93 protein-coding genes, 1 pseudogene and 1 riboswitch (2 of these 95 only partly in view) are annotated in these 115343 nt (G+C 46.3%); of the genes and pseudogenes, 72 read left to right on the top strand and 22 right to left on the bottom strand.

The annotated features are described in order from the left end of the window. Positions 1–212, bottom strand: the start of a protein-coding gene (locus CLOSA_RS15205; protein WP_013273652.1) for a methyl-accepting chemotaxis protein. 1564 nt of this gene lie to the left of the window's left edge; only the first 212 of its 1776 coding nucleotides appear in the window; it begins with the start codon at positions 210–212; its stop codon lies beyond the left edge, outside the window. Positions 213–583: 371 nt separating this feature from the next. On the opposite strand from CLOSA_RS15205, the gene CLOSA_RS15200 reads away from it, so the two are divergent. The 10 genes from CLOSA_RS15200 (at position 584) to CLOSA_RS15155 (ending at position 12035) form a co-directional block, all read left to right on the top strand. Then, complete coding sequence (locus CLOSA_RS15200) at positions 584–1699, top strand: carbohydrate kinase family protein (protein ID WP_013273651.1); 1116 nt, start codon at positions 584–586, stop codon at positions 1697–1699. A gap of 31 nt (positions 1700–1730) precedes the next feature. After that, the gene (locus tag CLOSA_RS15195) at positions 1731–2591 is read left to right on the top strand and encodes a class II fructose-bisphosphate aldolase (protein ID WP_013273650.1); all 861 of its coding nucleotides are present in this window, start codon (positions 1731–1733) and stop codon (positions 2589–2591) included. Positions 2592–2612: 21 nt separating this feature from the next. After that, the gene (locus CLOSA_RS15190; protein WP_013273649.1) at positions 2613–3293 is read left to right on the top strand and encodes a D-lyxose/D-mannose family sugar isomerase; all 681 of its coding nucleotides are present in this window, start codon (positions 2613–2615) and stop codon (positions 3291–3293) included. A gap of 173 nt (positions 3294–3466) precedes the next feature. Further along, a complete protein-coding gene (locus CLOSA_RS15185; protein WP_013273648.1) occupies positions 3467–4561 on the top strand; it encodes a sugar ABC transporter substrate-binding protein in 1095 nt (364 codons plus the stop codon). A gap of 129 nt (positions 4562–4690) precedes the next feature. Next, positions 4691–6178, top strand: coding sequence for a sugar ABC transporter ATP-binding protein (locus CLOSA_RS15180; protein WP_013273647.1), 1488 nt, complete (start codon positions 4691–4693; stop codon positions 6176–6178). Between the two features lie 18 nt (positions 6179–6196). After that, complete coding sequence (locus CLOSA_RS15175; RefSeq protein ID WP_013273646.1) at positions 6197–7165, top strand: ABC transporter permease; 969 nt, start codon at positions 6197–6199, stop codon at positions 7163–7165. Between the two features lie 281 nt (positions 7166–7446). After that, the gene (locus CLOSA_RS15170; RefSeq protein ID WP_013273645.1) at positions 7447–8394 is read left to right on the top strand and encodes a sugar ABC transporter substrate-binding protein; all 948 of its coding nucleotides are present in this window, start codon (positions 7447–7449) and stop codon (positions 8392–8394) included. Positions 8395–8403: 9 nt separating this feature from the next. Next, positions 8404–9717, top strand: a complete 1314-nt coding sequence (locus CLOSA_RS15165) for a sensor histidine kinase (protein WP_013273644.1) — start codon at positions 8404–8406, stop codon at positions 9715–9717. Next, complete coding sequence (locus CLOSA_RS15160) at positions 9710–10378, top strand: response regulator transcription factor (protein WP_013273643.1); 669 nt, start codon at positions 9710–9712, stop codon at positions 10376–10378. The genes CLOSA_RS15165 and CLOSA_RS15160 overlap by 8 nt, the downstream gene beginning before the upstream one ends. A gap of 340 nt (positions 10379–10718) precedes the next feature. After that, on the top strand, positions 10719–12035 hold the full coding sequence (locus CLOSA_RS15155) for an ABC transporter substrate-binding protein (protein WP_013273642.1): 1317 nt from the start codon (positions 10719–10721) through the stop codon (positions 12033–12035). Positions 12036–12181: 146 nt separating this feature from the next. Here the strand turns inward: CLOSA_RS15155 and CLOSA_RS15150 are convergent, their stop codons facing one another. Continuing rightward, positions 12182–17014, bottom strand: coding sequence for a DUF7601 domain-containing protein (locus CLOSA_RS15150; protein WP_013273641.1), 4833 nt, complete (start codon positions 17012–17014; stop codon positions 12182–12184). A 249-nt stretch (positions 17015–17263) separates the two neighbouring features. Here CLOSA_RS15150 and CLOSA_RS15145 point away from each other — a divergent pair, with 249 nt between their 5' ends. The 22 genes from CLOSA_RS15145 (at position 17264) to CLOSA_RS15040 (ending at position 41863) form a co-directional block, all read left to right on the top strand. After that, positions 17264–18679 carry a hypothetical protein gene (locus tag CLOSA_RS15145; protein ID WP_013273640.1) on the top strand — a complete coding sequence of 472 codons (1416 nt, stop codon included), beginning with the start codon at positions 17264–17266 and terminating at the stop codon, positions 18677–18679. Positions 18680–19090: 411 nt separating this feature from the next. Next, the gene (locus tag CLOSA_RS15140; protein ID WP_013273639.1) at positions 19091–20164 is read left to right on the top strand and encodes a PTS transporter subunit EIIC; all 1074 of its coding nucleotides are present in this window, start codon (positions 19091–19093) and stop codon (positions 20162–20164) included. A 440-nt stretch (positions 20165–20604) separates the two neighbouring features. Beyond that, on the top strand, positions 20605–21024 hold the full coding sequence (locus CLOSA_RS15135; RefSeq protein WP_013273638.1) for a PTS sugar transporter subunit IIA: 420 nt from the start codon (positions 20605–20607) through the stop codon (positions 21022–21024). 53 nt (positions 21025–21077) lie between these two features. Further along, complete coding sequence (locus CLOSA_RS15130; protein ID WP_013273637.1) at positions 21078–21566, top strand: PTS system mannose/fructose/N-acetylgalactosamine-transporter subunit IIB; 489 nt, start codon at positions 21078–21080, stop codon at positions 21564–21566. Positions 21567–21593: 27 nt separating this feature from the next. After that, complete coding sequence (locus CLOSA_RS15125; RefSeq protein WP_013273636.1) at positions 21594–22415, top strand: PTS mannose/fructose/sorbose/N-acetylgalactosamine transporter subunit IIC; 822 nt, start codon at positions 21594–21596, stop codon at positions 22413–22415. 1 nt (position 22416) lies between these two features. Beyond that, positions 22417–23229 (top strand): PTS system mannose/fructose/sorbose family transporter subunit IID, encoded by an 813-nt coding sequence (locus tag CLOSA_RS15120; RefSeq protein WP_013273635.1) that lies wholly within the window; start codon positions 22417–22419, stop codon positions 23227–23229. A gap of 140 nt (positions 23230–23369) precedes the next feature. Continuing rightward, positions 23370–24101 (top strand): GntR family transcriptional regulator, encoded by a 732-nt coding sequence (locus CLOSA_RS15115; protein ID WP_041709317.1) that lies wholly within the window; start codon positions 23370–23372, stop codon positions 24099–24101. A gap of 146 nt (positions 24102–24247) precedes the next feature. Beyond that, positions 24248–25024, top strand: coding sequence for a glucose-6-phosphate isomerase family protein (locus CLOSA_RS15110; protein WP_041708658.1), 777 nt, complete (start codon positions 24248–24250; stop codon positions 25022–25024). Further along, positions 25021–25569, top strand: coding sequence for a glucose-6-phosphate isomerase family protein (locus CLOSA_RS15105; protein ID WP_013273632.1), 549 nt, complete (start codon positions 25021–25023; stop codon positions 25567–25569). The genes CLOSA_RS15110 and CLOSA_RS15105 overlap by 4 nt, the downstream gene beginning before the upstream one ends. Beyond that, positions 25560–27296 carry a class I mannose-6-phosphate isomerase gene (locus CLOSA_RS15100; protein ID WP_013273631.1) on the top strand — a complete coding sequence of 579 codons (1737 nt, stop codon included), beginning with the start codon at positions 25560–25562 and terminating at the stop codon, positions 27294–27296. Before CLOSA_RS15105 ends, CLOSA_RS15100 begins: the two co-directional genes overlap by 10 nt. Positions 27297–27790: 494 nt before the next feature. Further along, positions 27791–28489 carry a GntR family transcriptional regulator gene (locus CLOSA_RS15095; protein WP_013273630.1) on the top strand — a complete coding sequence of 233 codons (699 nt, stop codon included), beginning with the start codon at positions 27791–27793 and terminating at the stop codon, positions 28487–28489. Positions 28490–28870: 381 nt separating this feature from the next. Beyond that, positions 28871–29644 (top strand): acyl-CoA dehydratase activase, encoded by a 774-nt coding sequence (locus CLOSA_RS15090; RefSeq protein WP_013273629.1) that lies wholly within the window; start codon positions 28871–28873, stop codon positions 29642–29644. 12 nt (positions 29645–29656) lie between these two features. Then, positions 29657–30895 carry a 2-hydroxyacyl-CoA dehydratase subunit D gene (locus tag CLOSA_RS15085; RefSeq protein ID WP_013273628.1) on the top strand — a complete coding sequence of 413 codons (1239 nt, stop codon included), beginning with the start codon at positions 29657–29659 and terminating at the stop codon, positions 30893–30895. Further along, positions 30895–32013 carry a 2-hydroxyacyl-CoA dehydratase subunit D gene (locus CLOSA_RS15080; RefSeq protein WP_013273627.1) on the top strand — a complete coding sequence of 373 codons (1119 nt, stop codon included), beginning with the start codon at positions 30895–30897 and terminating at the stop codon, positions 32011–32013. Before CLOSA_RS15085 ends, CLOSA_RS15080 begins: the two co-directional genes overlap by 1 nt. Positions 32014–32027: 14 nt before the next feature. Further along, a complete protein-coding gene (locus CLOSA_RS15075; RefSeq protein WP_013273626.1) occupies positions 32028–33320 on the top strand; it encodes a GntP family permease in 1293 nt (430 codons plus the stop codon). An 18-nt stretch (positions 33321–33338) separates the two neighbouring features. Further along, positions 33339–34622: a nickel pincer cofactor-dependent isomerase, group 22 gene (locus tag CLOSA_RS15070; RefSeq protein WP_013273625.1), complete on the top strand. Its 1284-nt coding sequence runs from the start codon at positions 33339–33341 to the stop codon at positions 34620–34622. Between the two features lie 49 nt (positions 34623–34671). After that, positions 34672–35805, top strand: coding sequence for a YkvI family membrane protein (locus tag CLOSA_RS15065; protein WP_013273624.1), 1134 nt, complete (start codon positions 34672–34674; stop codon positions 35803–35805). A gap of 40 nt (positions 35806–35845) precedes the next feature. Next, complete coding sequence (locus CLOSA_RS15060; RefSeq protein ID WP_013273623.1) at positions 35846–37429, top strand: class I adenylate-forming enzyme family protein; 1584 nt, start codon at positions 35846–35848, stop codon at positions 37427–37429. 12 nt (positions 37430–37441) lie between these two features. After that, on the top strand, positions 37442–38584 hold the full coding sequence (locus CLOSA_RS15055) for an acyl-CoA dehydrogenase family protein (protein ID WP_013273622.1): 1143 nt from the start codon (positions 37442–37444) through the stop codon (positions 38582–38584). Positions 38585–38611: 27 nt separating this feature from the next. Further along, positions 38612–39397, top strand: coding sequence for an electron transfer flavoprotein subunit beta (etfB, locus tag CLOSA_RS15050; RefSeq protein ID WP_013273621.1), 786 nt, complete (start codon positions 38612–38614; stop codon positions 39395–39397). Positions 39398–39423: 26 nt separating this feature from the next. Continuing rightward, on the top strand, positions 39424–40605 hold the full coding sequence (locus tag CLOSA_RS15045; protein WP_013273620.1) for an electron transfer flavoprotein subunit alpha: 1182 nt from the start codon (positions 39424–39426) through the stop codon (positions 40603–40605). Between the two features lie 13 nt (positions 40606–40618). Further along, complete coding sequence (locus CLOSA_RS15040; protein ID WP_013273619.1) at positions 40619–41863, top strand: CaiB/BaiF CoA transferase family protein; 1245 nt, start codon at positions 40619–40621, stop codon at positions 41861–41863. Positions 41864–41939: 76 nt separating this feature from the next. On the opposite strand, the gene CLOSA_RS15035 is transcribed toward CLOSA_RS15040, so the two are convergent. Continuing rightward, positions 41940–42758 carry a sugar phosphate isomerase/epimerase family protein gene (locus CLOSA_RS15035; protein ID WP_013273618.1) on the bottom strand — a complete coding sequence of 273 codons (819 nt, stop codon included), beginning with the start codon at positions 42756–42758 and terminating at the stop codon, positions 41940–41942. Positions 42759–42780: 22 nt separating this feature from the next. Continuing rightward, positions 42781–43749 (bottom strand): ArsR/SmtB family transcription factor, encoded by a 969-nt coding sequence (locus CLOSA_RS15030; RefSeq protein ID WP_013273617.1) that lies wholly within the window; start codon positions 43747–43749, stop codon positions 42781–42783. Between the two features lie 304 nt (positions 43750–44053). On the opposite strand from CLOSA_RS15030, the gene CLOSA_RS23245 reads away from it, so the two are divergent. The 12 genes from CLOSA_RS23245 to CLOSA_RS14975 all read left to right on the top strand — a co-directional run bounded on the left by CLOSA_RS23245 (position 44054) and on the right by CLOSA_RS14975 (position 57435). After that, positions 44054–44197 (top strand): hypothetical protein, encoded by a 144-nt coding sequence (locus CLOSA_RS23245; RefSeq protein ID WP_242647746.1) that lies wholly within the window; start codon positions 44054–44056, stop codon positions 44195–44197. A 60-nt stretch (positions 44198–44257) separates the two neighbouring features. Further along, a complete protein-coding gene (locus CLOSA_RS15025) occupies positions 44258–45373 on the top strand; it encodes a type 2 periplasmic-binding domain-containing protein (protein ID WP_242647745.1) in 1116 nt (371 codons plus the stop codon). A gap of 50 nt (positions 45374–45423) precedes the next feature. After that, the gene (locus CLOSA_RS15020; protein ID WP_013273616.1) at positions 45424–46314 is read left to right on the top strand and encodes a carbohydrate ABC transporter permease; all 891 of its coding nucleotides are present in this window, start codon (positions 45424–45426) and stop codon (positions 46312–46314) included. Positions 46315–46322: 8 nt separating this feature from the next. Next, positions 46323–47153: a carbohydrate ABC transporter permease gene (locus CLOSA_RS15015; RefSeq protein WP_013273615.1), complete on the top strand. Its 831-nt coding sequence runs from the start codon at positions 46323–46325 to the stop codon at positions 47151–47153. An 11-nt stretch (positions 47154–47164) separates the two neighbouring features. Next, positions 47165–48934 (top strand): glycoside hydrolase family 2 protein, encoded by a 1770-nt coding sequence (locus CLOSA_RS15010; protein ID WP_013273614.1) that lies wholly within the window; start codon positions 47165–47167, stop codon positions 48932–48934. 45 nt (positions 48935–48979) lie between these two features. Further along, complete coding sequence (locus CLOSA_RS15005; RefSeq protein WP_242647744.1) at positions 48980–49789, top strand: HAD-IIA family hydrolase; 810 nt, start codon at positions 48980–48982, stop codon at positions 49787–49789. A 370-nt stretch (positions 49790–50159) separates the two neighbouring features. Then, positions 50160–51614 carry an ABC transporter substrate-binding protein gene (locus CLOSA_RS15000; protein ID WP_013273612.1) on the top strand — a complete coding sequence of 485 codons (1455 nt, stop codon included), beginning with the start codon at positions 50160–50162 and terminating at the stop codon, positions 51612–51614. A 61-nt stretch (positions 51615–51675) separates the two neighbouring features. Further along, entirely contained in the window at positions 51676–52554 is an 879-nt protein-coding gene (locus tag CLOSA_RS14995; protein ID WP_013273611.1) for a carbohydrate ABC transporter permease, read from the top strand. A gap of 14 nt (positions 52555–52568) precedes the next feature. Further along, positions 52569–53399 (top strand): carbohydrate ABC transporter permease, encoded by an 831-nt coding sequence (locus tag CLOSA_RS14990; RefSeq protein ID WP_013273610.1) that lies wholly within the window; start codon positions 52569–52571, stop codon positions 53397–53399. Positions 53400–53509: 110 nt separating this feature from the next. Further along, positions 53510–54610: a glycoside hydrolase family 130 protein gene (locus CLOSA_RS14985; protein ID WP_013273609.1), complete on the top strand. Its 1101-nt coding sequence runs from the start codon at positions 53510–53512 to the stop codon at positions 54608–54610. A 27-nt stretch (positions 54611–54637) separates the two neighbouring features. Further along, a complete protein-coding gene (locus tag CLOSA_RS14980) occupies positions 54638–56392 on the top strand; it encodes a phospho-sugar mutase (protein ID WP_013273608.1) in 1755 nt (584 codons plus the stop codon). After that, positions 56389–57435: a LacI family DNA-binding transcriptional regulator gene (locus tag CLOSA_RS14975; RefSeq protein ID WP_013273607.1), complete on the top strand. Its 1047-nt coding sequence runs from the start codon at positions 56389–56391 to the stop codon at positions 57433–57435. Before CLOSA_RS14980 ends, CLOSA_RS14975 begins: the two co-directional genes overlap by 4 nt. A 179-nt stretch (positions 57436–57614) precedes the next feature. Here the strand turns inward: CLOSA_RS14975 and CLOSA_RS14970 are convergent, their stop codons facing one another. Both CLOSA_RS14970 and CLOSA_RS14965 read right to left on the bottom strand, forming a co-directional pair. Further along, a complete protein-coding gene (locus CLOSA_RS14970; protein ID WP_013273606.1) occupies positions 57615–58412 on the bottom strand; it encodes an ABC transporter permease in 798 nt (265 codons plus the stop codon). Next, complete coding sequence (locus CLOSA_RS14965; protein WP_013273605.1) at positions 58405–59172, bottom strand: ABC transporter ATP-binding protein; 768 nt, start codon at positions 59170–59172, stop codon at positions 58405–58407. The genes CLOSA_RS14970 and CLOSA_RS14965 overlap by 8 nt, the downstream gene beginning before the upstream one ends. A 458-nt stretch (positions 59173–59630) precedes the next feature. Between CLOSA_RS14965 and rimP the strand changes: the two genes are divergently transcribed. From rimP to CLOSA_RS14915, 10 genes and pseudogenes are all read left to right on the top strand, one after another. Beyond that, positions 59631–60098, top strand: a complete 468-nt coding sequence (gene rimP / locus CLOSA_RS14960) for a ribosome maturation factor RimP (RefSeq protein ID WP_013273604.1) — start codon at positions 59631–59633, stop codon at positions 60096–60098. Between the two features lie 29 nt (positions 60099–60127). Further along, positions 60128–61330: a transcription termination factor NusA gene (nusA, locus tag CLOSA_RS14955; RefSeq protein WP_013273603.1), complete on the top strand. Its 1203-nt coding sequence runs from the start codon at positions 60128–60130 to the stop codon at positions 61328–61330. A 21-nt stretch (positions 61331–61351) separates the two neighbouring features. Next, on the top strand, positions 61352–61621 hold the full coding sequence (gene rnpM, locus CLOSA_RS14950) for an RNase P modulator RnpM (protein WP_013273602.1): 270 nt from the start codon (positions 61352–61354) through the stop codon (positions 61619–61621). After that, positions 61614–61940: pseudogene (locus CLOSA_RS14945) on the top strand (L7Ae/L30e/S12e/Gadd45 family ribosomal protein); the annotation flags it as partial. The gene rnpM and the pseudogene CLOSA_RS14945, both read left to right, overlap by 8 nt. Before the next feature lie 58 nt (positions 61941–61998). Continuing rightward, positions 61999–65115: a translation initiation factor IF-2 gene (infB, locus tag CLOSA_RS22230; RefSeq protein ID WP_013273600.1), complete on the top strand. Its 3117-nt coding sequence runs from the start codon at positions 61999–62001 to the stop codon at positions 65113–65115. Positions 65116–65202: 87 nt separating this feature from the next. Further along, entirely contained in the window at positions 65203–65565 is a 363-nt protein-coding gene (gene rbfA / locus CLOSA_RS14935) for a 30S ribosome-binding factor RbfA (RefSeq protein ID WP_013273599.1), read from the top strand. 11 nt (positions 65566–65576) lie between these two features. Next, positions 65577–66527, top strand: coding sequence for a DHH family phosphoesterase (locus CLOSA_RS14930; protein ID WP_013273598.1), 951 nt, complete (start codon positions 65577–65579; stop codon positions 66525–66527). A 12-nt stretch (positions 66528–66539) separates the two neighbouring features. Then, positions 66540–67445, top strand: a complete 906-nt coding sequence (gene truB / locus CLOSA_RS14925) for a tRNA pseudouridine(55) synthase TruB (protein ID WP_013273597.1) — start codon at positions 66540–66542, stop codon at positions 67443–67445. 65 nt (positions 67446–67510) lie between these two features. Next, entirely contained in the window at positions 67511–68464 is a 954-nt protein-coding gene (gene ribF, locus CLOSA_RS14920) for a riboflavin biosynthesis protein RibF (RefSeq protein ID WP_013273596.1), read from the top strand. A gap of 56 nt (positions 68465–68520) precedes the next feature. Beyond that, the gene (locus tag CLOSA_RS14915) at positions 68521–69564 is read left to right on the top strand and encodes a C40 family peptidase (protein ID WP_013273595.1); all 1044 of its coding nucleotides are present in this window, start codon (positions 68521–68523) and stop codon (positions 69562–69564) included. A gap of 71 nt (positions 69565–69635) precedes the next feature. On the opposite strand, the gene CLOSA_RS14910 is transcribed toward CLOSA_RS14915, so the two are convergent. The 6 genes from CLOSA_RS14910 to CLOSA_RS14885 form a co-directional block, all read right to left on the bottom strand. Next, the gene (locus CLOSA_RS14910; protein ID WP_013273594.1) at positions 69636–70346 is read right to left on the bottom strand and encodes an ABC transporter ATP-binding protein; all 711 of its coding nucleotides are present in this window, start codon (positions 70344–70346) and stop codon (positions 69636–69638) included. After that, the gene (locus CLOSA_RS14905) at positions 70333–71199 is read right to left on the bottom strand and encodes an ABC transporter ATP-binding protein (RefSeq protein WP_013273593.1); all 867 of its coding nucleotides are present in this window, start codon (positions 71197–71199) and stop codon (positions 70333–70335) included. The genes CLOSA_RS14910 and CLOSA_RS14905 overlap by 14 nt, the downstream gene beginning before the upstream one ends. Beyond that, positions 71199–72302, bottom strand: a complete 1104-nt coding sequence (locus tag CLOSA_RS14900; protein ID WP_013273592.1) for a branched-chain amino acid ABC transporter permease — start codon at positions 72300–72302, stop codon at positions 71199–71201. The genes CLOSA_RS14905 and CLOSA_RS14900 overlap by 1 nt, the downstream gene beginning before the upstream one ends. A 10-nt stretch (positions 72303–72312) precedes the next feature. Then, positions 72313–73194 carry a branched-chain amino acid ABC transporter permease gene (locus CLOSA_RS14895; RefSeq protein WP_013273591.1) on the bottom strand — a complete coding sequence of 294 codons (882 nt, stop codon included), beginning with the start codon at positions 73192–73194 and terminating at the stop codon, positions 72313–72315. A 234-nt stretch (positions 73195–73428) separates the two neighbouring features. Beyond that, entirely contained in the window at positions 73429–74607 is a 1179-nt protein-coding gene (locus tag CLOSA_RS14890) for an ABC transporter substrate-binding protein (RefSeq protein WP_013273590.1), read from the bottom strand. 202 nt (positions 74608–74809) lie between these two features. Beyond that, positions 74810–76429 carry a CTP synthase gene (locus tag CLOSA_RS14885; RefSeq protein WP_013273589.1) on the bottom strand — a complete coding sequence of 540 codons (1620 nt, stop codon included), beginning with the start codon at positions 76427–76429 and terminating at the stop codon, positions 74810–74812. A 324-nt stretch (positions 76430–76753) separates the two neighbouring features. Between CLOSA_RS14885 and ftsH the strand changes: the two genes are divergently transcribed. From ftsH to CLOSA_RS14865, 4 genes are all read left to right on the top strand, one after another. After that, positions 76754–78736 carry an ATP-dependent zinc metalloprotease FtsH gene (gene ftsH / locus CLOSA_RS14880; RefSeq protein ID WP_013273588.1) on the top strand — a complete coding sequence of 661 codons (1983 nt, stop codon included), beginning with the start codon at positions 76754–76756 and terminating at the stop codon, positions 78734–78736. 284 nt (positions 78737–79020) lie between these two features. Then, complete coding sequence (locus tag CLOSA_RS14875; RefSeq protein WP_013273587.1) at positions 79021–80382, top strand: Wadjet anti-phage system protein JetA family protein; 1362 nt, start codon at positions 79021–79023, stop codon at positions 80380–80382. Continuing rightward, positions 80379–81029, top strand: a complete 651-nt coding sequence (locus tag CLOSA_RS14870) for a DUF4194 domain-containing protein (protein ID WP_013273586.1) — start codon at positions 80379–80381, stop codon at positions 81027–81029. Before CLOSA_RS14875 ends, CLOSA_RS14870 begins: the two co-directional genes overlap by 4 nt. Continuing rightward, positions 81010–84393: an ATP-binding protein gene (locus CLOSA_RS14865; protein ID WP_013273585.1), complete on the top strand. Its 3384-nt coding sequence runs from the start codon at positions 81010–81012 to the stop codon at positions 84391–84393. The genes CLOSA_RS14870 and CLOSA_RS14865 overlap by 20 nt, the downstream gene beginning before the upstream one ends. Positions 84394–84472: 79 nt before the next feature. On the opposite strand, the gene CLOSA_RS14860 is transcribed toward CLOSA_RS14865, so the two are convergent. Then, positions 84473–85114 (bottom strand): helix-turn-helix transcriptional regulator, encoded by a 642-nt coding sequence (locus CLOSA_RS14860; RefSeq protein ID WP_013273584.1) that lies wholly within the window; start codon positions 85112–85114, stop codon positions 84473–84475. 252 nt (positions 85115–85366) lie between these two features. Here CLOSA_RS14860 and CLOSA_RS14855 point away from each other — a divergent pair, with 252 nt between their 5' ends. The 10 genes from CLOSA_RS14855 to CLOSA_RS14810 all read left to right on the top strand — a co-directional run bounded on the left by CLOSA_RS14855 (position 85367) and on the right by CLOSA_RS14810 (position 99121). Beyond that, positions 85367–86716, top strand: a complete 1350-nt coding sequence (locus CLOSA_RS14855) for an ABC transporter substrate-binding protein (RefSeq protein ID WP_013273583.1) — start codon at positions 85367–85369, stop codon at positions 86714–86716. Between the two features lie 81 nt (positions 86717–86797). Further along, positions 86798–87721: a carbohydrate ABC transporter permease gene (locus CLOSA_RS14850; protein ID WP_013273582.1), complete on the top strand. Its 924-nt coding sequence runs from the start codon at positions 86798–86800 to the stop codon at positions 87719–87721. A 2-nt stretch (positions 87722–87723) separates the two neighbouring features. Beyond that, the gene (locus CLOSA_RS14845; protein WP_013273581.1) at positions 87724–88548 is read left to right on the top strand and encodes a carbohydrate ABC transporter permease; all 825 of its coding nucleotides are present in this window, start codon (positions 87724–87726) and stop codon (positions 88546–88548) included. Positions 88549–88580: 32 nt separating this feature from the next. After that, entirely contained in the window at positions 88581–91124 is a 2544-nt protein-coding gene (locus tag CLOSA_RS14840; RefSeq protein WP_013273580.1) for a beta-mannosidase, read from the top strand. A 17-nt stretch (positions 91125–91141) separates the two neighbouring features. Further along, positions 91142–92263: an alanine racemase gene (locus CLOSA_RS14835; RefSeq protein WP_013273579.1), complete on the top strand. Its 1122-nt coding sequence runs from the start codon at positions 91142–91144 to the stop codon at positions 92261–92263. Next, positions 92260–93867, top strand: coding sequence for an N-acyl-D-amino-acid deacylase family protein (locus CLOSA_RS14830; RefSeq protein WP_013273578.1), 1608 nt, complete (start codon positions 92260–92262; stop codon positions 93865–93867). The genes CLOSA_RS14835 and CLOSA_RS14830 overlap by 4 nt, the downstream gene beginning before the upstream one ends. 242 nt (positions 93868–94109) lie before the next feature. Further along, complete coding sequence (locus tag CLOSA_RS14825; RefSeq protein ID WP_013273577.1) at positions 94110–94571, top strand: RidA family protein; 462 nt, start codon at positions 94110–94112, stop codon at positions 94569–94571. Between the two features lie 52 nt (positions 94572–94623). Next, positions 94624–97026 carry a glycoside hydrolase family 9 protein gene (locus tag CLOSA_RS14820; RefSeq protein ID WP_013273576.1) on the top strand — a complete coding sequence of 801 codons (2403 nt, stop codon included), beginning with the start codon at positions 94624–94626 and terminating at the stop codon, positions 97024–97026. Positions 97027–97076: 50 nt separating this feature from the next. After that, positions 97077–98156: an SIS domain-containing protein gene (locus CLOSA_RS14815; protein WP_013273575.1), complete on the top strand. Its 1080-nt coding sequence runs from the start codon at positions 97077–97079 to the stop codon at positions 98154–98156. A gap of 35 nt (positions 98157–98191) precedes the next feature. After that, on the top strand, positions 98192–99121 hold the full coding sequence (locus tag CLOSA_RS14810; RefSeq protein WP_013273574.1) for a BadF/BadG/BcrA/BcrD ATPase family protein: 930 nt from the start codon (positions 98192–98194) through the stop codon (positions 99119–99121). A gap of 81 nt (positions 99122–99202) precedes the next feature. On the opposite strand, the gene CLOSA_RS21840 is transcribed toward CLOSA_RS14810, so the two are convergent. Further along, positions 99203–101176 (bottom strand): YARHG domain-containing protein, encoded by a 1974-nt coding sequence (locus CLOSA_RS21840; protein ID WP_013273573.1) that lies wholly within the window; start codon positions 101174–101176, stop codon positions 99203–99205. Between the two features lie 274 nt (positions 101177–101450). Between CLOSA_RS21840 and uvrA the strand changes: the two genes are divergently transcribed. The 4 genes from uvrA (at position 101451) to CLOSA_RS14790 (ending at position 108194) form a co-directional block, all read left to right on the top strand. After that, on the top strand, positions 101451–104276 hold the full coding sequence (gene uvrA, locus CLOSA_RS14800) for an excinuclease ABC subunit UvrA (protein ID WP_013273572.1): 2826 nt from the start codon (positions 101451–101453) through the stop codon (positions 104274–104276). 355 nt (positions 104277–104631) lie between these two features. After that, entirely contained in the window at positions 104632–106173 is a 1542-nt protein-coding gene (guaA, locus tag CLOSA_RS14795) for a glutamine-hydrolyzing GMP synthase (protein WP_013273571.1), read from the top strand. 58 nt (positions 106174–106231) lie between these two features. Then, on the top strand, positions 106232–106624 hold the full coding sequence (locus CLOSA_RS23705) for a LysR family transcriptional regulator substrate-binding protein (protein WP_081443040.1): 393 nt from the start codon (positions 106232–106234) through the stop codon (positions 106622–106624). A gap of 574 nt (positions 106625–107198) precedes the next feature. Beyond that, entirely contained in the window at positions 107199–108194 is a 996-nt protein-coding gene (locus tag CLOSA_RS14790) for a helix-turn-helix domain-containing protein (protein WP_013273570.1), read from the top strand. Positions 108195–108307: 113 nt separating this feature from the next. On the opposite strand, the gene CLOSA_RS14785 is transcribed toward CLOSA_RS14790, so the two are convergent. From CLOSA_RS14785 to CLOSA_RS14750, 8 genes are all read right to left on the bottom strand, one after another. Beyond that, on the bottom strand, positions 108308–109522 hold the full coding sequence (locus tag CLOSA_RS14785) for a cation:proton antiporter (RefSeq protein WP_013273569.1): 1215 nt from the start codon (positions 109520–109522) through the stop codon (positions 108308–108310). 52 nt (positions 109523–109574) lie between these two features. Then, positions 109575–109650: riboswitch (Fluoride riboswitch) on the bottom strand. A 73-nt stretch (positions 109651–109723) separates the two neighbouring features. Beyond that, positions 109724–110314, bottom strand: coding sequence for a methyltransferase family protein (locus CLOSA_RS14780; protein WP_013273568.1), 591 nt, complete (start codon positions 110312–110314; stop codon positions 109724–109726). A 185-nt stretch (positions 110315–110499) separates the two neighbouring features. Continuing rightward, complete coding sequence (locus CLOSA_RS14775) at positions 110500–111978, bottom strand: TrkH family potassium uptake protein (RefSeq protein WP_013273567.1); 1479 nt, start codon at positions 111976–111978, stop codon at positions 110500–110502. A gap of 5 nt (positions 111979–111983) precedes the next feature. Next, complete coding sequence (locus CLOSA_RS14770) at positions 111984–112649, bottom strand: potassium channel family protein (protein ID WP_013273566.1); 666 nt, start codon at positions 112647–112649, stop codon at positions 111984–111986. Then, on the bottom strand, positions 112646–113131 hold the full coding sequence (locus CLOSA_RS14765) for a potassium channel family protein (protein WP_013273565.1): 486 nt from the start codon (positions 113129–113131) through the stop codon (positions 112646–112648). The genes CLOSA_RS14770 and CLOSA_RS14765 overlap by 4 nt, the downstream gene beginning before the upstream one ends. A gap of 2 nt (positions 113132–113133) precedes the next feature. Further along, positions 113134–113526, bottom strand: coding sequence for a hypothetical protein (locus tag CLOSA_RS14760; protein ID WP_013273564.1), 393 nt, complete (start codon positions 113524–113526; stop codon positions 113134–113136). Between the two features lie 174 nt (positions 113527–113700). Further along, positions 113701–114399, bottom strand: a complete 699-nt coding sequence (locus CLOSA_RS14755) for a response regulator (protein WP_013273563.1) — start codon at positions 114397–114399, stop codon at positions 113701–113703. Then, positions 114389–115343 carry the 3' portion of a DUF4118 domain-containing protein gene (locus CLOSA_RS14750; RefSeq protein WP_157669027.1) on the bottom strand. 569 nt of this gene lie beyond the right edge of the window, so 955 of the gene's 1524 nt are visible here — the last part of the coding sequence; its start codon lies beyond the right edge, outside the window — the gene reads right to left on this strand; it ends in the stop codon at positions 114389–114391. The genes CLOSA_RS14755 and CLOSA_RS14750 overlap by 11 nt, the downstream gene beginning before the upstream one ends.

The following is a 115343-nucleotide window of genomic DNA, read 5'->3' as shown; positions in this document are numbered from 1 at the left end:
TTGGAATCTGCACGAAGCTGATACAGATTCTTCATGGCAACGGTCAGATCTTTCATGGGAGCTGTTTGGTTTTTGTACAAAAAAGTATCCATTTTGTTGATACGGGCCATACCAAAGATGCCCATGATGCCGATTACAAGCATAATTAATACCATGCTGAGAAAGGCTGTAAGCAGCTTTCTGGTAATACTGTAATCTCTGAAATTTTTCATACGGATAACCTCCTAGTTTTTCATCAATTTCTTATCTATAATCACTTTAATAAAACTCGTCTTCCATTTTTAGACAAATATCGACATTATTCATTATATAATACTGGATTATTGTTTGTCAATCTAAAGAAATAGAGTGATAAAGATAGAATTTAAAATCATTTTTATCGAAAATGAAATTATTTTTGATAAATTTTTAAACACTTATCGTTATAATACTATTTTCAGAGATTGGAGCTATCAGTTCTTGGAATTGTGCAATTTACACATGACAAATGTCATATTGCACATTACAATAGTAATAAATGCATAAAAAATATTGACTTTTCTCCTGGAATTGTTATGATGAGTACAGAGAGAGGGGGTAAATCATGAAGGATCAGGAAGGAAAGAGTAACGTTGTGGTGGCCGGACATATTTCCCTGGACATTACGCCGGTTTTTAAAAACAGCGGCAGTCAGAAGCTTTCTTCGCTGCTGCGCCCTGGAAAACTTCTGCGGGTAGGTAAGGCACAGGTATCCACAGGCGGAGCAGTTTCCAATACAGGGCTGGGGCTCCATGCCCTGGGAGGCAGCGTGCTTTTAATGGCAAAGGTGGGACATGATGATTTCGGCCTGATATTAAAGGAGAAGATCAGGCAAAGCGGCTGTGAGAGCAGCATTCCGGAAGTGGAGGGGGAATCCACCTCCTATACAGTGGTCATTGCTCCAAAAGGGTTTGACCGGTTTTTTCTCCATGATCCCGGGTGCAATGATACGTTTTGCTGCAATGACGTGGATTTTGACCGGATATCCGGGGCGTCCCACTTTCATTTTGGATATCCTACGCTGATGCGGAGATTTTACCAGAATGACGGGGAAGAACTGGCGGATCTTTTCCGCCGGGTCAAGGAGCTGTCTCTTACGACATCCTTGGATTTAACGGCGGTGGATCCTGATTCAGAGGCGGCCGGCTGTGACTGGGAAAAGATTCTGGCATCCGTGCTTCCTTATGTGGATTTCTTTGTTCCCAGCATTGAAGAACTAGGATACATGCTGGACCGGAATCTGTATGACAAATGGCAGGAAAAAGCAGGAGGGGATGACATCACCTCCATCCTGTCCTTAAGTGAGGATGTGGAGGTTCTTGCAGATCGGGCCTTAAACCTGGGAGCCAAGGCTGTATTGCTGAAATGCGGGGCCGCCGGTATGTATTTAAAGACAAGACCGGAACATTTTATGGAGGGCTGGGGCGGGATTGCCTGTTTTCAGAACAGCTTCGTACCTGACAGGATCCTGTCGGCTACCGGAGCAGGGGATACCAGCATTGCAGCATTTATAAAGGCCATGCTTGATGGAGCAAGGCCGGAGGAATGCCTGGAGCTTGCGGCTGCAACAGGGGCTTCCTGTGTGACGGAGTACGATGCCATCAGCGGGCTTCTGCCCTTTGAGACTCTTAGGGAAAAGATACAAAAGGGATGGGAACAACAGAAGATCATCCATCCTTAATAAAAAATATATAAATCAGGAGGAAAAAGATATGCTGATCACGATGAGAGCCATATTAGAACTGGCGGATGCAAAAAACATAGCAATCGGTGCATTTAACATCACTTCCCTGGAGGGAATCCAGGCAGTGCTTCAGGCCGGCGAAGAATTAAATCAGCCGGTAATCCTGCAATTTGCCCCTGTTCATGAATCGATCATTCCCATGTCGGTCATAGGTCCTGTTATGGTCATGATGGCAGAAAAGGCTTCCGTTCCGGTTGCAGTGCATCTGGACCACGGTGACGATTTAAACATGCTTAAAAAGGCCCTGGATATGGGATTTACCTCGGTCATGTATGATGGCTCTGCCCTGTCCTTTGAGGAAAATGCGGCCAATACCCGAATCGCTGTTGAAATGGCAGGAGTCTATGGGGCCTCTGTGGAAGCGGAGATCGGTGCCATGGGAAGACAGGAGTTTTCAAGCATTGGGGAAGGAGAAGAGGGAGAGGCAACGGAAGGCTGCTACACGGATCCTGAGCAGGCAGAGCAATTTGCAGAAGCAACGGGAATCGATGCCCTGGCATGTTCCTTTGGCACGGTTCATGGGCTTTACTTAACAGAACCAAAACTTGATTTTGACCGGATCAGCCAGATACGAAGCAGGACAGGACTTCCCATTGTCATGCACGGAGGCTCCGGCGTCAGTGACCAGGATTTCCGTAAGTGTATTGAAAACGGCGTCCGAAAGATCAATTACTATACATATTTAGCTAAAGCAGGCGGCATGCATGTAAAGGAAAAAGCCATGGAAGGGTCAGGATACGTATTTTATCATGACGTAACCTTATGGGGGATAGAGGCCATGAAAAAGGATGTGCTTCATACTATAAAGGTATTTTCCAATCTGGATTAAGGAATGGTCAGGAGGTGCTGAATGAAACGTTCAGAAATTAACAGGGCATTAAAGGATATGGAAGAAATGGCGAAGGCATGCAGCTTTGCCCTTCCCCCTTTCTGCGCTTTTACGCCGGAGGAGTGGAAAGAAAAAGGGCATGAATATGACGAGATCCGGGACAATATGCTGGGCTGGGATATTACGGATTTTGGGATGGGAGACTTTGATAAAATAGGCTTTTCCCTGATTACGCTGCGAAACGGGAATGTAAACCTGGAAAAGTATTCAAAGACTTATGCGGAAAAACTGCTTTATATTAAGGATGGCCAGTCTGCTGCCATGCATTTCCACTGGAATAAAATGGAGGATATTATCAACCGGGGCGGAGGAAATGTGCTGATCCGCGTATACCAGTCCGCTCCGGATGGGGATTTTGCGGATACGGATGTAACCATTCACAGTGACGGGCGGGAATATAAGGTACCTGCAGGAACCCAGATCAGACTGTGTCCTGGGGAAAGCATTACCATATATCCTTTTCTGTACCACGATTTTGAACTGGAGCCGGGAACGGGTCCTGTTCTTTTGGGAGAGGTGTCCATGTGCAACGATGACAATGGGGATAACCGGTTTTACCTTCCTGCCGGCCGTTTTCCGGAGATCGAAGAGGATGAACCTCCCTACCGGCTTCTTTGCAATGAATATCCGGCGGCTCTTTGAGATTGTTGGTACCAATCCTTTTTCAAGAAAGCCCTCCAGCTTTGCAAGGGATAAAGTTGTTACAATTGTCACATAAAACTCATTACATTGTGCACATGTTTTAAAAACCAACTCATGATATGATAAAAATGTAGCAAATACAACAAATAGAATGTGTACAAGGAGGAAGCAACATGAAAAAAAGCACAAAAAAATTAGCTGCAATGCTGATTTGTGCAGCTCTTGCAGGAGTTTCCCTGGCGGGGTGCAGCAATGGGGAGCCAGAGACAAAAGCGCCTGAAACAACGGCAGCCGCCACAACGGCAGCAGAAACAACAGCAGCCACCGCTGCTGCAGAAACAAAGGCAGAGGTCAAAACGGACTCTGGCGCCAATATGGCAGATGCCAATGTAAAGAAGAAAGATCCAAGCAAACATTACAAATTCGGATATACCTGCATGGATGGAACAAACCCATTCTTTGTCACCATTGAAAAGACCATGCGGGAAATGGTTGAGGCCCAGGGGGATGAGCTTATTTCTGTGGATCCGGCAAATGATGTGACCCTGCAGATTACCCAGGTGGAAGATTTGATTTCCCAGAATATTGATGCCATGTTCATGAACCCGGCTGAGGCAGAGGGCATACTTCCGGCTCTGGATCAGTTAAAGGAGGCAAAAGTTCCCATCGTAGGTTTTGATACGGAAGTGGCCGACATGTCCTATCTTGTTTCCTATACAGGCTCCGATAATTATAACGCAGGATTTGTGTGCGGGGAGGACCTGGTTAAAAAGTGTCCGGACGGCGGAGATATCATTGTACTGGATTCCCCCACGATGAATTCCGTAACCGACAGAACCAACGGCTTCCTGGACGCCATCAAGGGACATAACTTCAATATCGTAGCTCAGCAGGATGCAAAGGGCAATTTAGAAGTTGCCATGGGCATTGCAGAAGACCTTCTTCAGGCACACGGGGATGTAGTTGCCATTTTCGGCGGCAACGATCCTACTGCACTTGGAGCCCTGGCAGCTGCCAATGCAGCAGGCATCAAGGAATGCAAGATCTACGGCGTAGACGGTTCTCCTGATATCAAGGCAGAAATGGCTTCCGGAGAATCCCTCATTGAAGGAAGCGGCGCACAGTCACCGGTTAAGATTGCACAGTCAGCAGTAAATATTATGTATTCCTATTTAAATGGTGAAACAGTCGATAACCGTTATCCGGTAGAAACCTTCCTGATCACATCTGAGAATGTAAAGGACTACGGAACAGACGGATGGCAGTAATAGAAATTTAGAACGTGTATTGGGAGGGCGTCTCAAAACAGGAGAATCATTGCCTTTGGGACGCCCTCCGTGCTTTTAACGGTAAAATCCCAGAAGGCAAAGCAAAAGTGAGAACAGGCAGGTGAGTTTATGAGCGAAAAGACACTGCTTCAGATGAAAAATATCCATAAATCCTTTCCGGGAGTAAAAGCACTCCAGGGAGTGGATTTAGAACTCCGTACCGGTGAGGTCCATGCGCTTCTTGGGGAGAACGGAGCCGGCAAGTCAACGTTAATAAAGGTTTTAGGCGGCATTTACATAGCGGAAGAGGGGGAAGTTTTCATTGATGGCCAGAAGGTGATCATTGACGGGGTTAATGCTTCCCATGCAAATGGCATCTCCATCATCCATCAGGAGCTGGTACTGGTTCCTCATATGACGGTAGCGGAGAATATCTTTCTGGGAAGGGAACCTGGAAGGGGCGGCTGGATCAATCACGATGCCATGGAAAAGGAAGCCAAAAAATTACTGGATGCCTATCATATGAACATTGATGCAGAGGCATTGGTGAAAGATTTAACCATCGCCCAGCAGCAGATGGTGGAGATCGTCAAGGCCATCTCTTACAATTCCAGGATTCTGGTCATGGATGAGCCTACATCCTCAATTTCTGACAAAGAAGTGGAATTTCTGTTTGAAACCATGCGGGCACTGACAAAGAAAGGCGTAGGAATCATTTATATTTCCCACAAAATGGACGAACTGGAGCAGATCTGCGACAGAGTGACCGTATTGCGGGATGGTACATTTGTAGGAACAGAAGTGGTTAAGAATACCACCAGAGATAAGCTGATTGCCATGATGGTGGGCCGGGAACTGACCAAGTATTATACCCGTGATTATCTAAAACCAGGAGAAGTGGTATTAAAATGTGAAAATATTGCAGACGGAAAGATGGTAAAGGGAGCCAGTTTTGAGCTGCGTAAAGGTGAAATCATTGGATTTGCAGGACTTGTGGGAGCAGGGCGCAGTGAAGCCATGAAATGCATCTTCGGCCTTATTCCCGGATCTACGGGAGAGATTTTTGTGGAAGGCAGGGAAGTGAAGATCAAATCCCCTGTGGATGCCATGAAATACGGAATCGCCCTGGTGCCGGAGGACAGAAAGCAGGAGGGGCTTTATAAGGTACAGTCGGTCCGTTTTAACTCTACCATTGAAGTGCTTAAATCTTTTATAAAAGGAATCTGGGTGGATGCCAGCAAGGAAGAGAAGATCGCTCAGGAATATATTGAAATGATGGATACCAGGACGCCTTCCCAGGAGCAGTTAATCGGAAACTTATCCGGCGGTAACCAGCAAAAGGTCATGATCGGCAGATGGCTTGCCACTTCTCCCAAGATTCTGATCCTTGACGAACCCACCAGAGGCGTGGATGTAGGGGCAAAATCAGAGATCTACGGCATCATGAATGAACTGGTAAAGGATGGGATGTCTATCATCATGATTTCCTCCGAGCTGCCGGAAATCTTAAACATGAGCGATCGTGTTTATGTTATGTGTGACGGCAGGGTCACAGGCTGTTTCAGCCATGAGGAATGCATCACCCAGGAGCAGATTATGAAGCTGGCTGCAAAGTAGGAAAGAGGGGAAAATCAAATGACAACAAGACTTCAAAAAAATATGAAACAATATTTGAAAGACAATATCGGTATTATCGGGGCATTGCTGATCTTATGCATTTTCTTATCCGTATTTCCAAAAACCAGCGGTGCCTTTCTGACCCATAAGAATATATTCAACGTCCTGAGGCAGATTTCATCAAACCTGTTTCTTGCCTGCGGCATGACCATGGTCATCATTTTGGGGGGCATAGATCTTTCCGTAGGGTCGATCATTGCTTTGTCCGGCTGTGTGGCAGCAGGCTGTGTGGCCCGCTATAACCTTCCCATATTTGCAGCCATCATCATCGGCGTACTCATCGGCATGGCAGTGGGAATGATGAACGGCGTGGTCATTTCCAAGACAACCATTCCACCTTTCATTGTGACTCTTGCCACCATGAATGTTGCCAAAGGCCTGGCCTATGTATATACCGGCGGCTCACCGGTGCGGGTGGTTACCAAGGCATGGCAGTTTCTTGGCGCAGGCTACATCGGAGGAATTCCCACGCCTGTCATACTTCTGGTATTTGTTCTTCTCATAACGGCAATCATTATGAATAAAACAAAGCTGGGCCGGCACATTTACGCGGTGGGCGGCAATTCCCAGGCGGCGAAATTCTCCGGCATCAGTACGGCCAGAGTAAAACTGCTGGTACATACCTATTCCGGCATCATGGCCGGCCTTGCCGGTGTGGTATTGGCTTCCCGTATGTACTCCGGGCAGCCTACGGCAGGAGACGGCGCAGAAATGGATGCCATTGCAGCGGTGGTGGTCGGAGGCACATCCATGGCAGGCGGTTCCGGTAAAATCGGCGGAACCATTATCGGGGGCCTGATCATCGGTGTCCTAAACAACGGTTTAAACTTAATGAATGTCAATTCCTTCTGGCAGTATGTGGTAAAGGGCATCGTCATTCTTCTGGCAGTGTTTATTGATTATCTGAGAAACAAAAAAAAGGATTAAAATTACATCCTTGCAAAAAAGCGTTTCCTGAACAGAGAGACGCTTTTTGTGATATAATGAGCGCAAGAGAGCGGAGAAGAGCTTGCTCATCTGCGCGAACGGCAAATGCCGATCAGGAACCGGAGGTTCATGATATAATGAGCGCAAGAGAGCGGAGAAGAGCTTGCTCATCTGCGCGAACGGCAAATGCCGGTCAGGAACCGGAGGTTCATGATATAATGAGCGCAAGAGAGCAAAGAAGAGCTTGTTAGAGAACGAAGAAAAGTTGGAGAGTGAAAATCATGAAGGTGAGAACAGGATCATTCTTTCTGGTCATAGGGATATTGGCTCTGCTGACCGGCTGCCAGGGGAAGGAGGGGGGACCAAAGCAGCATGAAACCCTTCTTTTCGGGGCTACCTATATGACCAGGAATAACCCCTATTTTGATGTGCTGAATCAGGGGATCGAAGAGGTGGTAGAGGCTAACGGGGATATTCTTCTCACCAGAGACCCTCTTCAGGACCAGGAGAAACAGAATGAACAGATTCTGGAGCTGATCGATGAGGGAATCTGCATGCTGTTTTTAAACCCTGTGGATTGGGAGGCGGTTTCTCCGGCCCTTGACGCATGCAAAGAGGCAGGGGTTGCAGTCATCAATGTGGATACCGTAGTAAAGGACAGGGATTCGGTCGTATCCATCATAGAGACGGATAATTACCAGGCAGGGCAGCTTTGTGCCCTGGATATGATGAAGCGGAAGAAATCTGCAAATATCATAATTCTGGACAATCCCATACAAATGTCCATCACCTACCGTGCCCAGGGCTTTACCGATGCCATCGCAGGCAATGACAGCTACCGGGTGGTGTACCGCCATGCGGCTGGCGGGGAAATTGAGGTATCCTCCAAGGTAATGGAAGAAATTCTTAGGGCAAACATTGATTTTGACGTGATCCTGGGGGGCAATGATCCTACGGCACTTGGTGCTCTGGCAGCCTTGCAGCAGGCCAGAAAGGAGGAGGGGGTACTGATCTATGGGATCGACGGTTCCCCGGATTTCAAGGCCATTCTGGATATGGGCTATGTGACGGGGACCAGCGCTCAAAGTCCCAAGTCCATCGGCAGGGTTGCGGCTGAAACGGCATACCGGTATCTGGCAGGGGAAACAGTGGAAAAATACATCAGCCTGCCCAGTACTCTGATCACAAGGGATAATCTCAATCATTACGAAATTGACGGCTGGCAGTAGGTAGGGGACATGGAGACGAAAAAATATAACGGAGGGATCCGCCTTCTTCAGGTAGGAATCCTGGCATTGAACATGATATCAGTCATGGGGCTCAGCATTTTTATTTACTGGACAATTGAAAAAATCCGCAGAGCCTATGCAGCAAGAGAATTCTTAAATGAGATCCAGGCCGTTGTCTGGTATCCCTTTGCAAAGATCTGGCTCTGCGCCCTTTTATTGGGACTGCTGACCTTAAGTATGGTGATCCGGGACCGATTGTTTCCCAATAACAGCAAGGTTGTCCTTACCAGCCTGGTGGCGGATTTCGCCATTTGCTTTGGGATCATCATTCTTTTAAACTTTAATTATAACGGGATCCTTCTTCTGGTATTTTCCAACGTCATCATGTATGTGAAGAACGGAAAATCCAGGTATATCCTGGCTGCTGTTGCCATCGGAAGCTTTATACTTGCTGATTATGAGCTTTTGTCTATTTCCTACCGCCTGTATTCCATCCAGGATTATATATCCTATTACAGCGCTTCGGTCCAGCAGTACCTTTTAAGTGTGTACAATATTTTAATATCCTTAAATGTTATTCTGTTTGTTGTGTATTGTGTCAACATCATCAACGAACAGCAGGGAAATTTAGATGAGATCCATGGTCTTAATGAAAAGCTTCAGGAGGTTAACGAGCAGCTTCAAAAATATTCCCTAATGGCAGAAAAAATGGCTGAGACAAGGGAGAGGAACCGTCTGGCCAGAGAGATCCATGACACCCTGGGGCATACCCTTACAGGGATTGCAGCGGGGATTGATGCCTGCCTTGCCATCATAGGGACTTCGCCGGACCAGACAAGGAAGCAGCTGGAACTGATTTCCAAGGTTACCAGGGATGGGATAAAGGATATCCGCCGTTCGGTCAGCGAATTAAGGCCTGATGCCCTGGAACGCTTCAGCCTGGATTATGCCATTAATAAGATGGTCACGGATATTAATGCGGTTTCGGAAACAAGGGTTTATTTTGACTGCAGGGTCCAGAACTTAAAATTTGATGAGGATGAGGAAAATGCCATTTACAGGGTTGTTCAGGAAGGGATCACCAATGCCATACGCCACGGACACGCCAGGGAGATATGGATCACCATAAAAAGAGAGAATCAGGATATTCTGATCCAGATTAAGGACAACGGAATCGGCTGTGAGGAAATGAAAAACGGCTTCGGAACAAAGCACATGAAAGAACGGATCAGAATGTTAAACGGGGCTGTGACTTTTGATGGAAGCAATGGGTTTATCGTCAACGCCAGGATACCAATACGAAGGGGGGAGACCTATGATTAAAGTATTGATCGCAGATGATCAGGAGTTGATCCGCCAGAGCCTGCAGATCGTGTTAAACAGCAGGCAGGACATGACAGTGACTGATGTGGCCGCAGACGGCCAGGAGGTGATCCGGTGCGTGAGAAAGAATGTGCCGGATGTGATCTTAATGGATGTGCGGATGCCCAAGATGGACGGAGTGCAGTGCACAAAGATCATCAAGGAAAGCTATCCCCAGATCAAGATCATCATTCTGACTACCTTTGATGATGATGAATACGTGTATAACGCTTTAAAATACGGAGCCAGCGGCTATATGCTAAAAGGTGTTTCCATGGACGAGCTGGTAGGTGCAATAACCACGGTTTACAATGGCTGGGCCATGATCAATCCGGACATTGCGGCAAAGGTGCTGCGATTCTTTTCTCAGATGGCTCAGGCAGATGATACCATATCCGTCAGGGAAAAGGACATGGAGGAACTGACCAGAACCGAATGGAAGATCATTGCCCAGGTGGAGAAGGGGGCCAGCAATAAGGAGATAGCAAAGAACTTGAATCTTTCCGAAGGAACGGTCCGCAATTATTTGAGCACCATCTTGAACAAGCTGGATTTAAGGGACAGGACCCAGCTTGCCATATGGGCGGTACAGACCAACGTAAGGAAGCGGGTAGAGACTTAATGAAGAAGAAAGCAGAAGAGCAGTAGGAAATTGAAAAAGTAAATAAAGACAAAGAAAATAAGTAAAAAGATAATAAGGACAAAAACAATAAAGGCTATCCAATAAGGACAAAGACAATAAAGGCAAAGAGAATAAGGACAAAGATAATAAGAGAAAGACGATAAAGACTAAGATAATAAATATTAAGACCATAAGAATAAAGACGATAAAGACGATAAAAAATATAATTACAATAAATACAATATAGATAATAAAGACAATTAATACGATAAATACAATAAATACAATAAATACAATAAAACAGTAAAACCATATAAATATAGACAAAGGGGAACCAGGAATGAGGAATTGGAGAAAACGCCTTTGCATCAGTACCGCCTTAGCTGCCCTGGTAGCAGCGGCGGTGATTTACCATGGTCAGCAAAAGGAAACGGTTCTGGAATTCGGTATGTTCACGGGAAGCAACTGGGATGTGGCCAGTGCCAACAGCTTTAAGATCATAGACAAGGCAATCATGCGTTTTGAAGAGTCACATCCGAATGTGAAGATCCATTACTACAGCGGAATCGCAAAAGAGGACTACTCCGAATGGTGTGCCCGAAAGCTTTTGGAGGGGAAGATGCCGGATGTGTTCATGATTCTGGATTCGGACTTTGACAAGTTTACTTCCCTGGGAGTAATGAAGGATTTAGACGAAATGATGTCAGAAGATGCCGGGTTTCAGAAAGAGGATTTTTTTACCACGGCCTTAAATACTGGCCGGCGCAACGGGCGCCAGTATGCCCTTCCCTATGAGACGGTCCCGACTCTCATGTTTGTAAACAAGTCCCTGTTGGCAAAGGAGAGGATCCCGATGCCTAAGGAGGACTGGACCTGGGAAGATATGAATGAAATCTGCAGGAAGGTGACAAAGGATACGGATAAGGATGGACTTCTGGATCAGTTTGGTACTTATAATTATAGCTGGCGGGATGCCTTTTACACCAGCGGGGGAAAACTGTATGACGAAAACCAGGACCAGCTTTCCTTTACAGACAGCCGGGTGCTGGATGCCATTAAATATATCAAGCGGCTCAATGACTTAAATCAGGGACAGAGTGTTACTCAGGAAGATTTTAATGAAGGAAGAGTAGCCTTCATGCCTTTGACCTTTGCAGAATACCGGACCTATAAGACCTATCCCTACCGGATCAAAAAATACACAAGGTTTCAATGGGACTGCATCACCTTTCCTTCCGGAAGGGAAGGGGAAAACATATCTAAGGTGGATGCCCTTTTGATGGGGATCAACAGTAAGACTAAGCATGATAAGCTGGCCTGGGAATTTTTAAAGCAGCTGACTTATACGGAAGAAATGCAGATGGATGTGTTCCTCTATTCCCAGGGAGTTCCTGCTTTAAAAAGCGTGGCATCCTCTAAAGAGGGGGCGAATATCATACAGGAAGATATGGATGAGGGGGAACAGGTAATCAGCAGTACTCTGCTGTATAATGTTATAGAGGACGGCATCATTGAGCCTAAGCTTCTGCAGTACCAGCAGGTTATGAATCTGGCTGATGGAGAGGTATCCAAGATCTTACAGGAGAATAAAAACGTTGACAGCAGCATGAAAATATTTCAGAGGACGGTCAGCAAGTTTTTGCAGCAGCAGAAATAAAGGAAAGGCCGGGGTGGCGGGTAATTCATTGATAATGGAAGGAAAGACGGTCAGACGAGAGGGGGATCCCTATTCGCCTGACCGTTTTATCTTATTTTTATCTTGTTTTTATTTCACCAGCATGCTTTTTACAGCTGCTTCAGCGGTTAATTGCCAGTAAACTTTTTCCGCAGCAGGCTTTCACAAGCTGCCATACCTAAAAGCACCGAGATGCAGAGCAGGCCGTAAATTACGATTCCGCCGGCTCTGTCATCGCCGGTTTTTGGAAGGCCAAGAGGGATAAGCTGCCCATCCACGCCTATCAAGTATCCTAGTGGCACTTCACCGTAAACGTCATACAGTTCCTGGGGAGTCATTTCCTCTCTGGGTTTTAGCGTTGGGGATGGTGCCGGGGTTAGGGATGGTGCCGGGGTTGGTACGCCTGGTCCGGCCGGGGTTGTGGGAGCCGGCTGCTGGGGTTTGGGTTCACCGCCGCCACCGCCACCGCCGCCGCTTGAGGATCTTCGGTAGGTGTTGGTAAATGCGGCAACCGATGTCTTAAGTGTATCAATCGTTCCAATGTCCCCTGTTTTGGCTGTGGTGTACCTTTCAGAAGAATAATCAGCTTCTGTCACCTGATATCCGGTGCCGTCAGGCAGTCCGGTAATGGTGATATTCTCCCCGTCAGCGAGAGAAATTGTATCACCGCTCCTGATTTCATCGGTTGGAAATTCTCCCCTTCCGGTGAATTTGTATGGGGCCGTATCAACTGTTTTGTCTGGCTTAGTAAAGATCACCTTAAAATCAAATTTCTTTGTGGTACTTGTTCCTGCAACAGTTTTGCTGATGGTCAGGCTGCCGGGCATGGTCTTTGTATTGACAAAGGAAGCTGTCTGCTCCTCGTCTGTCCTGACAATGCCGGATGAGCCGGTAGAGGCAGTAGAATATCCGTTTGCGGAATAATCATTTTCGGTTACAGAATAGGAGGTATCCTTTGGCAGTCCGGTAATAGTGACACTCTGCCCGCCGGATAGGGAAACAGTACCGCCGCTTTGAATGGTACCGTTTGGGATTCCTCCAGTACCGGTAAAACTATAAAAGTTATTATCTGCTGCTCCATCCGGTTTCTGAAAGCTTACCGTGAAATCAAAGGGACCGGTTTCCCCGCTGTTTCCTGCCACTGTTTTTTTGATAGTCAGTCTTCCGGGCAGGAACTTTGTATTAGTAAATTCGGCCATATGCACCTGATCCGCTTTGATGGTACCGGAAGTGCCGGTGCCTTCCGACTGATATCCATCAGCGGAATAGCTGTCTTCGGTTACCAGATAGGAGGTATCCTTTGGAAGTCCGGTGATCGTAATGCTTTCCTTGTGCTTAAGCTGAATGGTTCCTAGGCCGCCTGTTATAGTAAGCTGCCCGTTTTCCTTATTGCCGGACCCAATGTAATTATAAGTACCGTCAACATTTGTTCCTGTTAGCTGAATGGTAAAGTTAAAATCTTTGCCGGTGTCCCCCCCATTGCCGTCAACTGTCTTTCGGATGGTCAGATTCCCCACGGTGTCTGGCTGATAGTTCACTACAGTAAGAACTGCTCCTGCTGATTTACCTGCCACTGCAGTGACGACCTTGTTGCCTGCATTCTTTTCAACTGTCACAACATAAACCATATCGTCTGATTCATAGGTATCAGGAACCTTAGTTTCCTTTAAATAGTAGGTAAACGCAGGATCGCCGTAAGCTTTTGGCGCAGGGATGGGAAGGATCCGCAGGGTCCCGTCGGGACGTACAGTACTGGTACGGACCGGGTCTTGCAGCTCCTTATCCGTATATAAGGTAAACACTGCGCCATGAATGATCTGATTCTGGGCATTGACCTTGCGGATGTCCAGGTAGCCGTTCCGTTCCAGAGTGGCACTGGCATGGGAACTATCTACCTGGTAGGAAGCATTGGTGCCTGTACCGTCGATCGAGCTGCCTGTTACTTTAACCTGATTCTTTAAATTGTTGCCGACATTGCCGGTTACTTCGGTGGTATAAACGATTTGATACAGCTTGCCGTCTGTGAGTGTAAAGGACAGCTCCCGGGAAGCCTTATCATAGGAAAGTCTTTCCTGCAGCTGCTGGAGCGTCAGAACCGTTCCTCCTGAGGCAGGGAATGTCCCGTTTACCATATGGTCAAACTCTGTGATGGTAAAAGCGGTAAGATCCAGGGAGCCGTTCCGTTCAAAGGGAAGCTCAAGCCCTTCGGGAATTGTATCCGTAATTTTAATATTCGAAAAGCCCGGTAAATCATAAGGATTGAACTTGATAGTCCACTCAAGCGGATTCTTGCCTGTGTTTATATTTTTTACAAGAAATTGGGTAGGTATGAAAACCGTTGCTGTTTTTGTGGGATTCCAGCCAGTGTCTCCTTCTGCAGTCAGCGTCACATTGTTGGTTGCTGTCTGGTAGGAATCGGATTTTCCATTGGCATAGGAAGTCTTTAAGTATTCCATATACTTTTCATCGGAAAGCTTTGCCTTTACTAAAATGTAGTAAGCCTTTTCCAGCTTCTTAAATACAAACGATGCGTTTGTGCCGGATATAGCAGCGCTTTCCAGAATGTCTGAGGGATCCGCCACCGGATTGTTGCCGATGCTGGTATAGATCTGGTATGTTACACCGGGATCAAAGTCCACAAAGGACCAGCCATCCGGCAATGTATCTGTCACAGTCACCCTGCCGAGTGTTCCGTTTGCGGTAGCCGCACCGGTCAGGTCATGACCGTCTCCATTAATATTCAGGCGGAATACTGCTGTCTTATCCAGGGGATTAAAAGCATTTCCGCTATTCCCCACAGCACTGGTTCCTGACTGATATACCTGTTTGCTTAATACGCTGCTTTTATAGGTAGTTGCAGCATTGCCGCTATCCAGATAGATGGCCCCGTAATAAAGGGAAGCAGTGTTGTCAATCGTTCGGTCTGCATTTGCCGCATAAATGTTTGGGTCAAGAACCTGGGTTTTAAAGGTAAAGGTATATGCCTTATCGGTATCAAAGCCTTCGACAACAAGAAGGTCGCCAACCCGGCCGCCGTTTACGGTAACGGGCTCTGTATGGTAGGTGAGGCCGGCTGGCCAGCTGTTATCAATGACTTTCTGGCCGTATTTTGGTATAAGGTTTGTAAGATCAAAATTAACCGGAAGCAGTGATTCCAGATTACTGGCACTCTTGTCAAAGGTTCCGGATTGACCGTAAATCAACAAGTCGTATACCCTGATGTCGTTTTTGCTGGTAAATCCTGTCTGGTTTTTTAAGTCTACGGTTGCTGTCCATTGGATTTGACGGCTGGCATAATCTGTTTCTACATAGCCTTTTGTAAGGCCGTCAATGCCAATGCCTACATCAGCGGAATCGGTAAAATTTCCGCCGGGTTTGCCGGTCCATGTCAGTGATGCAGTGTTATGGTAGTTCTTTACAGTGCCCACAAAGGCATCATTTGCGACATCACATACGATCGTCAGCCGCACTTTTTTACTGGTAGTTCCGGTCAGCTTATATGCTCCGCCCAAAGGTTCCGCCCCATAGGAAGGCACATCAGTAAGCCCGCCGCCTGCGGTCAGTTCATCCCATGTGTCTGCTGCTGATTCATATTCCCACTTCGCTGATTTCCAGCTTAAACCGGCCGGGCTGGTGGGCAGCTGATCCGTGATGGTCAGATCCTGTAAGGGGATCTGATCCTGGTTAACAGTGATCGTCCATGTGATGGTGCGGTTGCTAGGATCATAGGTACCTCCGCTTAACCCGTCTCCGGCAACTCCGCTTTTTTCAATCAGCGTTTTTTTCTGAATGGAGATTTGCGCTGTATTTGTATGGATCAGTGTATCCTTTCCGAACTTTGCGGTATTTTTTATGATACCGCCGGTAATGAGCGTATCCGCAGGAATTTTTGTGCGGAAGGTGACGACTTGTTCTCCTTTTACATCTCCAAACACATAAGAAAGTACGTTATCTGCATCAGGAATGACCTTTGGAGACGGCTCAATTCCATTGACCTTGAAGGTATCTTCCACGTACTCCCCAATATTTGTTAAATTATCCTGGAATTCATAGCCCAATAAAGAAATGTCACCGCTTTTTTTCGCATTTACGGTAACCGTCCATTCAATTTGTGTCTTGTCATCAGAAAGCTTGCCGCTTTTTGTCTGGGTCTGGGTAATTGGAACCTCCGCCGCTTTGACTGTAAACTGCTTGCCTAAGATCCAGACATTGTCTCTCGGATTTTCTTCCGTAACGTCTGTACCGGTGTATTTCATGGTGATGCCAAAATCACAGTTAACGTTTGTTATGCCTGGTTCATTAAGCACCTCTCCATCAAATACAATCGTTACCTCTGTTGAACCGGCAGTAAAGCTAAGGGTTCCTACCTTATCTCCGTCGAACATCAAATCAAAATCTACAGAACCGATCACAGTAACGGATTGATCCAGCTGCAGGACTGCGAAGTCGCCAAAGCTGACGTATTGATCAGGATCGCTTATGCCATCTCCTTCTACCGGTACTTTAAAAGAACCATCCACAGTAAAATTCTGTCCTGCGGTTATTTCTGTAACCGGTAAGCCATTTTGTGTGACTGATATGTTCAGATCCTTGAGCAATCCTGTTACATCCTTTGCCCCGGCCAGAGCTGCTGCCTCCAGCAGTTCAGGAACCGGCAGCAGGCTTACGCTGCCGGAAGGATTGGAAGCATTGGAATCTGTGGCAGCAGCAGGTTCTTCTGTCTGGCCTTCCTCGAATCCGCTATGATCTTCCGGAACACCGGTTTCCTCCTCTGCGGAAGGCTCCGGCTTGTTTGCCTGACTGCCGGAAGCGACATTATCATGGTTACTGATCTCGATCACGCGGTCTTCCTTTGCATCAAGCCCCTCGGCCCATACATGTTGAAACGGTGAAAATACATGTAAAACGATCATCAGTACCATCAGCCAGCTTACCAGCCTTCTTTGCTTCTTCTTTATCAATTCTCATTCCTCCTTTTGTCAGTGCCTTTCCTTTAAATTCAGGTGTATGCCTGAAAATTACGGCTTTATATTGAAAGAAATTCCTTTGCTGACTGATTCTGTTTCAGCAAAAAGAATTCTATAATGATTATATAGGATAGCATTTTCTGCTGCTTGAAAATGCAGTAAAAAAGTTACACGAAAATAGACAAAAATAAAAAATCGTGTTACAATATTTTCCAGGAATAGAAATATTAGGGGGAACAACAAATGAAAACCGGTAAGTTGCTGGAGGATCTGATTGATATTGCACAGACGCCGAAGACAGATTTTGCCATCAGCATGAACATGACACCAAGCGGATTAAGTAAGATATTAAAAGGTGGAAGACTGCCTTTTCTGAAAGAAAAAAGAACATTTTGCCGGCAGGCTGCCTCGTATTTTGCCGAAGCATTGTATGGACACGACTGTTATTTGAAATTTATGCATATGTTTCCTGTAATCTATGATTTCAGTTCCAGATATGAACTGGAAATGTTTTTGGCCTGCGCCATAGAAAATGCTTTTGATAAGGACTCCGACGAGGAGAATAATGGAAATTTAAGCCATCCTGACAGGGAAGCAAGCTTTCTTGGAAAAAAAACCATCCTGAACATGTTTTGTGTGCTTTTGTCCGATTGCATGATGGAGAACCAAGGCAGTCCCCTTGAGTTTTACAGCTCACTCCCTTTTTTTGACCAGTCTTATTCGGATATTTTTTGCCGGATAAAAATTTTAAACCGGCAGAAGCAGAATAAATCAGTTTTTAACCATTTTTTTGATTTATCCTCTATGGAGGCTTCATCAAAAGATGATAATATCAACCTTTTATCGTCCATCGTCAGGGCGGAGGAATATGTGGATTTTAATTTATGGAAAATTGAAAAAGAAATGAACAGTTCGTTTTTGCTTTTAAAAGGGCGGTTTCTGATGATATTCAGCCAGCAGCTGGATGGAATGCCTCTTATGACCTTTGTCAGTCATAAGGGCTACTTAAACGTTTTCTTCAATTCGCTCATGAGGAAGGAAGCTAAGAAAATCAGTTACAGCGGAAGAGAGGCGGCGGCAGCTTTGGATACGGATCCTACGATTCTTTCCCGGCTGAAGAACAGACATGTAGAGGCCGTATATAATTTTATATCCATCGGCTATTTGGTTGAAGAAAAGGATATTGCAGCGGCGGAGGGCAGTGCGGTGGCTAAAAGAGTTGTTCTGGAACTTTTTCACAGCATCCTGGATAGGGAAACTGTTTTTTATGTAACCGTAGATGCGATGCTTGGTTTTTGTTCCACGGGAAAAGCCATTGTTCCTCTCTTTGGTGCTGTGGATATTCCTCCGGAGGAAAGGATTTCATATCTGAAAAGGTTTAATTCCTTTATCAACGATAAAAGTACAGACAAGATCAGGATCGTGAACAGTGAGCAGCCGAAATCGGCAGTATTCTGTCTGCAGGGGATGAACCTGATTTATATGATTGATCATGATTATAAATCTGAAAAAATTCATTTTTTTGAAACAAATCTGTTCAATGAATTTTTAAGCAGGGATACATCAGCAGACACTAGGAAGATCCTGGACTTCAGCCCCGATCTATGGGAGTCTTACCTTTCTGAGATGACCAGGCACTTTAGCGGATTTGTCAAATAAAATGGCTTTAATAATTTTATAACCAAGGGAAAGGAATCCGTGGTTTTCCGTTAAAAAGGACTTTCAAAACTGCGGATATCATTTCTTTAACGCCTGTGGCTCCCTTTATACTAACCCGGACAAATGGATTACCGTCCGGTTATTTTTTTAGGATTTCCCCTACATAACTGCCATATCCGGTACAAAGTGGGTTCCGGGGGTAACCAGCCGGATCCCCAAACGGCCGGAAAAGCACAGGAAAATCGAATTTTCTGTGTGGCAGTCTGCAGCAGATTCCGTGGTGACCTGCACCGGTTCTAAGAGAATGATCCGGTGAAATTACATATGGAAAATGATGTAAAATATGATACAATGGCAGAAGCGGCAAATGTTGGTTTTGCTTAGAACGCTTCACCTTAGGAGAGAGGAAACATGAAAGAAAAAAAGTCTTTAATCAATATTGTGATCGATGGGATTTCCGGAATTTTTCAGCCAATTATCAACTTGTTAAGCTCAGCCGGAATATTAAAAGGCATATTGGCCATTCTCACAGCATCAAATATAGTGCCGGGATCAAGTGAGACCTATTTGGTGCTGAATGCCATGGCAGACAGCCTGTTTTATTTCCTGCCCATGGTTCTGGCATTTACAGCAGCTAAAAAATTTGGTGCAGATCCGTTTACTGCTGTGGTCATCGGAGGAGTGCTTTTGTATCCTTCCTTAACATCCGTATTTGAGTCAGGTACTCACATCCTTTTTGCAGGAATCCCAATAAATGCGGTCATCTATCATAACGGCGTGATCCCCATTATTCTTGCGGTGGGGCTGCTTGTATATGTAGAACGTCTGGTATATAAAATATTGCCGGATTTAATCAAAAGTTTTTTTGCACCGCTCATCTGCATTGTGGCAGTTGGACTGGTTACCTTATTTCTATTCGGACCTATAGGAAATGTAATAGGAGACGGCGTGGCTGCCGCTTATGAATTCGTATATAAGATCAGCCCTGTGGCTGCCGGGGCAATTTTAGGAGCAGTGATCCAGCCAATGGTCATTTTTGGCTTTCACTGGAGCCTTGTGCTTGTGGCAATGAACAACATTTCTGTAAAGGGTTCTGATACCATATTGGCCCTGATCGGGCCGGCGGTATTTGCCCAGGCCGGTGCGGCACTTGCAGTGTGTTTGAAAAGCAAGGATAAAAAGTTCCGGTCCCTTTGCCTGTCCGCAGTATTGTCCGCCTGCTTTGGAGTTACGGAACCGGCCATGTTCGGCGTAAATCTGCCGTTAAAGAAACCTATGATCGCAGTTTGCATTGGCGGCGGTGTGGGGGGAGCCGTAGCAGGGCTTTCAGGAGCCCAGGCCATGACCTTCGCTTTTCCAAGTCTTATTACTTTGCCTGTTTTTCTGGGCAGGGGATTTGTTTTGTTTGTGGCAAGCTGTCTAATTAGTTTTATTACAGCGTTTTTACTGACGCTTTTCCTGAAAGTGGAAGGTCCTGCCGTTTAAAGACGGGACCCGGCTGGATATGACGTAGGAAGCGATGGTGCGTGGGTCCAATCATAAAACAAACGAAGTTTGCAGACCCCTTAAAATTAGACTTTATAGCGTAGCAGTTTTTATCTGCTACGCTATTTTTTTCTGCCCCTCCGTGCGCTCATTGGGAAGTAAATCTTTTCCCGCCCGGCAAAACCTCCTTCTATGGTTTATGCATGTAAGCTTAATTTCTCTTTTCCGGTCCGGAAACGTCCTGACACAAATGCGGTGATGCCATCACAGGATTACCATGTCCAAAACCAACGATTCATGGGAAAGATATGAGGGTATAATAGAAAATACAGGAGCATCTCCTCCAATGAAAAAAAATCTTGACATTCGCATAAGCTTATAATATTATATTGTTACAACAATATAATGTTCTATGATGAACAGGAAAGGAGGAAAAGGCCATGAAACAGATTGTTTTGCTGAGCCATGGCACCATGGCGGAGGGGATGTACCATGCCGCGAAAATGGTCTTTGGTAATCTGCCGGACGTTTCGTATCTTTGCCTGACAGAGGAGAAAGATATTGAGACATTTCGGGGGGAATTGGAGAGGCTGTTTGAGGGGGTGAATTGGGAGGCTCCGGTGACGGTTCTTTGTGATATCAGCGGCGGTTCCCCCTATAATACCACATTGGAGCTTCTGGCTAAGATGGGGGGCTTAGGCAGGGCCAATGTTATTCCGGGAATGAATTTACCGCTTCTTTTGCTGGTTCTTGCATCAGCGGACAATAGCCGGGAAACAATGAAGCGCTGTGCCAAAGAAGCACAGGGAAGCCTGCACCTGTTTGAGATGGAGCAGGAAGTTGACGATGAGGAACTATAGTGAAACGTTTACCTCACATAGGTTTGAGGGAGCATAAAAAGGAGGTATTGAGGGTGGCAATCAGTTTTATCAGAATTGACGACAGAATCATTCATGGACAGATTATTATCCGCTGGTCCACGGAATATCCCTGCGATGGGATCATTGCGGTGGATGATAAGGCGGCATCCAATGATGTGATTAAGAACGCGCTGCTGGCAGCATCAACGAAAAAGACATTTATTTGGAGCCGTGAAAAGTTCCGCTCCAAGATGGATGAGGCGGTGGCAAGCAGCAAGAATTATTTTGTTATTACCAAAACGCCTGATACCATGGCGGAACTGCTGGTGGACTACGGTTTAAAGGTAAATACCGGGATTTTAAATGTAGGGCCGCAAAGTGCCAGGCAGAATACCATCCAGGTCAATAAGAACGCGGACATCACAAGGGAAGATATGGCCAGCTATGAGAGGATTCATCAGGCAGGCTATCAGATAGAGTTCCAGCTGGTTCCTGACTTTACAAAGGTGCGGTGGAGCGATGTCAGGCAAAAACTACTTTAATCTTATGAATATGAGGGGGATATTATTATGCAGATAAACATCATACAGGCAGTTATGATCGGTATTTTATCGTATCTGGGTTCCTTGTCCTGTCCTTGGGCACTGGGGCTTACCGGCGGCTGGTATACACTTTCCAGACCTTTGATTTCCGGTTTTTTGATTGGACTGATCATGGGGGATGTTCAGACCGGTATCATGGTGGGGATCGCCGTTCAGGTGGTATATATTGCCCTGGTTACACCGGGCGGACAGATGCCTCAGGATTTAAATGCGGCGGCATACATCGGTGTAGGATTGGGAATCATGGCAGTAAAATCCAATGCAACCGTGGAGTCTGCAGTGGCCATTGCCACGGCTGTGGGAGCAATCGGAACCATCTTCCATAATTTTATGATGATGACGAATTCCTTCTGGAATGCCAGAGCCATGAAATGTGCGGAAAAAGGGGATTACAAAGGGCTGTCCTTTAATCACTGGGTAGGACCCCAGGTGCTGCAGTTCTGCTACCGCGTCATTCCTACGGTGGCTATCCTGTATTTCGGACAGGGGCTGGCAGCGGAGATCATTGCCGTGTTCCCGGTGGATTCCTTTGTTATGAGAGCACTGACCGCTATCGGCGGCATGCTTCCGGCAGTGGGAGTCGCCATTCTTTTAAAACAGGTTACCAAGAAAAATATCGAGATTGTCAGATTCCTGTTTGGATTTGCTTTGGTTGCAGCTCTGGGCATCAACATGATTACCATTGCCATCTTTGGCGCGTTCTTCGCATACAGCTATTTCCTGTATACCCAAAAAGACAATGCAGTCAAGGTTTCAGCAGCAGCAGACGATATAGAGGAGGAACTGTAATATGAAAAAAATCAGCAAGAGCACCTTAAGAAAAAGTTGGTTTCGGTGGCTGTGCGGTAATTTATCTTCCATGTCCTTTCAATGGCTGGAGTCTTTCGCCTTTGCAGACTCCATGGCACCGGTCATCAAGGAGCTGTACGGCGGCGACAAGGAACAGGAGAAAGCAGCTTTAAAACGTCATTGTGCATTTTATAACACGGAGCCTCAGATCGGCAGCATTGTTAACGGCATTGCCTGTGGTCTGGAGGAGGAGAGGGCGAACGGAGCAGATATTGATGATGAGGTGATCAACAGCATTAAGCTGGGGCTTATGGGACCTTTGGCAGGCATTGGCGATGCCATGGTTCCAGGCATGTTCGTCCCCCTGCTGTTGTCCATTGCGATCGGCCTTTCCCAAGGAGGAAACGCTCTTGGCCCGGTTTTCTACATAGTGACCTTTATGACTTCCGTGACAGCAGCAAGCTATTATCTCTTTATGAAGGGCTACCAGATGGGCACCAAATCGGTGAACTTAATTGTGGGAGAAGCTTCCCAGAGAATCCGTGAGGCTTTTAACCTGTTAGGCGCCATTGTGGTCGGAGGTGTGGGGGCATCCTATGTAAGCATCAATTCGATTATGAACATTCAGACAGGAAACGCAGAATCAACGGTTGTGGTAAATGACGTGTTAAACGGTATTTTCCCCAAATTGCTGCCCTTGGTAATGATTCTTTTATGCTGGTGGATGATGTCGAAAAAGAAATTGTCCGCACTGAAGGTGATGGGCGTTCTGGTTATTATTTCCATTGTAGGAGTCGCTGTCGGATTTTTCTAAACACGGCAAACTTATAACAGTCTGCCAAGTGAACGTTGACAAGTGAAAGGGGATTATTTATTATAATGTTATAGCATATTAATAAGTGAGATCCGCATAAAAGCACTTTAGAAGCAGGATTGGAAAGGCAGATGACAGGAATGGAGAAATTAAATACTTCGAAAAGCGCACCACCCTTATATATACAGATCAGTGATATCCTGCGCAGCAAGATTTTGAAGAAAGAGTATGAGTTTGACACCATCATCCCCAGTGAAACGGAGCTGCAGAACATGTATCAGGTAAGCCGTATCACGGCAAGGCAGGCGATCCAGGAGTTGGAGAAGGAAGGTCTGGTAAGGCGCGCCAGAGGGAAAGGAACGGTGGTCATCTATCAGAAGACGATTGAAGAGTTCCTTACCAGAATATACAGCTTCACGGATGAGATGAAGGAAAAAGGCATTGAACCAGGAACCAGCTACGCTCATATTGAAGTCATTAAGGCGGATGCCAAGCTGGCCGGTGTGTTTCACATCCAACCGGATGACCCATTATACCGCCTGGAGAGGGTGAGAACCGGGGATGGAAAGCCGATCGTCATTTTCCAGTCCTATTTTCATAGGAACAGGCAGCTTCCCATGGATGATGAGTTGTATTACGGAAGCCTGTACGCCATGCTGGATGAGATGGATATCAGACCGGTCAAGATCGTGGAAAAGTTCAGTTGCATCATGCCGGACAGCCATACCCAGAAGCTGTTGGAGATGAAAAAGACCATACCGGTCCTGCTGAGGATTCGAACCTCTTATGACAGGAATGATGAGGTGGTGGAGTATACCGTCAGCCTGTACCGGGGAGACCGCTATTCTTACTCCGTTGAGATCAAGAAGTAAGCTGGCAAAAACAAATAACTAAGAATGGGAGTGCGGCAGTGGGTACTGTTGCGCTCCCGTTTTTATTAAGCCGATTTAGATGTTCCCAAAGTACGCATTTCTTTCCGGTGCGTATCAGGGTTGGAAAGATGAAAGGGGAGAACAGAATGAATTTTTATCCAGGTTTTCAAATAATACCGCAAACACAGCCCATTGGATTTACCTATGGGGAGGGAGTGTTTGGTCCTGTGTCTGAGATCCGGCGGCTGGACGATATCCGGGCATCTTTAGCAGATCCGTCCTGCAGCGGACCGGAGGAGCTATACGCCATATCCATGGATGTGGGATGTGAAGAGGACAAGAAAGATATGGAAAGACGCAACCTTCTTTACGGAGCGGTTGTCTATGGGGCAGGTGTCATCGGCAGGGAACCGGTACGATCCCAGGGCCATATCCATGCAGTCAGCCCTTCCTGCGGTTATTCCACGCCGGAGGTCTATGAGATCTGGGATGGCGAGGCCATCATCTATATGCAGGAGTTTGGGGGAGATGATCCGGGTAATTGCTATGCGGTCCGTGCAAAAGCAGGAGATGTGGTAATCGTGCCCCCTGGCTGGGTTCACGCCACGGTAAACGCCGACGTGTCAAGAAACATGTGCTTTGGGGCGTGGTGCGTCAGGGATTACGGGTTTGAATATGATGCGGTGAGGAGCCATGGTGGTGTCGCTTATTTTCCATATGTGGAGAAAGAGGATATTTTATGGAGAAAAAACCCTGCATACCGGGGGGGACGTCTGGTGGAAAGGAAGTCAAGGGAGTATCCGGAGTTTGGGATTTGCAAAGGGATTCCCATCTATACTCAGTTTCAGGAGAATAAAGAAATGTTTGCCTTTGTAACAAAGCCCCGGAATTATAAAAAGATATGGGAGGAGTTTCAGCCATGATGATCATAGAACCAAAAGCAGTGCATGATTTTTACAATGGGGTGATGGAAGGAAAGCCGGTGATGAAAAGCAGGAAGCTGTTAAAGGATATCCTGACGGCTTATGAGAATCCGGATAAAGGAGAGGACCCGGAGCGGGTGATGTATGAGGTTTATTGCTATGAGGCTGAAGATAAAATTCAGCAGGGAAGCTTAAGCTGGGGGCTGACGGTCATGTATCCGGAATGTGTCAACGGGGAGTTCAATTTTACCAGGGGGCATATTCACCAGGATACCTCCTGCGGGGAATTTTATTTTGGCCTGGCAGGAGAAGGGCTTCTGCTTTTAATGGATATAGAGGGGAATGCCTGGGCGGAAAAGATTTCCCCCAATTCCTTGCATTATGTCAATGGAAAACTGGCTCATCGCCTGGTAAATACCGGAGACCAGGTACTGAAAGTGGGCGCCTGCTGGCCGTCCAATGCCGGCCATAACTATGAATGGGTTGAAAAGCATCCGTTTCCGGTGAGAGTTTACAAAAAGAATGGAGAAATCGTATGCATATAGACAGGAAATCTCAATATGAGAAATACCCGGAAATCAAGGTCCGGGGTTTTGACCATGAGGTGTTTGACGGGTACGGGGAAATTATAGAGGAATTAAAATCAAAGATAAAGAACAAACCGTTTGTTATGGTTGTGGACTGTTATCCCGGGGTTGACGATAAGGAAGTGCTGGCTGCCCTTTCCCGGCTGGATGCAGATTGCCTGGTGCAGACGGCAGAAGTCTTTAAGGAAGAAAAGACGATCCTGGAGCAGTTAAAATACCAGCTGACCGACGACCGTGTTTTCGGAAGGATGTATTCAGGTGAGATTCTGGACTTTATGGACATGGTAAAATTATCAGAGACCAGGGAAGAAGTGGCAGAGGCGAAGGGCTTTACGATTGTTTATGGATTCGGAGCATCTTTGGTAGCCAAGGGAGACCTGTTGGTTTATCTGGATATGGCCAGGTGGGAGATCCAGCTTCGCTACCGGAAGGGCATGGGAAATTATCAGGCGGATAATGGAGAGGAAGACATTCTGAAAAAGTATAAAAGAGGGTTTTTTGTGGAGTGGAGGATAGCCGACAAACACAAGGCGCAGTTGTTTGAACGTATGGATTATCTGATGGATACCAATAAATCGGAAGCTCCCAAAATGATAAGCGGCAAGGCTTTTCTGACGGCTTTGGAAGAAACTGCCAGCCGGCCGTTTCGTACGGTGCCCTATTTTGACCCGGGAGTATGGGGAGGGCAATGGATGAAGGAGGTCTTCGGCCTGGATACCTCAAAGGAAAATTATGCCTGGAGCTTTGATGGGGTGCCGGAGGAAAACAGCCTGCTGTTTAATTTTAATGGGGTGTTGGTGGAGGTTCCCGCCATGGATCTGGTACTATATCAGCCAAGGAAGCTTTTAGGGGAAAAGGTTTACGCCCGGTTCGGGGCGGAGTTCCCTATCCGGTTCGATTTCCTGGATACCATGGGGGGGCAGAATCTGAGCCTTCAGGTACATCCGCTGACCGAATATATAAAAAAGCAATTTGGTATGCAGTATACACAGGATGAGAGCTATTATATCCTGGATGCCAAGGAAGACGCGGCGGTCTATCTGGGACTAAAAGAAGGCATTGACAAGGATGAGATGATGGGGGCGCTGAAGGCGGCACAGGAAGGGAATTGTGCCTTTGACGCAGAAAAATACATCAACCGTTTTCCTGCAAAAAAGCATGATCATTTCCTGATTCCGGCGGGTACCTGCCACTGTTCCGGAAACAACGCCATGGTATTGGAGATCAGCGCGACGCCATACATATTCACCTTTAAGCTATGGGACTGGGGACGTTTGGGACTGGATGGAAAGCCCAGACCCATCCATATCGACCATGGGCTGAATGTAATCCAGTGGGACAGAACCACGAAATGGGTGGAGGAAAATCTGGTGAACGCCTGCTATACGGTGAAAGAGGAGGAAGGATACTTGGAAGAGCATACAGGACTTCATGAACTGGAGTTTATTGAAACCAGGCGCTGCTGGTTAAACCGGCCGGCAGTGCTTCATACCATGGGAACCGTTCACATGCTGAATCTGGTGGAAGGAACCGCTGCGGTGGTGGAAAGTCCGTCTGGAGATTTTGAACCGTATGAGATACATTATGCGGAAACATTTATAGTGCCGGCCAGTGTGGGTGCATACCGGGTGAGGCCATTAAAGGAGCATGAAAGGATTGGTTTGATCAAGGCATATGTCAGATAATATTTACGGTGCTAAAATCTGCCTGTTGACCATGGATATTCGGGACGGCGATTAAGATGACGGAGGAAGGGGGCCTGAGTGTTGGAGCGCATTCTGGGTACCTTTTCAGCGGCTGAGATTATGAGAGAATGAAAAAGATCAAGAGGGAAGGTTTTGCCTGGCCGGCTCCAAACACGGGTATAAAGCAAAGGGGAGCTTTTTTTGACGGATTTAAGATTCAGCCGTTGGATAAAAGCTCCTTTTGACGAAAAACTAAATCTGAACTGCTTTTCCTAAAAAAATCCCTGATACAAAACTACCGGTACCATGCACCGGATCCCAATACATATCACCACCGGTTCCACCAGATAAAAGCGGAGGCAAAAGAAGATATGATTGGGTATGGAGGAACCGGAGCCATACTGACCAGAAGAAACGAATTGACAGAAAACTGTAGTCAAGAGTATAATCGTTTCATAACAAGAAACAAGGAATAGGAATTGAAGGTAAAGAATATGGATTATATAAAAAGTAACAGCCAGCCGGTTTCCGCTGATTATGTTTTCTTAAATCTTAGAAAACGAATTTTGAAACTGGAATTAGAACCAGGTACCAGAATCAGTGAAAACCAGATGGCAGATGAATACGGGGTGTCAAGAACCATCATCCGCAATGCTTTTGCAAGGCTCAATCAGCTGGGGCTTCTTACGGTATATCCCCAGAGAGGCACGTATGTAAGCCTGATTGACTTAAAGCTGATCGGGGATTTGCTGATTTTAAGGACTGCCGTGGAAAAGGAAGAGCTTTACGAGCTGTTGTCCCAGAGGGATGAACAGAAAATTGAAAGACTGGTAAGAGAATTGGAAGATAATTTGGAAAAGCAGGAAGCTTACCGGAATGTGGAGGGGTATGACCTGGAATTCCAAAAACTGGATTCGGCATTCCACCGGGCCATAGCGGAAAGTGTGGAACGGTATAATCTTATAAAATTACTGGAGGATTTAATGCTCCACATTTCAAGATGGCGGAATTTTGACGTGGCTCTTGGCAAAAGGATGCCTCACTTAATCGACGAGCACCAGAGGATCGTCAATGAAATCAAAGGCGGTGATTTTATAAAAGCCCAGCAGGCGATGGCGGATCATCTGGAAACCATATCTGAAATCAGAGATAAGGCAAAGGAAAAGTACTCTCAGTTTTTCATAAACATTTAATCGGACTGGCTTAGGAAAATGGTGGGAAATCTGCAGCTATGGGGTCTTATGGCTGTCTGCACCAATACGGCCGGTTATTTGTTATTAGGAAAAAGATTGTTACAAATTAGACGAGCATAGGTGGAACAGGGGCAAAACAATGCCTGGACCGATTTCCCTATATTGCTGGAGTATTGCTTTGTACTTAAAAAAAATCATTGACAAATTAGACAAATTTTGATAATCTATGCATGAAAAAATGTACCTTGTGACCTTTTATTTTTTGTTTCAACTTGTATACAAGGATACACTTTTTTCATGCCATTAACTTGTATACATGTATACATATATATTTTTTTCAGAAAGATTGTTATAAATTAAACAATCAGAAAGGAAATGACCATGTTCACATTAGGAGTTGACATTGGCTCTACCACCTCCAAAGCTGTTATTCTGAAGGATGGACAGGAGATTATTGCCACTTCCCTGATTGCTGCCGGGACGGGAACCGACGGGCCGGACCGGGCCATGGAAGCAGTGCTTGCGGCAGGAAGCCTTAAGGTGGAGGAGATCACTTCTGTTTATGCCACCGGGTATGGCAGAAAGCTGTTAAAAAATGCCGATGGGGAGATGAGTGAGCTGAGCTGCCATGCAAGAGGAGTTCATCACCTTCTGCCGGAAGTGAGGACCATTATTGATATCGGCGGACAGGATGCAAAGATACTTTCCCTGGGGGCCGACGGGCGCCTGGCGGAATTTTTGATGAATGACAAGTGTGCGGCGGGGACCGGTAGGTTTTTAGATGTCATGGCAGGAATTCTTCAGTTGAGGATTGAGGATCTGGAAAAACAGGCGGCCATTTCAAAGAGCACGGTCAAAATATCCAGTACCTGTACGGTATTCGCCGAATCCGAGGTCATTTCCCAACTGGCAAACGGAGTTGAGATTCCGGATCTGGTAGCCGGTATCTGTCAGTCAGTAGCCAGCAGGGTAGCATCTCTGGCCAAGCGGATCGGTGTGAAAGAAACAGTGTGCATGAGCGGAGGCGTTGCAAAAAATGGCGGAGTAAGAAAAGCCATGGAGCAGGAGCTGGGACTTGAAATTACCTATACACCAATGGCCCAGCTCATGGGTGCTTTGGGTGCAGCGCTTTACGCTTACGATAAATCATTATAGGAGGAATTTTTCATGGGTGAAGGTGAAACAAAACCGAAATTTACCGTTGATCCTAATTCAGCCAAATTTAAGCTGAATGAGATTGTGGTAAAGCATTACAAGGAGGTTCAGGAGGCAAAGGACAGGGGAGAAAAAATCGGCTGGTGTGCCAGCAATTTCCCCCAGGAGATTTTTCAGACTCTGGGAATTAAAGTGTGCTATCCTGAGAATCAGGCGGCAGCCATTGCAGCCAGAGGAGCCGGACAGCGGCTGTGTGAAGTTTCAGAAGCGGAAGGTTATTCCAATGATATCTGCGCTTACGCAAGAATCAGCCTGGCACATATGAAGGTAGGAGAGACACCGGAACAGAACATGCCCCTGCCGGACTTCGTGCTTTGCTGCAACAACATCTGCAACTGCATGATCAAATGGTACGAGAATATCTCAAAGGAGCTTGGAATCCCCTTAATTCTCATTGACATTCCCTTTAATCCTGACTATGAGGTTTCAGATGCCCAGGTGGCTTATGTAAAGAGCCAGTTTCTGGCGGCTGTGAAGCAGCTGGAAGAAATCACAGGTAAGAAATGGAGCGATGAGAAATTCAAGGAGGTCATGGAAATCTCAAACAGGACTTCCAGGGCATGGCTGGAGGCCACATCCTATACCAAATATACTCCATCCCCCCTTAACGGCTTTGACTTACTCAATCATATGGCAGTTGCCGTCTGTGCAAGAGGGACCGTGGAAGCGGCCGAAGCCTTTGAAACCCTGCTGGAGGAATACAAAAAGGCAGTGGAAGAAGGGACCAGCACCTTCCGTGCAGAGGAAAAGTACAGAATCATGTTTGAGGGAATTGCCTGCTGGCCTCATTTGAGAGCAACGGCTACCGGCTTAAAATCCCGGGGAATCAACATGGTTGCAACCATTTATGCCGATGCCTTTGGCTTCATTTATGATGACTTTGACGGTCTTATCCGGGCTTACTGCAATGTACCCAATGCCATGAACTTAGAGCATGCCAGGGATAAAAGGGAAGCCATTGTAAAAAAGACCAATGCGGAAGGACTTTTGGTACATACCAACCGTTCCTGTAAGCTTTGGAGCGGCTTCATGTATGAGATGAGCCGCCAGATCGGAGAGGACTGCCGGATACCGGTTACCTCATTTGACGGCGATCAGGCAGATCCCAGGAACTTCTCAGAGGCGCAGTATGAAACAAGGGTTCAGGGATTGACGGAAATCATGGAATCTAATAAAGGGGGGAAAGACTGATGGCAGCATTCAATGAATTACTGGAAAAATTTCATGAAATTGCGGGTTCACCAAAAAAACAGCTGGATTCCTATCTGGCCCAGGGAAAGAAGGTTGTGGCCTGTGTCCCTGTTTATACGCCGGAAGAACTGATCCATTCCATGGGGCTTGTTCCAATGGGAGCATGGGGAGGAGATATAGAACTGAAGGAATCAAAAAAATACTTCCCTGGATTTATTTGTTCCATCATGCAGAGCATTCTGGAACTTGGGATCAGAGGAGAATACAGCGGAATCTCAGCCATTGTGGTTCCTTCCCTTTGTGATTCTTTAAAGTGTCTGGGGCAGAACTGGAAATATGCGGTAAAGGACATTCCCTTTATTCCTATGACTTATCCCCAGAACCGGAAGCCGGATTCGGGAAAAGAATTTACAAAAGCTTCCTATGAGCGTATCATAAAAGATTTAGAGGCAGCAACCGGTATGACATTCAGCCAGGACTCCCTTGCCCGGTCCAATAAAATCTACAAGGAACACAATGAGGCAATGAGAAAGCTGACAGAGGTTCTGGAACAGCACCCCTCCATCACAGCAGTTCAGAGGAGAGATATTTTTAAAAGCGCTTATTTCATGGAAAAGGAAGAACATACGGCTCTTGTCTGTCAGTTCATGGAGGCTTTGTCACAGGTAGAGGAAACCGAAAGCAAAATCAGGGTAATTACCACCGGAATTCTGGCTGACAGCGATGGACTGCTTAAGATCTTTGATGAACACGGACTGCAGATTGTTGGGGATGATGTTGCCCATGAATCCAGACAGTACCGTACGGATGTGAATCTGGAGCTGGAACCATTGGACGGACTTGCAGATAAGTTTTCCCGTATGGACCATTGCTCCGTTCTGTACGACCCGGAAAAGAAGAGAGCCGGCTATATCGTTGACCTGGCAAAAAAATACAAAGCAAGGGGTGTGGTAGTTCTCCTGACGAAGTTCTGTGATCCGGAAGAATTTGATTATGTTATGGTGAAAAGAGCCTGCGGGGAGGCAGGAATTCCTATTATCCAGATAGAAGTAGACAGGCAAATGGTTAATTACGAGCAGGCAGGAACGATGATCGAAGCATTCAAAGATATGCTTTAACAGGGGGAATCCATATGCAGATATTTCTGGTACTTTTGAGTTTGGCATTGTTGATATTTTTATGTTTTAAGAAAGTTCCGATTTTCTTTGCAGCCGTGATTTCCGGTTTGTTCCTTTTACTCACAGCAGGAATGAATCCTGTAGAGCATTTTACCACAACCTATGTCCAGGGTCTGTCAGGATATTTTGGTAAATTTTTCTTTATTTTTATTTTAGGTTCTCTGTTTGGAAAACTGACGGATATCAGTGGTGCCGCAGATGCCATTGCTAAAGTAATTGTAGACAAATTGGGGGATAAGTTTATTATTCCGTCCATCATTATTGCCGGTGCGGTATTGACTTACGGCGGTGTGTCCGTATTTGTCTGTATGTTTACCCTGTACCCGCTTATGGTATCCATGTTTAAAAGAGGAGATATATCCAGAACACTGATTCCGGCGGTATATTTCGCAGGTGCAGGAACTTTTTCCTGTATGATGCCAGGCACTCCGCAGATTCAGAATCTTATGCCGGCTCAAATCCTGGGTACGCCGGCGACGGCTGCTTTGGTCCCCGGCCTTATAGCGGCAGCATTTGAAGCCATATTGGTATTCTGGTTTACACTCTGGTATGCAGACAAATGTAAGAAGAAGGGGCTGCATTTCGAGATGACGGAAAAAGACAGAATCATGTTGGAAGTAAAAGAGGGAAAAGAGCTTCCCAGCTTTCTGGTAGCCCTATTGCCGATGATCGTTTTGCTTGTATCTTTGAACGTATTTAAATATTCAGCGGAAGTGGCGTTGTTTTTAGGTTTTGTTTCCGGTCTGCTGTTTTATTATAAGCAGATTCCCTGGAAGGAGATCTGGCAGCATTTGGCTGACGGAACAAGAGATGGTACTGGTTCCTTATTCAGCACATCTGCAGTCGTTGGTTTTGGTTCATTGGTTCAGGTGACACCGGCATTTGATATATTAATTAAATCTGTTACAGGAATCGGCGGAAGCCCCCTCATTGCGTCTGCATTAGCAGTTACTTTGCTGGCGGGTGCATGCGGATCCGGTTCTGGCGGCCTTGGGATTACCCTGCCGATCATTAAGGATTATTTTATCCCTCTCGGAGTAAACGTAGAAGCATTGCACAGAGTATCCACATTAGCCAGTCTGGGTCTGGATTCTCTTCCCCATAACGGACTGGTAGTCACGGTGCTTAATATAACGGAGAACGATCATAGAAGTTCCTACTTTCCGGTATTTATCTCAACGTGTGTTATACCCTTAATTACCTTGGTATTTTTAATCATGCTGCTTTATCTGTTTGGTATGGCTTAATAGAAAGGAAGAAGAGCAATGTATATAAATTTTCCGGAAGTACATGTTCCGATACAGGGACTTGAACAGGTTACGCTGCCGAATATGGTCACGGTTCGTCAAAGCTATGATCCGGCCAGGGTCAATGATGTGGAAGCAACCATGAGAAGAGAGCTTGAGAAGGTACCCGGCAAGGAAGGATACAAAGGCAAAAGGATCTGTATAACCGCTGGAAGCAGGGGAATCCCTCAGCTTGATGTCATCATCCGTACCACCTGCGAGGTACTGAAAACATGGGGCGCAGAACCTTTTATCATCCCTTCGATGGGCAGCCATGGAGGAGGGACGGCTGAGGGACAGCTTGAGATGCTGGAGGGCTATCATATTACAGAAAAAAACATGGGAGTTCCCATCAGGTCTTCCATGGAGGTGGTGCAATATGACGAACTGAATGGAATCCCCCTTTATTGTGATAAGTATGCCTTTGAATCCGACGGGATTGTCATATTAAATAAAGTAAAACCCCATACGGATTTTCGTGGAGCGCATGAAAGCGGCCTGGCTAAGATGATTGCCATAGGTATCGCAAAGCACAAGGGAGCTTCCATGTTTCATAGCTTTGGATTTCACCGTTTTGCAGAATTGATTCCTCCGGTAGCTGAAAAGTTTCTGGAAAAATGTCCCTTTGCATTTGGAATCGGAGTAGTCCAGAATGCCTATGATGACATTTGCAGCATTGAGGTATGCAATAAAGACAACTTTATGGAAACGGATGCAAGGCTGCTTGAGACAGCGAAACAGAAGCTGGCCAAGTTCCTGTTTAATGATATCGATGTGCTGATCATTGATGAGATCGGAAAAAACATCAGCGGGAACGGCCATGATCCAAATGTAACCGGAAGAAATATCACACGTACATTTGGGGATACTCTCAATTTGAGAAAGCTGTTTATCCGGGGGATTACTCCAGAGGCACACCACAACGGATGCGGCCTTGGATCGGCGGACATAACGACTCGCCGCTGTCTTAATTCGGTTGACTGGGAAGTTACATGGACCAATGTCTTAACAACAGGGATTATGGATGCTTGTCCTATTCCCCTGTATGCCAATACGGACAAGGAAGCACTTCTCATGTGCATCCGGTGCTGCCACAACTTAGATTACAAGAAGGTCAGAGCTGTTCGGATCAAAAACACCTTGTGTCTGGAGCAGATACAGGTTTCTGAGGCTCTGTATGAAGACATTAAAGATATTGACGGGATTTCCTATGTAAGCGGACCGGAGCCTATTTCTTTTAATGAAGAAGATATGATGGATTAACAGAGAAACCGACGATAGAAAAGATATGCTTTAACAGGAGGAGAAAGACATGATCGATAAAAATAAAATGCCGGTAGCGGTGGGCGTTGCATTCGTATGGTTTACAACACAGTTTGGCGGAGGGTTTGCTTCCGGTGCACAGCTTGTCCAGTATTTCGTTGCATTTGGTATCTGGGCGCTTATTACCCCCATTCTGGCTCAGGCCATCGGAGCCGTGTTCCAGTGGTACGGACTTCGGTTTGCCAAGATACACGATGCCTATGATTACAGAACCTTCAACAACAAGTTCTATGGAAAATTTGCTCCTATATTTTCCAACCTTTATGAGATTGTATACATATTATTGCTGTGCCTGGCGCCCTCTGTTGCATTTGCTACCGGAGGCTCCACCATGAAGTCCCTGACCGGAATCCCCTATATGGCCTGCACCCTGATCATAGGCTTGTTTATCTTTGTGGTGACCATTTTCGGAACTGATTTCGTGAGAAAAGCTGCTTCCACACTGTCTGTTATTATTATAGCCGGTCTTTTGATTGTGTACATACCAAACATTATTGTAAGCTGGGGCGATATCGTTAGCAATATCAGGACCTTAGGAGCGGATCCTGCACCAGCCGGTCCCGCTTTGTGGAGCTGCTTTATTTACGGTTCCTTCCAGCTTGCGTCCATTGGATTGTTATACCAGCATGCACAGTCCTTTCAAACAGAAAAAGAAGCTGGAAAAAGCATGATTTATGGATTTTTCGTAAACTCCGGATTGATCATGCTTTCCACCTTGGGAATTATGGCGATTGCTACGAATCCGGAATTATCCAAGGATCCACTTCCTGTTATTACTCTGATCAAAGGAGGCGTGGGAGCCGGCTTCATGAATCCCATGATTTCCATACTCATTATTTTAGGAGCCGTATCAACGGCGGTAAACATGATCGCCGGAGCGGTCCAGAGAGTTGTGGTTGCGCTTGAAAAGCCTGAGGAAAGAAGAAATGACGGAAAGCCTACGGCAAAGACCCTGATCTGCGCATTGCTGTGTACCATTCTTGCCTTTTCGATTGCCCAGTTCGGCCTTCTTCCGCTGGTAAAGGTAGGATATGGATATTTGGGATATGTGACCATAGTCGTGGTACTGGTTCCGTTCCTGATCCGGATGATCGGAGAAGCCATGGGAAAAATAGAGAAATAACTGAAAAAACCATGGGACAGAGGTTAGCAGGAGAATGAATATGACAGGCCTTTTATCAGAAACAATCGGAGAGCTGCTTCATAAGAGAGCTGCTCTTACGCCAAAAGCGGCAGGAATCTGTTATGAGGACAGAAGGTATTCCTGGAAAGAGGCGGATGAAATTTCGGATTTTTGGGCAGTTGACTTTATTAGAAAAGGAATTTCAGGGGGGAAACATGTGGCACTGTGGGGGATTAACAGCCCGGAATGGATCATGGCATATTTTGCTTTTATGAAAGCCGGAGCGGTTGTTCTTCCCATCAATACGTGTTATAAGGAGCAGGAGCTGATCCGGACTTTAAAAGAAGGAGATGCGGATTATTTATTCTATGGAAAGGGCTGCGGCAATGCAGATTATGCCCCGGTCATATCAAAAGCAGGCCTGGATCGGCCCGGCAGCTTTTTAAAGGGAATCGTTTCCCTGGAACATCTGCCTGTATGTGAGTTGCGTGGCAAGAGAGAGGAAGACAATCGGCTTTTAAAAGAAGCAGAACAAAACCTGTCCTTTCAGAATACCGCCAATATACTTTTTACCTCCGGTACCTCCGGCGTTCCCAAAGGAGTGATGTTAAGCCACGAGAACCTGGTCAACAATTCTGCAGAAATGGTACGGTCCCTGCACTGGAACGAAAGTGACCGCATGTGCTTATCCGTCCCCTTGTTTCACTGCTTTGGCATCACAGCGGGCATTTTGTCCGCTGTCCATGCCGGAGCAGCAATGTATGTAAATCAGTATTACAAGTCTATTGGAGTAATGGAAAACATACAAAAAAATTCCTGCACCATTTTAAACGGTGTTCCCAGCATGTTCCTGGCCATGGTGAAGAACAGCAGAAGAAGCGAATACGATTTAAGCTCCTTAAACAGCGGAATTATCGCAGGATCTGCAATCCATCCGTCAGAATATATCAATATCTGCAAGGAACTGAAGATGGAACATCTGCAGCCTTCCTACGGGCAGACCGAGTCTTCCCCTGCCATTACCATGACCGGCTATAGGGACCCGATTTGCCGAAAGGCATTAACGGCAGGAAAAAAGATACCTTACACGGAATTAAGGATCTGGGATGATGAAAGAAAGTGCGAAGCAGAGACCGGCAGGGTGGGAGAAATCCAGTCACGTGGTTATCACATCATGAAGGGCTATTACAACAGAGAAAAAGAAACGGAACGGGTGCTGGATGAGGAGGGCTGGCTTCATACCGGAGACTGCGGTTATCTGGATGAAGATGGCTGTCTTTACATGACCGGGCGGAAAAAAGAACTGATCATCCGGGGCGGTGAAAACATAGCACCAGTGGAAATTGAAAACTGCATCCTGGATCTTCCGGAAATCAAGGATGTGAAGGTGGTAGGAGTGGCTGCCCAGGTACTTCAGGAGGAAATTGCTGCCTGTATCATCATGGAGCCCGGGGCAGAGTTTTCGGAAGAAAGGGTCAGGGAACAGGTCCGGCAGAATCTGGCGGATTACAAGGTTCCCAAATATGTTTGTCGATTTGACTCATTTCCTTTTAGTAACAATGGCAAGGTCATAATCCATGAGTTACGGCAGGAAGTCGAGAAACGGTTAGCGAAAAGAGGTTAAGGAGGAAACAACATGTATTTTACGAAACAGCATGAGCTTGTCAGGAAACTGGCAAGAGAGTTTGCGGAGAAAGAACTGACCAATGAGATCCTGGATGAGGTGGAAGAAAGCGGGACCTTTCCGGAGGAAATTCTTTATAAAATGGGAAAGGCCGGATTTTTCGGCATTAAGACACCAAAGGAATACGGAGGCTCCGGTGGTGATGCCCGCTGTTACGTGCTGGTAATGGAGGAAATAGCAAGAGTCAGCGGAGTTGCAAGCATTTATGTGTCCTCTCCCAATTCCCTTTCCGGGGGACCTCTGTTATTATCCGGTACAGAGGAACAGAAACGAAACTATCTCCCCTCATTGATCAGCGGGAATAAAAAGCTTTGCTTTGCCCTGACGGAACCGGGAGCGGGTTCCGATGCAGGCGGTATGCAGTCCACTGCTGTAAAGGATGGGGATTCTTACATATTAAATGGAAGAAAGACCTTTATTACCATGGCACCGCTGGCAGATTATGCGGTAATCTATGCCAAAACGGATATGACAAAAGGAACCAAAGGAATCAGTGCTTTTATTGTGGATATGAAAAACACTCCCGGAATTTCCTGTGGAAAGCCGGAGCATAAAATGGGTGTCATCGGATGCGCTACCAGTGATATCATTATGGATAACGCAAGGATTCCGGCAGAGAACCTTCTGGGTGAGGAGGGCATGGGCTTTATCAATGCCATGAAGACCCTGGATACCGGCCGGATGGGAGTAGCCGCCCAGTCCATCGGTGTTGCCCAGGGGGCGTTGGATGAGGCAATCAAATATGCAAAGGAAAGGAAACAGTTTGGAAAAAGGATCGGGGATTTTCAGGCAATTGCATTTATGATTGCAGATATGGCGACAAAGCTGGAAGCGGCTAAACAGTTGGTGTATAAAACCGCTTACTTAATGGACACCCATCAGCCTGCCAGTATGGAAGCCTCCATGGCAAAGTACTATGCTTCTGAGGTATGCAACGAAATCGCTTCTAAAGCCCTTCAGATCCACGGCGGTTACGGATTTATCAAGGATTATAAGATCGAGCGCATGTACAGGGATTGCCGTGTGTTCACCATTTACGAGGGTACCTCACAAATCCAGCAGCTTGTGATTTCAGGAAAACTGCTTAAGAAATAATGACTACACGGAAGGAGTAATAAGACAATGAAGATTTTGGTTTGTGTGAAACAGGTGCCGGATACCAATGAAGTAAAGATCGATCCGGTAAAGGGTACATTGATCCGTGACGGAGTTCCCAGCATTTTAAACCCTGATGATGCAAATGCCCTGGAAGAGGCATTGAAAATAAAAGACGAAAAGCCTGGAACAACGGTCTCTGTTATTACCATGGGACCGCCTCAGGCCGACGATATGCTGCGGGAATGCCTGGCAATGGGAGCAGATGAGGCTTATCTGCTCAGTGACCGCGCTTTTGGCGGGGCCGATACCTGCGCTACCTCTACCACCATTGCTGCAGGCATTGATAAAATCGGAGATTATGACATTATTTTTGCAGGACGCCAGGCCATAGACGGAGATACGGCCCAGGTGGGTCCCCAGGTGGCCTGGAGGCTTGGGATCCCGGTGGTGACCTACGTTCAGGATGTGAAGCTGTGCGAAGGAAAGGTAATTGTACAAAGGCAGATGGAAAACGGATATGAAATACTGGAGGTCCAGACACCATGCCTTCTTACGGCGGTAAAGGAATTGAATGAGCCGCGTTACATGAGCATCGGCGGTATCATGGACGCATATGCAAAAAAGGTTACCATATGGAATCATGAGGATGTGGGACTGGATCCAAAAGACTGCGGTTTAAATGCTTCCCCGACCCAGGTTTTCCGTTCCTTTACCCCTGCTCCCAAGGGAAAGGGAGAGATGCTTGCCGGAACAGTGACCCAAATGGCAGATCTGCTGACAGAAAGACTGAAAGAGAAGCATTATCTTTAATACCCAGGAAAAGGAGGAAGGTTCACATGGCTGTAAATGTAATAAAAGAAAAATGCAGGGGCTGTTCCATCTGTGTTAAGAACTGTCCGTTTGATGCGATTACAATGGAAAATAAACTGGCCGTCATCGGTACTGCCTGTACCGGCTGCGGTGTTTGTGTGGAAAAATGTCCGTTCGATGCAATAGAAAAGACAGAAGAAGAAAAGGAAACAGTTGATTTATCAGAGTACCGGGATGTATGGGTTTTTGCGGAACAAAGAGAAGGGGCACTTATGCCCGTGGTAAAAGAACTTCTGGGAGAAGGCCGGAAGCTGGCTGATGAGATCGGATGCAGCCTTTGTACGGTTTTATGCGGAAACCAGGTGGAAGGATTAGTGAATGAACTGTTTGAGTACGGAGCGGATAAAGTCTACCTGGCAGATCATAAGGAACTAAAGTCCTATCGTACCGATGCTTATACGGCTGTGATCCATGATGCGATCAAATCCCATAAGCCTGAAATTGTCCTTTTGGGAGCCACCCACATCGGCCGTGACTTAGGTCCCTGTCTGGCCGTCCGCTGCAATACCGGGCTGACCGCTGACTGCACGAAGCTGGAAATCGACGAAGTGGATAAGAAGATCAAGCAGACCCGCCCGGCTTTTGGCGGAAATTTAATGGCAACCATTGTTTGTCCAAACCACAGGCCGCAGATGTCCACGGTACGTCCGGGAGTCATGGAAACAGCCAAAAGGCAGGAAGGACGGAAAGGCCAGGTCATTCCCCTATCTGTGAGTTTCGGAAAAGAAGACATCAGGACCAGGATTCTTGAGGTGGTAAAGCAGGCAGGCGAGGCAGTATCCCTGACGGATGCTGAGATCATTGTATCCGGAGGCATGGGCCTTGGCGGGGCGGAAGGCTTTGAATTGTTAAAGAAACTGGCGGATAAGCTGGGCGGTGTGGTTGCAGCAAGCCGTGCAGCCGTAGACGCAGGCTGGATCGACCATTCCTATCAGGTGGGGCAGACCGGAACCACAGTACGCCCTAAGCTGTATTTTGCCTGCGGTATTTCCGGAGCCATTCAGCATGTGGCAGGCATGCAGAATTCAGAGCAGATCATAGCCATCAATAAAAATCCTGGTGCTCCGATTTTTGAAGTGGCAGATTACGGCATCGTAGGGGATGTTTATCAGGTGATTCCTGCACTCATAGAAGCGCTGGACAAATAAGGAGGGATTTGAAATGGGAAAGAAGCTGTTAGACGGAATTAAGGTAGTGGAGCTGGCAACCTTTATCGCGGCTGCAGGCGCAGGTCGTTTTCTTGCGGACTGCGGAGCAGATGTAATTAAAATTGAATCTGCCAAGGGAGATCCGCTGAGGCATACGGCACCATCGGAAGGAAGGCCTTTGGATATGTATGAAAATACAACCTGGGACTTGGAAAATGGAAATAAGCGGTGCATTTCTCTAAATATGAAAGCCCCGGAAGGCAAGGAAGCATTTTTCAAGCTTCTTGAGGATGCGGATGTGCTGATTACCAACTGGAGGGTCCAGGCTCTGGAACGGGCTGGACTGGACTATGAAACGTTAAAGGTAAAATATCCTAAGCTGGTTTATGCCATGGTGACCGGATATGGAGAATACGGCCCGGACAAAGACCTCCCCGGATTTGACTTTACGGCGTTTTTTGCCAGAGGCGGCTATCTCCACTCCCTCCGCCAGAAAGGAACTGTTCCCATGAATGTGGTTCCGGGAGTGGGAGATCATAACGTGGCAATGAACCTTGCGGCAGGAATCCTTGCGGCATTATACCATGCAAAAGAAACCGGACAGGGAGAAAAGGTGGAGACCAGCCTGTTTGAAACGGCTGTCTATAACATGGGTATGATGATCCAGGCAGCCAATTATGACGGCCCCGCAAGAGAATATCCCATTAACATCAGGGAGAGTGCAAACCCCTTTAACGCGGCCTGGAGAACAAAGGATGACAGATTCATCCAAACCTGTATGCCGGATTACAACACCTACTATAAGCAGTTCATGAAAGCCCTGGGAAGAGAGGATCTGCTGGAGAATGAGAATTACTTCCCCATCCAGAACCTTCAGGCCAAAGGCCTGGGCACAGAGGTTTACGACATCTGTATGGAAGCAATGGAAAAGAAAACAGCAAAGGAATGGATCCCTGTTTTAAAGGAACACGACATTGCATTCAGTGTGGCCCAGTCCTGGGAAGAGATTCTGGAGGATGAGCAGGCGTGGGCCAATGACTGCTTCTATAAAATGCAGTATGACAATGGAAATGTGCGCACATTGGTGAGACCGCCGGTTAAGTTCCAGGAGATGGGCGTTCCGGAGTACAAGGGCGGCCCCCTGATTGGGGAGCAGGGACCGGAGATCCTGGAAGGTCTGGGCTACAGCAAGGAGGATATCCGGGGATTTCAGGAGAAGGGAATCCTTTACGTATGGAAGGATGAAAGGAAACATTAGATTCGTTTTAATAAATAAAAGCAAAAAAGGGGTACTTCGTACTCCTTTTTTGCTTGGTCGGAAGGATATGAAAGGCTTATAAACGAAGGTCCGGTTCAAGCTTCTCTCTTATACGGCAGCCTCTTTCATATGCCTGGCTCAAATAAGCGGTGAGGGGAATCTTCTTGTATTCCGGCTTTCCCAAGATGGATAGCTCTAAAGTGAGAGGCCCTTCATAATGCAGCTCATTTAATTTTCCGGCATACCAGTCCCAGTCGAGAATTCCGTCAAAAGGAAGAAGGTGGCGGTCATCCCGGTAATCGATGTTCCCGGGCTGCGTCACTCCAAGATTGTCATGGATGTGAACACATTTCAGACGGGAACCGAATTTTTTTATCATGTCAATGTGAGGGGTATAACATGCGCTATGGCCGCAGTCCCAGCAAAAACCATGAAAAGGATCTGTAATGCATTCCATTACGGCATCAATGTGCGGGAGTGGCTCAAGGTTTTCAAAACAGATATGAACATTTTTTGATTTTGCGTATTCACACAATTCAGCAAACAGATTCAGCCCATCCTCGGAAACATTGGGAGCAGTGTTGCCTACGGTTACATGCATGACACACTTGTCTACCTGGATTTTTCTGCAGGCATTTATGATGGTTTTCAAATAATTCAGATACTCTTTCCCTGCAGAACCGGCTTCCCAGAGCCGGTTTGCATATTGGAACGGAGCATGTATGGTCTCAAAATTCAGCTGGTTTTTTAAAGCTTCCTCTGCCCAGTATTCAATGGGCTCCCTGCCGGTGAATGTGGTAAAAACACCATTAAAACCGGCTTCTTTCATCAGTTTAAATTGTTCCTCCACGGACACTTCACTTCCGATGATCGTTGAGATATTGATGTCTCTCATGATTTTCCTCCTGTATTTTAAATTAATATATTAAGTTCATGATAATTCCCTGGGGATAATCACCGTATTTCTCACCAAATAAATTAATGCCACCAATATATCTGGCATCTTTTTTTATGGCTATGATCAGAGAAATATATGGGTATTTCTCCAGTTCCAGATCTTTGATGTGCAGATCCGGATTTACCAGCCTTCTGTCCAGGTATCCGCCGTCTTCTCTGACAGAAAACGTTTTTAACAGGCCATACTGAGTTCTCCCATTGGACCATGCGGCAGGTGTCAGACGTCCCCGTCTGGCTCCGAAATCCCCGGGAGAGCAAAATGTAGTAATTTCATGTCCGTTTACTGAAATTGTAATATCGGAGGGCCAATCTTCCAGATAACCGGGGGCCTCTGAACATAATTCCATAGAAAAGGAAATCTCATGAAGATTCAGCAAAGGATTGATCAGATTTTGAAAACGATATTCAATAAAACCCTGCTGAAACCATAAAAGCTGAGCTTTCATGCGGTAAGGAGAATAAAAAGAAGTAGGACTGTCGTATGTGTCAATGGCCCCGTTTTCATCTGCCAGTCCGCATGTGGGTTCCACCTGACACTGAAAATAGTTGCCGATGGGCATGTCAACGACAATGGTATTATCCACAACATCCAAATCAGAATCAAAGGTTTCCAGAGAGAATGTCTGTATGCTGCAGATGCATACCCGCATGGAGCCATGGTTTCCGGGCTGGGTTTCCGTCACCACCAGCCGGGCATCTTCCAGACATTTGATATGGGCGGCGGTTGATGATACAGGAATTGATAAGATAGCAGCAATTTCCTGTATTGACAAAGGGGTTGTTTTTAACAAATTTAATATATTGAGCCGGACCGGAGAAGAGAGCGCTTTCCCAATCGAAATAATATGACTGTGATGAGCAGGGTTACTTAGGTTTAATGCAATATCCCGTTCCCCAATAATTTTAACAGGAGCTTTTTGTTTTTTCATAGGAATCCCTTTCTTACATTATTACATTATTTTTGAAGTTAAAAATCACTATTAAAACATAAAAAATGGAATAAAAATAAAATACAACAAATGAGAATAAGATAATTTGTATATTATATATAAAATAAAACAATTCATCTCTATATTATTGACGAATAAAACAAAACATGATACTATTTGCTTAACAAAAATTCAGTAATAATTTAACTATAAATGAGAAATGATTACTTATTTATTACAGTAATATTATAATAAATAATGGGAGGATTTTCAAGTAAAAATTTTAAAAGTAAAGGAGAAAAAAATGAAAAGACAGGCGGTATTATTATTATCCACATTCATGGCTTTTTCCCTGGCAGCATGCGGGGGAGCCCCTTCATCGAAAACGACGACAGAAAAAACTGAGGCGGCGGTTCAGGAGACAGCGCCTGCATCCGATGCGGCATAAGGAGATGAACGGACAAAAATTACCTTTATTAATGGATTTACCGGGGGCGACGGTCCTTTTATGAGAAAAATCGTAGACGGTTTTAACGAATCTCAGGATCAATATTTTATAGAACAGCTGCAGGATGCCGATCATTATACAAAATTTAAGTCTGATCATTTTGACATGCTGATCATTCATGCTGACTGGATCTCCACTTATCATGCATTGGGACTTCTCAGGGAGGTATCGGATTTGTATGACAAAGCCGGTATATCTTTTGATAAGGACTTCCATCCGATCACCCAATCCTATGCGAAATATGATGACGGAGTCTTTGCCTTCCCTTTGGATCTTTATGCAGAAACGTTTTACTATAATAAGGAACTGGTTGATACTCCGCCAAAAAATTATGACGATATGATAGCGCTGCGGGACAAGCTTGATTCGGTAAATACCGGTATTTATCCCATTGGAATTCCTCTGACAGGAGATCAGCAGTGGGCATGGATGACTGCCCTTGGCCAGTCTGGATGCAACTGGGTCGAAGGGGAGCACATCAAAATGGATACCGAGGAAATCTGCGATGCGTTTATGAAGGTACATAATCTGATTTATAAAGACCATCTCAGCGCGGAAGGGCTGGGAGACCAGGATCATTACAATACTTTTGTAAATGAATCTGCGGATCATGCAAGCGTTAAAAGTGCCGTATGTCTGACAGGACCCTGGAATTATACGGCAGCGAAAGAAATTCTGGGCGATAATCTTGGAATTGGGGTGCTTCCTCAGTTATACGGAGATACGCCATGCGTACCTGCCGGAGGACATACGTTCGGAGTATCTGCTGAAGTGACGGACCAGAAAAAACTTGATGGCATTGCAGCATTTATGAAATATGCATATCAGCCTGATGTGATGCTTAACTGGGCGGATTCCGGTCAGGCACCCATCCATCTGGCCACCATGGAAAAAGTGAAAGAAAACCCGGACAAATATCCGGTTGCAAATGTTAATTACGGAATATTTGATCATGCAATGATCCTTCCCGCAATTTTTAATATCCGCGAGCAGGTCAAATATGTAAACTCAACAGTCTGGGCACTGGTGCTTCAGGAACCCGAATTAACCAGAGATCAGCTGATGGCAGAACTAAAGAATGCTACGGATATTGCTGTTGAGCTTTCGGAACCGTAATCAATAGAATCAGATAAGATAACGAGCTTTATAGAAAGTAAAGGAAAATTATGAAGAAAAAAAGTATGGCTGTCTTGTTTATAGTACCTTTTGTTATTTTTTTTATTTTGTTTTGGCTTATGCCGTTTGTATATGGCATTATCATGAGCGTAACCAAGTATAGCCTTGTAAAGGGGAATCAGGGTTTTGCTGGTTTGGATAACTATATCAAGATACTATTTTCTTCTTCCATGTATCATAAGGCATTTTTGCTTGGATTAAAAAATACCCTGATTTTTGTAGGGGCGGCGACACCTTTTCTTGTAGCGGGAAGCCTGGCACTGGCACTTTTGCTGGACCGGCTTCCCGGGAAGGTGAGAGGAGTGTTCCGTACGATATATTTTGTTTCTTATTCTGTATCGGTAACAGCGGTAACCGCCGTTTTTATATGGCTTATGAAAGGAAACGGCGGGTATCTCAACAACCTGATGCTCAGCTTGGGAATGATCAAAAAAGCGGTCCCATGGCTGGAACAGCAGCCGTTTGTCTGGGTTTCGCTTACTGCTGCCACAGTATGGTGGACAATCGGTTATAATATGATGCTTTTTGTAAATGCTTTAAATGAAATAGATATGCAGTTGTATGAAGCGTCAGCCATTGACGGCGCCGGTTTTTGGACGCAGTTTAAATACATTATTTTTCCGGGGATTAAAAATGTATTTTTCTTTGTGCTTATGACTACAATCATCGCCTCCTTTAATGTATATGGACAGACCAGGCTGATGACTAAGGGCGGGCCTGGTGAAACGACGAAGTCTTTGATTATGGTAATTACATCCACCATTATGGATCGGAATGATCTGGGGGTCGGAAGTGCCATGACTGTATTGATGGGGATCGTAATTGTGCTTTGTTCCATTGGTCAGTATCATCTTACCAAAGAAAAAGAAGAATTAAGGTAGGAGGAATTATGAAAGGAAAAAATGTCAGTAAAATATTTTTAGTGATCCTTGCCTGTTTGGTTGCATATATCTTTCTCCTTCCGCTTCTGTTTATGTTCTTTACCAGCTTTAAGGGAGTTGCGGAGTCCGTTACGTCCAGGACTCTCCTTCCCAAAGCGTGGACATTAGAGAATTACAGGGAGTTATTTATGAATACTGCTACGTCTCCCATACTCCTCTGGCTTTTTAATACGGTGATTGTTACAGTAGCCGGTACAGCACTCAGAATTACCGTCAGTGTACTGGCTGCTTATTCCCTTGCCAGACTTCCGCTGCCAGGCAAGAGTTTTCTTTTGGTATCATTGATCTGGGCTATGGCAGTCCCGGAAATTGTGACGTACTTTCCTCTGTTTTATACGTTCAAGCTAATGGGAGGCTTAAATACATTCTGGCCTCTGATTCTGCCGTCAGGATCGGGAGTTATGTGCATATATCTGATTTACAATTTTCTGTTGGCTTTCCCGCAGGAGCTGGAGGAGGCCGGATTTGTGGAAGGAGCCAATGTTTTCCAGGTATTATGGCATATTGTGCTGCCGTCAGTCAAGCCGGTCGTTATAACGCAGGCATTTATTACATTCTTGGGTTTATATAACAGCTACTTGTGGCCATCCCTTGTGATTAACAGGAATGAAACGAGAACTATCACATTAGGGATTGCAGCCCTGGTTTTGGGAGAAAATTACACAAATCCGGGAATGATGATGGCATCGACTGTGATATCGGTACTTCCGGTCATGGTTATCTTCATGTTTGCCAACAAATATATTGTGAAAGGCTTTACACAATCAGGAATTAAGTAAGGAGACCTGCTATGAGAGAAGAATATCCCCGTCCGGACTTTGTAAGAAACGAATGGATGAACTTAAACGGTACCTGGGATTTTATATATGGTGATAAAAAAACAAAGATTGAAGTTCCGTTCGTGTGTCAGAGCGAAAAAAGCGGTATCAACAAGAGAATAACAGAAGATCATGTGACGTATGAACGAAAGTTTTGTGTGCCGGAGGAATGGAAGGGAAAAGAAATTCTCTTAAATTTCGGTGCTGTGGATTATCAGTGCAGGGTTTATATCAATAGAAGCTGTATTGGAGGTCATATTGGCGGCCAGACTCCGTTTTTATTTCCAATTGCAAAATATCTGACATGGGCGGAGGAGACAATAAGGGTTGAGGTTGAAGACCCGTTAAAGGACGAAATGATTCCCAGAGGAAAACAGTTCTGGGAAGAGGAGTCCAGTTTTATTTGGTATACACCCAGTACGGGAATCTGGCAGCCGGTCTGGTTGGAACCGGTTTCCAGAACCAGTCTGGAATGGGTACATTTTACACCGGATATTGATGAGGGAACCGTAAGGATCGATTATCAGCTGGCTGAAACTTCAATTTTGCCATGCAGAGTGCATTTGCTCATTACTCTGGAAGAGGATGAGATCTTTCACGGAAATATGCTTTGCAACACGGCAAGAAACAGTCTGACAGTAGATATTTTCCGGAAAAAAGCAATGGAAGGCTCCTTTCATTTTATGGGAAACTATTGGAGTCCGGAAAATCCGATCCTGTATCATGTACTCATTCAGGCAGATGAAGGAGATTCCGGCATCCGGGCAGACGTAGTGGAATCTTATTTTGGAATGAGAAAAATACATATAGAAAACGGAAAACTTTATTTAAATAATCAGCCTTATTATCAAAAACTGGTTTTGGACCAGGGTTACTGGAAGGAGAGTTTGATTACGGCCCCTGATGACCTGGAATATTGCAATGACATCTTAAAAGCAAAGGCTATGGGATTTAATGGCTGCAGAAAACATGAAAAGGTGGAAGATCCCAGATTTTTATATTGGGCAGATAAACTGGGGTTTCTTGTATGGGAAGGTATGGCCAGTTTCTGGTCCTATACCCCTCAAGCGGCTGCGGCTTTTACCAGGGAATGGCTGGACGTCATACAGAGAGATTATAATCATCCTTCTGTTGTGGTTTGGGGAATGCTGAATGAAAGCTGGGGAGTGCCAAGAATTTATACCAATCAACAGCAGCAGAGTTTTGCGCAGTCTTTGTATTATCTGGCACATGGACTGGATTCCACACGTCTTGTGATTTCTAATGATGGCTGGGAAATGACGGATAGTGACATCTGTGCAATTCATAGCTATAAGCATGGTGAAATAGATGATAAACAGCAGCATCAGCTGTTTGCGGAATGTCTCAGGAAGGTGGAGAATCTTTTTTTTATTATGGAAAAGCTTCCTTATGCAAAAGGATTTTGCTATAGCGGACAGCCCATTGTTCTTACAGAGTGTGGCGGAATCCGGATAAAGAAAGTAAAGTCTGAAGAAAATACCAGGGAGAATGCGATGCAGGCGGGAGATCAGGAATGGGGATATACCTCTGTGCCGGACACTGATTTTCTGGAAGAGTATGAAAGGTTGATTCATACAATCTATGATTCGGATTTGATCAATGGCTTTTGTTATACGCAGCTGACTGACGTGGAACAGGAATCAAACGGGCTTTTGACGAGAGATCACCGGTACAAATTTAAGCCGGAAGATATTCGCAAAATAAACGACCGGAAAAGATGAGAAAGCCTAGGAGCAGCCTTGGTAATCATGAAATTGGAGAAAATTATGGGTAACAGGGAAATATTGGATCAAACGAAATTATTTGTACTGGATATGGATGGAACATTTTATCTGGGTGATCAGATTCTTTCCGGAGCTCTGGACTTTTTAAGGGAAGTGGAAAAGAGTGGGCGCAAGTACGTTTTTTTTACAAATAACTCCTCAAAATCTCCGGAAAGCTATAGAAGGAAACTGGAAAAAATGAACTGTTATGTAAGCAAAGATCAGATCATGACATCGGGAGATGTGACGATCCGGTATATCAATACCTTTTATAAAGGGAAAAGGGTATATCTGGTGGGAACAAAAACACTGGAAGAAAGCTTTGCAAGTGCCGATATTTCTTTGACCCAGGATATGCCGGATCTTGTGGTGATTGGCTTTGATACTTCCCTCACATATGAAAAACTGGAAAAGGCCTGTACTTTTATCCGGAATGGAGCTTTATTTCTGGCCACTCATCTGGATATTAACTGTCCGACAGAAAGCGGATTTATTCCGGACTGTGGATCTTTCTGCGCGGCAATCAGCTGTTCCACCGGTGTAACCCCCAAATACCTGGGAAAACCTTTTCAAGAAACCATTGATATGGTAGAAGAAAAGACAGGATTTGCCCGACAGGAGATGGCGTTTGTGGGGGACAGGATTTATACAGATGTGGCGGCCGGTGTGAAAAACGGAGCGGCTGGAATTCTGGTTCTGACCGGGGAAACAAAAGAAGAAGATCTGGCGGCTTCCGAGATATCCCCGGATGCTGTTTTTAAAAGCATAAAGGAGATGGGAGATACCTTGAAGCATTTACATAACCGTGATTAATGGGCCATGGCGCTGATCCCTGATTTTGGATAAAAAAATAGCAGAAATTTGGCAACATAGAGGAGCTTTTACCTGATGGAATAAGATTCATCCGTTTGGTAAAAGCTCCTCTATTTCTACGTTCCCTGGGTTTTTAATAAAAAGATTTTTTAAAGTATATTCAAGTGGAAATTTAACCCTATGACATAATTTTCTAATGAACACAAAATATATTGTTTGATTTGTATAAAAAATATAAAAATGATTGGACATATTTATCAAAAAAATAAAATTAAAGTAAACTATAATTGAAATTCAAGTATAAAAGTGATGTAATCGAATCACAGCAGCACGATGGAAAAATATTTCATTATAATTAGGAGGACAAGTCATGAAAAAAGAAATGAAAAAGCGTGCATTAACAAGCCTGCTTGCTCTGACCATGGGAATTACCATGTTAGCCGGCTGCGGCAACACCGGAAAACCGGACAATGCAGGAAGTAAAAGCGAGGAAAATGGTCAGGAAGCTGTGAAAGGAGGAAAAGCCTCTTCAGGAAAGACGATCACAGTTGATTTCTGGACGGCTCCGGAACAGTATAATTTGGATTTCTGGACCAAGTATGCAGATAAATTCAATGAAAGCAACATTCAGCTGGATGGAAGCAAAGTAGAAGTAAAGGTACAGATGATGCCTGCCCAGCCGTCTTCAGAAGCTGGAATTCAGAATGCGATTGCAACCGGAACTGTACCAGCTGTTTCAGAAAACATCAACAGAGGTTTTGCAAATACGCTTGCTAATTCAGAAGCGGTCTACGATTTAAGCGGCGAGGACTGGTTTCAGGATATTGTGGCTGAGAGAAAGCTGGATGAGGTGACCAAAGGCTGGGCTATCAATAATGCGCAGTATGTTATTCCACTTTACATAAATCCAATAACCCTCTGTTATAATAGCAAGGCTTTAAAAGAACTTGGTTTCTCAGAAGTGCCTAAAACAATGGCTGATTTTAACAAGCTGCTGACTGCCTACAGTGAGAAGAAGGATGAACTTGCAGGCAGCGGCATATCCCATTTTATGTATCGTGGGGAGATGCTGAATTCAGCCAATTACTGGGAAAGATGGTTTGATATTGAATCACCCTATGATGCTTTTTCAAAAGGCGTGCCACTGGTAGATGGAAATAAGCTGACCGCAGATAAGGCAGCGCTGACTAAGGTCTTTGAATTTTACGGCGCAATGGGCGATTCCCTTTTAACGGGAACCATTGACGGACTGTGGAAGCAGGAAACCGTTCCGGTTGTCATGGGCCTGGGACTTCCATGGGAAGTTTCCTCCAATCATGCAGCAGGCAAAACCTATGGATTAGACGGCGACTATGTTTTCGGCCCCACGTTGGTTGAAAATGAAAGTGACAAACACTATAACTATGCGGATTCCAAAGGAATTGTCTTATATAAGAACAATAAGATCTCTGAAGATGAGCACAAAGGAGCCATTGAGTTCCTGAAATACGTATTTGCAGGCGACGGAAAGGAAACCTTCGATCTTGACTGGTTAGAAGCGACTACGATGCTGCCTGTACGCGGAGATTTAGACACGAATGAAAGTCTGGCTTCATACTTTAATGAGAATCCTGCAATGAAGGACATCAGTGCATATGTGGCAGATGGCATTCCGGGAATGGCCAATGAAAAGGTTGCTGAGATTATGACTGCATTAGGGGAAAAAGCGGTGATTCCTTTTGTAAATGAAGTAACCATGAAAAACGGAATCAATCAGAAGCCGGATGTATCCAAATATGTGGATGCTGCGATGGAGGCAATGAAAACTGCAGGCGAATTAGAATAATCATTATAGGGCATCGCCGAATCAGCGATGCCCGATTACCTTTCATGAAAGGAGCGGGGAAGTGAAAAAAAAGAAACTAAATCTTATGCCATGGATTTTTAATTCTCCTTATATCATCTATTCTCTGGTTTTTTTATTCCTGCCGCTTGGCTGGGCGTTATGGCTGTCTGTTACGGATTGGAACTTAATGTCACCGAAGTATGACGTAGTAAAGCTTGAAAACTTTATGAAGCTGTTTACCGATGAGAAGGTTCATGCGGCATTTTGGAATTCCCTGCGATATCTGGTACCTATTGTTATCCTGTGTTTTGTACTGGGAGTAGGGATCGCCCTTCTTGTATCCAGACTCCCTGAAAAGCTTAAGGGCTTTGCAGCAGTGATGTTTTTCATCCCTTATCTGACCTCAGGGGTATCCACATCTGTTATGGTGAAATATGTATTCAGCTATAATTCTGCTTTCAGCACATTTCTCAGGGAACGGATGAATTTAAATATTAACTGGCTGCAGAGTGATATGGCTTTTGGCATCATCATTATCATGATTCTATGGAAAATGGCGGGCTATTATGCCCTGTTTGTGCTGTCCGGTATTGAGTCCGTATCAGAAGATGTGTATGAGGCAGCCATGCTGGATGGCTGCACCGGGATTAAGAAGCTGGTTCATATTACCATGCCCATGATTTTGCCAACCTTAACTTCTGTTGTAGTTTTGGCGGCCGGACTCTCATTTCAGATATTCTCAGAGCCTTTCCTGCTTACAGGAGGCGGTCCTTCTCTGTCAACGACGACCTGGCAGCTGGAAATATATAATGCATCGTTCGTACGATTCCAGTCGGGATACGGAGCAGCTATGGCGATTGCCAATGCGGTTCAGATCTTTGTAGTCATACAGGGAATCACCTGGGCCATGAATAAGCTGAGCAGAAAATTTGGATGGTAGGGAGGTGAAAAACGATGAAAAAGAAAGTGAAAGTGTCTACGGTCATCATCTGTATGGTCACGCTGGTTTTGATGCTGATATCTCTGTTTCCGTATTACTATATGGTGCTCCAATCCTTTTTGCCCTGGAATATGGTGGATAAGGCTCTGGTACCCAAAGGGGTTTCCCTGGATAGCTACCGGTATCTGCTGGGCGGAAAGGGATCTGGGTCCGGAGATGCGCTTAAGTGGATCCGTGCCTTAATGAATTCTTTCCTCGTATCAATTCCCACATCGGCAGTTTCCGTATGGGTTGGCCTTATGACCGGTTATGCGACCACACATATGAAATATAAGGGCAAGAGCATCATTTATTCTTCCTTATTATTTCAGATGTTTTTCCCGGTCATCATTCTGCTAGTACCAAGGTATATGCTGATCAGGCCTCTGGCTAACCATTACCTGGGAATGATTCTTCCTCTCGTCATTTCCATATGGGGAATCTTTATGTACATCAATTATTTTAAGACAGTCCCTTCCGCAGTATTTGAGGCGGCGAAAATTGACGGAGCAAGTGATATGAAAATACTGATGAAGATAGCGCTGCCTTCCACCAAGTCCATTAGCATCATTGTATTTTTATCTGTATTTATGACCAGATGGAATGAGCTGATGTGGGATATGCTGGTAGCACCGGATGTAAAAATGCAGACCTTAAATGTTATGATATCCACCCAGTTTAATCAGAACTCAACCTTGCCGGGGCCCATGTATGCTGCCTCTGTCATGTTGACTCTTCCGGTTATTATTTTGTTTTTATGCTTCTCAAAGTATTTTAAAGAAGGAATTAATTTTATGCTGAAGTAAGCAGAATGGTTGAAAGAAAATCAGTTAAGAAAGGAATGTCACAATACGTTCTTTCAACTGGAAGATTGTGGCTGTATTGCATAAAAACTGCAATATGTAATGGAAAACGAATGAATAATAAAACTATGGTTCAGGAAATCGGAATAAAGAGGTGTACCCATAATCCTCTGCTCAAAACAGAAGATGTAACGCCATCCTGTGAGAACTTTGTGGTAAAGGGAATATTTAACTGCGGTGCAGCAAAATACAAGGATGAGTATGTCCTGTTATGCCGTGTGGCGGAAGCTGTGGAGAGCAAAGCGGAAGATGAGATCTGCTTCCCAATAGTAGAAGAAAAAGATCATGAAAGTTTTTTTAGAACCATTACCATTAAGAAATCGGAACATCCACAGCTGTGTTTTGATGATGCAAGGACCATTACCAAAGGAAGAGACGGAAACAGCAGCGTGGTATATTTAACCACATTGTCTCACCTGCGTCTGGCAAGATCAAAGGATGGGATACACTTTGCCCTGGATGACAAGCCGACAATTATGCCAAATGCAAATGAGGAAAGTTGGGGAATGGAGGATCCCAGGATCACCCAGATCGGGGAGGTATACTATATCAACTATACGGCCGTATCTCCCAATGGAGCGGCCACCGCACTCATTACCACAAAAGATTTTGAGAAATTTGAAAGAAAGGGAATCCTGTTTCTCCCTGAAAATAAAGACGTTGCCATTTTTCCGGAAAAGGTGGGAGAGGATTACTATGCATTCAATCGGCCGGTACCAAAGGGAATTGGAACGCCGGATATCTGGTTATCCAAATCACCGGATATGATTCATTGGGGAGGACACAAGCACTTTTATGGGGTTTCTGAGGAAGGTTGGGAAAATGGCAGGATCGGAGGAGGTGCACCTCCGGTCAAAACGGAAAAAGGCTGGCTTAAAATTTATCACGCGGCTGACCGGAACAACCGGTATTGTCTTGGGGCTTTTCTTCTGGACGGGAAGAATCCGGAAAAAATTCTGGCCAAATCACAGCAGCCTTTATTGGAGCCAGAGATGGATTATGAAGTGAATGGTTTCTTCGGTCAGGTAGTATTCACCTGCGGCTGCATCTATGAGGCTGGGAATTTGAAAATCTATTATGGCGCGGCAGATGACAGCATCTGCATGGCAGAAATCAGCCTGACGGATATTTACAGACATTTGGGCATCCGGTAATGTGCGGATCATGGAGAGGAGCTCTGTATGAGTTGGAAGGTGAAGTATAGGGAATGGATTACATATAAAGAGCTGGATAAATCGCTGAGAGAGGAGCTTTCTGTTTGTAAGGAACCGGAGCTTGAGGAGCGGTTTGCCTGGGATTTGGCCTTTGGCACCGGCGGACTCCGGGGAAAGCTTGGAGCCGGAACCAACCGGATGAATGTGTATACGGTTGCCAGAGCTGCCAGAGGCTTTGCAGCTTATCTGCTAAAGACGGCTGAGAATCCCTCCTGTGCCATCGCCTATGACAGCCGGAATATGAGTGAAACCTTTGCCCGGTTGACCGCCTGCGAGTTGGCAGAAAAAGGTGTAAAGGTATACCTCTATCAGAAGATTACACCGACACCCATGCTTTCCTATGGAGTGAGGTATTATGGATGCAGCGGTGGGATTGTTATCACCGCAAGCCATAATCCTGGAGTATATAATGGGTTTAAAGTCTATGGGCCGGATGGCGGCCAGCTAACCGTGGATGGTGCCGAAAAAGTGGCGGGTTACATAGAGAAGGAACCATATTTTATGGAAAACCAAAGCTGTTATTATGGCGGCTCCGGTTACAATGAACCCGATTATATGGACAGTGTCTTTGACTGCTATTTGAATAAAAAGAGGATTGAATTCATAGGCCAAGAGGCGGAGGATTCCTACCAGTGCGCTGTTAGAAAGGCTTGTACCGCCATGGAACCGGTGCCTCTTAAAGTTGTTTACAGCCCTCTCAACGGAACCGGTAATATCCCTGTCAGAACAGCTCTTAAAAAATATCCCAACATAGAAGTTCTCACGGTAAAAGAACAGGAATTGCCGGACGGCAACTTTCCTACCTGCCCGTATCCCAATCCGGAGATTGAGACAGCCATGGAACTTGCAGCCAAGGAGGCGGAAGAAGAACAGGCGGACTTTTTTCTGGCAACAGATCCGGACTGTGACAGAGTAGGCGTTGGAATCGTGACGGAAGACGGAAAAAAACGGTTATTTACAGGAAATGAAATCGGCGTCCTGCTGTTTGATTATATCTGCGGCTGGAGAACACGGCAGAGCCGGATGCCACTGCAGCCTGTAGCGGTGAAGACCATTGTCACCACACCCATGGCTGAAGACATTGCAAAGAATTATCAGGTGGAATTGAAAAATGTTCTTACAGGATTTAAATTCATCGGAGAGCAAATCGGATTTCTGGAAGAGAAGAAAGAGGAAGAACGTTTTATTTTTGGATTTGAGGAGAGCTGCGGATATCTGTCCGGGACTTATGTCCGGGACAAAGATGGCGTAAATGGGGCTGTCCTTGTATGTGAGATGGCGGCATTTCATAAGAGCCGGAAAAGAAATCTTCTTCAGGCACTGGAAGAGTTATATTCATTCTATGGACATTATGAGAACCGGATGTTATCCTATGAATGTGCAGGGGTCGGAGGAAGCAGAGTTATGGAAAAATTTATGGAAGATGTGAGAAAAAGCGGCCAGGTCTTTCCCGGAGCAATCATAAAGGACCGTACGGATTATCTCGTGGACCATACCGGACTTCCAAAGAGCAAGGTTGTTTCCCTGATCCTGGAGGATGGAAGCAGAATCATCATTCGTCCATCCGGCACAGAACCAAAGCTGAAGCTGTACCTTATGGTAAAGAGGCGGGGCAGGGAGGAAGCGGCACTGGTCATGAAGGAGCTTGTTTCCCAATGCGATCTCTGGGTGGAAACCTATAAAAACTGCGGTCACCCATCTTGCAGGGAGGAATTGGTATGAGACCAACGATGAAGGATATTGCTGATATACATGGGGTATCTATAAATGCAGTATCCCTTGCTCTTAACAACAAGCCGGGAGTCAGTGAGAAGATGAGGCTAAAGATTCTCCGTACGGCAGATGATTTGGGGTATCTGGATGATAAAGAGAAGTATTTAAGAACGTATGAAAAAACCAATCTGTGTGTTATGATGCAGGACCAGTATTCCAAGGATATGAACTTCTATGGGATCATTCTATATGCAGTTGTAGAGGAAGCGAAGCGTAACGGATACGATGTATCCATGAACTTTTTCAATGATAATCGGATGGAAATCCCCAAGATGATCTTGGAACGGAGGGGAAGCGGCATTATTATCATTGGTAAAATCAGTGACAGCAACATTGACGCATTGCAGAAATATAAGATTCCTATGGTATTAGCTGATCATGCGTCATTGGTTAAAAACATCGACAGTGTCCTGACGGATAATAAACTAGGTGGTTTCGTTGTGGTGAAATACCTTCTTCAAAAGGGATTTAAGAAGATTGGTTTCTTTGGAGAGCTGTCTTATTCCCTGAGTATTAAAGAGAGATTCTGGGGATATCAGGAGGCCCTGCGGACCCTGGGGCCTCCTGATATCAAAGATCATCTAACGGAATATACCCATAAGTATTCCATTTTCGATGGGATTGAAACCGCAGTTTTAAATAACTATAATAAACAGATTATTGAGCTGGTGAAAAAGAAAGAATGTTTACCGGAGGTTTTTGTATGCTCTAATGATAGGGCGGCATTGGCCCTCATAATGGCTCTACAGGCACTGGGATATACGATTCCGGAAGATATATCCATCGTTGGATTTGATAATATAGATATGTGTGAGAAAATAAGGCCGAAGCTGACGACTATTAATGTAAATAAAGAGATTATGGGAAAAAGGGTCGTCCAAAGGCTGATTTACCGGTTGAATCATATGGATGCCTTGTCGGAAAATACCGTCATAGGCGTGAACCTGGTAGAGCGTGAAACGGTAAAAGTGACAGATCTCCACCGATCTTGACTTCATTCAAAGTGTTTATTCTGTAAAATGGCTGAACAGATTAAAGAACATAGATTCCCGAATGTGTTAATGAGCCAATGTAATTTCAGGTAAAATCAAGAAAATAGGGGAAAGTAGGTTATGGATAAAAGGAACTTTTACAGCACGATCCTGTGAAAGCTCCTTTTATCTATAATAAGTTAAAACCTAATCTTCTTTTCCAACAGGGAAATCCCCTGATACAAAATCGCAGACACAATGCACAGGATCACGATGCTCATGACTACCAGGTCCATTTGGAATACCTGGCTGCCATAGATAATCAAATATCCAAGTCCCTTATTTGCCGCAAGAAATTCCCCAATAATAACGCCCACCAGGCATAGCCCGATATTGACCTTTGTATTGCTGATGATGAGAGGTACGGAACCGGGCAGCAAAACCTTAAAAAGCACATCCTTTTTCTTTCCCCCCAGGGAATAGATGAGCTTGATCATATCTGGATCTATTTGGGTAAATCCGGTATGAAGTGTCATAATGCATCCAAAAACGGCTACTGAAATGGAAGCCACAATAATAGTCTTAATGTTATTACCCAGCCATACAATTAAGATGGGGGCAAGGGCAGATTTTGGAAGGCTGTTTAGCATGACAAGGTAAGGCTCCAATACTTCCGAAACGCTGCGGCTGGACCATAAGAGGACAGCAATCAGCAGGCCGGAGATGGTGACCAGGGAAAAACTTATGAGGGTTTCCATTACAGTTACCCCGATGTGCATAAAAATACTTTTATCTATTACCATATTAAGAAAACAGGTTGTCACACGGGAAGGAGAGCTGAATATAAAGTCATTGATCATGCCCAGTCTTGCACACAGCTCCCATAAGGAAAGAAGAAGTACCAGCAGCATAAAGCGCCACGTCCGGACGTTGCGGCGGTGCAGCTTTTCCTTTTCAATAAATTCCTGTTGGGCTAAGGTGGGATGAGTCTCAATCATGGTTCTGCAGCTCCTTCCATACCTGGTTAAAGTAAACGGAAAACTCCGGCATGTTCCGGCGTGTCAGAGGTCGTATATCGTCTTTTCCAAAGGAAATAGGTATAATTGCTTTGATTCTGCCCGGCCGGCTTGTCAGTACGATGACCCTGTCTGCAACACTGATGGCTTCGGAAAGGTCATGGGTGATGAGAATCGCAGTTTTATGAGTACTTTTTATGATGGAACTGATGTCATCACAAACAGAAAGCCTGGTTTGATAGTCCAATGCGGAAAATGGTTCATCTAATAAAAGAAGGTCCGGTTCCAGGGCAAGGGTGCGGACCAGTGCGGCACGCTGCCGCATGCCTCCGGAAAGTTCAGACGGCTTCGCCTGCTCAAAGCTGCCTAGGCCGTAAGTATGGAGCATCTGATGCAGCTTTTCTCTGGAGCTTTTGTTTCGTTTTTTCTGAATTTCCAACCCCAGCTCGGCATTTCCCATAATGGTACGCCACTCAAAAAGATGATCCCGCTGCAGCATGTATCCGATATTGACGCCGGATTCCGCCTGAGAAACGCCGTCTATGCAGATTTCTCCTTCGTCAGGTGTCAGTAATCCGCTAAGAAGAGATAAAAGGGTTGATTTCCCGCAGCCGGATGGGCCGACAATCGCAAGGAATTCCCCGTTATCAGCAGTAAATGATATATTGGAAAGGGCCAGTGTCTCACCCTCAAGGGAATGATAGGAGTAACTGATCCCGCGAACTTCCAGTTTTGGCTTCATGGGTCCTCCTTATTTGACAGATTTGATCTGGTATAGTGTTATGATATGTACAAAAAAAAGGAGTGTGAAGAACCTTGCCTTCCATTCCTGGACATTGATTGTTCCATAGCGAGTGCTTTCCAAAGCCAGGCTCCAGTAACTGACACCATTCCCCTCATAACACAGACCCTGGCTAGGCCTGTCCGGCATGGATCAGATGCATCCGCTTTTTCATAGGAAGCAATGTTCCGCTTTTGTAGTGATATTCGTATCCTTCTATAATAGGCTGATTTTCAATCCGGCAGCAGGAAAAGTCAGCGAATATGGCAGAATATATGGCAGAAAAGCTGGAAAAATAAGAAAAACCCCTTGCAATGGAGAAAAAACGGTGTTATACTGTCTACGATAACATGACAGTTTGGCGATAAAGAGTGGGCGTAAGTCCACTTTTTCAATTTGTTCGGAAAGGTGGGAGAAGAATGGCAAAGAAAGAAGAGTATGAGGCAAAGACAGAAGGCTTTTTGCTGCCTCTTATGAAAGAGAATCATTTTGAACTGGTTGATGTTGAATACGTAAAAGAGGCGGGAAGCTGGTACCTGCGTGCTTATATAGATAAAGAAGGCGGAATTACGGTAGATGACTGTGAAACCATAAGCCGCAGGCTGGGAGACTGGCTGGATGAAAAGGATTTTATTGCGGACAGTTATATTCTGGAGGTCAGTTCTCCAGGACTTGGAAGACCGCTGAAAAAAGATAAGGATTTTAATAGAAGCATTGGAAAAGAAGTGGATATCAAGCTGTATAAGCCATTGAACAAACAAAAGGATTTTACAGGAACGCTTACATCCTATGACAGGGAAACTGTGACCATTACCCAGGAAGACGGAATAGAGCTTGTGTTGAACCGCCCGGAAATCGCATTGATCCGGCTGGCATTTGATTTCTAAACAGTAAGAGATATTAGGAGGATAAAAAAATGAATAAGGAACTGTTAGAAGCACTGAATATTCTGGAAAAGGAGAATAATATCAGCAAGGATACCCTGTTAGAGGCGATCGAAAATTCTCTCCTTACGGCGTGCAAGAACCACTTCGGGAAAGCGGATAATATCAAGGTCAGCATCAATCGTGAAACCTGTGATTTCAATGTATTTGCGGAAAAAGAAGTGGTGGAAACAGTTGAAGATCCCCTACTGCAGATCAGTCTTGCAGAGGCAAAGATGACAGATCCGAAGTACGACGTCGGTGATGTGATCCATTGTCCGATTGACTCCAAAAAGTTTGGAAGAATTGCAACACAGAATGCAAAAAACGTAATTTTGCAAAAGATCCGTGAGGAAGGCAGAAAATCTCTTTTTAATGACTGGTACTGCCAGGAAAGGGAAGTTGTCACAGGAATCGTACAGAGGTATTTGGGGAGAAATGTCAGCATTAATTTAGGCAAGGTAGATGCAATCCTTAACGAAACAGAGATGGTAAAAGGTGAGGTATTTAAGGCCACTGAGAGGATCAAGGTTTTCGTTCTGGAAGTAAAGGATACTCCCAAAGGACCGAGAATTTCCGTATCCAGAACTCATCCGGATCTTGTTAAGCGCCTGTTTGAATCCGAGGTTGCTGAGGTAAAGGACGGAACCGTAGAAATCAAGGCCATCGCAAGAGAAGCAGGATCCAGAACAAAGATTGCGGTGAAATCCAATGATGCCAACGTGGATCCTGTAGGTGCATGCGTTGGTTTAAACGGAGCAAGAGTCAATTCCATCGTGAATGAGCTGAGAGGAGAAAAAATTGATATTATCAACTGGGATGATAACCCGGCCTATCTGATAGAAAATGCATTAAGCCCTGCAAAGGTCATCTGTGTTGTTGCAGATGAGGTGTCAAAGGAAGCACAGGTCATTGTTCCTGATTACCAGTTATCACTGGCCATAGGAAAGGAAGGACAGAATGCAAGGCTGGCAGCCCGTCTTACAGGATATAAGATCGATATTAAGAGTGAGACCCAGGCAAGGGAGCTTGGATTATTTGAAGAGCTGGGGCTTGATTATCAGGATTCAGGTGCCGGATATGAAGGTTACGGAAATGAATTCCAGGAGAATGGAAGCAGCGAAACGCAGTACTACCAGGAAGATTATCAGGACGACTACCAGGAAGAAGACTTGGCTGGTGACTATCAGGAATAATAAACAGGAAGTGATGGAAACGTGAGTACAAAGAAAATACCGCTCAGACAGTGTATCGGCTGTGGTGAGATGAAAAATAAAAAAGAGATGATTCGTATTCTGAAGACTTCAGAGGATGAGATCCTACTTGATGCGACCGGACGGAAAAACGGGCGTGGTGCTTATCTCTGCCCTTCTATAGAGTGTTTTAAGAAGGCAGTAAAAAGCAAGGGGCTTGAACGCTCCTTCAAGATGTCGATTCCAAAAGAAGTGTACGAGGCGTTGGAAAAGGAGATGGAGCAGTTTGGATGACAGACAAAAGATCCTTAATCTGATAGGTCTGGCCACAAAAGCAGGAAAGACTGCAAGCGGAGAATACATGACGGAAAAGTCCGTAAAAGCCGGGAAAGCATCGCTGGTAATTGTTTCTGAGCAAGCCTCAGATAATACCAAGAAGATGTTTGCCAATATGTGTACTTACTATGAAGTTCCAATTTATTTTTTCGGGGAAAAGGATGAACTGGGCCACGCTATGGGCAAGGAGATGAGGGCATCCCTTGCGATTGTGGATCATGGGTTTGCAAAGGCAGTCGTGAAACTGATGAATACAAAGGTCGGTAGTGAGTGTGAAAAGGACCTTTCACATCTACCGGTATGTGCTGCAGAGCGCGCACAGAATGGAGGAAAGCATGAGAGTATATGATCTGGCAAAAGAACTGGGAAAAGACAGTAGTAAGGAAATACTGGATATCTTGGAAAAGCATAATATAAATTTAAAAAGTTCTTCCAACATTTCGGATGAACAGGCGGCAATCGTGAAAAAAGAGGTGGGAGGCCACAGCCGGGGAACATCACCGGTACATTCTGATGCACCGGATGGGGATGAGTCCGAGGCACCCAAGAAAAAGATTGCAGCGGTATTCAGACCGCAGAACGCCCAGATGAAGCCTCAGGGGCAGCATTCCCAGCAGCAGAAGGGAAGAGACGGAAGACCTCCCCAGGCTTCCGGACCAAACGGAGGGTCAAGAGATCAGATGACGAGAAACCGGCAGGTGACAGAGCAGTCCTTATCAGGAAATGCTGAGATGACAAGAGAGATGAATACAAACAGCGGGGAAGGCGGAAGACCTCAGGGAGGCTATCAGGGAAACCGTGATAACCGTGGAAACAGACCTCAGGGAGGCTACCAGGGAAACCGTGACAACCGTGACGGAAGACCCCAGGGCCAGGGAGGTTATCAGGGAAACCGTGACGGAAGACCCCAGGGCCAGGGAGGTTATCAGGGAAACCGTGACGGAAGACCCCAGGGCCAGGGAGGTTATCAGGGAAACCGTGACGGAAGACCCCAGGGCCAGGGAGGCTACCAGGGAAACCGCGACGGAAGGCCCCAGGGCCAGGGAGGCTACCAGGGAAACCGTGACGGAAGACCCCAGGGCCAGGGAGGCTACCAGGGAAACCGTGACGGAAGACCCCAGGGCCAGGGAGGCTACCAGGGAAACCGTGACGGAAGACCCCAGGGCCAGGGAGGCTACCAGGGAAACCGTGACGGAAGGCCCCAGGGTCAGGGAGGTTACCAGGGAAACCGTGACGGAAGGCCCCAGGGTCAGGGAGGCTACCAGGGAAACCGTGACGGAAGACCCCAGGGCCAGGGAGGTTATCAGGGAAACCGTGACGGAAGACCCCAGGGCCAGGGAGGCTACCAGGGAAACCGTGACGGAAGACCCCAGGGCCAGGGAGGCTACCAGGGAAATCGTGACGGAAGGCCCCAGGGAGGCTATCAGGGCAACCGTGATGGACGTGACGGTGACAGCCGCGGTGCAAGACCGCAGGGACCACGTACAGGCAGAGATTCCGGTCAGAAGACAGGTTCCTTTGATACCCCCATCCAGGCAAAGCCTACCAGCAACCGAGCCACAAAGAATGCTTATAAAAATGACAGATTTGATAAGAGAGATAAAGATGACGAGGCCAAAAAAAGGGCACAGGTCAAGGGTGGAAAGCCGTTAAAGGTACCGGTGCAGCCTCCGGTGCATACAGAGCCTAAGGTAGAAGAGATAAAAACCATCACTCTTCCTGATATTCTGACCATTAAGGAACTGGCTGAAAAGATGAAGCTACAGCCGTCCGCCATCGTAAAGAAGCTGTTTTTACAAGGGAAAATCGTTACCCTGAATACGGAAATTGACTTTGACCAGGCGGAAGAGATCGCCATGGGATATGATGTCCTTTGTGAGAAGGAAATCAAAGTAGATGTTATTGAAGAACTGTTAAAAGAGGCAGAGGAGAACGTGGAGGATATGGTTTCCAGACCTCCGGTAGTATGTGTTATGGGTCATGTTGACCATGGTAAAACCTCACTTCTTGATGCAATCCGTCAGACCAATGTAACCTCCAGAGAGGCAGGCGGAATCACGCAGCATATTGGTGCCTACACCGTTGAGGTAAACGGAGAGAAAATCACATTTTTGGATACTCCAGGACACGAGGCATTTACTGCCATGCGTATGAGAGGCGCACAGTCTACCGATATCGCGATTCTTGTAGTAGCCGCCGATGACGGCGTGATGCCTCAGACCGTTGAGGCGATTAACCATGCCAAGGCAGCCGAGGTGGAGATCATTGTAGCGATCAATAAGATCGATAAGCCAAGCGCCAACATTGACAGGGTAAAGCAGGAATTATCTGAATATGAGCTGATTCCTGAAGACTGGGGCGGTAGCACTGTCTTTGTTCCGGTATCCGCACATACAAAAGAAGGAATTAAAGAGCTTCTGGAAATGATTCTTCTTACTGCAGAAGTAAAAGAATTAAAGGCAAATCCGGACCGCCGGGCAAGAGGTCTGATCATCGAGGCTGAGCTTGATAAGGGCAAGGGACCGGTTGCTACCGTTCTGGTACAGAAGGGAACTCTTCACGTAGGTGATACGGTTGCAGCAGGCTCCTGCTACGGAAAAGTCCGTGCTATGATGGATGACAAGGGCCGCAGGGTAAAAGAGGCTGGTCCATCCACACCGGTTGAGATTTTAGGACTTAACGATGTTCCGAATGCAGGCGAAGTTTTAGTTGGAACCGAGCATGAGAAAGAAGCAAGAAGCTTTGCTGAGACATTTATTTCCGAAGGAAAGAATAAATTACTGGAAGATACAAAAGCTAAGTTATCACTGGATGATTTATTCAGTCAGATTAAGGCCGGCAACATCAAGGAACTTCCAATTATCGTGAAAGCAGATGTGCAGGGTTCCGTGGAAGCGGTAAAACAGAGTCTTGTAAAGCTGTCCAATGAAGAGGTTATGGTAAAGGTAATCCACGGAGGCGTGGGCGCCATCAATGAATCCGACGTATCCCTGGCTTCCGCGTCTAATGCCATTATCATTGGCTTTAACGTAAGGCCTGATGTGACCGCAAAATCCATAGCGGACCGGGAAAAGGTGGATATGAGGCTTTACAAGGTAATCTACCAGGCCATTGAGGATGTGGAAGCGGCCATGAAGGGCATGCTTGATCCTGTATTTGAAGAGAAGATCATCGGCCACGCAATTGTGCGCCAGACCTTTAAAGCTTCCGGTGTGGGTACCATAGCCGGTTCCTACGTAATGGATGGCAAGTTCCAGAGAGGCTGCAGCGTACGCATTACTCGTGCCGGTGAAAAGATCTATGAAGGCCCTCTGGCTTCCTTAAAGAGATTCAAGGATGATGTGAAGGAAGTTGCAACAGGCTATGAATGCGGTCTTGTATTTGAGAAGTTTAATGATATCCAGGAAGATGATATGATCGAAGCATATGCTATGGTGGAGGTTCCGCGCTAGGAACCTGCCTCCGGCATTTTAAGAAGATGAGCCCGTCAATGCGGGCTGGTCTTTTTGAAACAGCGGACAAAAAGCGAAAGGAATGACATGCGTAAAAACAGTATAAAGAATACAAGAATCAATATGGAAGTCCAGAGGGAGTTAAGCGATATCATTCGTCTGGAAATTAAAGACCCAAGAATCCATCCCATGACCACCGTGGTCTCCGCTCAGGTTACCCCGGATTTAAAATACTGCAAGGCATTTATCAGTATTCTGGGAGATGAGGAAGCCGGAAAGGCTACCATTGAAGGATTAAAAAGTGCAGAAGGTTATATCCGCCGTGAACTGGCCAGGAGAGTAAACCTTCGCAACACGCCGGAAATCAAATTTATTCTGGATCAGTCCATTGAGTATGGAGTAAATATGTCCAGATTGATCGACGAGGTAACAAAAGATATCAGAGAATAGGGAGGTGCCCTGTGAGTTTTTTTGACGAAATGCTGGAAGATGTAAAAACAGTAGCAATCATTGGCCATGTCCGCCCGGACGGGGACTGCGTTGGTTCCTGTCTGGCGGCATACAACTACCTGGAAGAGCATCACCCGGAAGTGGAAGCTGTGGTTTATCTTGAGACTCCCCCTGCTAAATTCAACTATCTCAGAAATTTTGACCGCATTGTCAGCGATTTTTCAGAGAATAAGGAATATGACCTCTGCCTTTGCCTTGACAGCAGCGATACCCTTCGGTTCGGAGAGGCATTAAAGTTCTTAACTACCGCAAAAAAGAGCCTCTGCGTGGATCATCACGTTACTAATCTAAGATATGCGATAAAAAATATTGTACAGGATGATGCCAGTTCCACCTGTGAGGTACTATACGGCCTGCTTGATGAAAGCAGAATCAGCCGGGAAGTGGCGGAATGCATTTATACCGGTATCATCCACGATACCGGGGTGTTTAAATATGACTGTACCTCAAGAAAAACCATGGAGATCGCAGGAAGGCTGATGGAAAAGGGAATTGATTTTCCAAAGATCATCGACGACAGCTTTTACCGGAAGACCTATATTCAGAACCAGATCCTGGGCAGAGCGTTACTGGAGAGCATAACCTTTCATAACGGCCAGTGTATTTTCAGTGCCGTAAGCAAAAAGGATATGGATTTTTACGGAGTAACCGGTGCAGATATGGATGGAGTCATTGATCATCTCCGGATCACAGAGGGAGTGGTATGTGCCATATTCATGTATGAAACCTCCTGCAGGGAGTACAAAGTGAGCCTGCGTTCCACCACGGATCTTGATGTGAGCAAAATCGCCGTTTATTTCGGCGGAGGCGGTCATAAAAAGGCAGCCGGCTGCACCATGACAGGAAGTGTTCATGACGTAATCAATAATCTGTCAAATCAGATTGTAAAACAGCTTAACTAGGAGATACGGGCAATGGCAGACGGCATCATTAATGTATACAAGGAACAAGGATTTACCTCTCATGACGTCGTGGCGAAAATGAGAGGTATTTTAAAGCAGAAAAAAATCGGCCATACAGGAACCCTGGATCCAATGGCAGAGGGAGTACTTCCCGTATGCCTGGGAAAGGCGACCAGGCTTTGTGATATGTTGACGGATAAGACAAAAACCTATGAGGCAGTCATGCTTTTAGGCAGAGAAACCGATACTCAGGATACCACGGGAACGGTACTGGCAGAATATCCGGTTCTGGTAGACGATTCCATGGCAGAGGAAGCGGTTCTCAGTTTTCTTGGTCATTACGATCAGATACCGCCTATGTACTCGGCTTTAAAGGTGGATGGAAAAAAGCTTTATGAGCTGGCAAGAGCCGGGAAAGAAGTGGAGCGGAAGGCCAGGCCTGTGGAGATTCTGGACATTCATGTGGACCGGATGGAACTTCCGCGGGTTACCATGACAGTGACTTGCTCCAAAGGAACCTATATCCGGACTCTTTGTTATGATATTGGCAGAAAGCTCGGCTGCGGAGGGTGCATGGAATCCCTTCTCCGCACTCAGGTTTCCGGATTTTACCTTAAGGACAGCCTGACCCTTTCCCGGATCCAGGAGCTTCGGGATGAAGGGACGTTGGAGAATCACATCCTTGCAGTGGACAAGGTGTTTTCAGAATATCCGGCCTTCCGGATGAAGCCGGATTTTGATAAGCTGGTACACAATGGAAATCCCTTTTACAGATCCCAGGCAGAGGGGGATTCCCGTTTGCCGGACGGTCCTGTTAGGGTATATGACAGTAAAGGCCAGTTTATCGGAGTTTACGGTCCTGACAGGGAGAAAAATCTTCTTAAGCCACAAAAGGTATTTTTGGGAGGGACGACTTAAGGCATAAACCCCTTCCAGGGATACCGGATGCCCTGAGAAGCTGGGCAGGAAAGAGGAAACGAAGCATGGAATATATAACCGGAACCAGGGAATTTCAGATCCATAAGCCTGCAATCGTGACCCTGGGAAAATTCGACGGACGCCACAGAGGCCACCAGAAGCTATTGAAGAAGATGAGAGAGATAAAGGATGAAAAGGGATATCAGACGGCGGTTCTCACCTTTGACATGTCTCCCAATGCTCTCATGAAGGGAGGCCCCCAAAAGACCATTACTACCAATCTGGAGAGAAAAAACAATCTGGAAAAGATCGGTATTGATTATTTGATAGAGTATCCTTTTACAGAGGAAACCGCCCATATGGAGCCGGAAGAATTCGTAAGACAGGTTCTGGCCGGCCAGATGAATGCCAGGGTCATTGTCGTAGGCACGGATTGCTCCTTCGGCTATCAGGGAGCGGGAAATGCTGACAGCCTTTCCCGGTGGAAAAACCGGTACGGATATGAGCTGATCGTTATTCCTAAGGAGCAGGACGACCACCGGGATATCAGCAGTACTTACATCAGAGAGCAATTGGATGCCGGAAATATGGAAAAGGCCAATGAGCTTTTGGGGGAACCCTATGCGATCCATGGGACCGTTGTCCATGGAAACCACATTGGAGGGACCATCCTTGGATTTCCCACGGCCAATATCTTACCTCCGCCGGAGAAGCACCTTCCCGTATTCGGCGTGTATGTGTCCAAGGTATATGTGGACGGTACTTATTATGGAGGCATTACCAACATCGGAAGAAAGCCTACGGTGGAGGGAATTTCACCTGTTGGGGCAGAAACCTATATTTATGGTATAAACGAGGATATTTATGGAAAGACTATAGAAGTACAGCTTTTGCATTTCGTCCGTCCGGAACGGAAATTTGAAGGGCTGGAGCAATTAAAGGCACAGATTGGAAAGGACCGGGAATACGGGATGCGGTATTTAAAGGCCCTTTCAGATCAGCAGATCACTCATTTGTAAGGGAAAGGGATAAACGCCCCTGACTTACAATCAAAAACTTGCGAAGGAAAGTGCATATGACTGACAAAGCATGGAAGGTACTGGGCTTTGCTATTACATGCGGTTGTGCCGTATGGATAGGAACAGCAGATGTACAGGCCGCAAAATCAGAGCCTTCCCTTAAGACCGGTTCGCCAGTAGCTGGAATTTCGGTCTATATGGATCAGTATCAGGAATCCATGAAACGGGAGGGGTCAAAAGAGACGGCTGGTCTTACGCAGGAAAAAATGAGGTATGGAACCTTCAACTTAATCTTCCAGAATCTTGGGGTGAGTGTGGCGGAAGATTCCTTAAACATCAGGAAAGAACCAAAGAATGATGCGGAAATCGTAGGGAAATTAAAAAACCATGCCGGCAGCACTGTGCTGTCAGAAGAAAATGGCTGGTATAAAATAAAGTCAGGGCAGGTAACCGGGTATGTATATGGAAAATACCTGGCCACCGGACAGGAAGCCAGAGCAATTGCCTATTATGATATGAGGCTGTTGCTACGGGTAAATACCGAGACCCTTCGGGTCCGCAGCAAACCGAATACGGATTCTGAAGTACTGGGCAGGGTTCATGAAGGAGAAACGTATCCTTTTATTTCCCACTGTGAGGGATGGGCAAAGATTCTATATAAGGGTCAGACAGCCTATGCTTATGTACCGGAAAATGCCACGGTCGCATACACCATACCTGAAGCGGAAAAAAGCAGTGATCTTCGAAGCCAGGTGGTCAATTATGCGGTCGGGTTTGTGGGAAACCCATACCAGTGGGGCGGCACCAATCCAAACACAGGGGCGGACTGCTCCGGTTTCATCCAGTATGTGATGGAACATGCCGCAGGAGTTCATTTAGACCGGACCTCCAGGCAGCAGGCCGAAGAGGGGGAGACCATTCCAGCTTCCAGCATGGAGCCGGGGGATCTGCTGTTCTATGCAAGCGGGAGGCAGATTGACCATGTGGCCATGTATATTGGAAAAGGAAAAATCGTTCATGCGGCAAACCGGCGAAGCGGGATTAAAATTTCCTCCTGGAATTACAGGAAGCCGGTCACCATCCGACGGGTGATTCCGTGACAATGACAGGCAAAAATAAAGGTTGCAGACAGGCGGCCCTTCTAAGGGGCGTCATTCTGCAACCTTTATTTTTAATTTTTCTTTTTTCCAAGATAAGCTGCTTTTACCGACTCATCGGCCAGCAGCATTTTCCCTGATCCTGTCATGGTGATCCTGCCTGTTTCCAGTACATAGCCCATATCGGCCGTGTGAAGAGCCATATTGGCATTCTGTTCAATCAGGAGTACGGTCACCCCTTTTTTGTTGATCTCCCGGATAATGGAGAAAATATCCTTTACGATCAGCGGAGCAAGCCCTAAGGATGGTTCATCCATCATGAGGATCTTTGGGTGGCTCATAAGGGCTCTGGCAACTGCCAGCATCTGCTGTTCTCCTCCTGAAAGAGTGCCGGAAAGCTGCCAGCTCCTTTCTTTCAGCCGGGGAAACAAATCATAGACCCAGTTGATATCCTCCCTGATATCGTCATTTCGCAAATAAGCCCCGATCTTAATATTTTCAATCACGGTCATATCCGGAAACACATGACGGCCTTCCGGAACAAGGGCAATGCCCTTGGATATGATATCCGGCGTATCCTTGCCGATCAGTTCTTCTCCATCCAGGGTGATGCTGCTTCCTGCCGATGGCTTCACCAGTCCCACGATGGACTTTAAGGTTGTGCTTTTTCCGGCTCCATTGGCCCCGATCAGGGTTACAATGCTTTTATCCGGTACTTCAAAGGAAATTCCCTTAACGGCTTCAATTCCGCCGTAATTCACCCGCAGATTATCAATCTTCAGCATCGTCGCTCACCCCCAGATATGCTTTGATTACCCGTTCATTGTTCTGGATCTCCTCCGGTGTTCCCTGGGCAATCAGTTTGCCGAAATCAAGGACATAGATGCGGTCAGAAATCTGCATGACTAAATCCATATGGTGCTCGATCATGAAAACGGTAAGATGATAGGAATCCCGGATCTGCTTGATAAAATCCGTTAAGTCCTGGGTCTCCTGGGGATTCATGCCTGCGGCCGGCTCGTCAAGGAGCAGGAACTTAGGCTCTGTTGCAAGGGCTCTTGCAATTTCCAGACGCCTTTGAAGACCATAAGGAAGAGAAGAGGCTATTTCGTCCTTTAGGTGAAGCAGGTTCTGTTCTGCTAAAAGGGCGGTGGTCTCTGCCCGCATCCGATCCTCCTCCTTACGGTTTAGGCGGAGGGTAGCGGAAAATACATTCTGCTTTGCCCGCATATGTTTTGCGATGAGAACATTATCAAATACGGTCAGCTGTCCGAAAAGGCGGATGTTCTGGAAGGTGCGGGCAATTCCCTTTTTCGTGATCCTGTCCGGCGTACTGCTGATGACCGGAACAGGTCTTGGAGTAACTTCTCCCAGATACATTTTCTTCATTTTTCCCTTTGGTGTATTGGAAAGAATGGTTTCTCCCATAAAATCCACCTGCCCAAAGGTAGGTTCATAAATACCGGTAACACAGTTGAATGCAGTTGTCTTTCCTGCACCGTTGGGGCCGATCAAGGCCACGATCTCACCCTGGTTTACGTCAAGGGTCAGACCGTTTACAGCCACAACGCCGCCGAACTGCATAGTGATGTCCTGCATGTGAAGCACATTGACGGACGTTTCTTCTGCTTTTGACATTATGCGTTTTCTCCCTTCTGTGCTTTGCCTTTTTTCTTCCACTTGGACGGGATACGCCGGATCAGCCGTCCCAGCCCTTCCCAGGAAAATTCGTTGCTGCCCATAATCCCCCGGCGGTAGAAGAGAACCACCGCCATCAGCAATATAGAAAAGATGACCATACGGAAACCGGTGCGGAACAAAGGAACTTCAAATCCGCCGATGACCAGAGGATTATCAAAGAATCGAAGCCATTCCCTTCCTGCGGTGACCAGGAAGGCGCCGATGACGCTTCCCGTAATGCTTCCGATTCCTCCAAGGACAACGATCAGAAGGATATCATAGGTCAGATTGATGGAAAAGGTCTTTGAATCAATGGAACGCATGAAGATAGCCAAAAGTCCTCCGCCTACGCCTGTGAAAAAAGAGGAGATGACAAAGGCCAGTTCCTTGTAGCGGAATAAGTTCAATCCCATGGCCTGGGCGGCCACTTCATCCTCCCGGAGAGCCTTAAACGCCCGCCCGTAAGAGGAATTAATAAGAAGGATCATTAACAGGATGCATAGGGCGCAAAGTCCAAAGGCAACAAACAGGTTGGGAAAACCAGGGATACTTTTTAGTCCGTAAGAGCCGTTGGTAATGGTGTCTAACTGGGGAGCAGCGATAACCGCCCGGATGATTTCTGAAAAGCCCAGGGTCGCAATGGCCAGATAATCGCTTTTTAACCGGAGAACCGGGATGCCGATAAGGGCCGCCATGGCTGCCGCAAGAAGCCCTGCAAGAATAAGTGCCAGCCAGTAGGGACAGTGGAGGTTTGCAATGGCAGGAGCAATGCCGCCTACGTAGTAAACGCTGGCCCGGCTGTCAACAGGAATGGTAAGGATGGCCACTGTATAGGCTCCGATTGCCATAAAACCGGCCTGGCCTAAGGAGAACAAGCCTGTGAAACCCGTAAGTAAGTTCATGGAAACTGCAACCACTGCATAGATGGCGCTTCGTTCCAGGATGGAGATCTGATAGCTGTAAAGGGAGCTGTTAGCCTGTAAAAAAGCCAGCAGGCCGATGATGACCAGGAGAGCGATCAGGGTATAAAGTTTGTTTTTGGAAACTGCATTTTTCTTCATAAGGGGCACCTCACACTTTATCGGTCGTCTTCTCGCCGAACAGTCCCGTAGGCTTGATCAGGAGAATGATGATTAACAGAACAAAGGTAAATGCGTCGCTGAAGGTGGAATATCCCATGGCAACCAGGGCGGTTTCCCCAAGGCCAAGGATAAATCCTCCGATCACGGCACCTGGAATGCTGCCAATGCCGCCGAATACTGCAGCCACAAAGCATTTTAAACCAGGCAGGGAGCCGGAGAATGGGAAAACAGTCATACGGTCCGTAAAATACAGCACAGAGCCAATGGCAGCTAACAGAGAGCCAATGGCAAAGGTAAAGGTGATGATACGGTTGATTTTGATTCCCATCAGGGATGCGGTATCATAATCTTTTGCCACCGCACGCATGGCCATGCCTATTTTTGTCTTATTGATCAGAATGATGAGCCCGTATACAATGACAAGAGTCAAAACCGGCGTTAAAAAGGTGACAAAGGATGCAGAAAGGCCGCCGATCTGATAGATTTTCTTCAGGAATGGAATTTCCGGATATCCTTTCGGCAAAGCGGTAAATAAATAGGTAGCCAGATTCTGCAAAAGGTAGGAGACGCCGATCGCAGAAATCATGACCGACATTCTGGGAGCGGAGCGTAAAGGGCGGTAAGCCACCCGTTCAATGGATACGCCTAATACTACGGTGACCAGCAAAACCATTGGAATGGAAATGTACCATGGAAAACTTGCCATGGCAAATATCATAAAGTAACCGGCCATCATAAATATGTCGCCGTGGGCGAAGTTGATAAGCCGCAGGATCCCGTAAACCAGGGTATAACCAATGGCAATTAACGCATAAGCGCCGCCCAGGGAAATACCGGTCAGGCACTGCTGTAGAAAGGTTGTAAGACTCATGTGGCAAGATGCCTCCTATCTGTTGAGTATGTAATTGTAAATTAAATTTTGTTGCGGTCCAGCTTACAAACCAGGAAAAACACGGGGACAGGTTCTTCTTAGCCGACACGGTATTCGCCGGGTATAAATGCAGACATATTCTTTGGATTCATGACTTGTGCAAATGGAACGAGTGGGGAAGGAAATACGTCCCCACTCATCTTGGAATGACTGCATCGTCACGGTATCTTAGAATTATTTTACCGTAGTAGTAGTTAAGAATTTGAACTTGCCGCCTTCAATGGTCTTGATGAAGGCCATGTCTTTTTTTGCATCTCCGTTTTCATCGAAGGATATGCTTCCGGTAACACCGTCAATGGATACGTCCTTTAATGCATCGCGGATAGCAGCACCTTCTGCGGAGCCTGCTGTTTCAATGGCTTTTAATGCACAGAGGTAAGCATCATAACCAAGTGCAGATACTGCCGGAATGATCTCATCCTGCTTGTTGTCTTTTAAATAGGCCTTAAAGCCGGAGATGAAGGAAGCTGCTTCTTCGTTAGCCGGTTCTGCCTCGTCAAAGAAGGTGGAAAGTACTACGCCTTCCGCAGAGTTGCCTGCATTTTCAATGATGGTGGAGTTTTCCCATGTATCACCGGCAGCAATGGTAGCTGTAATTCCAAGCTCACGGGCCTGCTTGATGATAAGGGGAGCCGTGGTAATGGAAGATGGTGCAAAAATGATATCAGGATTCTGTGCCTTGATATTTGTAAGAATAGCCTTGAAATCGGTCTGGTTGGTCTGGAACTGTTCTTCACTTACAATGGTACCGCCTAAGCCTGTAAATGCTGTTTTGAAGAAGGAACCGAGGCCGGAGGAATAATCATCTCCAAGCTGGGTAATGATGGCAGCCGCCTTCGCTCCATTATCGTTTGCATAGTTAGCCATGACCGTACCCTGGAAGGGATCTAAGAAACATACCCGGAAATAAAAATCATTTCCCTGAGTTACCTGAGGGTTGGTACAAGAGGCTCCAATGGCAGGGATCTTGGCATCTGCAAAAATCTGTCCAGCGGCTATGGAAACGCCGGAACCGTAGCTGCCAAGCACAACGGAAACCTTTTCGCTTACAAGTTTCTGTGCTGCATTGACCGCTTCTGTTTTATCGGATTTGTTATCCACCTCCACTAATTCCACCTTATACTCTTCTCCCCCGATTTTAACCGTTGGATGAGTCTTGTTCGCGTAGCGCATTCCCAGTACCTCCTGGAAACCGCCGCCCCCGTTTTCTCCGGTGGTAGGTTCAAATACACCGATCTTAACGACCTTTGCCCCGCCGGAAGCGGAAGAAGAGGAACCCGAGCTGCAGCCGGCGATCAGGCTGGCGCTCATACATGCTGCAAGAGTGAGTGCAAATACTTTTTTCAATTTCATAATGAATTATCCTCCTTTATGTGTATCTCATACAAAAACAACTGTCTCTCGTGTGGATACACGTTGCATTATATTATATACAGAAGATAGAAAAAGTGCAAGAAAAAAATGAAAGAAATTTATTATTTTAAGCAAAATAGTAATTTTACATCAAAAAAGAAAGTCCGGCCTCTTTGATGTGAGACCGGACTTCCTTTTTATGTCATCTGCCTGCGGATTCCTTGTTTTCAATGGCCGCGCGGATGAATTCCCGGAATAGGGGATGGGGCCTGTTGGGCCTTGACTTAAATTCCGGATGAGCCTGGGTGGCCAGAAACCAGGGGTGAGAGGGAATTTCTACCATTTCCACAATCCGTCCGTCAGGAGATATGCCGGACAGCTTCATCCCTGCATTTGCCAGGGCTTCACGGAAATCGTTGTTTACCTCATAGCGGTGTCTGTGACGTTCGTGGATCAGTTCTTCCCCATATACCTGGTAAGCCTTGGAAGACTTGTCCAGTACACAAGGATAGGAACCAAGGCGCAGGGTTCCTCCAATGTCCTCGATGCCGTTCTGGTCCGGCATTAAATGGATGACCGGATGGGTGGTATCTGCATCAAGCTCTGAGGTATGGGCATCTGCAAAACCTGCCACGTGGCGGGAAAACTCCACGATGGCCATCTGCATGCCTAGACAGAGACCAAGGAATGGGATGTTGTTTTCCCGTGCATAACGGATGGATGAAATTTTTCCTTCAATGCCGCGGCTGCCAAAACCGCCGGGAACCAGGATCCCGCTTACATCCTGGAAGAAGCTGGCAGCATTCTCGTCAGTAACAAGCTCTGAATCTACCCATTTAATATGAACCTTTGCCCTGTGGAAGACACCGCCGTGTTTCAATGCTTCCACTACGGAAATATAAGCATCGTGAAGCTGGATGTATTTGCCTGCCAAAGCAACTGTTACTTCTTTTTCCGGATGTTTCCAGTCTTCGATCATTGAGATCCACTCCTTAAGATCTGGTTTCGGACACGGAAGGTTTAAGCTTTCACATGCTACTTCCGCTAAATGTTCTTCCTCCATGGCAAGTGGAAGTTCATACAATACTTCCACATCCAGGTTTTGAAGTACGTGGGTCTTGGGTACGTTACAGAATTGAGCGATTTTGCTTCGGATCCCGTCATCAAGGGGCAGTTCGGAACGGCATACGATGATGTCGGGCTGGATTCCCATTCCTTGTAAGTCTTTTACGCTGGATTGGGTGGGTTTGGTTTTCAGTTCTCCGGAAACCTTTAGATATGGAACCAGGGTCACGTGGATAAGAATGACATTCTCGTGGCCTGCTTCGTGTTGGAATTGTCGGATCGCTTCTAAGAATGGCTGGCTTTCAATATCGCCTACCGTTCCGCCTACTTCTATGATGGCGATCTCTGTTTCAGAGGAATTGCTGTTGCTGCAGTGAAAGCGGCTTTTGATTTCGTCGGTAATGTGAGGAATGACCTGTACGGTGCCTCCTCCGAAGTCCCCGCGCCGTTCACGGGTCAGTACGGTCCAGTAGACCTTACCGGTGGTAACATTGGAATTCTGGGTCAGGTTTTCATCAATAAACCGTTCATAGTGGCCAAGGTCAAGATCGGTTTCAGCGCCGTCCTCGGTGACGAAGACCTCTCCGTGCTGCACCGGATTCATGGTGCCCGGATCAATATTGATGTAAGGATCGAATTTCTGCATCGTGACCTTATAGCCTCTGGCCTTCAGCAGCCGTCCAAGGGATGCTGCGGTAATCCCTTTGCCGAGCCCGGACACAACGCCCCCGGTGACAAATACGTATTTCACTGACATAACAGTGTAACCTCCTTCTTTGATGGTATGGGCATATTTTTAAAAAAAAGATTATACACCCATTCCTTTAAAAAATCTAGTGGCATTGACAAAAACTTTTGATTATTAAGTGTCAGCTTTGGAATAAGTTCCCCCATAAGTTTCGATTGATCCTTTTTCTTAAATAAAACCAGAAAACGTTAAAAAATCATTGCTGTTAAATAAAACCAGCCTGGGTGTTTATAAGGATTTTATAATTCTTTTCTTGATTTATGGAGAGACTGACACTATAATGATAGAGGTATAGAATGGGTAGAGTCTATCCGGATTGGAGAATTCACACAGATGGATAACAAGAATCAAAATAATCATAATAAGATGCCGAAGAACACCCAGGCAATCGCTATATGGGTCATCGCATTTCTTATTGCAGTGGCAGGTATCTCTTATCTGCACAATGCGATTACAACGAGGACCAATAAGGAACTGAGTTATGATACCTTTATGAATATGGTGGATGACAAGCAGGTGGAATCGGTTAATGTAGAAGATTCAAAGATTACTATAAATCCCAAGAAGACCTGGGAAGGATACAAACCTGGCGTTACTTATTATACGGTAAGAATGGACAACGATTTAAACCTTGCGGAGCGCCTTCGCACTGCCGGAGTGGAAACCTTAAGAACCCGGCGTGACGGCAATTTTTTTATCCAGACCATTGTCAGCTACCTGCTTTTATTCGCAGCCATGGGATTTCTTTTAAACTTCATGATGCGCAGGGTCGGCGGCGGCGGGCTTATGGGCGTGGGAAAGAGCAACGCCAAGGTCTATGTACAGAAGGAAACAGGAATTACCTTTAAAGATGTGGCGGGAGAAGATGAGGCGAAGGAATCCTTGACAGAGATCGTGGATTTCCTCCACAATCCCGGAAAATATACAAAGATCGGCGCAAAGCTTCCCAAGGGTGCCCTTCTTGTAGGGCCTCCGGGAACCGGAAAAACCTTGCTGGCAAAAGCCGTGGCAGGGGAGGCTCATGTACCTTTCTATTCTCTGTCCGGTTCTGACTTTGTAGAGATGTTTGTGGGCGTGGGAGCTTCCCGTGTCCGGGATTTGTTTAAGCAGGCCCAGGAATCTGCTCCCTGTATTATTTTTATTGACGAGGTGGATGCCATCGGAAAGAGCCGTGACTCCAAATTTGGCGGTGGAAACGATGAGAGAGAGCAGACCTTAAACCAGCTTCTTTCAGAGATGGATGGATTTGACTCCTCCAAGGGTCTTTTGGTTCTGGCGGCTACCAACCGCCCGGAGATTCTGGATCCGGCCCTTCTCCGTCCCGGACGGTTTGACCGCCGGATAATAGTGGATAAGCCGGACTTAAAGGGCCGTGTGGATATTTTAAAGGTACACGCCAGGGATGTGCTCCTTGATGATACGGTGGATTTGGATGCCATTGCTCTTGCAACCTCGGGTGCCGTTGGCTCCGACCTTGCCAACATGATCAATGAAGCTGCTATTCTGGCCGTAAAAAACGGCCGGCATTCCGTGTCCCAGAAGGACCTGTTTGAAGCCGTGGAAGTGGTTCTGGTAGGGAAAGAGAAAAAAGACCGTGTCCTTAATAAAGAAGAGCGGCGCATTGTTTCCTACCATGAGGTGGGACACGCTTTGGTCAGCGCCCTCCAAAAGGATGCAGAGCCTGTGCAGAAGATCACCATTGTTCCGAGAACTATGGGAGCCTTGGGATACGTGATGCATGTGCCGGAGGAAGAAAAGTTCTTAAATTCCAGAAAAGAGCTTCATGCCATGCTGGTCGGCTATTTAGCCGGCCGCGCAGCAGAGGAGATTGTTTTTGACACCGTAACCACAGGTGCGGCCAATGATATTGAACAGGCCACAAAGGTGGCACGGGCTATGATTACCCAGTACGGTATGTCGGAGAAATTCGGCCTCATGGGGTTGGCATCCAAGGAAGACCAGTACTTAAGCGGCCGTACCGTAATGAACTGTGCAGAAGCTACCGCTTCCCAGGTGGATGAAGAAGTCATGAAAATGTTAAAGGAGGCCTATGAAGAGGCTAAGAGTCTTTTGGCAGAGAACCGGGAAGTGATGGATAAGATTGCGGAATTCCTCATTGAAAGAGAGACCATTACCGGTAAGGAATTCATGAAAATATTCCGGGAAGCCAAGGGAATCCCAGAGCCTGTGGAAGAGAACAAGGAATCCGAAAGCGGGAAACAGTCAACGGAAGAGGAAGACGGCCTTTCCGATTGGACCGTGGAAAACAAGGAACAGAAGGAATCCCATATTGATGTGGGGAATGTTAAGAATTAAAGCTTGAAACTCTTCAGGCAGCCAGTGCATGAGCGTAGCTTTGCGCGGCTGCCTTTTTTCCTTTTGAAGCTGCTGCCATAATTTTATTGTAAGAAATGGGGATTTTTGTTATAATAGAAAGAAAGAGGCCTTGGATGAAAAGAAAAACCCGTTAAAAGGAAGATCAATCGGCTGTCATAATTGATGATAGCCGTTTCTTTTTGTCTGCTTTTGTAAAATAAGGCCGATATTTTATGATTGGAACCTGAAAAGAGCATAAAAAACAGGAGATGAAGCAGAAACAAATGATACTGATGAATGAAATACCGGACCGGTTTTGGGGATTGTTCCGTTCCATCAACCGGTCCACCTACATAGAGGCTTTGTTAAAAATCAATGAGGAATATGAATACAGCAACTACTTTTTAAGCCGTGAGGTGTGCATTCAGGTTCTGGAGGAATATTTTACCGCCAAGCGGCTGGTAATCTGGCAGGATGAACTGGAAGATGAGGCGGATGTCTCAGAGCCGACTGCAGTCAGAGTCTTAAACTGGCTGTTAAGGGCCGGCTGGCTTCGGAAAGTGGATGATTATGCCTCCATGACGGTGAATATCGTAATCCCAGATTATGCCGCTGTCATGATCGGGGCCTTTTTTAAGCTTGCCAGGGATGAAGAGGATGAGACCCAGATTTATATTCAGAATGTATACGCCATCCTTTTTTCATTAAAACATAATCCAAGGGCCGGTATAAGCCTGTTAAACACGGCTTATATCAATACAAAGCGGCTTAACAAGACCCTGCAGGACATGCTTCATAACATGGACAAATTTTTTGAAAGTCTTTTGGAAAAAAAGGCGTATGGGGAGCTGTTAAAAGAACATCTGGAAGGATATGTGGAGGAAATTGTAAAAAAGAAATACCACATGCTCAAAACCTCGGATAATTTCTATCTTTACAAAAATGATATCAAGCGTTGGATCAGTTCCATGAGGGATGATGTGGAATGGATGGAACAGATGAGCCGCCGCAGCGGGCAGAAGGTGACGGCCGGGGATATAGGAGAAAAGCTGGATCAGATCGAAAGAGGCTTTGACGATATTGAACACCGAATTGCCAATATGGACAGGGAGCATTCCCGGTATATCCGGGCAACGGTTACCAGACTGAACTATCTGCTGAACCAGGAGGATAACATGAAGGGGCTTGTGATCAGGCTTTTAAATCATCTGTCCGAGACAGCGGACCAGGATGAAGCTGTAAAGGAAGTGGGCAGCCGCATGAACTTATCCCAGACATCCATCCTCTCTGAAAGGTCTCTCTATAAAAAAAGAAAGACCAGGTCCGGTTTTAAGGAGAACCTGTTGCCAGAGGAAGCGTCTGTTGAGCTTACCATGGAGGAGATCCTGGAATTAAACCGTTTAAAAAGCCGCTACAGCCGGAAGGAAATCGAAAGCTATATTGAATCCCATCTGGAAAACGGCCGTATGGAAGTGAGGGAAGATACCGTGGATTCCCCGGAGGAGTTTGAAAAGCTGATCCTGGCCTATGATTACTCTACCAGAAGAAAAAGCCTGTATCAGGTGGAGGATCCGGAGACAGAGCTTATTGACAACGGCAGATACCGTTATCCCAAGCTGGTATTTGTAAGGAGGAAAGAATCATGACCTATGAAGAAAGTGCTGGCATTATCAGCCATATCCCATATTATGATGCCCTGGGACAGGGGGAAAAGGAAGAGGTAAGGGCAGCTTTAAGGCTTCTTCTCCAGCAGACCTTTGTTCTGGAGCATAAGTATGATAAGCGGGACAACCGGTTTGTCTTTAATCCGGAATTTAAAATCTGCAACAAGCATCTGGAATTTATCCGGGCCTACCTTGCCGTCAGCGGAGTGACTGTTCAGGAAAACAGCCAGCTGGGCCTTATTTATATCCAGGGGGAGAATACGGTAGGAGATAAGCTTCCAAAGCTGGCCACCCTTTATCTTCTGATCTTAAAGCTGATCTATGATGAGCAGATGGCGGCAGTTTCCACCAGCGTTAACATCTACACCACATTAAGCGAGATTCATGAGAAGCTGGGAAATTACCGTTTATTTAAGAAACAGCCATCCCCCACAGAGATCCGCCGGGCAATCACTTTGTTAAAAAAATATCAGATATTGGAACCTCTGGATATTATGGAGGACTTAGACGGAGACAGCCGAATGATTATTTATCCCTGCATCAATGTGGTACTCTTTGGTGATGATGTGCGGGCCTTATTAGAAGCATTTGGAGAAGGAGACGATGACGATGACGAACCGGAAATTTGAGGCCCTGTCCAGGATACTCTTAAACAACTGGCATTATATCACCCGGAAAACCTTATCCTTTCATCAGGAGATCAATTTCTTTACCGGCCATTCCGGAAGCGGAAAGTCCACAGTCATTGATGCCATGCAGATTCTCCTTTATGCCAATACCGACGGACGGGGATTTTTTAACAAGGCTGCAGCCGATGATTCGGACCGGAGCCTGATCGAGTATCTGCGGGGCATGGTGAACATCGGGGAGAACAACGAATTCGCTTATTTAAGGAACCAGAATTTTTCCTCCACGATTGTAATGGAATTAAAACGGACGGATACTGGGGAATGCCAGTGCATTGGAATCGTTTTTGACGTGGAAACCAATACCAATGAAATATCCAGAAAGTTCTTTTGGCACAAAGGACCGCTCTGGGATAACGGTTATCGTACCGGTTCCAGGACCATGACCACTCACGAGGTGTCTGGTTATCTGCAGACCCTATATGAAAAAGAGGACTATTTTGCCACTTCTCATAATGAACGGTTCCGAAGGCAGCTGTATGACGTATATTTAGGGGGTCTGGATTCAGAAAAATTTCCTCTTTTGTTTAAACGGGCCATTCCCTTCCGCATGAACATCAAGCTGGAGGACTTTGTAAAGGAATACATCTGCATGGAACAGGACATCCACATTGAGGACATGCAGGAAAGCGTCATGCAGTACGGTCGGATGCGAAAGAAGATCGAAGATACTGGCGTGGAGATCGCTTATTTAAAGGAAATGGGGGAAAAGTTCTCAGCTGTCCGGGAAAAAGAAGAGGAGATAAGTGAAAATACGTATTTCTTCCGCAAGATGGAGATTCTGGATTATCAGGCAAGGATTCAGGCACTGACGGACAAGACCGGTCTTGCAAGGGAAGATCTAAGCCGCCAGGAAGAACAAAAGTCGGCCCTGGAAAGGCAGATGGAAGATTTGACCCTTCAGGGAAATGAACTGCTCCGCCGGATTTCTTCCACCGGTTATGAGGATTTGAAAAACCAGCTGGACTCTGGTAAGGAGCTGTTAAGCCATTTAAGCAAAAGCTCTGCCAGGTGGGCACAGACAGGAGAGCGGCTTAAGGAATGGATCAACGAAGAGGCCACCTCCAACCAGACCATATGGGACATCGAAGAGTTCGAAAAAAATACCATTGATGAGGAAAAGCTGGACCGCTTAAAACGGTCCATTGCAGAAATGCGTAAGGAAACGGAAGAAACCCAGAAAGAGGCGGAAGGGATCCTTCGGGACATCCGAAAAAAGGAGCGCCAGACAAGGGAAGAGCTGGCCCAGCTAAAGGCCGGAAACAAGGCGTATCCAAAGTATCTGGAACGGGCCAGATCTCTGATCCAGCAGCGGCTTTTAGAGGAAACCGGTAAGGCGGTGGAGGTCCATGTGCTTGCGGATCTTCTGGATATCAGGGATGAGACCTGGAGAAATGCGGTGGAAGGCTATCTTGGAAATAACAAGCTGTCCCTGGTAGTTGCCCCGGCCTGTTCGGAAACAGCCTTGGCTGTTTATGGAGAGCTGGATAAGGCGGAATATTTTAATGTGGCCGTCCTGGACACGGAACGAGTGGGCCGGAATTCCTATGAAGTGGTAAAAGGAGGCCTTGCAGAAGAGATCATTGTGAGGGAGGCTTATTTACAGCCGTACATTGACTTACTTTTGGGCAAGGTCGTTAAGTGCAGGAGCCTGGAAGAACTGCGCCGCTGCCGAATCGGGGTGACCCCTGACTGCATGCTGTACCATACCTTCCGGCTGCAGCATATGAATCCTGATAATTACACGAAATTTGCCTACATCGGCAAGGACAGCGTCAGGAGAAGGATCCGGCTTCTGGAAAAGAACCTGGTATCCCTGGAGGAGGAGAAGAAACCTCAGGAACAGGTCCTAAAGGAATGCCGCCGGATTTTATCCATGGAGGGCTTAAGCGAGGATGTGGGTGTTTACTTAGAGTGGCAGCAGGATATGGCGGCCTTTAAGGAAAAGGAAAAAGAGATCAGGCGGCTGGAACAGAAGCTGGAAAAGCTGAAGGCCCAGGATGTAGAGGAATGGGTGAAGGAAAGAGAATCCATCTTGCAGCTATGCGATAGGAAACGGGAAGAGCAGAGAACGGTTGATAAACTGATCTTTGGCATCAACAGCGAGCTAGAACGGTTTCGCAGGGAATCCTTGCAGCTTCAGGAGGAGCTGGTTTTAAAAGAACGGGAACTGGAACCGGATGAAGAACTGGAGAATAAAGTAAAGGAATTTCTAGAAAGCAGGGAAACTCACCGGTACGACCAGTTGAAGAATAAATTCTGGGGAAAATGCAGGGAGGCGGAAGAAGGCCGCGGCCAGGCATTTCAGGCCCTGGTAGGTGCCAGAGGCGATTACGCCAGAAAATATCCCAACCGGAATTTTTCCCTGACAGCAAAGGATAATGATGAATATGACCGTCTTCTTAAGATCTTGGAGTGCGGCAGTCTGGAAGAATATAAAAAGATGGCTGCTGAGCAGGCAAAGTCCGCTGTTCTTCATTTTAAGGATGACTTCATGTTCAAGATCCGAAGCGCCATAAGGGATGCACTTTTGAGAAAGGATGAGCTGAATCGGATCATCAGCAAACTGGATTTCGGCAAGGATAAGTACCAGTTCGTCATTGGAAGGAATAAGGGAGCGGACGGAAGATATTATGATATGTTCATGGATGATTCCCTGGAAGTAAATCCGGCCCATCTTACGGATTCCCTGGATAACCAGATGAACTTTTTTACCATGGAGCACGAAAGCCAGTACGGGGAAGTCATCAATGACTTGATAAATATCTTCATCCCGCCGGAAAATGCTACGGCAGAGCAAATGGAGGAGGCTAAGCGGAACATGGATAAGTATGCGGATTACCGGACGTATTTATCCTTTGATATGCAGCAGATCATCCAGAACGAGGATGAGGTCATTAAGATCCGGCTAAGCAAAATGATCAAGAAGAATTCCGGAGGCGAGGGGCAGAACCCCCTGTACGTGGCCTTACTGGCAAGTTTTGCCCAGGCTTACCGGATCAGCCTGTCCCCAAAGATACAGAGGAATCCGACCCTTCGTCTGGTGGTGCTTGATGAGGCATTTTCCAAAATGGATGCGGAGAAGGTGGCAAGCTGCATTGAGCTGATCCGGGGTCTGGGCTTCCAGGCCATTATCAGTGCAACCAATGACAAGATCCAGAATTATGTGGAGAATGTGGACAAGACCTTTGTGTACGCCAATCCAAATAAAAAGTCCATATCCATTCAGGAATTTGAGCGGGAAAGCTTTCCGGAGCTGATGCGGGAGCTTGATGAAGATGAGGCATATGGAGATACCGTTTCATAGGGTTAAAACAGGAAAAGAGGTTCTTCCTTCAGCCGTTTTTGGCTTTTGGAAGAACCTCTTTTCCTGTGGATCCGGCAATTTAATGAGTGCTTTCATTCAGATAATTATAAATGCTGTATCTGGACAATCCCAGAAAGTCTGCAAGCTTTTCTGCCGCCTTCTTGATCAGGAAAAAACCCTTGCCATCCAGAGTATGGACCACAGCCACTTTTTCTTCTTTTGTCAAATTTCCCACGGATTTTCCAGTCATGTTTACTGCTTCTTTCATCATGATTTCCAGCAGTTCATCAACATTTCCTACAAACAGTTCCGGAGACTGGGGAATGGTGGATGAGCCTGAGCAGGTAAAGGACTTTAAGGTGTTTTCACATTTGATCATCTCTGTAATATCGAAATTAATGCACAGACTCCCATTGACTTTTCCATATTCGTCACGAAAGTACTTGCTGGAAGAACGTAAGATCCGGCCGGTTGGCGTGGCGTTGATATAGCTGTATTGGTCATCCGGTGACGCCGATCCCTTTAAAATTTCCAATCCGGCATTGGTACCGCCGTCTCCCACCTTTCTTCCGGTTACATGTCCGTTCCAGATGGCTACGATCGTCTGGTCATAGGGCAGGGTAAGATCGTGGAGAACCACTTCACAGTTTTCTCCAAATTGCATAGCAATGCATTTGGCAATATCAGACAACAGGTTTAAGTTATCAGAAACATATCCCATAGTAAGTTTTATCCTTTCAACAAAATGTCTAAATAAATTATAAATGAAATGTGAGATAAAGTCCAGCAATATTAGACTATTTGTGGAAGTCAAATAGAAAGATTATAAAAAACAAACAAAAATTAAAAAAATATTGTATTATAATTGTTGACAAAAGATAAGAAGTATAGTATATATTGATTATGAGTTAAACAAAATGTTGAAGATCAATCAACAAAAAGTTCAAACCATACTTTCACAAGGAGGTCATTTATGAAAAGAGCAATCAGTATTATTATGGCGGCAGGCATGGCTGCATTGGCAGTCACAGGCTGCGGCGGCGGTTCAGCGGCACAGACCCAGACCACTTCGGCACAGACAACGGCAGCCAGTGGGGAAACAACCGGAGGGGAAACAACCGCTCAGGCTGAAAACAAAGAGACACAGGTAATCACCTTCTGGTACAACAACACAGGCGATGAAGCGGCTGTCTATGAGAAGGCCATCAGTGAGTACAATGCTTCCCAGAGCAAATACAAGGTAGAAGGGTTAAGCGTTACGGATGCCCAGAAAGTAATTGTTGCCATGAGCAGCAACGAATCCCCCGATGTCATCAAAATCAGCAACCAGACCGTGGTGCAGTATCAGAAGAATGGCTTGCTGGAAAGCCTTCAGCCATATGCTGACAAGGAATCCTTTGATTCCTCCATTTATTCAGAGCAGGCTTTGAATGCTAATACCATTGACAGAAACATTTATGCGCTTCCCCTTGATGCTTATACCATCCAGATGTATTACAACAAGGAGCTTCTGAAGGAAGCCGGTTATTCGGAGCCGCCAAAAACCATGGAAGAGATGTATGAGATGGCAGTAAAGGCGACAAAGGTAGACGGCAGCGGAAATATTGAGGTGCTTGGATATCCCTTGTTCCCATATGCTTCAGCCAGACAGGAGCTGATCTACGGCTTCGGCGGAAGATGGTGGGATGAGGAATCAAATGTTACCCCGGATAACCCCGGTATTTTAGACAGTCTTAATATGAATGTAAAATACAGAGACCAGTTTGGCGGAAAGGCTCTGGATGGGTTTATCGGTACGGCAAATACAAACCGCTATACAGAACAGGATATGTTTTTCCAGGGCAAGCAGTTGTTCCGGCTTGACGGTTCCTGGCTGCCCACCATGATGAAAAACTTTAATTCCACCGTTGATTACGGCATCACCCTGATTCCCGGTACACAGGCAAATCCGGAGCTGAGAGGAACCAGCCGGTATGAGACCGACTCTGTGGCAGTGCCGGCAATGGCTAAAAATAAAGAGGGAGCCTGGGATTTCACAAAATGGCTCTGCAGTCAGGAAGGTGCCAAGATCATTGATCTTGGAACAGGAAATCTTCCGGCTGTAAAAGCTTTATACGATGATGCTGATATCAAAGCAGTTCCTGGATTTACGGAATTTATTGATGCGCTGAAGCTGGAAAAAGGCATCCAGTATCCGGCAATGGCAGATTTTGATGAATACATATCTATGATCAATGCAACACTTGATACCGTCTACTCAGGTGCAAAAACTCCTGAAGAGGCACTGAAAGCTCTTGCAGATCAGAGTGCAAATTTAAAATAACAAATCACTTATCAAGGGCGCTGTAGGCAGAAATCTGCATACTGCAGTGCCCTAATCTTAATGTTTGAGAGGGGAAAAGGAATGAAGGGACGAAACGCGACACAGCGGGATTTTATAAACGGGCTGCTGTTTTCATCTCCGTGGATTCTGGGCTTTCTGGCTTTTAGCGTATATCCGCTCATAAGCTCTCTGTATTACAGCCTGGCAAAGTTCAATGCCGTGACAGCTCCGCAGTGGGTAGGACTTGATAATTTTAAAGACATCTTCAGTGATCCCCTTGTTTGGAAAAGTTTGGGAAATACCTTATTTATGGCCTTTGTATCTACGCCCATCAACCTGTTTGTAGCACTGCTTCTGGCCAGCATCGTATGCGCTGATTTTAAGGGGCGTGGGTTTGTCAGGACCGCTTTTTTCCTGCCTTCCGTAATCCCCATGGTTGCGGCAACCATGGTATGGATCTGGATGTTTGACCCAACCTACGGTTACATCAATAACGTACTAAGCTGGTTTGGAATCAGCGGGCCGGCTTGGCTCATGGATGCCCATTATACCAAGTGGGCACTGGTGCTTATGGGGACCTGGAACACAGGAACCATGATGCTGGTCTGCATGTCAGCCCTGCAGTCGGTACCCAGAAGCTACTATGAATCCGCAGAGATCGACGGAGCAGGAAGAATTGCCAGGTTTTTTCATATTACCGTACCATGCATTGCTCATGTGCTGGTATATCAGGCCATTTTAAGTACCATCAATGCATTCCAGTACTTCCAGCAGGTTTATATCATTGTTACTGCAAATGCCGGGGTAAAAGGAGGAAGCGCCGCAGGCGGTCCTGAGAATTCTATTCTCATGTATCCCCTGTATGTGTTCCATAATGCATTTACCTATTTAAAGATGGGGAAGGCTTCGGCAATGGCGTGGCAGCTGTTTCTCATTGTTGCAGTCCTTACAGTTATTTTGACAAAAGTAACAAGAAAAGCAACAGAAAATGCCGGAGGTGAATAAAAATGAAAAAAATGATAAGCAAAATTTTATTTTTTGCTCTGGTTGCCATTCTGGCTTTGATTTTCATATCACCCTTTATGGTAATGGCACTTACTTCTTTTAAAACCAACAACGATGCGTTCACCATTCCGGTGAAGCTGTTTCCCCGTCAATGGGTGAAGGAAAATTATCCGGCGGCATTTGCAGCGATCCCATACTTTAAATACATGGGAAATACGGTGTTCATCACGGCCATTTCCCTTATAGGGCAGCTTCTGGTGACGCCAATGGTGGCATATTCCTTAGCAAAGATCAAATGGAAAGGTGCAGACATTATTTCAGGACTTGTCATGGCCACCATGATGATTCCCATAACGGTTACCATGGTGCCATTGTATAAGATCTATTCAAAGCTGGGACTGACCAATACTTACGTTCCCCTGATCCTTCCTGCATTTTTTGGAAAGGCATATTATATTGTTATTGTCCGGCAGTTTTTTACAGGCATTCCAAACAGTTTGATCGAGGCAGGAAAGATCGACGGAGCAACGGAATTCCAGCGTTATTACAAAATCGCACTGCCTCTGTGCAAGCCTGTTTTGACTACCATCGGGATCTATGCTTTTTTGGATGCGTGGAGTGATTACTTGTATCCTTTGATTTTCATAACAAAACCTGGTATGTATACACTTTCTCTGGGACTCCAGCAGTATATGAGTGAGTATTCCGTGGATTGGGCAAGGCTGATGGCGGCAGCAGTCGTATTTGTTCTTCCGGTCATTGTCTGCTTCGGGATTTTCCAGAAAAACTTTGTGGAAGGAATAGCAACCAGCGGCTTAAAGGCGTAACCAGCAGGGGAAGTTGAAAGAAGAGCGTAATAATGAGAAAAACACAATCATTAAATGGAATTTGGGAATGGCATTGGGATGGAGATTCGTGCAATCCCCTGTATACCGGAGAAGTGCCGGGATCCGTGATCAGTGATATGCTTCAACATAAACTGATCCAGGACCCCTATTGGAGATGCAATGAATATACGGTCCGGGAGCTGATGGGAAGAAACTGCCTTTATGGGAGAACTTTTCCGGTGTCAGAAGAGGAATTGAAGTTTTCCTGTGCAGAGCTTGTTTGCGAGGGATTGGATACCATTGCTTCCATCCGGATCAATGGCTGCCTGATAGCAGAAACCAGGGATATGCACAGAACTTACCGTCTTCCTGTGAAGGAATATTTGCAGGAGGGAGAAAACCGGATTGAGATATTATTTAAATCTCCCCTGGAGTTTGTAAGGAACGAGGATGAAGGGAATGATATTTTCTATGCATCCACCGGCTGTATCCGGGGGAATGCGGCGCTTCGCAAGGCCCATTATATGTTTGGATGGGACTGGGGTCCGCAGCTTCCCGATATGGGGATATTCCGGGATATTGCCATCGAATATTGGGACCATGCAAAAATCCAGGATGTCCGCATCAGGCAGGATCATGAGGACAGCAGGAAAGTAGGGCTGATGTTTGAAGTGACAATAAATCAGCTTTCGATTCATGAGGATAGCCGGAAAAACGGGAACACATGGTATACCGAGACAGAGATAACAGATCCAATAGGAGCGGCTGTAATAAAAAAAGTCCGCAGCAGCAGGGAATGGCAGTTTGAAGAAACTATCACAGAGCCGAAGCTTTGGTGGCCTAACGGTCTGGGAGGCCAGCCTTTATATAAGATACGAATCCGCCTGCTTGATGAGGCGGGAGCCTGCCATGACACCTATGAGTGCCGGATCGGCCTTCGGACGGTGACGGTGAGTACGGATCAGGTTGAAAGAAAAACTTTTGAGGACAAATATGAATCCGGAAATGAATTTGCCATTACGGTCAATGGAATAAAAATTTTTACAATGGGAGCCAACTATATTCCGGAAGATAATATTTTATCAAGAGTGACAAAGGAAAGGACGGCACGTCTGATTGAGGATTGTGCTGCCGCAAATTTTAATTGCTTAAGGGTCTGGGGCGGAGGTTATTACCCTGATGATTATTTCTATGACAAATGCGATGAACAGGGGATTTTAGTATGGCAGGACTTAATGTTCGGCTGCAACGTCTATGCATTAAATGACAGTTTCGAAGAAGACATTGTGGAAGAAACGAAAGACAATGTCCGCCGGTTAAGACACCATGCCTGTCTGGCCTTATGGTGCGGAAATAATGAAATGGAATGGGGCTGGGCAGATGAATGGGCCAGGTTAAAAGGCCATCATCCAAGGTATAAGGCGGACTATACAAAGATTTTTGAATACATTCTGCCCCGTGCAATCAGAGCCTGTGACGACATCACGTTTTACTGGCCATCTTCCCCGTCATCGGGTGGAGCCTTTGACGATCCCAATGGAATCAGCCGGGGGGATCAGCATTACTGGGAGGTATGGCATTCCGGAAAGCCCTTTACGGAGTACGGGGATTTCAGCTTCTGTTCGGAATACGGATTCCAATCCTTTCCCCACAGCAAGACCATAGCTTCCTTTACCCTGCCTGAGGACCGTAATATTTTCAGCAGGGTCATGGAATCCCATCAGAAAAATCCGGCTGCAAACGGAAAAATATTAAATTATATAGCGGATTACTTCCTTTATCCAAAGGACACGGATTCCCTGGCTTATATTTCCCAGATCCTGCAGCTAAAGGCCATAGAATATGGGGTGGGGCACTGGAGGAGAAAACGGGGCCAATGCATGGGCTCCCTTTACTGGCAGCTCAATGACTGCTGGCCGGTGGCATCCTGGGCCAGCATTGATTATTACGGACGCTGGAAAGCGCTTCATTACGGGGCACGCAGATTTTATGCTCCCTTTACTATTTCCATTGAAGAAGAAAAGGAGCTCTCCCCTCTTGTCTCCTATTATGTTCATAATGATACCAGGGACGAAGAATGGTGCAGAACGGAAATTCTGTTAAAGGACCATAAGTTTCGTATATTATGGGAAAAAGCCTGGGAAGGCTCCATACGGGAACTTTCTGCTGTAAAAGTCATGGAAGCAGATTTCTCTTCCTGGACGGGGGATGAAACTCTTCGCTCTTCCGTTTTTACCACGTTCCGTTTATACAAGGGAGAGACTCTCATGGAGGAACGGACGGTGCTGTTTGTAAAACCAAAACATTTCAATTACATGGCCCCGGCCTACGATGTTTCGGTTACAGAATCGGAGCAGAGTTTTTATATCACGGTGAAAGCATCCGGTTTCTGTCAGTATGTGGAGCTTTATTTTAAGGACTATGACATAATTTTCTCTGACAATTTTTTTGATATCACAGCACCGGAAGGAATTACGGTATGTGTGAATAAAGCGGACTTTCGGTGCCATATGACCCCGGACCTGGTAAAGGATAATCTGGTGGTGCGGAGTGTGGCCGACAGCTATGGAAGCTGAGAAGGGAGGATACAAGGATGGAACTCACACAGGAACAGATTCAGCAGTTAGAGACGCCCTGCCTGGTCATTGATGTAGATCTGGCAGAGAAAAACATCAGACGTATGCAGGATGCGGCTGATAAGGCCGGCTGCCGGCTGCGCCCTCACATTAAGACCCATAAAATGCCTTTATTTGCCCAAATGCAGGAAATGGCCGGTGCAAGCGGGATCACCTGCGCCAAGGTAAGTGAAGCAGAGGTTATGGCAGATGGAGGCATGGAAGACATCTTCATCGCATACCCCATGATCGGAAGGTTCCGGATCCGGAGGGCCATGGATCTGGCGGAAAGGATCCGAAGGCTCATCCTGGCCATTGACAGCCTGGAAGGTGCTAAAGCTCTGGACCAGGCAGCTTCTGACCGGGATGTGGTTTTGGAAGTCCGTATGGAAATCGATACGGGAGCCGGACGGACGGGAGTTCCCATGGAACGGGCGGTGGAGCTGGCACTTGCAGTTAAGGAAATGAAGCATTTAAATCTGACCGGTATATTTACATTTAAGAGCCTCATTCTGTCGGGAAAGCCTACGGAGGATAACCTTCTGGCGGCGCAAGAAGAAGGAAACATGATGGCTGAAACAGCCAGAATGCTGAAAGAAGCAGGTGTTGAGATACAGGACATCAGTGCCGGCTCTTCCCCAACAGGACTTCTGGTCGCTCAGACCGGCCTGGTAAACGAGATTCGTCCGGGCACCTACATTTTTGACGACTTTATGCTGACAAAGGAAAAGGTGGCCGAACTCAATGAAATCGCCGTCCGTTTCTATGCAACCGTGGTCAGCTGCCAGCACTCAGAGTATGCTGTGGTAGACGGAGGAACCAAATGCTTTCCCACGGATGTGGTTCCGGGCCAGCCGCCGTTTTACTATCCGGGTTATGCGGTCGTGGAAGGGGATGACAATCTCAGACTGTCTAGGATGAATGAGGAACATGGAATCATAACGGCATCAAACGGTGAAACCAGGCTGCAGGTGGGGCAGGTACTGTCCCTGATCCCGATTCATGTATGTACGGCTGTAAACATGCAGAATTCCGTATACCTCCTGGAAAACGGCTGCCTCAGAAAACAGAAGGTAGATGCAAGAGGAATGCTGCTATGAGTGATATCCTGATCAAAAATGGGCTGATTTATGATGGAAGCGGAAGCCTGCCGTTTCAGGGGGATATTCTGATCCATGGAGAAAAGATTGTTGAAGTTGCCCGGAAGATTGAAAAGGAAGGTGCCCAGGTGACCGATGCTTCAGGAAAGGCCGTAACCCCCGGCTTTATTGATATCCACCGGCATTGTGATATTGCACCTTTCACAAACCCCCATTTTGGGGAAATAGAGCTGGCCCAGGGAATTACTTCCACTTTTGTGGGAAATTGCGGCCTTGCCCCTGTGCCATCCACTCCCTTATGCAGGAAGGAATTGTATGATTATTTGGAGCCGGTGATCGGAAAGGTGCCAGAAGGTCTTGCTTTTGAAACGTATGAGGATTATTGGAAAGCTCTGGAGGCAGCAGAACTTCCTATCAACATAGGCTTCTTTGCAGCCTCTGACAGCATCAAGGTGGCTATAAAGGGCTTTGGAAGCAAGGCATATACGGAAGAAGAACTTAAAAAGGCTCAGGAGTATGTGAAGAGTGCAATGGCCCAGGGAGCCTTTGGGATTACACTGGGGATCATGTATCAGCCGGAGTGCTATTCCAGCCGGGAGGAGCTTACGGCTGTGGCAAAGGCAGCGGCCGGGAGCGGCGGTATTCTCTGTACCCACATCCGGGGAGAAGGAGACAGCCTGGTGGAATCGGTGGAGGAAGTGATCGACGTGGCGGCAAAAGCGGGGATACCCTTAAATATCAGTCATTTAAAGTCAACGGGAATTAAAAACTGGAACAACAGGATATTTGAAGCGGTTGGTAAGATTGAAAAGGCAAGGGAATCCGGGCAGGATGTCACCGCGGATTTTTATCCTTATGACGGCGGCTCCACGACTCTCCAGTCCCTGCTTCCGCCCACGGTTATGAAAGAGACCTTAGAGGCTCTGGTGAAAAGCCTATCAGTGCCGGAAGGGAAGGAGAAACTTAAGTCAGAGCTGAACAAGGTCCATCCTGGCTGGGACAATATGGCGGAAAGCATTGGCTGGGACCGGATCATCATCAGCTCCGTTGCGTTGGAAAAAAACACCTTTATGCAGGGACAGACCATTGGTGCTCTGGCAGTAAAGCTGGGATATGATGAACCCTCGGATCTTGTTGCCGATCTTCTTACTGAGGAAAACGGGAAAGTGGGGATCATCGTGTTAAGCATGTCACAGGAGGATGTGGACTCTGTGGCAAAACTTCCCTTTACCATGCTGATTTCCGATTCCCTGTACGGCGGCGACGGAAAGAATGCTCATCCCCGCCTCCTTGGAACAACGGCCAGATTTCTAAATGACTTTGTCATAAAACGCAGGGTGCTGTCCATGGAACAGGCCATCAGGAAGATGACCAGCCTTCCTGCAAAGCGGATGGGTATCAAGGACCGGGGATTTATAAAACCAGGGTATCAGGCAGATGTACTGGTTTTCCAGCCGGAGAAATTCATAGATCATGCGGATTATACTGGAAAACATGATCCATGCACGGGTATGGATCTGGTACTTATGGGTGGAAAACGGGTGTTGGAAAACGGCATCCTTGTGGACCGCACCAGAGGGAAGCTGTTAAGAAAGGACAGATAACTCCTGGGGTTCCCCCTGGAGTATGGGGAGAAGGCTTTGATTCGCTGCTCCCGTAAGAATAAACAGAAGGAAATCCCTTCCAGGGATCCCTCTATGCCCCGGGAAGACGGGCAAAAATAAGGAAATCCCTTCCAGGGATCCCTCTATGCCCTGGGAAGACGGGCAAAAATAAGGAAATCCCTTCCAGGGATCCCTCTATGCCCTGGGAAGATGGGCAAAAATAAGGAAAGAAGGAATCAGACATGAATATTTATGACAAACTGAAGGAACTTAATTTGGAGCTGCCGGCAGCTCCGCCAAAAGGCGGAGTGTATTCCCCTTGCCAGGAGTTTGGCAAGGGATTGGTTTACATATCAGGCTGCGGGCCGGTGATCGGGGCTGACCGGATTTCCGGAAAACTGGGGAAAGATTTTACTACGGAAGAAGGGAAAGTATTTTCCAGAGACGCCATGTTAAATGTTCTTGCAGTATTGCAGGATAAGATCGGAGATTTGAACCGGGTGAAGTGTCCAGTTAAAATTCTCACCTTTGTGGCTAGTGCGGATACCTTTCTCGAACAGCCGGCAGTGGCCAACGGAGGAAGTGAATTATTGGCAGCGCTTTTTGGCCAGGAGAATGTACCGGCCCGTTCCGCCATTGGCGTCAACGTATTGCCTGGGAATATTCCCGTAGAAACGGAAGCAATATTTGAAATCAAAGAATAGTCATTTGGATGAAGGATAAGGAAAAAAATCTTGATTCCATAGGAGGCAGAAAATGGATCAGCAATTAAAAAACAGATTATTAGAGTCATTATATGTACATTACCCACTGAAACCGGAATATGACAAAAGCATGGAGACCTATCATTTGCAAAAGCCGGTTTTGTCTTCAGTGAGTTTATGGGATGGGACCAGCCTGGAACCATGGAGCTTTGACGGTGAGGGTGATGTTCAGATAACGGATGGAAAAATATTAAGCCTGGAAACAAAGGCACGGGCAGACCACTGGCCGGAAAATGAAGTCAGGGCAAACGATGCGTCAGCAGGTTTGTATGCTACCTTTGGAAGCTACATTGCGAGGCTGAATGTAAAGGGCCTTGATTTGGAAAAAGGAAACAGGATATGGTTTAAAATCCGTCCCATATGCCCAGGCCTGCACAGTCCCATTATTCGTGTGGGTTTTGTCAATAATGGGGAAATCAAGATACCGGATGTCTATTCAAGAGAAGGTTTTAATGCCATTAATCTGAAAAATAATGAATGGAATACCTGTACCTGGGAGATCGATTCCATTGCCCATGATGCAATGGAAGAAATTTCATTTAACATTCACCGTTATGGCAAAGAAGTGAGCACCGGCGATGACTTGAGATTTGAACTTTGCGATATTCAGCTTCAGGAGGTAAAGCCGGAAGTCGTTCACGGCTGGCAGTGCGGGGAAGAGGATGTAGTATTTTCCACAACAGGATACTTTACGGATGGAAGAAAAACAGCCATTGCCAATACCTCAGCCAAAGCGTTTGAAATCATAAAGGAAGAATGTGGCTTAGAAGAGGACTTATCCTGCCGGGATTCAGGGGAAAAGGTGGTATATCATGGGCAGATGAAGCTGGTGGAAAACCATCTGGGCAGCTTTAACGTATTGGATTTTTCGGACCTGAAAACCGAAGGTGCATACAGGATCCGGTTTGGAAATACGGTAAGCGAACGGTTTCACATAGGAAATGATGTATTGGAAAGCACGTTATGGAAGCTGATTAACTTTTTGTATTGCGAGCGGTGCGGTTACCCGGTTCCCAACTGCCATGGAACCTGCCATCAGGATGTGATTGCAGAACACAATGGGGTGAAGCTGGTGTATGCGGGAGGCTGGCACGATGCGGCGGATGTATCCCAGCAGACGATGCAGACAGCAGAGATCTTAGATGCCATGATGGCTTCCGCAGGAAAAGTGAAAGATTCTGATCCTATGCTATACCGAAGGATGATGGAAGAGGCCAACTGGGGACTGGATTTTGTGCTGCGCATGCGCTTTGGTGACGGGTACCGGGCATCTCATGCTGCCATTCGCAGGTGGACCGACAATTTCATCGGCAATATGGATGACTGCGAAGCAGATGTCCATAACCGGTCCTTTGAAAACTTTGTTTTTGCCGCGGTGGAAGCCGGTGCAGGAGAAGCCTTTAAAGAGCTGGACAGGGAAGTTGCATGGAAATGTGTGGAAGCTGCCAGGGAAGATTTTCAGTTTGCCCATAAGCGGTTTCAGGAAGTGGGCGTGGAAGGCCCGTATCATTTGCTGGAGCATACGGCAGGTTCCAGCCGTTCCCAGTACTATGCCGTTGCGGCATGGGCAGCAGCCAGAATTTATAAAATTACAAAGGACCGCTATTTTTATACTCATGCCGCCCAGTATGCAGAGAAAATAGTTTCCTGCCAGGAGACCAGGGATGACCTGCCTATGAAGGGGTTCTTCTACAGGGATGAATCCAAGACTCATATTGTGCATTTTTCCCATCAGGCAAGGGATCAGGTATTTGCCATGGCTCTGGCAGAGGTGTGCGGTGCCCTGCATGACCATAAAGACAGGAACCTTTGGGAAGAGAGCTTAAAGCTTCATGGAGAGTATTTAAAGGGACTTCAAAAGTATACGGCCCCCTATGGGATGCTGCCGGCGGGAATCCATCACATCAGCGAGGCAGAGGACCAGGAAGCCTTTCATGTGGTCCACCCAAAAGTGGATTATGATAGAGAACGGGTGAATTATTTGGATCAGTTAAGGCATGGAGTAGACTTGGGAGGCGGATATTACATAAGAACATTTCCAGTATGGTTTTCTTACCGGGGAAATTCAGCCATTCAGTTGTCCATGGGAAAATCGGCTTCTATCATAGGAATGTATTTCAATGATCAGGAATTAATTGAAATTGCCAGGGAACAGCTTTACTGGACTTTAGGAAAGAACCCATTCGGCCAATCCCTGATCTATGGGGAGGGCAACCATTATGGGCAGGAATATACGGCTCTGCTGGGAGAAACTGTAGGAGAGATGCCGGTAGGTGTCCAGACCAGAGGAAATGAAGATATTCCTTACTGGCCTCCTGCCAATATTGCTACTTACAGAGAGGTTTGGACAACGCCGCCAGGACGCTTTTTATGGGTTGCCGCTGATTTGATTTAAGGGCCAGGCGGCAGCCTTTCGGCCAGGTATGGAAACCGGAGGATAAACGAATGGCAAGACAATTATTGCATTACATCAAGGAACAGCCTGTGGTTTGGGAGCAGATTCTTGGAAGCAGAGAACAGGTCTTAGAGGATTTTTTCCGTGACAGGAAAGACCTGCCTTTGGAACACCTGATTTTTGTTGGTTCAGGGAGTTCCTATATTGCTTCCCTGATCGCAGCAGAATTTGCCGTCCATGTGGCGGGCTTTGACTGCAGGGTGATGACACCTGCTGAAGCTATCAGATACCGGGGGTCCTATGACAAGAGGAAAACATTGGTTCTCGCTTCCTCCCAGTCAGGAAAAAGCGTTTCCACAATAAATGCCATAAGCGCATGGAAAAAAGCAGGATATGCTGTGGCTGGGGTCACGGCAGATCCCGCTTCTCCGGTGGCAAGGCTGGTGGACTTCCATTATCTTGTCCCATGCGGGGAAGAAACCGTAGGGCCGAAAACAAAGGGAATGACTTCTACGGTATTGGTACTGGAGCTGCTGGCACTGGAAGCGGCAGGGAAGGAAAAGCGGATTTCCAGGGAAGAGTTTGAAACCATTATTTCCGGTTTTAGAAAGGGAATTATGGCTGCAAGGACGAACATTGCCTTGTGCGAGAACTATTATAAAGAGAATATTTCCCGTTTCAGGAAGCATGAACATGCAGTTGTGATCGCAGATCCGGAAAGCAGTCTTGCGGCCAGGGAAGGTGCCCTGAAGCTTCTGGAAACCTGGTATGTACCGGTGTTTTCTTATGAGGTGGAGGAGTATACCCATGGAATACAAAATACCATTCAGGAAGGGATATGCAATTTGTTCGTGGTGACGGAGGAAGCTAACTGCTCCACGATGGAAAAGCTGACCGCCTACTGTGAGGAAAAGGGTTGTGATGACTGGGTGATTTCTACGGTCAAAGGAATCAGGACAAAAGCAAACTTACTGGAACTGGAAAAGGGAGGGGCAAGCTATACCACACCCTTTGAGATCCTGCCGGCTTTCCAGTATTTAAGTGCTTTTGGCTCTGAAGACCGGGACATTGAGTGTGACAAGCCAAAATTCCATGATTTTTACGATTGCCTTGGAACAAAGAGCAAGTGATTGGATACCGGGGTTTAAGGGAAGGAAGGTAGATTATGGAAGGGTACATAGCGGGCCTGGATATTGGAGGTACCACAGGAAGGATGAAACTGCAAAGCCTGGAGGGAGAGTCCCTGGGGGAAGTGTACGGACAGGGCTGCAGCATTAATACAGATGGAGACGGGAAAAGCGAGGAACGGTACAGAAAGCTGGTTCTCCCTGCACTTGAGGAACGTCACTTAAGGCCCCAGGACTGCGGGGGCATCTGCATAGCGGCTAGCGGGATCGACTCTCCGGAATTGGAGAAGTCCTGCCGCAGGGCATTTATCAATATGGGTTTCCGGGAAAATGCCGTCATGGTTCAAAATGACTGTGAAATATTTTTGAATTTGTCAGAAGCGCCTACCCTGGTGCTTGTTTCAGGGACCGGATCCATCAGCTATGGAAAAGATGAAGCAGGGAGAGTGGTAAGGACCGGTGGCTGGGGACACATTCTCAGTGATGAAGGGAGTGCGTTTCACATTGGGCTAAATGTCATGAAGCATGCAGGCGGCCATATGGACGGAAGAGAGGAATGCCCGGTCCTTTCCAGGGGCTTTTGCGGACAGACCGGGATCAGGGATTTATCCGGGCTGGATGGATTTATCAATGCCAATATCATGGATAAAGCTGTAATCGGAGCTTTGGCACCTTTGGCATCCTGTTCCTTTGAAGCCGGGGAATCCGCTGGGATATCCATCATAAAGGAAAGCGCAGAGGTTCTGGCTGATCTGGTGAAGGATACCTGCAGGAAAATGAACATCAGGCAGGATCAGGCTGCCCATTTGTGGCTGTGGGGCAGTGTGCTTGTAAAGAATGACCATATTAGAGAACGGCTGATCCATTCAGTCAGGGAAAGTTACATCCATATGGATATAAAGATTCCGGAAAAGCGGGCTCTTGATGTGGCGGTTGAAGTGGCTGTTAGATGTGCTGAAAAAGTGTAAATGATTGTTTTTATGGTCCTCTGCGGCATATGCCGCAGGGGACTATTTTTTAAGGGATTAAGTCCGGTCACCTGGGGCTGCTTATCCCCAGGCAGGGACTGCAATATAATAAGCGGTATCCGGATCCGCATCCCAGGGCATTTCCTTTACCCAGCCGCAGGTTCCTTCCTCATTCATGACAAGCACATAAGAGCTTCCGTCCTTTAGAGCCCAGGCTATGGGGCATATGGTTTCTCCTGGGACGGCGGTGAAAGCAGGGACGGTTCCGGCCAGAGAACTGACCGCAGCAAAGGGATGGGACACTACGTATAAGCTCTGGGGATTATGATGAAGAAATGCAGATGTTACCGGTTCATAATCCTTTTTTAAATAAATATTCTGAGGAATTTCTTTAAATTTGCCATCCTCATAAGAAAACAGAAGATCCACATAGTAACAGCCGAACTGAAAGGAGGATCCTTTAAAGGGAGTGTCTGACGCTACGGCAAGAATGCCGTCACCTTCCGCTCTTAAACCATTTTCCCGGAATAAATATCCGTTTCCGCCGCATACGGTACCGGCCAGCTCACCGACCAGTTCCATTCCGCCATTCCGGTACCGGTAAAAACTGAAGGAGGAAAGGGTATCGGAATCCTTAGTTACTTCCAGATGAAGTTCTATCTCACAGTCTTCCTTTTGCAGGTCCACAGCCGTAAGCCTGATATTGCCCAGCATATCTTTGGGAAGACAGGTTTGCTTCTGCCCGTTTACAATAAGCTCCATGCCGGTATAGGCCCAGTCCGGGGAATCGTTTATGGGAATCCAGCGAACGGTTTCGCATATACCGTCGCCATCTAAATCCAGGAGATAATCCTGGTTAGGCGCCAGGGTAACACCGCTGTTGGAAATCTCTTTTGATTGTAACTGGTCTTCCGCAGTGCGGATCAGGTTTAAGTTTCTTTTTTCTGTTTCCGACAGCACATCATCGGAAAAGGCGGAAGGGTCGGTATTGCCATGATACCATGGTTTCCGGCTGAAATATTCCTGTAAGTCTGAAGTGTCAAACGTTCTTCCATGCCGGGCGAAGATTTCATTCCTTGCTATTCTGAGAGTAAAAGCATCTGCTTCAAGTAAATCGGCTCCGGTTAAATATTCCGTACTGCTTTCCGGAAAAATGTAATCCGGCTCTCCTTTTTGCAGGGTTGGCTCATCCCTGGTTTTCCGGGCAATGGCTGTGAGTTCTTTCCCATAATCATTCATTTCATTCATTATCTGACTGTAGGGGATCACATATTCTTCCTTTGGGGTGGAATCGGACCGGTTTATCTTTGAATCATGATATATCAGGATCCCTTCTTTTAAAAGTGCAAAATCATTCAGGTCCCCGGACATGATTTGAGAAGAAAGGGAAGCCTTGTCATCCTCTGACGCCGCCTGCCCGGTTAATTCCCGGACAAGAGCCAGCTTTAAGCCTTCCGGGCGGCCGGAAAGGGCTGAAAGAGTGATTTTTCTTCCTGTTTCCACGTCATAGGAATTAAGATAGGTATGGGAAACCGGGTCTGTGATCCCTCTTGTTTCCACATAATCCTGCCGGATGCTTAAAATTCTTCCGTCGTTTTTCAGTACCTCATAATCATAGGTAAAAACAGATTTCCCTTCGGTTTCATCCTGCCCGGCCAAGGAAAAAAAGTATTCTTCTGAATCATAAATAAAGTCATATCGCCTGGAATCCTGGTCATTTTCCCTCAGACTCCGGTTAATCAGATACTGGGACTCCGGATGACCGGGGATCGAGACTCCCGGCTCCCGGCTGTTCCACTGACAAATCAGAGTTCCCTTGTCAGAATATTTTGCATATTTGTGCCGGGACCAGAGTGTTACGGTCACGTTTTCCAGATGTTTTTCTTCTGCTCCAGGTTCTCCGTCATCGGTGGAGGTTTCCGTATTTTTGTCGGTCCGGGGAAGTGTTTCCCCAGGCAGCGGAGGGGGCTCCTGTATGCGGGAAGTCATGCTGCATCCCACAGCAGACAAAGAGAGCGCAAGCAGCACAGCTGGAAGCAATGGATGTGATTTCATATTTTCTTATTCCTTTTTTTTGTTTTATAATCATTATACCATGCTTTTTTTTCCGGGAATAGTTTTTTGATGAAATCCGGATGGACTTAAGAGCTGTGAGGCCCTTAAGGTAACAAATGCATGATACCAATAATTATCGAACAAATGTTTGCAATGCAAAATAAAGTATGCTATAATAAGAAAAATCGTTGCTGATTAACTGAGGTGCGGGCTGAAAGAGTCCGCATTCGAATGTTTCCAGATTCAGTATTTCACTATATAACAGGAGTACAGTATGGCAAAACAGTATATTAAGATAAGAGGTGCCAATGAGCACAACTTAAAGAACATTTCCCTGGATATCCCGAGAAATGAGCTGGTTGTCTTGACCGGTCTCAGCGGTTCGGGAAAGTCTTCCCTGGCTTTTGATACCATTTATGCCGAGGGACAGAGACGCTATATGGAGTCCCTATCATCCTATGCCCGGCAGTTCCTTGGGCAGATGGAGAAGCCTGACGTGGAAAGCATTGAAGGCCTGTCGCCGGCGATTTCCATTGACCAGAAGTCTACCAACCGCAATCCCCGTTCTACGGTGGGAACGGTTACGGAGATCTATGATTACATGAGGCTTTTATATGCCAGGATCGGCATTCCCCACTGTCCCAAATGCGGACGGGAGATCCGCAGGCAGACCATAGACCAGATGGTAGATCAGATCATGGAGCTGCCGGAGCGGACCAAGATCCAGCTTCTGGCTCCTGTTGTCCGGGGACGGAAGGGAGAGCACGCAAAGGTTATGGAGCACGCCCGGAAGAGCGGATACGTAAGGGTGCGCATTGACGGGAATCTCTATGAGCTTTCTGAGGAGATCAAGCTGGATAAGAATATTAAGCATAACATTGAGGTGGTGGTGGACCGTCTAGCCATCAGGGAAGGCATCGAAAAGCGTCTGACCGACTCCATTGAGACAGTCATGGAACTGGCTAACGGCCTGATGACCGTTGATGTGGTGGACGGGCAGCCCATTAACTTCAGTCAGAGCTTTTCCTGTCCGGACTGCGGGATCAGCATTGATGAAGTGGAGCCCAGAAGCTTTTCCTTTAACAATCCGTTCGGTGCCTGCCCGGATTGTTTCGGACTTGGATATAAGATGGAATTTGATGAAGACCTGATGATACCGGATAAAAGCTTAAGCATTGACCAGGGAGCCATTGTTGTGCTTGGCTGGCAGTCCTGTACAGATAAGGGCAGCTATACCAGAGCTGTTTTAGAGGCGCTTGCCAAAGAGTATAAATTTAGCCTGGATACCCCGTTTGAAGATTATCCAAAAGAAGTTCATGATATTCTTATGAACGGAACCAATGGAAAGGAAGTCAAGGTCCATTATAAGGGGCAGCGGGGAGAAGGCATCTATGATGTGGCCTTTGAGGGTCTGGTCCAGAATGTTGTCCGGAGATACCGGGAAACTTATTCCGAGTCCTCCAAGGCAGAGTATGAATCCTTTATGCGGATTACCCCCTGTCCTTCCTGCGGCGGGATGAGACTGAAAAAAGAGTCTCTGGCTGTAACCGTAGGGGATAAGAATATATACGAAGCAACCAATATGTCCATTGTCAAGTTCCGTAATTTCATGGATGAGATGGAACTGACACCGATGCAGCACGCCATTGGGGACCAGATCTTAAAGGAAATTCGGGCCAGGATCTCCTTCCTCATAGACGTTGGTCTTGACTATCTTACCCTGACCCGTGCCACAGGTTCCCTTTCCGGCGGGGAGGCCCAGAGGATCCGTCTGGCGACCCAGATCGGTTCCGGCCTGGTTGGCGTGGCTTATATTCTGGATGAGCCGAGCATCGGACTTCATCAGAGAGATAATGATAAATTGTTAAAGACCCTTTTGCATCTTCGTGATCTGGGAAACAGTGTCATCGTGGTAGAGCATGACGAGGATACCATGATGGCTGCCGATTACATTGTGGATATCGGTCCAGGTGCAGGGGAACACGGCGGGAACGTGGTAGCTGTGGGAAATGCCAAGCAGATCATGAAGAATAAGGATTCCATTACAGGAGCTTATTTAAGCGGCCGGATCAAAATTCCGGTTCCAAAGGAAAGAAGGCAGCCCACTGGCTATTTAACCGTGAGGGGGGCGGCAGAGAACAATCTGAAAAACATTGATGTGACCTTCCCTCTGGGAGTCATGACCTGTGTAACCGGCGTGTCTGGTTCCGGTAAGAGCTCTCTGGTCAATGAGATCCTTTATAAATCCCTGGCAAGGAAACTGAACCGTGCCAGAATCATTCCCGGAAAGCATAAAGGGATGGAAGGAACGGAGCAGCTTGATAAAATCATTGCCATTGACCAGTCACCCATTGGACGGACTCCAAGGTCCAATCCGGCAACCTATACAGGAGTTTTCGATTTGATCCGGGATTTGTTTGCTTCCACTCCTGATGCCAAGGCAAAGGGGTATTCCAAGGGACGTTTCAGTTTTAATGTAAAAGGCGGGCGTTGCGAAGCCTGCAGCGGGGACGGAATCATTAAGATCGAGATGCATTTCCTTCCGGATGTCTATGTCCCCTGCGAGGTTTGCAGTGGAAAACGGTATAACCGTGAGACACTGGATGTCCGGTATAAGGGAAAAAGCATTTATGATGTCCTGAATATGACGGTGGAGGAAGCTTTGAAATTCTTTGAAAATGTTCCTTCCATCGCAAGAAAAATCGCTACCCTGAATGATGTGGGTCTTTCCTATATCCGGCTAGGACAGCCTTCTACGGAGTTATCCGGAGGAGAAGCCCAGAGAATCAAGCTGGCGACGGAGCTGAGCAAGCGGGGGACCGGGAAGACCATATACATTTTGGACGAGCCGACTACCGGCCTTCATTTTGCGGATGTCCATAAGCTGATTGAGATCCTGCGCAAGCTTTCGGAAGGGGGCAATACGGTGATCGTCATTGAACATAACTTAGATGTGATTAAAACTGCGGATTACCTCATTGACATCGGACCTGAGGGAGGAGAAAAGGGCGGTACGGTAATCGCCCAGGGCACTCCGGAAGAAGTGGCAGAATGTCCGTCTTCATACACCGGATATTATGTGAAACGGTATTTGGAATAAACCGGTTGACTGAATGGAATACTGATACCGGGCTTTTCTTACGATGAATCGTAGCCATAATAGTATTCGGAAGGAAGTAATAAGATTGGATCAGGAAAATGCATCCTGATCAGGAAAAGAGCTGGCAGAAGAGGAGTCTGCCAGCTCTAAATAAATAGTAAATGAAAGTATATGGATCACCTGTTTTGCGTATAAGGACACCTGTTTTTGTGGAATTGACATTTGATAAAGCCAGGAAAGAATCAGGAATAGACAGCTGGGAAGATTTCAAGAAAGTGCTTGTCAAGCCATTGGAAGTAGAATATAATGGAACCCAAAGCTTTATTTGTTGAAGATTATAATAGGAGGAATACCCGTGAAGAGAGAAATGATTATCGTTCTGGATTTCGGCGGACAATACAATCAGTTGATTGCCAGAAGGGTCAGAGAATGCAACGTTTACTGTGAGGTCCATCCCTACACGCTGTCATTGGAAAAGATTAAGGAAATGAATCCCAAAGGAATCATTTTTACAGGTGGCCCAAACAGCGTATATAAGGAGGAGTCCCCTCGCTGTGAGAAGGAAATCTTTGATATGGGAATCCCGATTCTGGGAATCTGCTATGGTTCTCAGTTAATGGCATATATGCTGGACGGCAAGGTTGCCACAGCACCTGTCAGTGAATACGGAAAGACGGAAGTTGACGTGAAGGCTGACAGTAAGATTTTAGAAAAGGTAAGTTCCAAGACCGTCTGCTGGATGAGTCATACGGATTATATTGAGGAGGCTCCGGAAGGATTCCGCATCACAGCCCATACTCCCGTTTGCCCGGTTGCCGGTATGGAATGGGAGGAGCGGGGCCTTTATGCAGTACAGTTCCATCCTGAAGTTATGCATACCCAGGAAGGTGTTAAGATGCTTTCCAATTTTGTATATAATGTCTGCAAGTGTTCCGGTGACTGGAAGATGGATTCCTTTGTGGAGTCTTCCATTGCAACCATCAGGGAAAAGGTTGGAGACGGCAAGGTGCTATGTGCTTTATCCGGCGGAGTAGATTCTTCCGTAGCTGCCGTTATGCTGGCCAAAGCGGTGGGAAAGCAGCTGACCTGTGTGTTTGTTGACCACGGCCTTTTACGTAAAAACGAGGGAGACGAGGTAGAAGCTGTATTTGGACCGGCTGGGCCTTATGATTTGAATTTTATCCGCGTGAATGCTCAGGACCGTTTTTATGGCAAGCTGGCAGGTGTGGAAGATCCTGAAACCAAACGTAAGATCATTGGCGAAGAATTTATCCGCGTCTTCGAGGATGAGGCGAAGAAAATCGGAAAAGTGGATTTCTTTGTACAAGGAACCATTTATCCGGACGTAATCGAATCCGGTCTTGGAAAGTCAGCGGTGATCAAGTCCCATCACAATGTGGGAGGACTCCCTGAGCATGTGGATTTTAAAGAGATCATTGAGCCTTTGAGACTTCTTTTTAAGGATGAAGTACGGAAGGCGGGCCTGGAGCTGGGCATTCCGGAGTATCTGGTTTACCGTCAGCCGTTTCCGGGTCCTGGACTTGGGGTCAGGATCATAGGTGCTGTCACTCCTGAGAAGGTAAGGATCGTTCAGGAGGCGGATGCCATTTACAGAGAAGAGATTGCCAAGGCTGGTGTTGATAAAGGACTGGGACAGTATTTTGCGGCATTGACCAATATGCGCTCTGTTGGCTGCATGGGAGATGAAAGAACTTATGATTATGCCATTGCCTTAAGAGCGGTGCTTACCTCTGACTTTATGACGGCTGAATCGGCAGAACTGCCCTGGGAAGTATTGGGGACAGTGACCAGAAGGATTGTGAATGAAGTAAAAGGCGTGAACCGGGTGCTTTATGATTGTACTGGGAAGCCGCCGGCTACGATTGAATTTGAATAGTTGGAGCAGAGCCGCAAAGCCCTTAAACACAAGGGCCTAGCGGCTTTTCTCTTTATGAATGCATAATGATTGCATTATTTTTTCCACTTCTAAAAAAGAAAAGATTACACTGAATGATTTAAGTAATACGAATTTACTTCTTGCGGAATCATACTGTTCTTATCGGAATGAGATTAACAAGCATTTTAGTTCTTCAGGCATACCACTAAAATCTATGATACAAATAAATGATGGCAGGACAATTATACAATTTGTTCAGGCTGGTATAGGCTGTTCAATTCTGCCTGTAGCCGCGATAGAACCAGTGCCTGATAGGACCGTTAGAAGAAATTTAGCTAATACAGATTTCGGTTTAATTATAGGGATTATCCGTAGAAACGATCAGTTAGATCAATCTTCTGAGCGGTTTTATAATGAACTTTTCTGTGAATTAAAAGCCTCTCGCATATAAAAAAGAAACTGTACATTTAATATGAAATAAGGTAATCTTTCCCCTTACAAAAGAAATTAAGATAGCAGTTATTACATATGTACTTGAAGGATAACAATGATAGATAACAATGCAAAAGGTCTGGGACCGGAACGGTAACGCAAACTGTTCACGCTGACGGCGCTGCCCGGCCTGAAGGGAAATTATCTGGAGACCTCCGCCTCCCTTATGTTTGCCTATGCCCTTTTAAAAGGAGTACGTTTGGAAATTTTACCCGAAAAATCCTGCCTTGTCAGGGGAGAGGAGATATACCTGGCGGTTGAAACAAAAAAGTTAATCTGTCATTTTTCTTTATCAAAAGAAGAAATTCTTGATAACTGTTTTTAAATTATAATAATAGAAAAAAACTGTATATACCAGGGCATTGTACGATCTGCAACCACCAGTTGACAAAATATACAGCGCACTTGGTAGTTGTCAACCGGTAAAAATTCTATAATGCAGACAGTCGGATATCACCAGGCGAACATAGGTGTTTCTTGCAGGTCACTTGAAGATAGAATGGCATAAATAAATTTTGAGAGGATGGTGCATTGTGATTTTAGCAGAAAAAATTACTGCATTGCGTAAGAAGGTAGGATGGTCTCAGGAGGAGCTGGCTTATCAAATGGGGGTATCAAGACAGTCTGTATCCAAATGGGAGTCTGGAACTTCAATTCCTGATTTGGAACGTATTTTAAAGCTTAGCCAGGTATTCGGTGTCAGCACGGATTATTTATTAAAAGAAGAGATTGAGACAGCTCCGACAGCTGTTACGCAGGAGTCTGACCGTGATGAGGAATATAAGATGGTTTCCCTTGAAACGGCCAATGAATTTATGGAGATCAAGATCCGGGGAGCAAAAAAAGTGGCTTCTGCTGTAGCAGCTTATATTTTGTCTCCGCTGGTTCTGATTTTTCTTGGAGGATTATCAGAATTCAAGGAGAACTATATCAGTGAAGGCATGGCAGGAGGATTTGGAGTGGTTGTATTGCTGCTGATCGCTGGAATAGCCACAGTGTTTTTTGTTACGTACGGATTGAAAATGCAGCCTTATGAATATTTGGAAAATGAAGTCTTTCGCCTTGAATATGGGGTGGAAGGGATTGTGCGGAAAAGGATGGCAGAATATGAAGGTACCTATAGAATCTATAATGCGGCAGGTGTTTTCCTGTGTATTATATGCGCTTTGCCTTTGCTGATAGCTGTTGCATTCGGCAGTTCATACTTTGTATATGTCATGTGTGTAGAGGTCCTGCTGGTCATAATAGCCTGTGCCGTATTTTTATTTATAGTTGCTGGAGAGAAAAAGGGCTGCTTTCAGATGCTGCTGCAAGAGGAGGAATACGGGATCGAGAAAAAACTGGAAAAGAAACGGACAGAGCACTTAAATGCAATCTATTGGAGTACTATTACTGCAGTGTATCTGGGTATCAGCTTTTTAACGAAAAATTGGGGAAAGACCTGGATCATCTGGCCTTGCGCAGGAATCATGTATGTGGCTGTTCAGGCGATTGCCGCTGCCCTTAAAAATAAGAAAATGAAGGATTAAGACTTTATAAAGGACCTGCTAGCAAATAGAATTTTCATTAAAATCTTCAATAATTTAATGGAAAAGAATTTGTCCGCAGGTCCGCTTTACCCTTTTACATCCCTATGGTTTCTTTATTGTTTGTCTGGCATAGGGAATTTCCCTTGGACGTCATTTCCTGCAAGGAGCCTTTGATAAGTGGAATCCACACCCATGGCTCCAAGGGGGGCGGTGATCAGGATCGCTAAAACCGCAACGGTCAAAATGGTATTTCCGGCGGCAACTCCAGCCGCCAAAGGAAGTCCGCCGATTGCTGCCTGTACGGTTGCCTTGGGTAAATAGGCAATCGCACAAAACAAACGCTCTTTTGGACTTATCGGAGTTTTGACAAGGCAGACAAATACCCCGCATATCCGGATTGCCAGGGCAAGAAAGATAAGAGCCACAGCCATAAATCCGGCCTTTGCCGCATAGCTTATATCCACGGTTGCGCCAACCAGTATGAACAGCATCAATTCCGCAGCCACCCAGATTTTGGAGAATTTGCCTGACAGGCGCTTTGCTAAAATATCATTCTTCTTTAAAATGGTTCCGCCTAAAGACATAACAGCCAGCAAACCGGACATAGGCACGTACTTTTTGATCGCCGTTTCAAGAGAAATCAGCAGGAACGCTGTGCTTAATAAAATTAAAATTTTGGCGGTATCCCGCATGTGGATTCTTTGAAACAGCATCACCAAAACAAGACCAAGTAAAATTCCCGCCATTAAACCTGTTACAATGGCGGCAGGTATTTTAAAAAGGCTTACAGCATCGAAGCTGCTTCCCTGGTACATGCCCATAAATGATGTAAAAAGGACAATTACGTAGATATCATCTACGGACGCTCCGGCCATGATAAGCTGTGGAATGCTTTTTTCCCTGCCGTAGCCATGTTCCATCAGCTTTAACATTTTGGGGACGATAACTGCCGGGGAAACGGCTCCCAGTACGGTTCCCATGATGGCTGCTTCTAAATGAGAAACAGGGAAGAACATAGGAGCAAAAATAGTAGTGGCAGTTATTTCAAAGGTTGCCGGGATAAAACACATAAGGATTGCCGGGCGTCCGACCCTTTTCAAATCCTTTATATCCAGCGCAAGTCCTGCCCTTGTGAGAATCACGATCAGGGCAATTTGTCTTAAATCGGCAGAAACATTCAATAGCTCCGGCGCAATGAGATTCAGGGCATTAGGTCCTAACACAATGCCGGTCAGAAGCATGCCCACAAGACCGGGGAGTTTTAATTTCTGCATGGTTCCGCTCAATATCATGCCGCAAAGAACCATGATTGCAAGACTGTAAAGCATATACATCCTCCTTTGTGCAGAAATGCAAAAAAGCTGACACTTCTGCAATGAAATAATCGCAGAAGTCATCAGCTTAATAAGCGGTTCGGCTTTAACAGCGCAGGGAGAACTTCATTCCCTTGGCTATTATAGCAAAGAAGAGGAAAAATATCAAGGAGTATATAAGCTTGCAGTTAAAAAGACTGAGTGCATACAGATCAGTTAAAAAAACAGAAAATACCGTGGTGTGCGGTTCCTGTACTGCCAATATTCATCTCCAAAGGCCTGTGGTAAATATTTTTCCTCCTCCAAAATCTGAAAATGCAGCAGCAGGATGCCAATGACCGACGCAACCAGGAGGATCAGGTTTGGGAGTGCAAGGGCAGTACCAAGGTACAACATATCAAAGCCCACAAAGGCAGGATTTCTGCTGACCTTGTATATGCCGCCGGTGACTATGGAAGTCTTTTGAGTCTCATCCACCCCTGCCCGCCAGCTGTCACGCATGGAGAGAATGGCCAGTATAAAGAAAATGACTCCGCCTCCCGTAAGCGCTATTCCGATCCGTCGTACACATACAGGGAATGAAAGTGTAAGGAGGAATCGGGAAAAGAAAACACTTGCATACTGGATGACTGCAATGCCATAGGTTGCTGCAAGCAGAGCCGTTTCTACGGCAGATGTTTTTGAAGGCTTCCGGCCCTTTGCCAGCCGGTTTGTATGAATGCCCTTTTTCCGAAGAAGGATCTGTTTCATAAAATATCCAGTGTAAAAACAGGTTATTAACAAACATACACCGATCGGATAAATCATTCTATCACCGCCTTATCTGTAGTACTTCAAAGTATACCATGAAACGGCCGGAATGAGTATCAAAATTAGATTCTCTATGCCGTTAGTTTTTAAGATATATGAAAACAGGGCTTCAGAACGTAGTTCTGAAACCCTATGAAAAAGCCTGCAATGAACCAGGCCGGTAACTGCTTCCGTAATATCAATCAATCCTCTGTTTTGTGAAAACCCTGGCGCAAAATGCTCACACCGGAATAAAGCGCTATCAACACTATAAATATTTCAAGCCGTCCCATTATCATACCAAACATTTCTACAATCAGGGTACCGGCGCCGGTTGCAGGTCCGGTGAGGCCGATTGACAGGCCCACAGTCCCCAGTGCGGACGCAAACTCAAACATTCCTTCTGTTAGTCCGCAGTCCGCCGTGACCGTGGTAAGCAATGATCCTGTAAGGAATAAAACCAGATAGCAGACGGCGAATCCTGTTGTATCTGCAGTAAGGGAGGCATCAATGGGTGTTTTGCCCTGGGCCTTTATATAGTAAGGAGCTTCAACATTTCGGGCGGGAGTAAGCCTTCTGCGTATGTCCAGGGCTGCAAGCCGAAGCATTATATAAACCCGGGACAGTTTTATACCACCGGCCGTCGAACCCATACCGCCGCCGATGAGCATCATCAGAATGAGAACGCCTATTGCAAAGGGCGGCCATGACGTATAGCTCATGGTGGAATATCCGGTAGTGGAAAGGGCGGACACGATGTCGAATGACGCCTTGCGTAAGCCCTGTTCAAGGCTGATTCCAAGACCGTATGAGAGGGAGATCGCTGTAAGCGGTACAAATAGGAGTAATAGCAGGAACATAAACCGGATTTCGCTGACACGGACGAACTGCCTCCATTTCCGTTTAGCCAGCAGAAGCAATACGGCAAAATTCGTGGTTCCGATCAGCATCAGGACAATCGTTATGACCTCTATGGAAAAATTGTTGTATTCTCCTATGCTGTTGAGCCGTGTTGAGAATCCTCCGGTTGACAATGCGCACATGGTGTGCATGATAGCATCAAACAGCTCCATTCCGGCAATCCGGTATGCAGCCGTCCCCACAACCAGAAAGCTGCTGTACATGGCAAAAACCGTCTGCGCAGTCTTTTTAAGGTTGGGCATGAGCTTGTCAGGGTGTCCCTCCGCGCTATATAAGTTCATGGACTGTTTCCCTGATACGAACATAACCATCATCATCACAAACCCAAGACCTCCGCAAAACTGCATAAAGCTCCGGTGAAATAAAAAGATTTTCGGCGTTATTGTAACATCCATTACAGAAAGTCCTGTTGTCGTCCAGCCGCTTACAGACTCAAAAAAGGCCTGCAAAACGGTTAGCTGACGGCTGATGACAAATGGAAGGGCGCCGATAAAAATACCCCAAGACCATGCAAATAATACAGTAAGACTGCTGCGCTGTATGGAAGATCTCCATTCAAGTCCGCCGTCGCCATCCCTTCTTCCGAATAAACATAAAATTGTGCCTAAAAAAATTGAACCGCTTGCAGGAATCAGAAAGGACAGCGCATAGATAACATCTTCGGGATAGAAGGGCAGGACCGTCAGAGGAGTGGCTACCAGCACTCCTACCAGCATCATAAGCTTCCCGCAGCTGGAGCAATCGGAAAATCTACGAGTCATTATTATCACCGTCCTGTCAGTCCTTTGATCGCAGCGAATTCCTGGCCGTTATCGGATATTACCACCAGTACATCCCCTGCAAGTATTTTTGTATCGCCACGGGGGATCATGGCCGTATTGCTCCGCAGGATGCAGCCAATGATGACTTCCTTTGGAAGGCTGATTTCCCAAATTTTCTTGCCGGCAACCGGGGCACTTCCTGAAATTGGAACTTCCGCAATCTGAATGCGCCCTTCTCCAATAGGTACGATATTTGCCATTTCCTCCACGAACGCCTGCTGCTCAATGATGCTCGTTACGGCAGAAATGGCACAAACCACCCTGTCAATCCCCATTTTGTAGAAAAAGTCTGTTTTCTTTGGATCGGACACCAGTGAAACTGTTTTTTTAACGTGGAAACGTTTTTTGCACAATTCGCAGATTACCAGATTGTCTTCATCCTTTGCGGTAAGAGCTATTGCAATGTCACAGTCTGCTGCGTCTGCGTCCTCCAATATAAATGGCTTTGTCCCGTCTCCGTTGATAACGGTCAGTTTATTGATTTCGGCCAGTTTCAGGCAGTCATCATAAATTTCATTAATCGCGGTCACCTGATACCCGCGCTTAATAAGTGACAGGGCGAGAGATTTTGCTTTGCCTCTGCCGCCCACAAGCAGGACCTTCTTTTTCATTTTATTTCCTCCTTAAGCTCACAGGCTGTTTTATCTGCTTTCTCAGTATTTCCTGATTTTGACAACATTTTGTCTATTTCCTTTGCAGACAAGACGGCCGGACAGATGGTGTCAATGCCGAATTCATTGTAAACACATTCCCGTTCAGGATCATACAGCCGTGCAATGACACGGCTGACTTTAAATATTTCCCGTGCGATCTGTGCAATCATCACATTGACATTATCGTTGTTTGTGACGACTACGAGAACGTCCGCCTTTTCTATCTGCGCCTCCTGTAAAACGTCAAAATCCGTTCCGTCACCGGTGACGGTAAGTCCCCCGAAGGAAGGTGACAATTTGCGGAAGGCATTCTTGTTCTTGTCTATGATAAGTACGTTTCCGCCCTCGTCTGACAGGGTGTTTGCAAGGTTGGCACCCAGCCTTCCGCATCCAACAATAATGCAATACTCAGAAAAATTCTTTGATAAAACCAGTTTCATATTCATTTCCTCCTGACCACATGTCCGATACCCTGTGCATCGTATTCTGTTGCGCATTTAACCTGATCTTCTTCCGGACAATCGCTTTCGTCAAAAGCGGTATTGCCCCTGGAAAAGAAGGTACCAAAGCTGTCCAGATTTTGCCGCGCCGGCAAATAGGCCGGGTCTAATGCCCAGGCAGCACGGAAATGCTTCATGGCGGTTATGTGGTCCCCTTCTTTTTCAAGGACAATACCGATTAAATTATGCGGCTCTGCCGCATGGGGATATTTTCCCATAGCGTCAAATATAAGACGCTCACATTCCCTATACTCTCCGGCAAGAACAAGCCTTCGGACAGAAGTACAAAGCGCATTCAGCTCTTTTTTGCTTTCAGATATTGACAGCTCTTTCATAATCAAGCCTCCTTTATGCCTTTTCCTCTTTGCGTCATCATCATATCGCGGATTTCGTGACCATGGTGTGAGAGGCAGGGCCTTGCTGTGAGAAAGCTGTGAGAAAAACAAGAGGTTTTGGAATAAAAAAAGACTGCCACAGTTACGAACCGGGCGGTCTTATTGTTATGTTTTTTATTCATCTACAAGCCGGTAGCCAACACCTATTTCAGTAAGAATGTATCTTGGTTTTGCCGGAGTCGGCTCAATCTTTCTGCGGAGCCCGGCCATGAGTGCCCGAAGCGCCTGGGTATCTGTTCCGTATCCTACGCCGTAAATTTCCTTTAAAATGTACTGGGTGGTCAATACCTTCCCTGGATTCCTTAAAAACAGTGTCAGTAAGTGATATTCAAGAGGGGTGACATGGAGTACGGCACCTTCCAGGTATACCAGATGCTTTTCAAGATCAATGGACAGGCCCCCCACAGAAAGGACGGTCTGCGTCTTAGTAATACCGATTTTATATAAATGACGCAATGCAACACGGATCCGGGCCATCAGCTCTGTTGCAGAAAATGGTTTTGTCAGGTAATCGTCTGCGCCGCTGTCCAAAGCCGCTGCTTTTTCCTTATCCTGATCCCGGGCAGACACAACGATGATGGGCATTTCTGACCATTCCCTTACCTTTTTAATGACCTCCATGCCGTCAAAATCAGGCAGACCAAGGTCAAGGAGCATCAGATCGATCTGCTGGGATACGAGAATGGAAAGAGCGTTTTGGGCCGTGCTTGCCGTAGCATATGGAAAGCCTTCCTGCTTTAGGGCGTAGCAGATAAAATTCCGTATTTGAGTATCATCCTCCACTACCAGGATCATTTCATTTTTACTTGTCATTTTTCTCAACCTCCAAAGGCAGGGTAAAGGTAAACTCCGCACCGCCGCCCCTTCTGTTTTGTGCGGATATTGTTCCGCCGTGGGCCTTAACTATAGATTCGCAAATAGCAAGTCCTAAACCCACGCCCCGCTGGGAATCCGCCCCTTTTTCATGAGTCGTATAAAACATCTGAAAGACATGGGATAAATCCACTGGGGCAATTCCCATGCCCCGGTCCGCAACGGTGAACACAGCTGCTTCTTCTTCCTTATTTTCGATGACAGTTACTGAGATTTCCCCTTCCGGCGGCGTGTGTTTTACGGCATTATCCAAAAGATTCACAAGAACCTGGTCAATCAGCTTTGCGTCCATGGGAACAAGCATCACGCTGTCGGGAATATGAACCGCAATTTCCCTCTCCGGCGCCCGTTTTCCGATGGCCATGACTGCAACGCTGATCACTTCTTCCACGGCTTCCATTTGCTTGTTCAATACAAGCCTGCTGTCCTGCAAACGGGTCAGGCCTAAAATATTCTCCACAAGAGAGTGAAGCCAGTCCGCGTCTTTGTAAATGTCCTCTGCCAAGGCATAGCGCCCGTCTTCCTGATCCGTCATGCCCATCAGCATTTCGCTTGTTCCCATAATGCCGGAAAGAGGGGTACGTAAGTCGTGGGAAATGGCTCGGAGCAGGTTGCTGCGATAGCGTTCCTGAGCGATTTCTTCCTTGGAAAGGATTCGTTCCTGGGCGCTTCTGAATCGGTCCATAGCAAGTGCAGTGCTTTCCATCATAGAACGGAGCAGGCGAAGCTGGGCATCGCTCATTCGCTCCGCAGCTTCATTGGGAATCCGCAATATGCCAAGGATTGCTTCCCGGCCATAAATAGGCCAGTCATAAAATTCTTCTCCTGCATAGTAAGCTGTCTTTAAATTTTCCATCCGGTGCCGTAGGACTTCCTTGTCCGCC

The organism is [Clostridium] saccharolyticum WM1 (assembly GCF_000144625.1).
Lineage (GTDB): Bacteria > Bacillota > Clostridia > Lachnospirales > Lachnospiraceae > Lacrimispora > Lacrimispora saccharolytica.
This window is presented reverse-complemented; position numbering and strand designations above follow the sequence as displayed.

Coding starts and splice junctions, on each gene's coding strand:
- CLOSA_RS15200 (WP_013273651.1), top strand. CDS start 584: ATGAAGGATCAGGAAGGAAAGAGTAACGTTGTGGTGGCCGGACATATT.
- CLOSA_RS15195 (WP_013273650.1), top strand. CDS start 1,731: ATGCTGATCACGATGAGAGCCATATTAGAACTGGCGGATGCAAAAAAC.
- CLOSA_RS15190 (WP_013273649.1), top strand. CDS start 2,613: ATGAAACGTTCAGAAATTAACAGGGCATTAAAGGATATGGAAGAAATG.
- CLOSA_RS15185 (WP_013273648.1), top strand. CDS start 3,467: ATGAAAAAAAGCACAAAAAAATTAGCTGCAATGCTGATTTGTGCAGCT.
- CLOSA_RS15180 (WP_013273647.1), top strand. CDS start 4,691: ATGAGCGAAAAGACACTGCTTCAGATGAAAAATATCCATAAATCCTTT.
- CLOSA_RS15175 (WP_013273646.1), top strand. CDS start 6,197: ATGACAACAAGACTTCAAAAAAATATGAAACAATATTTGAAAGACAAT.
- CLOSA_RS15170 (WP_013273645.1), top strand. CDS start 7,447: ATGAAGGTGAGAACAGGATCATTCTTTCTGGTCATAGGGATATTGGCT.
- CLOSA_RS15165 (WP_013273644.1), top strand. CDS start 8,404: ATGGAGACGAAAAAATATAACGGAGGGATCCGCCTTCTTCAGGTAGGA.
- CLOSA_RS15160 (WP_013273643.1), top strand. CDS start 9,710: ATGATTAAAGTATTGATCGCAGATGATCAGGAGTTGATCCGCCAGAGC.
- CLOSA_RS15155 (WP_013273642.1), top strand. CDS start 10,719: ATGAGGAATTGGAGAAAACGCCTTTGCATCAGTACCGCCTTAGCTGCC.
- CLOSA_RS15145 (WP_013273640.1), top strand. CDS start 17,264: ATGAAAACCGGTAAGTTGCTGGAGGATCTGATTGATATTGCACAGACG.
- CLOSA_RS15140 (WP_013273639.1), top strand. CDS start 19,091: ATGAAAGAAAAAAAGTCTTTAATCAATATTGTGATCGATGGGATTTCC.
- CLOSA_RS15135 (WP_013273638.1), top strand. CDS start 20,605: ATGAAACAGATTGTTTTGCTGAGCCATGGCACCATGGCGGAGGGGATG.
- CLOSA_RS15125 (WP_013273636.1), top strand. CDS start 21,594: ATGCAGATAAACATCATACAGGCAGTTATGATCGGTATTTTATCGTAT.
- CLOSA_RS15120 (WP_013273635.1), top strand. CDS start 22,417: ATGAAAAAAATCAGCAAGAGCACCTTAAGAAAAAGTTGGTTTCGGTGG.
- CLOSA_RS15115 (WP_041709317.1), top strand. CDS start 23,370: ATGGAGAAATTAAATACTTCGAAAAGCGCACCACCCTTATATATACAG.
- CLOSA_RS15110 (WP_041708658.1), top strand. CDS start 24,248: ATGAATTTTTATCCAGGTTTTCAAATAATACCGCAAACACAGCCCATT.
- CLOSA_RS15105 (WP_013273632.1), top strand. CDS start 25,021: ATGATGATCATAGAACCAAAAGCAGTGCATGATTTTTACAATGGGGTG.
- CLOSA_RS15100 (WP_013273631.1), top strand. CDS start 25,560: ATGCATATAGACAGGAAATCTCAATATGAGAAATACCCGGAAATCAAG.
- CLOSA_RS15095 (WP_013273630.1), top strand. CDS start 27,791: ATGGATTATATAAAAAGTAACAGCCAGCCGGTTTCCGCTGATTATGTT.
- CLOSA_RS15090 (WP_013273629.1), top strand. CDS start 28,871: ATGTTCACATTAGGAGTTGACATTGGCTCTACCACCTCCAAAGCTGTT.
- CLOSA_RS15085 (WP_013273628.1), top strand. CDS start 29,657: ATGGGTGAAGGTGAAACAAAACCGAAATTTACCGTTGATCCTAATTCA.
- CLOSA_RS15080 (WP_013273627.1), top strand. CDS start 30,895: ATGGCAGCATTCAATGAATTACTGGAAAAATTTCATGAAATTGCGGGT.
- CLOSA_RS15075 (WP_013273626.1), top strand. CDS start 32,028: ATGCAGATATTTCTGGTACTTTTGAGTTTGGCATTGTTGATATTTTTA.
- CLOSA_RS15070 (WP_013273625.1), top strand. CDS start 33,339: ATGTATATAAATTTTCCGGAAGTACATGTTCCGATACAGGGACTTGAA.
- CLOSA_RS15065 (WP_013273624.1), top strand. CDS start 34,672: ATGATCGATAAAAATAAAATGCCGGTAGCGGTGGGCGTTGCATTCGTA.
- CLOSA_RS15060 (WP_013273623.1), top strand. CDS start 35,846: ATGACAGGCCTTTTATCAGAAACAATCGGAGAGCTGCTTCATAAGAGA.
- CLOSA_RS15055 (WP_013273622.1), top strand. CDS start 37,442: ATGTATTTTACGAAACAGCATGAGCTTGTCAGGAAACTGGCAAGAGAG.
- etfB (WP_013273621.1), top strand. CDS start 38,612: ATGAAGATTTTGGTTTGTGTGAAACAGGTGCCGGATACCAATGAAGTA.
- CLOSA_RS15045 (WP_013273620.1), top strand. CDS start 39,424: ATGGCTGTAAATGTAATAAAAGAAAAATGCAGGGGCTGTTCCATCTGT.
- CLOSA_RS15040 (WP_013273619.1), top strand. CDS start 40,619: ATGGGAAAGAAGCTGTTAGACGGAATTAAGGTAGTGGAGCTGGCAACC.
- CLOSA_RS15035 (WP_013273618.1), bottom strand. CDS start 42,758: ATGAGAGACATCAATATCTCAACGATCATCGGAAGTGAAGTGTCCGTG.
- CLOSA_RS15030 (WP_013273617.1), bottom strand. CDS start 43,749: ATGAAAAAACAAAAAGCTCCTGTTAAAATTATTGGGGAACGGGATATT.
- CLOSA_RS23245 (WP_242647746.1), top strand. CDS start 44,054: ATGAAAAGACAGGCGGTATTATTATTATCCACATTCATGGCTTTTTCC.
- CLOSA_RS15025 (WP_242647745.1), top strand. CDS start 44,258: ATGAGAAAAATCGTAGACGGTTTTAACGAATCTCAGGATCAATATTTT.
- CLOSA_RS15020 (WP_013273616.1), top strand. CDS start 45,424: ATGAAGAAAAAAAGTATGGCTGTCTTGTTTATAGTACCTTTTGTTATT.
- CLOSA_RS15015 (WP_013273615.1), top strand. CDS start 46,323: ATGAAAGGAAAAAATGTCAGTAAAATATTTTTAGTGATCCTTGCCTGT.
- CLOSA_RS15010 (WP_013273614.1), top strand. CDS start 47,165: ATGAGAGAAGAATATCCCCGTCCGGACTTTGTAAGAAACGAATGGATG.
- CLOSA_RS15005 (WP_242647744.1), top strand. CDS start 48,980: ATGGGTAACAGGGAAATATTGGATCAAACGAAATTATTTGTACTGGAT.
- CLOSA_RS15000 (WP_013273612.1), top strand. CDS start 50,160: ATGAAAAAAGAAATGAAAAAGCGTGCATTAACAAGCCTGCTTGCTCTG.
- CLOSA_RS14990 (WP_013273610.1), top strand. CDS start 52,569: ATGAAAAAGAAAGTGAAAGTGTCTACGGTCATCATCTGTATGGTCACG.
- CLOSA_RS14985 (WP_013273609.1), top strand. CDS start 53,510: ATGAATAATAAAACTATGGTTCAGGAAATCGGAATAAAGAGGTGTACC.
- CLOSA_RS14980 (WP_013273608.1), top strand. CDS start 54,638: ATGAGTTGGAAGGTGAAGTATAGGGAATGGATTACATATAAAGAGCTG.
- CLOSA_RS14975 (WP_013273607.1), top strand. CDS start 56,389: ATGAGACCAACGATGAAGGATATTGCTGATATACATGGGGTATCTATA.
- CLOSA_RS14970 (WP_013273606.1), bottom strand. CDS start 58,412: ATGATTGAGACTCATCCCACCTTAGCCCAACAGGAATTTATTGAAAAG.
- CLOSA_RS14965 (WP_013273605.1), bottom strand. CDS start 59,172: ATGAAGCCAAAACTGGAAGTTCGCGGGATCAGTTACTCCTATCATTCC.
- rimP (WP_013273604.1), top strand. CDS start 59,631: ATGGCAAAGAAAGAAGAGTATGAGGCAAAGACAGAAGGCTTTTTGCTG.
- nusA (WP_013273603.1), top strand. CDS start 60,128: ATGAATAAGGAACTGTTAGAAGCACTGAATATTCTGGAAAAGGAGAAT.
- infB (WP_013273600.1), top strand. CDS start 61,999: ATGAGAGTATATGATCTGGCAAAAGAACTGGGAAAAGACAGTAGTAAG.
- rbfA (WP_013273599.1), top strand. CDS start 65,203: ATGCGTAAAAACAGTATAAAGAATACAAGAATCAATATGGAAGTCCAG.
- truB (WP_013273597.1), top strand. CDS start 66,540: ATGGCAGACGGCATCATTAATGTATACAAGGAACAAGGATTTACCTCT.
- ribF (WP_013273596.1), top strand. CDS start 67,511: ATGGAATATATAACCGGAACCAGGGAATTTCAGATCCATAAGCCTGCA.
- CLOSA_RS14915 (WP_013273595.1), top strand. CDS start 68,521: ATGACTGACAAAGCATGGAAGGTACTGGGCTTTGCTATTACATGCGGT.
- CLOSA_RS14910 (WP_013273594.1), bottom strand. CDS start 70,346: ATGCTGAAGATTGATAATCTGCGGGTGAATTACGGCGGAATTGAAGCC.
- CLOSA_RS14905 (WP_013273593.1), bottom strand. CDS start 71,199: ATGTCAAAAGCAGAAGAAACGTCCGTCAATGTGCTTCACATGCAGGAC.
- CLOSA_RS14900 (WP_013273592.1), bottom strand. CDS start 72,302: ATGAAGAAAAATGCAGTTTCCAAAAACAAACTTTATACCCTGATCGCT.
- CLOSA_RS14895 (WP_013273591.1), bottom strand. CDS start 73,194: ATGAGTCTTACAACCTTTCTACAGCAGTGCCTGACCGGTATTTCCCTG.
- CLOSA_RS14890 (WP_013273590.1), bottom strand. CDS start 74,607: ATGAAATTGAAAAAAGTATTTGCACTCACTCTTGCAGCATGTATGAGC.
- CLOSA_RS14885 (WP_013273589.1), bottom strand. CDS start 76,429: ATGTCAGTGAAATACGTATTTGTCACCGGGGGCGTTGTGTCCGGGCTC.
- ftsH (WP_013273588.1), top strand. CDS start 76,754: ATGGATAACAAGAATCAAAATAATCATAATAAGATGCCGAAGAACACC.
- CLOSA_RS14875 (WP_013273587.1), top strand. CDS start 79,021: ATGATACTGATGAATGAAATACCGGACCGGTTTTGGGGATTGTTCCGT.
- CLOSA_RS14870 (WP_013273586.1), top strand. CDS start 80,379: ATGACCTATGAAGAAAGTGCTGGCATTATCAGCCATATCCCATATTAT.
- CLOSA_RS14865 (WP_013273585.1), top strand. CDS start 81,010: ATGACGAACCGGAAATTTGAGGCCCTGTCCAGGATACTCTTAAACAAC.
- CLOSA_RS14860 (WP_013273584.1), bottom strand. CDS start 85,114: ATGGGATATGTTTCTGATAACTTAAACCTGTTGTCTGATATTGCCAAA.
- CLOSA_RS14855 (WP_013273583.1), top strand. CDS start 85,367: ATGAAAAGAGCAATCAGTATTATTATGGCGGCAGGCATGGCTGCATTG.
- CLOSA_RS14850 (WP_013273582.1), top strand. CDS start 86,798: ATGAAGGGACGAAACGCGACACAGCGGGATTTTATAAACGGGCTGCTG.
- CLOSA_RS14845 (WP_013273581.1), top strand. CDS start 87,724: ATGAAAAAAATGATAAGCAAAATTTTATTTTTTGCTCTGGTTGCCATT.
- CLOSA_RS14840 (WP_013273580.1), top strand. CDS start 88,581: ATGAGAAAAACACAATCATTAAATGGAATTTGGGAATGGCATTGGGAT.
- CLOSA_RS14835 (WP_013273579.1), top strand. CDS start 91,142: ATGGAACTCACACAGGAACAGATTCAGCAGTTAGAGACGCCCTGCCTG.
- CLOSA_RS14830 (WP_013273578.1), top strand. CDS start 92,260: ATGAGTGATATCCTGATCAAAAATGGGCTGATTTATGATGGAAGCGGA.
- CLOSA_RS14825 (WP_013273577.1), top strand. CDS start 94,110: ATGAATATTTATGACAAACTGAAGGAACTTAATTTGGAGCTGCCGGCA.
- CLOSA_RS14820 (WP_013273576.1), top strand. CDS start 94,624: ATGGATCAGCAATTAAAAAACAGATTATTAGAGTCATTATATGTACAT.
- CLOSA_RS14815 (WP_013273575.1), top strand. CDS start 97,077: ATGGCAAGACAATTATTGCATTACATCAAGGAACAGCCTGTGGTTTGG.
- CLOSA_RS14810 (WP_013273574.1), top strand. CDS start 98,192: ATGGAAGGGTACATAGCGGGCCTGGATATTGGAGGTACCACAGGAAGG.
- CLOSA_RS21840 (WP_013273573.1), bottom strand. CDS start 101,176: ATGAAATCACATCCATTGCTTCCAGCTGTGCTGCTTGCGCTCTCTTTG.
- uvrA (WP_013273572.1), top strand. CDS start 101,451: ATGGCAAAACAGTATATTAAGATAAGAGGTGCCAATGAGCACAACTTA.
- CLOSA_RS23705 (WP_081443040.1), top strand. CDS start 106,232: ATGCATAATGATTGCATTATTTTTTCCACTTCTAAAAAAGAAAAGATT.
- CLOSA_RS14785 (WP_013273569.1), bottom strand. CDS start 109,522: ATGCTTTACAGTCTTGCAATCATGGTTCTTTGCGGCATGATATTGAGC.
- CLOSA_RS14780 (WP_013273568.1), bottom strand. CDS start 110,314: ATGATTTATCCGATCGGTGTATGTTTGTTAATAACCTGTTTTTACACT.
- CLOSA_RS14775 (WP_013273567.1), bottom strand. CDS start 111,978: ATGACTCGTAGATTTTCCGATTGCTCCAGCTGCGGGAAGCTTATGATG.
- CLOSA_RS14770 (WP_013273566.1), bottom strand. CDS start 112,649: ATGAAAAAGAAGGTCCTGCTTGTGGGCGGCAGAGGCAAAGCAAAATCT.
- CLOSA_RS14765 (WP_013273565.1), bottom strand. CDS start 113,131: ATGAAACTGGTTTTATCAAAGAATTTTTCTGAGTATTGCATTATTGTT.
- CLOSA_RS14760 (WP_013273564.1), bottom strand. CDS start 113,526: ATGAAAGAGCTGTCAATATCTGAAAGCAAAAAAGAGCTGAATGCGCTT.
- CLOSA_RS14755 (WP_013273563.1), bottom strand. CDS start 114,399: ATGACAAGTAAAAATGAAATGATCCTGGTAGTGGAGGATGATACTCAA.